This window comes from Dyella solisilvae (assembly GCF_003351225.1).
GTDB lineage: Bacteria > Pseudomonadota > Gammaproteobacteria > Xanthomonadales > Rhodanobacteraceae > Dyella > Dyella solisilvae.
Genome location: NZ_QQSY01000001.1, coordinates 1 through 115,343, shown reverse-complemented (window position 1 = coordinate 115,343; position 115,343 = coordinate 1). Strand labels below are relative to the sequence as shown.

At 61.6% G+C, this 115,343-nt stretch carries 89 protein-coding genes and 3 pseudogenes (1 of these 92 running past the window's edge); 63 read left to right on the top strand and 29 right to left on the bottom strand.

The window, feature by feature from the left end; genetic code table 11:
* From DVT68_RS00465 to DVT68_RS00455, 3 genes are all read left to right on the top strand, one after another.
* A protein-coding gene (locus DVT68_RS00465; protein ID WP_114823114.1) for an aldo/keto reductase crosses the window boundary here: on the top strand, nt 1-926 show its 3' portion. It extends 181 nt beyond the left edge of the window; the window shows 926 of its 1,107 coding nt (coding positions 182-1,107); its start codon lies off the left edge, out of view; its stop codon occupies nt 924-926.
* 117 nt (nt 927-1,043) lie between these two features.
* Entirely contained in the window at nt 1,044-2,432 is a 1,389-nt protein-coding gene (gene larC / locus DVT68_RS00460) for a nickel pincer cofactor biosynthesis protein LarC (RefSeq protein ID WP_199535935.1), read from the top strand.
* A 68-nt stretch (nt 2,433-2,500) separates the two neighbouring features.
* Complete coding sequence (locus DVT68_RS00455) at nt 2,501-4,207, top strand: FAD-binding oxidoreductase (protein ID WP_114823112.1); 1,707 nt, start codon at nt 2,501-2,503, stop codon at nt 4,205-4,207.
* Here DVT68_RS00455 and DVT68_RS00450 read toward each other — a convergent pair.
* Entirely contained in the window at nt 4,165-6,687 is a 2,523-nt protein-coding gene (locus DVT68_RS00450; protein WP_114823111.1) for an ATP-binding protein, read from the bottom strand. The genes DVT68_RS00455 and DVT68_RS00450 overlap by 43 nt on opposite strands.
* 155 nt (nt 6,688-6,842) lie before the next feature.
* On the opposite strand from DVT68_RS00450, the gene DVT68_RS00445 reads away from it, so the two are divergent.
* Complete coding sequence (locus tag DVT68_RS00445; RefSeq protein ID WP_114823110.1) at nt 6,843-7,460, top strand: hypothetical protein; 618 nt, start codon at nt 6,843-6,845, stop codon at nt 7,458-7,460.
* Nucleotides 7,461-7,757: 297 nt separating this feature from the next.
* Here DVT68_RS00445 and DVT68_RS00435 read toward each other — a convergent pair whose 3' ends face one another.
* The 7 genes from DVT68_RS00435 to DVT68_RS00405 all read right to left on the bottom strand — a co-directional run bounded on the left by DVT68_RS00435 (nt 7,758) and on the right by DVT68_RS00405 (nt 12,941).
* Nucleotides 7,758-8,009, bottom strand: a complete 252-nt coding sequence (locus DVT68_RS00435) for a hypothetical protein (RefSeq protein ID WP_114823108.1) — start codon at nt 8,007-8,009, stop codon at nt 7,758-7,760.
* A 370-nt stretch (nt 8,010-8,379) separates the two neighbouring features.
* Nucleotides 8,380-8,568 carry a hypothetical protein gene (locus tag DVT68_RS00430; RefSeq protein ID WP_114823107.1) on the bottom strand — a complete coding sequence of 63 codons (189 nt, stop codon included), beginning with the start codon at nt 8,566-8,568 and terminating at the stop codon, nt 8,380-8,382.
* 510 nt (nt 8,569-9,078) lie between these two features.
* The gene (locus DVT68_RS00425) at nt 9,079-9,873 is read right to left on the bottom strand and encodes a nuclear transport factor 2 family protein (protein ID WP_158543428.1); all 795 of its coding nucleotides are present in this window, start codon (nt 9,871-9,873) and stop codon (nt 9,079-9,081) included.
* A gap of 175 nt (nt 9,874-10,048) precedes the next feature.
* A complete protein-coding gene (locus DVT68_RS00420; RefSeq protein WP_199535934.1) occupies nt 10,049-10,567 on the bottom strand; it encodes a Cif family virulence factor in 519 nt (172 codons plus the stop codon).
* Nucleotides 10,568-10,671: 104 nt separating this feature from the next.
* A complete protein-coding gene (locus DVT68_RS00415; RefSeq protein ID WP_114823105.1) occupies nt 10,672-11,400 on the bottom strand; it encodes a LytR/AlgR family response regulator transcription factor in 729 nt (242 codons plus the stop codon).
* Nucleotides 11,400-12,476, bottom strand: coding sequence for a sensor histidine kinase (locus tag DVT68_RS00410; protein WP_158543427.1), 1,077 nt, complete (start codon nt 12,474-12,476; stop codon nt 11,400-11,402). Before DVT68_RS00410 ends, DVT68_RS00415 begins: the two co-directional genes overlap by 1 nt.
* Nucleotides 12,477-12,578: 102 nt before the next feature.
* Nucleotides 12,579-12,941: a winged helix-turn-helix transcriptional regulator gene (locus DVT68_RS00405; protein ID WP_114823103.1), complete on the bottom strand. Its 363-nt coding sequence runs from the start codon at nt 12,939-12,941 to the stop codon at nt 12,579-12,581.
* 84 nt (nt 12,942-13,025) lie between these two features.
* On the opposite strand from DVT68_RS00405, the gene DVT68_RS00400 reads away from it, so the two are divergent.
* The 3 genes from DVT68_RS00400 to DVT68_RS00385 all read left to right on the top strand — a co-directional run bounded on the left by DVT68_RS00400 (nt 13,026) and on the right by DVT68_RS00385 (nt 16,837).
* Nucleotides 13,026-13,760: an SDR family NAD(P)-dependent oxidoreductase gene (locus DVT68_RS00400; protein ID WP_114823102.1), complete on the top strand. Its 735-nt coding sequence runs from the start codon at nt 13,026-13,028 to the stop codon at nt 13,758-13,760.
* A gap of 412 nt (nt 13,761-14,172) precedes the next feature.
* On the top strand, nt 14,173-16,137 hold the full coding sequence (locus DVT68_RS00390; protein ID WP_114823100.1) for a M61 family metallopeptidase: 1,965 nt from the start codon (nt 14,173-14,175) through the stop codon (nt 16,135-16,137).
* A gap of 16 nt (nt 16,138-16,153) precedes the next feature.
* Nucleotides 16,154-16,837, top strand: a complete 684-nt coding sequence (locus tag DVT68_RS00385) for an HD domain-containing protein (RefSeq protein ID WP_114823099.1) — start codon at nt 16,154-16,156, stop codon at nt 16,835-16,837.
* 152 nt (nt 16,838-16,989) lie between these two features.
* On the opposite strand, the gene DVT68_RS00380 is transcribed toward DVT68_RS00385, so the two are convergent.
* The 7 genes from DVT68_RS00380 to DVT68_RS00345 form a co-directional block, all read right to left on the bottom strand.
* Nucleotides 16,990-17,829, bottom strand: coding sequence for a helix-turn-helix domain-containing protein (locus tag DVT68_RS00380; RefSeq protein ID WP_114823098.1), 840 nt, complete (start codon nt 17,827-17,829; stop codon nt 16,990-16,992).
* A 149-nt stretch (nt 17,830-17,978) separates the two neighbouring features.
* Nucleotides 17,979-18,701, bottom strand: coding sequence for a DJ-1/PfpI family protein (locus tag DVT68_RS00375; protein WP_114823097.1), 723 nt, complete (start codon nt 18,699-18,701; stop codon nt 17,979-17,981).
* Between the two features lie 358 nt (nt 18,702-19,059).
* Entirely contained in the window at nt 19,060-19,890 is an 831-nt protein-coding gene (locus DVT68_RS00365; RefSeq protein WP_158543426.1) for a CPBP family intramembrane glutamic endopeptidase, read from the bottom strand.
* 266 nt (nt 19,891-20,156) lie between these two features.
* Nucleotides 20,157-20,714, bottom strand: coding sequence for a carboxymuconolactone decarboxylase family protein (locus tag DVT68_RS00360; RefSeq protein WP_114823095.1), 558 nt, complete (start codon nt 20,712-20,714; stop codon nt 20,157-20,159).
* A 333-nt stretch (nt 20,715-21,047) separates the two neighbouring features.
* Nucleotides 21,048-22,148 (bottom strand): NADH:flavin oxidoreductase/NADH oxidase, encoded by a 1,101-nt coding sequence (locus tag DVT68_RS00355; RefSeq protein WP_114823094.1) that lies wholly within the window; start codon nt 22,146-22,148, stop codon nt 21,048-21,050.
* Between the two features lie 205 nt (nt 22,149-22,353).
* Nucleotides 22,354-22,857, bottom strand: a complete 504-nt coding sequence (locus tag DVT68_RS00350; protein WP_114823093.1) for an SRPBCC domain-containing protein — start codon at nt 22,855-22,857, stop codon at nt 22,354-22,356.
* 54 nt (nt 22,858-22,911) lie between these two features.
* Nucleotides 22,912-23,511 (bottom strand): NADPH-dependent F420 reductase, encoded by a 600-nt coding sequence (locus tag DVT68_RS00345; protein ID WP_114823092.1) that lies wholly within the window; start codon nt 23,509-23,511, stop codon nt 22,912-22,914.
* A 97-nt stretch (nt 23,512-23,608) separates the two neighbouring features.
* Here DVT68_RS00345 and DVT68_RS00340 point away from each other — a divergent pair, with 97 nt between their 5' ends.
* From DVT68_RS00340 to DVT68_RS00325, 4 genes are all read left to right on the top strand, one after another.
* Nucleotides 23,609-24,490: a LysR family transcriptional regulator gene (locus DVT68_RS00340; RefSeq protein ID WP_114823091.1), complete on the top strand. Its 882-nt coding sequence runs from the start codon at nt 23,609-23,611 to the stop codon at nt 24,488-24,490.
* 316 nt (nt 24,491-24,806) lie between these two features.
* Nucleotides 24,807-25,169, top strand: coding sequence for an ArsR/SmtB family transcription factor (locus DVT68_RS00335; protein WP_114823090.1), 363 nt, complete (start codon nt 24,807-24,809; stop codon nt 25,167-25,169).
* Nucleotides 25,147-25,647, top strand: a complete 501-nt coding sequence (locus tag DVT68_RS00330) for an SRPBCC family protein (protein WP_233523303.1) — start codon at nt 25,147-25,149, stop codon at nt 25,645-25,647. The genes DVT68_RS00335 and DVT68_RS00330 overlap by 23 nt, the downstream gene beginning before the upstream one ends.
* Nucleotides 25,648-25,683: 36 nt before the next feature.
* Nucleotides 25,684-26,622: an alpha/beta fold hydrolase gene (locus tag DVT68_RS00325; protein ID WP_233523302.1), complete on the top strand. Its 939-nt coding sequence runs from the start codon at nt 25,684-25,686 to the stop codon at nt 26,620-26,622.
* 398 nt (nt 26,623-27,020) lie between these two features.
* Here DVT68_RS00325 and DVT68_RS00320 read toward each other — a convergent pair whose 3' ends face one another.
* A complete protein-coding gene (locus DVT68_RS00320) occupies nt 27,021-28,064 on the bottom strand; it encodes an alpha/beta fold hydrolase (RefSeq protein ID WP_114823088.1) in 1,044 nt (347 codons plus the stop codon).
* Between the two features lie 297 nt (nt 28,065-28,361).
* Here DVT68_RS00320 and DVT68_RS20380 point away from each other — a divergent pair, with 297 nt between their 5' ends.
* The 8 genes and pseudogenes from DVT68_RS20380 (at nt 28,362) to DVT68_RS00285 (ending at nt 36,441) form a co-directional block, all read left to right on the top strand.
* The gene (locus DVT68_RS20380) at nt 28,362-28,532 is read left to right on the top strand and encodes a hypothetical protein (RefSeq protein ID WP_158543425.1); all 171 of its coding nucleotides are present in this window, start codon (nt 28,362-28,364) and stop codon (nt 28,530-28,532) included.
* Between the two features lie 126 nt (nt 28,533-28,658).
* Entirely contained in the window at nt 28,659-29,519 is an 861-nt protein-coding gene (locus tag DVT68_RS00315; RefSeq protein WP_114823087.1) for an SDR family NAD(P)-dependent oxidoreductase, read from the top strand.
* Between the two features lie 153 nt (nt 29,520-29,672).
* The gene (locus DVT68_RS00310) at nt 29,673-30,620 is read left to right on the top strand and encodes an MBL fold metallo-hydrolase (RefSeq protein ID WP_114823086.1); all 948 of its coding nucleotides are present in this window, start codon (nt 29,673-29,675) and stop codon (nt 30,618-30,620) included.
* A gap of 760 nt (nt 30,621-31,380) precedes the next feature.
* Nucleotides 31,381-32,847: pseudogene (gene nhaC, locus DVT68_RS00305) on the top strand (Na+/H+ antiporter NhaC); the annotation flags it as partial.
* 165 nt (nt 32,848-33,012) lie between these two features.
* Nucleotides 33,013-33,945, top strand: a complete 933-nt coding sequence (locus tag DVT68_RS00300; RefSeq protein WP_114824314.1) for a DNA-binding protein — start codon at nt 33,013-33,015, stop codon at nt 33,943-33,945.
* Nucleotides 33,946-34,221: 276 nt separating this feature from the next.
* The gene (locus tag DVT68_RS00295) at nt 34,222-35,067 is read left to right on the top strand and encodes a helix-turn-helix domain-containing protein (RefSeq protein WP_147281648.1); all 846 of its coding nucleotides are present in this window, start codon (nt 34,222-34,224) and stop codon (nt 35,065-35,067) included.
* Between the two features lie 190 nt (nt 35,068-35,257).
* Nucleotides 35,258-35,818, top strand: a complete 561-nt coding sequence (locus DVT68_RS00290; protein WP_147281647.1) for an HAD domain-containing protein — start codon at nt 35,258-35,260, stop codon at nt 35,816-35,818.
* A gap of 155 nt (nt 35,819-35,973) precedes the next feature.
* Nucleotides 35,974-36,441, top strand: a complete 468-nt coding sequence (locus tag DVT68_RS00285) for a hypothetical protein (RefSeq protein ID WP_147281646.1) — start codon at nt 35,974-35,976, stop codon at nt 36,439-36,441.
* Nucleotides 36,442-36,882: 441 nt separating this feature from the next.
* Here the strand turns inward: DVT68_RS00285 and DVT68_RS20230 are convergent, their stop codons facing one another.
* The 6 genes from DVT68_RS20230 to DVT68_RS00255 all read right to left on the bottom strand — a co-directional run bounded on the left by DVT68_RS20230 (nt 36,883) and on the right by DVT68_RS00255 (nt 43,898).
* On the bottom strand, nt 36,883-38,379 hold the full coding sequence (locus DVT68_RS20230) for a TniQ family protein (RefSeq protein ID WP_147281645.1): 1,497 nt from the start codon (nt 38,377-38,379) through the stop codon (nt 36,883-36,885).
* A complete protein-coding gene (locus DVT68_RS00275) occupies nt 38,376-39,362 on the bottom strand; it encodes a hypothetical protein (RefSeq protein WP_233523301.1) in 987 nt (328 codons plus the stop codon). Before DVT68_RS00275 ends, DVT68_RS20230 begins: the two co-directional genes overlap by 4 nt.
* Before the next feature lie 38 nt (nt 39,363-39,400).
* On the bottom strand, nt 39,401-41,242 hold the full coding sequence (locus tag DVT68_RS00270) for a hypothetical protein (RefSeq protein ID WP_114823079.1): 1,842 nt from the start codon (nt 41,240-41,242) through the stop codon (nt 39,401-39,403).
* Nucleotides 41,239-41,970: a hypothetical protein gene (locus tag DVT68_RS00265; RefSeq protein WP_114823078.1), complete on the bottom strand. Its 732-nt coding sequence runs from the start codon at nt 41,968-41,970 to the stop codon at nt 41,239-41,241. The genes DVT68_RS00270 and DVT68_RS00265 overlap by 4 nt, the downstream gene beginning before the upstream one ends.
* 679 nt (nt 41,971-42,649) lie before the next feature.
* Nucleotides 42,650-43,144, bottom strand: a complete 495-nt coding sequence (locus DVT68_RS00260; RefSeq protein ID WP_114823077.1) for a 3'-5' exoribonuclease — start codon at nt 43,142-43,144, stop codon at nt 42,650-42,652.
* Between the two features lie 133 nt (nt 43,145-43,277).
* Entirely contained in the window at nt 43,278-43,898 is a 621-nt protein-coding gene (locus DVT68_RS00255; protein WP_147281644.1) for a hypothetical protein, read from the bottom strand.
* A gap of 1,739 nt (nt 43,899-45,637) precedes the next feature.
* Between DVT68_RS00255 and DVT68_RS00250 the strand changes: the two genes are divergently transcribed.
* On the top strand, nt 45,638-47,530 hold the full coding sequence (locus tag DVT68_RS00250; protein WP_158543424.1) for an O-linked N-acetylglucosamine transferase, SPINDLY family protein: 1,893 nt from the start codon (nt 45,638-45,640) through the stop codon (nt 47,528-47,530).
* A 15-nt stretch (nt 47,531-47,545) separates the two neighbouring features.
* On the opposite strand, the gene DVT68_RS20225 is transcribed toward DVT68_RS00250, so the two are convergent.
* Nucleotides 47,546-47,923 carry a hypothetical protein gene (locus DVT68_RS20225; RefSeq protein ID WP_147281643.1) on the bottom strand — a complete coding sequence of 126 codons (378 nt, stop codon included), beginning with the start codon at nt 47,921-47,923 and terminating at the stop codon, nt 47,546-47,548.
* A gap of 409 nt (nt 47,924-48,332) precedes the next feature.
* On the opposite strand from DVT68_RS20225, the gene DVT68_RS00240 reads away from it, so the two are divergent.
* The 28 genes from DVT68_RS00240 (at nt 48,333) to DVT68_RS00105 (ending at nt 91,948) form a co-directional block, all read left to right on the top strand.
* Complete coding sequence (locus DVT68_RS00240) at nt 48,333-49,460, top strand: tetratricopeptide repeat protein (protein ID WP_114823073.1); 1,128 nt, start codon at nt 48,333-48,335, stop codon at nt 49,458-49,460.
* A gap of 5 nt (nt 49,461-49,465) precedes the next feature.
* Nucleotides 49,466-49,729 (top strand): flagellar biosynthetic protein FliQ, encoded by a 264-nt coding sequence (locus DVT68_RS00235; RefSeq protein WP_114823072.1) that lies wholly within the window; start codon nt 49,466-49,468, stop codon nt 49,727-49,729.
* 14 nt (nt 49,730-49,743) lie between these two features.
* Nucleotides 49,744-50,499, top strand: coding sequence for a flagellar biosynthetic protein FliR (locus DVT68_RS00230; RefSeq protein WP_114823071.1), 756 nt, complete (start codon nt 49,744-49,746; stop codon nt 50,497-50,499).
* 2 nt (nt 50,500-50,501) lie between these two features.
* Nucleotides 50,502-51,575, top strand: coding sequence for an EscU/YscU/HrcU family type III secretion system export apparatus switch protein (locus tag DVT68_RS00225; RefSeq protein ID WP_158543423.1), 1,074 nt, complete (start codon nt 50,502-50,504; stop codon nt 51,573-51,575).
* Nucleotides 51,572-53,638: a flagellar biosynthesis protein FlhA gene (locus DVT68_RS00220; protein WP_114823069.1), complete on the top strand. Its 2,067-nt coding sequence runs from the start codon at nt 51,572-51,574 to the stop codon at nt 53,636-53,638. Before DVT68_RS00225 ends, DVT68_RS00220 begins: the two co-directional genes overlap by 4 nt.
* A 7-nt stretch (nt 53,639-53,645) precedes the next feature.
* Entirely contained in the window at nt 53,646-54,323 is a 678-nt protein-coding gene (locus DVT68_RS00215; protein ID WP_114823068.1) for a flagellar hook-basal body protein, read from the top strand.
* 9 nt (nt 54,324-54,332) lie between these two features.
* Nucleotides 54,333-55,100: a flagellar hook-basal body protein gene (locus DVT68_RS00210; RefSeq protein ID WP_114823067.1), complete on the top strand. Its 768-nt coding sequence runs from the start codon at nt 54,333-54,335 to the stop codon at nt 55,098-55,100.
* A 3-nt stretch (nt 55,101-55,103) separates the two neighbouring features.
* Nucleotides 55,104-55,823, top strand: a complete 720-nt coding sequence (flgA, locus tag DVT68_RS00205) for a flagellar basal body P-ring formation chaperone FlgA (protein WP_114823066.1) — start codon at nt 55,104-55,106, stop codon at nt 55,821-55,823.
* Nucleotides 55,813-56,406, top strand: a complete 594-nt coding sequence (locus DVT68_RS00200; protein ID WP_158543422.1) for a flagellar basal body L-ring protein FlgH — start codon at nt 55,813-55,815, stop codon at nt 56,404-56,406. Before flgA ends, DVT68_RS00200 begins: the two co-directional genes overlap by 11 nt.
* Nucleotides 56,403-57,518 (top strand): flagellar basal body P-ring protein FlgI, encoded by a 1,116-nt coding sequence (locus DVT68_RS00195; protein WP_114823064.1) that lies wholly within the window; start codon nt 56,403-56,405, stop codon nt 57,516-57,518. The genes DVT68_RS00200 and DVT68_RS00195 overlap by 4 nt, the downstream gene beginning before the upstream one ends.
* Nucleotides 57,519-57,525: 7 nt before the next feature.
* Entirely contained in the window at nt 57,526-57,897 is a 372-nt protein-coding gene (locus tag DVT68_RS00190) for a flagellar basal body rod protein FlgB (RefSeq protein WP_114823063.1), read from the top strand.
* A 1-nt stretch (nt 57,898) separates the two neighbouring features.
* Complete coding sequence (locus DVT68_RS00185) at nt 57,899-58,321, top strand: flagellar basal body rod protein FlgC (RefSeq protein WP_114823062.1); 423 nt, start codon at nt 57,899-57,901, stop codon at nt 58,319-58,321.
* A complete protein-coding gene (fliE, locus tag DVT68_RS00180) occupies nt 58,318-58,620 on the top strand; it encodes a flagellar hook-basal body complex protein FliE (protein WP_114823061.1) in 303 nt (100 codons plus the stop codon). The genes DVT68_RS00185 and fliE overlap by 4 nt, the downstream gene beginning before the upstream one ends.
* 58 nt (nt 58,621-58,678) lie before the next feature.
* Nucleotides 58,679-60,085: a flagellar basal-body MS-ring/collar protein FliF gene (fliF, locus tag DVT68_RS00175; protein ID WP_114823060.1), complete on the top strand. Its 1,407-nt coding sequence runs from the start codon at nt 58,679-58,681 to the stop codon at nt 60,083-60,085.
* The gene (locus tag DVT68_RS00170; RefSeq protein WP_114823059.1) at nt 60,082-60,531 is read left to right on the top strand and encodes a hypothetical protein; all 450 of its coding nucleotides are present in this window, start codon (nt 60,082-60,084) and stop codon (nt 60,529-60,531) included. Before fliF ends, DVT68_RS00170 begins: the two co-directional genes overlap by 4 nt.
* Nucleotides 60,532-60,641: 110 nt before the next feature.
* Nucleotides 60,642-61,178 carry a FliH/SctL family protein gene (locus tag DVT68_RS00165; protein WP_147281642.1) on the top strand — a complete coding sequence of 179 codons (537 nt, stop codon included), beginning with the start codon at nt 60,642-60,644 and terminating at the stop codon, nt 61,176-61,178.
* A gap of 8 nt (nt 61,179-61,186) precedes the next feature.
* On the top strand, nt 61,187-62,509 hold the full coding sequence (locus DVT68_RS00160) for a FliI/YscN family ATPase (RefSeq protein ID WP_233523300.1): 1,323 nt from the start codon (nt 61,187-61,189) through the stop codon (nt 62,507-62,509).
* Nucleotides 62,506-62,955 (top strand): hypothetical protein, encoded by a 450-nt coding sequence (locus tag DVT68_RS00155; RefSeq protein WP_114823057.1) that lies wholly within the window; start codon nt 62,506-62,508, stop codon nt 62,953-62,955. Before DVT68_RS00160 ends, DVT68_RS00155 begins: the two co-directional genes overlap by 4 nt.
* A complete protein-coding gene (locus DVT68_RS00150) occupies nt 62,952-63,782 on the top strand; it encodes a hypothetical protein (protein ID WP_114823056.1) in 831 nt (276 codons plus the stop codon). Before DVT68_RS00155 ends, DVT68_RS00150 begins: the two co-directional genes overlap by 4 nt.
* Entirely contained in the window at nt 63,779-64,198 is a 420-nt protein-coding gene (locus DVT68_RS00145; RefSeq protein ID WP_114823055.1) for a flagellar hook assembly protein FlgD, read from the top strand. Before DVT68_RS00150 ends, DVT68_RS00145 begins: the two co-directional genes overlap by 4 nt.
* Before the next feature lie 12 nt (nt 64,199-64,210).
* Nucleotides 64,211-65,380: a flagellar hook-basal body complex protein gene (locus tag DVT68_RS00140; protein WP_233523299.1), complete on the top strand. Its 1,170-nt coding sequence runs from the start codon at nt 64,211-64,213 to the stop codon at nt 65,378-65,380.
* Nucleotides 65,381-65,383: 3 nt separating this feature from the next.
* On the top strand, nt 65,384-66,148 hold the full coding sequence (locus tag DVT68_RS00135) for a hypothetical protein (RefSeq protein ID WP_114823054.1): 765 nt from the start codon (nt 65,384-65,386) through the stop codon (nt 66,146-66,148).
* A gap of 5 nt (nt 66,149-66,153) precedes the next feature.
* Complete coding sequence (locus DVT68_RS00130) at nt 66,154-66,459, top strand: FliM/FliN family flagellar motor C-terminal domain-containing protein (RefSeq protein WP_114823053.1); 306 nt, start codon at nt 66,154-66,156, stop codon at nt 66,457-66,459.
* A gap of 16 nt (nt 66,460-66,475) precedes the next feature.
* Nucleotides 66,476-66,841 (top strand): hypothetical protein, encoded by a 366-nt coding sequence (locus DVT68_RS00125; protein ID WP_114823052.1) that lies wholly within the window; start codon nt 66,476-66,478, stop codon nt 66,839-66,841.
* Nucleotides 66,838-67,584 carry a flagellar type III secretion system pore protein FliP gene (gene fliP / locus DVT68_RS00120; RefSeq protein ID WP_233523298.1) on the top strand — a complete coding sequence of 249 codons (747 nt, stop codon included), beginning with the start codon at nt 66,838-66,840 and terminating at the stop codon, nt 67,582-67,584. The genes DVT68_RS00125 and fliP overlap by 4 nt, the downstream gene beginning before the upstream one ends.
* Before the next feature lie 16 nt (nt 67,585-67,600).
* On the top strand, nt 67,601-68,302 hold the full coding sequence (locus DVT68_RS00115; RefSeq protein ID WP_158543421.1) for a sigma-70 family RNA polymerase sigma factor: 702 nt from the start codon (nt 67,601-67,603) through the stop codon (nt 68,300-68,302).
* A 236-nt stretch (nt 68,303-68,538) separates the two neighbouring features.
* A complete protein-coding gene (locus tag DVT68_RS00110) occupies nt 68,539-91,557 on the top strand; it encodes a LysM peptidoglycan-binding domain-containing protein (RefSeq protein ID WP_114823049.1) in 23,019 nt (7,672 codons plus the stop codon).
* Between the two features lies 1 nt (nt 91,558).
* Nucleotides 91,559-91,948: a hypothetical protein gene (locus DVT68_RS00105; RefSeq protein ID WP_114823048.1), complete on the top strand. Its 390-nt coding sequence runs from the start codon at nt 91,559-91,561 to the stop codon at nt 91,946-91,948.
* A gap of 94 nt (nt 91,949-92,042) precedes the next feature.
* Here DVT68_RS00105 and DVT68_RS00100 read toward each other — a convergent pair whose 3' ends face one another.
* From DVT68_RS00100 to DVT68_RS00085, 4 genes are all read right to left on the bottom strand, one after another.
* On the bottom strand, nt 92,043-92,279 hold the full coding sequence (locus DVT68_RS00100; RefSeq protein ID WP_114823047.1) for a hypothetical protein: 237 nt from the start codon (nt 92,277-92,279) through the stop codon (nt 92,043-92,045).
* 98 nt (nt 92,280-92,377) lie between these two features.
* Nucleotides 92,378-93,160: a hypothetical protein gene (locus tag DVT68_RS00095; RefSeq protein WP_147281640.1), complete on the bottom strand. Its 783-nt coding sequence runs from the start codon at nt 93,158-93,160 to the stop codon at nt 92,378-92,380.
* 65 nt (nt 93,161-93,225) lie between these two features.
* Complete coding sequence (locus DVT68_RS20220) at nt 93,226-94,197, bottom strand: glycosyltransferase (RefSeq protein ID WP_147281639.1); 972 nt, start codon at nt 94,195-94,197, stop codon at nt 93,226-93,228.
* Between the two features lie 239 nt (nt 94,198-94,436).
* A complete protein-coding gene (locus tag DVT68_RS00085) occupies nt 94,437-96,164 on the bottom strand; it encodes an N-acyl-D-amino-acid deacylase family protein (RefSeq protein WP_114823044.1) in 1,728 nt (575 codons plus the stop codon).
* A 189-nt stretch (nt 96,165-96,353) separates the two neighbouring features.
* On the opposite strand from DVT68_RS00085, the gene DVT68_RS00080 reads away from it, so the two are divergent.
* Entirely contained in the window at nt 96,354-97,682 is a 1,329-nt protein-coding gene (locus DVT68_RS00080; RefSeq protein ID WP_114823043.1) for an MFS transporter, read from the top strand.
* A gap of 120 nt (nt 97,683-97,802) precedes the next feature.
* Nucleotides 97,803-99,395, top strand: coding sequence for a carboxylesterase/lipase family protein (locus tag DVT68_RS00075; protein WP_114823042.1), 1,593 nt, complete (start codon nt 97,803-97,805; stop codon nt 99,393-99,395).
* Between the two features lie 164 nt (nt 99,396-99,559).
* On the opposite strand, the gene DVT68_RS00070 is transcribed toward DVT68_RS00075, so the two are convergent.
* Nucleotides 99,560-100,309, bottom strand: a complete 750-nt coding sequence (locus DVT68_RS00070) for an SDR family oxidoreductase (protein ID WP_114823041.1) — start codon at nt 100,307-100,309, stop codon at nt 99,560-99,562.
* A 112-nt stretch (nt 100,310-100,421) separates the two neighbouring features.
* Here DVT68_RS00070 and DVT68_RS20845 point away from each other — a divergent pair.
* The 8 genes and pseudogenes from DVT68_RS20845 to DVT68_RS00035 all read left to right on the top strand — a co-directional run.
* Nucleotides 100,422-100,625: pseudogene (locus DVT68_RS20845) on the top strand (TetR/AcrR family transcriptional regulator); the annotation flags it as partial.
* A 33-nt stretch (nt 100,626-100,658) separates the two neighbouring features.
* Nucleotides 100,659-101,078: a hypothetical protein gene (locus DVT68_RS20610; RefSeq protein WP_233523296.1), complete on the top strand. Its 420-nt coding sequence runs from the start codon at nt 100,659-100,661 to the stop codon at nt 101,076-101,078.
* Nucleotides 101,079-101,458: 380 nt separating this feature from the next.
* Nucleotides 101,459-102,259 (top strand): PDZ domain-containing protein, encoded by an 801-nt coding sequence (locus DVT68_RS00060; protein ID WP_158543420.1) that lies wholly within the window; start codon nt 101,459-101,461, stop codon nt 102,257-102,259.
* Nucleotides 102,260-103,003: 744 nt separating this feature from the next.
* Entirely contained in the window at nt 103,004-104,128 is a 1,125-nt protein-coding gene (locus DVT68_RS00055) for a DUF805 domain-containing protein (protein ID WP_114823038.1), read from the top strand.
* 251 nt (nt 104,129-104,379) lie between these two features.
* Nucleotides 104,380-104,967, top strand: coding sequence for a hypothetical protein (locus DVT68_RS20215; protein WP_147281638.1), 588 nt, complete (start codon nt 104,380-104,382; stop codon nt 104,965-104,967).
* A gap of 23 nt (nt 104,968-104,990) precedes the next feature.
* Complete coding sequence (locus DVT68_RS00045; RefSeq protein ID WP_114824311.1) at nt 104,991-105,419, top strand: HD domain-containing protein; 429 nt, start codon at nt 104,991-104,993, stop codon at nt 105,417-105,419.
* A gap of 74 nt (nt 105,420-105,493) precedes the next feature.
* Entirely contained in the window at nt 105,494-105,970 is a 477-nt protein-coding gene (locus DVT68_RS00040) for a hypothetical protein (protein WP_114823036.1), read from the top strand.
* Between the two features lie 260 nt (nt 105,971-106,230).
* Nucleotides 106,231-107,346, top strand: a complete 1,116-nt coding sequence (locus tag DVT68_RS00035) for a hypothetical protein (RefSeq protein WP_114823035.1) — start codon at nt 106,231-106,233, stop codon at nt 107,344-107,346.
* A gap of 217 nt (nt 107,347-107,563) precedes the next feature.
* Here DVT68_RS00035 and DVT68_RS00030 read toward each other — a convergent pair whose 3' ends face one another.
* Nucleotides 107,564-107,812 (bottom strand): hypothetical protein, encoded by a 249-nt coding sequence (locus DVT68_RS00030; RefSeq protein WP_147281637.1) that lies wholly within the window; start codon nt 107,810-107,812, stop codon nt 107,564-107,566.
* Between the two features lie 286 nt (nt 107,813-108,098).
* Here DVT68_RS00030 and DVT68_RS00025 point away from each other — a divergent pair, with 286 nt between their 5' ends.
* The 5 genes and pseudogenes from DVT68_RS00025 to DVT68_RS00005 all read left to right on the top strand — a co-directional run bounded on the left by DVT68_RS00025 (nt 108,099) and on the right by DVT68_RS00005 (nt 115,265).
* Nucleotides 108,099-110,414 carry a winged helix-turn-helix domain-containing protein gene (locus DVT68_RS00025; RefSeq protein ID WP_114823033.1) on the top strand — a complete coding sequence of 772 codons (2,316 nt, stop codon included), beginning with the start codon at nt 108,099-108,101 and terminating at the stop codon, nt 110,412-110,414.
* A 165-nt stretch (nt 110,415-110,579) separates the two neighbouring features.
* Nucleotides 110,580-112,632, top strand: a pseudogene (locus DVT68_RS00020) (M13 family metallopeptidase).
* 347 nt (nt 112,633-112,979) lie between these two features.
* On the top strand, nt 112,980-114,245 hold the full coding sequence (locus DVT68_RS00015) for an IS110 family RNA-guided transposase (protein ID WP_114823032.1): 1,266 nt from the start codon (nt 112,980-112,982) through the stop codon (nt 114,243-114,245).
* Between the two features lie 57 nt (nt 114,246-114,302).
* On the top strand, nt 114,303-114,647 hold the full coding sequence (locus DVT68_RS00010; protein WP_114823031.1) for a hypothetical protein: 345 nt from the start codon (nt 114,303-114,305) through the stop codon (nt 114,645-114,647).
* 66 nt (nt 114,648-114,713) lie between these two features.
* Nucleotides 114,714-115,265 (top strand): hypothetical protein, encoded by a 552-nt coding sequence (locus DVT68_RS00005; RefSeq protein ID WP_114823030.1) that lies wholly within the window; start codon nt 114,714-114,716, stop codon nt 115,263-115,265.
* The last annotated feature ends 78 nt before the right edge of the window (nt 115,266-115,343 follow it).

Here is a 115,343-nt window from a genome sequence, read left to right as displayed (position 1 = left end):
GAAAGACAGGTTTCAAGGTCGGCATCTTCTCGCTCGGCGGCCAGAGCGCCATCGAACAACCGAACAACTTCGACATTGCCGTGCCGCTGATCGAGCGGGCGCTCGACCTAGGCGTCAACTTCATCGACACCGCACCTCGATATGGACCTCCCGAGCGGTGGAGTGAGCAATACATTGGTCGCGTCATGGAACATCGCCGCAACGAGGTGTTCCTGTGCACCAAGACCAGGGAGCGCAGCCGTGACGGCGCCATGCGTGATATCGAACAGTCCCTCAAGCTCATGAAGACGGACCATCTCGACCTCTGGCTGCTACACAACATTGGTGTGTCCGAGGAGGTCAACGTCGTCTTCTCCAAAGGCGGCGCGATGGAGGCCCTCACGCAGATGCACGACGAGAAGGTCGTTCGTCATCTTGGTTTTGCGGCCCACTACCAACCTGACCCGATCGTCGAACTGATCAATCGCTTTCCCTTTGACGCATGCATCCTTGCCCTTAACGCAGCCGACACGCTGAGCCCCCACAGTTTCATCAAGCGCCTTCTCACTGTCGCTGTCGAGAAACAGATGGGGATCATCGGCATGAAGATCGCCGCACGTGGCCGCATCCTGTCCAGCTGGATGCCGCCTCCTGTCGAAGTGCAGCGGCGATCCTGGGAAGGTGTCGCGACACGTTCAGGCACGCTGAACATGCGTGACGCGACGAACTACGTTCTCTCGCTACCCGTCAGCACCGTCATCGTCGGCTGCGACAACATCGCGCAACTCGAAGAAAACGTGCAGATTGCCCGCGAGTTCACGCCGTTGTCCGCGGCGCAGATGGCTGCGATCACACAACGCGCAGCACCCGTCGTTGCCCAGGCCACTTTCTTCCACTCGGAAACCCGGCCAAGGGACATCAAGCTGCCGGACGCCCCGGACGAGTAGCAGATAAAGCCAAGCTTGAGGTCAATGGGCGTAGCGCACGATCGTCGCGCAACGGGCGCCAGGCAGTGAAAGCGCCCCATCCAAGGCCGCCGTGTGACATCGCCAGAGGATCGCCGAGTGTCTGAAACGGATCATCGCGGTCGGCTTTGGATCCACCTGGATCCGCTCGGCGGAATGGCCGGCGACATGTTCGTCGCGGCGCTGCTTGACGCTTTTCCCGAATGGGAAGACCCCGTGCGCCATGCTATCGGTGGGCTCAACTTGGGCCCTGACGGCGAATGTCGCCTGGAGCTGCACAACGACGGCACGTTCGTCGGTCGACGTTTCATGGTGGGGCTGCCGGAGCCTTCGTCGCAACGATACGTCCCGGCTGAATCTTCTGATCGAGCAGGAGAGGCGAATGAAGCGGCCTCACTGACGTTCAGCGGACCGCTTCGCGCTCAGCGCGTCTCAGGCGTGGCTGTATCCGGCGACGGCCATGGACACCGCAGGTGGCTGGACATTCGCCAACTACTGCAAGACGCTCCCTTGTCCGATGCAATCAGAAAGCGTGCGGTGTCCATATTCCAGCATCTGGCGGAGGCCGAGGCTAGAGTCCATGGCGTGGCGGTGGAGGAAGTGACTTTTCACGAGGTCGGCGCCGTCGATACGATCTGCGACATTGTGGCGGCCTCTGTGCTCATTGCTTTGGCGGATGCCGACTGGAGCGTGGCTCCGCTTCCGCTGGGACAAGGACGTGTGCACTCGGCGCACGGGCCACTCCCTGTTCCTGCGCCGGCGACCGCGCTGTTGCTGGAAGGGTTCGCAACGATCCAGGACGGATTTCCGGGGGAACGGGTTACCCCAACCGGCGCCGCCATTGTCCGCCACCTTTGTCATCGACAGGTCGCGCCGTCTGTCCCATACGTTCTCGAAAGGTCCGGCATCGGATTTGGATCCCGCAGCATTGCAGGGCTGAGCAACTGTGTTCGCGTCTTGGTATCGCGAGAACAGCTGGCATCCACATCGTCCCTGACGCATCGGGAACTCGCGGTCATTGAGTTCGATATCGATGACCAGTCACCGGAAGATCTCTCTATCGGACTGGACCGGATTCGTACGCTGGAAGGAATCCACGACGTCGTCCAGTTTTTCGGGGTCGGCAAGAAAGGGCGAAGCTTCGCCCACATTCGCATCCTCGCTTCGCCCGTGATGTTGGAGCGCGCGATTGAAGCATCCTTTGCCGAGACAACCACCATCGGCTTGCGTTACCACATGGTGAGCGGCAAGGCGCTGACGCGCTCGATTGACTCGGTCGAAGTCGATGGCCACCGCATTCGTGTCAAGTGCGTCGAGCGCCCCGGCGGCCAATGGACTGCCAAGGCGGAGATGGAGGATGTCGCTCATGAAGGCGATCGCAGGAAGCGAGTCCGCTTGCGCAGCCATGCCGAAAGCACCGTGCTAAGCCGCCTCGAAGCAGGGGAGGCGTCTCGTGACCAGGGTGTGAAGGGTCAAGGAGACGATTGATTCGGGAGTCGCGACCACCTTGTCACCCACCTGCCTCTGAACAAGCGAATCACTGCGGTGCTCCGGTCATGCAATATCGGCCTCCGCCGCGGACATCGACCAAACGTGAAGTTCCGATCAACTCGAATGACGCCTCGCTGGCAGCCATTGTCAGCGGCACATGGCAGGGCGCTTTTGACCGGAAGCACTGCGGCGCATCCCCGGGACTCCGGCATCACGCGCAGACCCCGCGGGGGCATGACCCCCTCATCACGAAAGCCGCACACGCCCCTCATAACCGCTCTCGACGAAAGGTCTATCCTGTCTTTGCGGTCGGGGCCAGCTTCGTACCCGGGCCGGGATTGCGTTCCATGGGGATTTGCAACATCTCGCCGCCCGGGAGGATGTCCATGTCCGCAGGACCTGATCGCCACCACGCGCCCGCCTGGCAGGCTCTGGCCGAAACCCTGCGGGGGCGCCTCCTGTTGAAGGGCGATCCCGACTACGAGCAGCGCCGCCGGGTGTGGAACGGAGCCATCGACCGCCATCCGCTCGCCATAGCCCGGTGCGCCGACGCCGAGGACGTTCGCGCCGTGGTGCGGTTTGCAAGCCGGGAGCAGATACCGGTGACGGTGCGTGGCGGTGGCCACAACGTGGCCGGGCTGGCCGCGCAAGACGACGCACTGATGCTGGACCTGGGCCTCATGAATCGGGTCGAGGTGGACCCCGCGTCCCGCACGGTGCGGGTGGAAGGCGGGGCGTTGTGGCGGGATGTCGATGCGGCCACCCAGCCGCACGGCCTGGCGACCACCGGCGGGTTCGTCTCGACCACCGGCATCGGGGGCTACACGTTGGGCGGCGGGGTGGGCTGGCTCATGCGTCGTTGCGGACTGGCCATCGACAACCTGATCGAGGCTGACGTCGTGTTGACGGATGGACGCGACGTCGTGGCCAGCGAGCAGAAAAATGGCGATCTCTTCTGGGCCCTGCGTGGCGGGGCAGGCGGACTTGGCGTGGTCACCCATTTCACCTACCGCCTTCACGCCGTTGGCGAAGTGCTGGCGGGAGTGGTTTTCCATCCCATTGATGCCGCCGCCGGCCTGTTGAGAGTCTTTCGCGATGTTACATCGGGCGTTTCGAATGAGCTCACGGCGATGCTGGTCTTCACCACGGCGCCGCCGCTTCCGTTCCTTCCCCCTGAAGTGCATGGCCGGCGAGTGATCGTGCTTGCCTATTGCTGGAGTGGCGAGGCCACGGCAGGCAAGCGCGTTTGCGCGCCCCTGGCTGACTGGGGGCAGCCGCTGGGGCGTCACGAGGGTGTGATGCCTTACGCCGCGTGGCAGCAGACCTTTGATCCGACCGCCCCTACCGGCGATCACTACTACTGGACGACCTCGCAATTTGACGCGCTGGACGACGGCTTGATCGAGTCCTTGCTGCCGCACGCGATAGCTCCCGCGGACCCTTTCAGCGAGGTGCACGTCCATCACCTCGGCGGCGCCGTGGCTGCGATTCCTGCGCAGTCGACCGCGTTTTCCCAACGGGAGGCGACCTTCTTCATCAATGTGATTGGGCGGACTGCCAACGCAGAACGATTTGATGCTGTTCGCGCGTGGGTGCGCGCCTTGCGCGCGGGGCTGGCGCCATTTGCCCGCACCGGGATGCAGCCGAACTTCACGTTCGAAGCGACCGACCTGGCCACGCTCGGCCACAGCTCGGCGACGCGTGCTCGACTGGACGAGCTGCGGAAGCATTACGACCCCAATGGACTGCTCATATCAGCACCCAGGGCTTGATCGATAGCCAGTCCCCTCAGAACTGCGCGGGCTTCCGCCACGATGTACTCGAAGCCCGTGGTGGCGCCAACCTCGCGCATCGACTCAAACGATGACGCGAGGGTGGCGAGCACTTTTTTTTCGGTCGCCGCCTTTGCCTTTCGCCACTGCGGCATGAGCGGCCCGGCGGTAAGCACGCGCACGCGTGCCGCGGCGCCAAGAAAGCGCGCTGCTTTCGACATGTCGCCGCGCTCGCTCAGCAAATAGGCTGTCCCCTCGACACAACCGGCCATGCCGCGCCAGTTTTCAAGTTCAGCGAAGGTATCGATGGACATCAGCCAATCTTTCGCCGCGCCGACCGGCTGGTCCAGGTAGTGGCGCTGCAGCGCGCGGTTGATCAGGACATAGGCCTGTTGATACTTGCCATTGCCCGGCCCGCACACGGCATCAAAGGCATCGCCAAGGCAGGCCTCCGCCTCGCGGTGCTGATCGTCCAGGGCGAAGGCGATGCCGCGGCCCAGCAAGGTCATGGAGCGCAGCCACGCATCATTCTCTGCGTCGGCGATGGCCTGTGCAGAGTCGGCGCAATCTTGCGCTCCCGCCATGTCACCGAAGGTCGCCAGCTCGAACGCCAGCACCGCCAAGCCGGCGCCAGCCAGGCGAGGATCCTCCAGCTGGCCTGCCAGCGCGATACCCTCGCGCAGCAACGTCTGGGCGCGATCATGCATCTGGGATTGATGCCGCATGATGCCGCAAGCGACCAAGGCCTTTGCCCGCTCCCGCGTTGGCGCTACCGCTGCATTCAAAGCCTGGTCGAGCCAGCGCGCAGACTCGCCGTAGTTTGGGCACAAGCGGAAGTACCAGCACAAATTGCCGATCAGGGCGAGGGTTTGCTCGACCCGATCGGGGCGTGAGAGGGCATAGTCGAAGGCGGAGCGCAGATTGGCCCAGTCTCGGCGGACGCGGTCGCTCCATAGCTGCTCGCGAGCGCCCCTTATTTCTGCGTCAACGCGTTTGGCAAGGCGCACGAAATGAGCGAGGTGTGCATCCCGCACGGCGGGCTCGTCTCCGCTCTCGGCAAGCTTGCCCAAGGCGAACAGCCTGACGCTGTCCAGCAATCGATAGCTGGGCGGACGGGTGGCGGTGTCCACCACCAACAAGGATTTGTCGACCAGCCCGCCCAGCACGTCCATCACCTGCTCGTCGTCGAGGTCAAAGACCAACCCGACCGCGTTGGCGCCACCCAGCGTGCACGCGCCAACGAACACGCCGAGGCCGCCAAGCAGCGAACGCTCAGGTTCCGACAGCAGCGCGAAGCTCCATTCGATCAGCGCATGAAGCGTCTGGTGACGGGCAGGGCGGCTTGGGCTGGCCTCGGCCAGTCCAAGCAAATGAACGTCCATGCGCTCGAGAAGCTGCTCCGCACTGAGTAGCCGAAGTCGGGCCGCGGCGATTTCCAGCGCCAGGGGCAATCCGTCCAGGCGACGACATATCTCGGCGACAGCGGGCGCATTGGTGGGCGTCAGCGCAAACCTCGACGCAAACGCGCGGGAGCGCGCCAGCAGTAGCTGAACTGCAGCAATGCGGGACAGGTGCGTGACGTCCTCTTCCGTTGCCCATTCACCCGGTGGTGGCACGGCCAGTGGCGGCAGCCAGTAGAGCGTCTCACCCGTACAGTTAAGGCGGTGCTGGCTGGTGACCAGCACCCTTGGTTCCACGCTGGCCGCCAGCAGCGCTTCGACCGCCACCCCGACAGGGCCGGCGATCCGTTCGCAATTGTCAAAGACCAGCAACACACGGCGTGTGCGCAGCAGCTCACCCAGGCGCGCCATCAGGTCGTCCACGCCCCCGGACATCCGTATGTCGAACAGGCCGGCCAGCCATCGGGCGAAGCCCTCGCCATCGGCCTGGGGAGTGCAATCAAGCAGCCACACGCCATCGGTGAACTCCTGGCTGTGCCGCCTTGCCACTTCCATCGCAGCCTGTGTCTTGCCGATGCCGCCGGCGCCCACGATCGTCACGAGTCGGGATTCGCGCAAAAGCTGCCCGAGCTTGTCGAGGTCGTCGTCCCGGCCGATCAATGGGTCCGAGCGTTGCGGCAGGCGGGCCCGCGCCGGCGGTGCAAAACGCACTGTGGGCGCAGGCTCCACTGATTGGCCAACCAAGGGGGCTATGAAACGGTAGCCCAGTCCATGCACGGTCTGGATATAGCGGGGCTGGTCGCTGTCGTCCGCCATGGCGCGTCGCAACTGCGCGATGACGCGGCTGAGTGTGGACGGCGTGACGTAGCTGTGACCCCACACGGCATCCAGCAGGTCGTCGCGGCTGAGCAACTGGCCCGGGTGCGCCAGCAGCTCCAGGAGCACGGCGAACGCCTTCGGCTCCACGGGTGTTTCACGTCCGCTACAGGTGAGCCGATGCGCCCGCACGTCGACGACCACGTCCGCAAATGCGAACGCAGAAATGCCCTCCAGGTTTGCCGAGTGGTTAGCGCTCCCCATGCCCCAATTGACCCTTTCCGGACCTGGTCATGGCGCTCCGTGCCGACCCCCATCTCGATAATCCCTCATCGATCCATCAAGACTCTGCGCCCCTGGAAGTACAGCTTATACCTGCCGGGCAGCAGCCGCAGCCTGGACTCAACGAGGAGACTTCCATGAGCACTCGCCTGCATGCCGCGATCGCGCTGGCCGCGATCGGTCTGACCGCCGCCGTTACCCCCAAAGCCGAAGCCTGTGGCTACGGCGACGGCCAATCCTGGAGCAGTACGCACTGGTCACTTCCGCCGGCCGCCCTGAAATCCCTGGCGAGCCAGGCAGCAGCCGCCTCGCCGCAAGTTGTGGCCAACAGCACCAACCCGCTGCAGGCTCTTGAGCCCATCACGGGCCTGTACATGTTCACGTTCACAGCCAAAGGCAATAAGACCATTCCCGACGGCGTCCAACTCGACCAGGGTTTCGCCACCTGGCACGCCGATGGCACCGAGATCATGAACTCGGGCAAGCCCCCCATCACACAAAGCTTCTGCATGGGCGTGTGGGAGCAGAGCGGCGCCCGGGCGTACAAGCTCAACCACTGGGCGATCAACTGGGACAGCACCGGCACGGTCTTCCTTGGCCTGGTGAACATCCAGGAAAGCATCAAGCTCGACGCCACGGGCAACACCTACAGCGGCAATTTGACGATCACGCCGTATCCACCGAGCGGCAGTCCCGCAGGGCCCTCCGTGCTGGGCGTTGTCACGGCTACGCGGGTGCAGGTCAATTCGAACTGATCGATGCGGAATGCGCGACAAGCCGGGCGAGTTGCCTTGCAACGGCGCCCGGCTTGTCACTGCGCCGTGCTGGATGGCCTTATCAACGGTTGTGTCGGTCCCGCATGTTGCCGGGAGGAGATGTCGACGGCTCGCTTGCGGACGCAGTTGATCAGCGCTGTTCGCCGGCCCTACACCGGCGCCAAGACTGGGCATGAGGCCTGGAGTGGTCTGGCGATTGCGGCCCTTCGGTACTTCAAGATGCGTACCGTACGTGTCGCGCAAGAGGATAGGGCGGACCACCCGGCAAAGTGGAAGTCAGCCTTCGCTTGAAGATTTCTCGGGCGGCTCAAGGATCGCCTCCGGCTTCCACGACCCGTCCTGACATTTCGCCAGCGGCCCACGTTCCAGGATGGCGGCCAGGCCCTCCGGGCTGCAGGCAGAGTTTTCCTTGACCCTGGCGACTCGCCATTGGCCGATCGCAAGGGTCCGGATGCCGATTTCCTCGACGATGAAAGGTGCGCCACTCGCCGGCCAGCCTACCAACGCTCTCGGATCCACGCCTTTCATCGGGCTTGTTCGCGGCGCGCTGAATCCAATGAGACAGCCGACGACCAATCCAAGAGCGGATCCAATGAGATACGGGCCAATGTTCCTGGTCATGTGCGTGTGGTGGTGTAATGGATGAGGCAGAAGCATCTGAGCCAGGGGCTGTGCCTCAGTCGGGAAGCCAATCTTTCAATGTCCGCTGGCGACCCGAGGCAGGCATGGCAAATGGGGGCATGTCGCCGTCATGCCAGCCGCTCATGTGGCTCGTTCAGGCGAAGGAGCCCACGCCTGACAGTCGGCCCTCGCGTGTTGCCTGGAGGGCTTGAAGTCCGAGCTTCTTGGAAGTGCGCCTGGTCGATAGCCCCGGCAATTCATGCTGGATCGAACGACCTCAGCAATCACCCGTGTTGGCGACAGGCGACCGACGTTCGCTCCAAAGATCGCGAACAGCATCAGCGTGGCGCTTACGGTCGATCAGCAGATTCACTACGCGCTGCACTGTGGCGTAAACCACCAACGTCCAGAACGCGAGGACCACGATGAAGGAGACAAGCGAGCCGAGGTGAATCAGGAAGGACATGGTCAGGCACTCCACGAGTTAACGGTCGTGCGCAACCAGGGATCTGCACCTGGCGTTGACGGACCAATCGCGTATGGCGGATACCGTCAAGCGCAGGTGGCTGCGCAAGGAAAGCGTATTACGGCTGAGCGCAGCGATCTGTAACTTTCATGACAATGCGGCCAGCTGCGCGGGGTGATGGCATGCGCATACTTGGCGTCGTGCACAGGCGGGCGATTGGTGGTTAACGTGCGCATTACAAATACCCATCTCCGGCCGGACACGGACGCGGGACCTGGGGGCCTGGTGGCTTGGGGTCAGTTATCGCGGGCAGAGCGATTGCCTGCATTCGACTTATCGCAGCCACCTGAAGGCGATACGCCGCGAATTCTCGCCGCCCAAGCCATCATGGTGACGCTTGATCTCTTCATCGACCGCAACCGACAAGGTGGAGGTCCTGTTTGAGCGCGAGAGGCCACTTGAAGTGACGCCCGGAAGGCATGCAAAGGGCGTGGCCTGGCCTCTTCAACTTCAGTGCACAGGGCCTTGTGCTTCTGCAGCCACGCGTGTCCACGCACGCTCCGAACTTTCGCTTCTGTCAGCGAACCCCGTGACGCGGCCTTTCGTGTCGCGTTGGAAAATTTTCTTCACCCAGACATTTCCAGGTTCGAAGAGCACATCCCTCGTCTCGGCCATTAGCACCTCAAAATGGGTTCCGTCCGTACTGCCCAGTATTTGGCCGGCTTGACGTCGGACGACGTATGTCATCGTTCCGCTCCGATAGGCGCCCACCAGTTCATCCATTTGTTGTGGTGAGAGGGTTATGGCGGGTGGGTCCACGCGAATCCGATCCGTATGCACAATGCGCAGCAGCCAGCAGCCATCTATGTGCTGCCAGGTTTCCGTCATCAGGAGGTGTGAATTCCCGGTCGATGGGCCTCCAGGTCTTTGGGGTACGTCATCCCTGTGGAAGACCTGCGCGGTATCTCCGATGACTTGCACCTCGTATTCCCTGATGACGAGTGGAGCAAGGCCGTCTTCCTTTAGTTGGCGAAGGAATTCGGGCTTCCGATTCACGTCGCCTTCTTCGACATACATGAAATCCGATGTCGTCAGTCGGTCCCAGGTTTCACGATCACCTCGATGTATGGCGTTCAACAAGAGCTCGTCGTTTTGACGAAGGATCCGGGTTACACCGGCCTCGGCTGTTCGCGGTCGTGCAGACGAACCAGATGCGATCTCCGGTAGAGAAGTCGATGAGGCAAAGCCTGGCGTTGCTGCTGCCAGCCCTAAACAAAGGGCCAAATACACAAGACGTTTATCCATGAGAATCTTCGGCGATGATCTGGATGGTGCGAGCATCATCGCCTGGATGGGTTGTCAGTGGTTGCGCAGGATTGTGTCAATTGCGCGAAACCCGTCCGCCAGGCATTTGCAATGCGGCCGCCCGCTGGCTTGGGTTATGGCCTAAGCCAAGGCACCCCAAATCCGGCTTCGCCATTTAGGGTGATGCAGTGCGTTGCGAGCCTGGAATTCTTGACGAGTAGGTAATCGCCGCAATACGCCAACCTTGTTCTCCCTTGACCAGTTGCCACGTTTCATTGCCGACATTGCTTGGTTTGCCGTCGGCATTGAAGACGAAATCAAAGTAGACGGTAGCGATGATGCCGTCGCTGTGTACTTGAAGATGGCTATGTACGGGGTCCAGGGCTGACTTCGTCGTACTCACGTAATGGGCGAATTCCGCGGGGGAGCTGACGCGCACTTTCGGGGCGTCCGGTAATTTTGCTCGGGCCGCCGCCAATCGATCATCGCCAAGGACATTCAGGAAGAGATTGGCTTGGGGCAAAAAGAGCGCTGATAACCGCTCGCCGTCGTGATCGACCACCGACTGGTGGAAGGCGTGCATGACATGCTCGACGTCCTGGGTGTCTTCCACGGTGGTGGGCGCCGCCAAGGCATTGGCGGAGGCGACTGAGGCCAGGCTCAAGATGCTGATGATGCGAACCATGGGGTTCATTTGGATGCTCCAGGGGAAGAGGAGCCCCATTGGAGAACGAACGGATCGGGTATGCCTAGAGAGCTTGCGGCCAGCCGTGCTCCGCATGCGCCAGATGGCCTGACTCAGCTCGCGCCAAATTGGAACAACGCCTGTCGCAGGGCTTGCGTGTACGTTCGACTGACCCGTAGCGCGGTGCCATCGGTGAGCCGAATCATGGCATCCCGATTGGTCAGCGCTTGAATCTGTGCGACTCGTGAGACACGCACGATGGTGGAGCGATGGATGCGTACGAATTGGTCGGGATCGAGACGCGAAGCCAGCTTGTGCAAGGGTTCCCGCAGCAAAAGCGTCCGTGGGCCAAGGTGGAGCGTCGCGTAATCACCGTCAGCCTCGATCCAGTCCACATGGGCGATGTCGACCACCTCCTCACGGGCGCCAACCCGAACAGTGAACCTCGAAGGTTGCGAGGGTGTTGTGCTCCTATGGGGGCGGGCAAGCCATGCCTCTTTTGCCCGAGCGACGGATTCAGAAAATCGATCGTCGTCGATGGGCTTGAGTAAGTAGTCCAGTGCGCGCACCTGAAACGCCTGGATGGCAAACTGATCAAACGCGCTGACGAAGATCACGATGGGGCGATGCTCCCACGGAAGCATCGCCACCGCGGATAGGCCGTCAAGTGCGGGCATGGCGATGTCGATAAAGACCAGGTCGGGCTTGAGCTCGTTCATGGCCGACACGGCGCTGGCGCCGTCCGCCGCCTCGCCAACCACAGTCATGTCCTCCTCCCGAGCGAGGCGGGCGATGATGCCGCGACGCGCCAGAGGCTCGTCATCCACCACTAAAACACGCATCAAGACGCCTCGGAATAAGGGTGAGTGACGAAGGGGATTCGGACCGTCACGGTGACATCTTCCTGGCCCTGTTTGATGGACAGCGCGTCGGTGTCGCCATAGAGCTTGGAGAGCCTCGCCTGGATATTGCTCAAGCCAATCCCTTGGCCATCGAGTGACGGTGAAGCACTTTCGCGCCACGTGCCGTCGCTTCTCACCCGCACACAGAGATGGTCGCCATGGCGCGATGCATCGACATCGATACGACCACCTTCAGGTCGCATGGCTACCCCATGCCGAATGGCGTTTTCCAGCAGGGGCTGCATGAAAAGCCATGGGACGCGGCACAGCATGACTTCAGGTCCGACTTGCATGGTGATCGACAGGCGATCGCCCAGGCGCGCGCGCTCGATATCCAGATAGGACGCGGTGGCGTTCAATTCTTCCGCCAGTGAAACTTCGTGTCTCCCGTCGCCAATCAGGGTAAGCCGCAGGAAGTCGCCCAGACGGGCGATCATTCGGGCGGCCTGATCCGTGTGTCGTTCGACGACAAGCGTCGATATGGCATTAAGCGCGTTGAACAGGAAGTGCGGTTGCAATTGATAGCGGAGTGCAATGAGCTCGGCATCCCGGGCAAGCGCCACGGCTTGTTCTTCCCGCTCCCGCCGTTTCATGGCCAGGATGCTGTAGCCAGCCACCCAATACAGCGCCGCGAAGATGATCAGCAGGAACCAGCTGCCTTGCATGCGAATAAGCAGGGCAGGCCATAGCGGGGCAGGTCGTATCAGGCCAAGCCGGGTTGCCAATTCATATTGCGGAATCGAAACCAGCATCGCCAGCAGGAAGCTGGTCAACATCAGCAATGCTACGGCCACGCTGAAGCGCAAGTTCGCACGCCAGGTAGAGCGCAAGATCCAGGCAAAGGGGAATGCGGCCAGGCTGTATGCGAGCCATAGCAGCAAGTCGAAAAGTGCCTGCCGCGGAGCGTCGTGGATGACGGCCAGGGCGCCAATGCTGCTGGCAAGCGTGCAGGGCCCCCATCCGATCACCAAAGTGAGCAACCGGGAAGGTGACTCCGGAGCCTGGTGGGCATCCATTCGAACTTGCGTTAGGGGCATGGGCTCACGCAGTGCGATCAGCGCTTCGCTCGCAAGATGTCGCGGATGGCAGCGAGTCAGCGCCGGTAGATTAGACCTACTCTACGGCGACGCGTCGCGCTTGGCGAAGATGCTAGCCATTTCCGACGCGTTCTCCGTTCCCCACGTGCATAGCGGGACGATCGCTTCGGCCAGGCTGCGACCAAGCGGGGTTAGTGCGTAGTCCACGCGCGGTGGCACCTCCTTGTAGTCGGTCCGCGCCAGTACGTGATCGGCCTCAAGATCCTTCAACTGTTGGATCAGCACTTTGTCGCTGACGCCGTCGATCAAGCGCTTGATCTCGCCGTAGCGCTTCGGGCCGTTCCGAAGGAAAAACAGGATCAGCGGTTTCCACTTGCCAGAGATGATGCGCAGGGTGGCGTTGAGCCCGCAGCCGGTATCGCAGATTTCAGGAGGCGTTGTCATATTTGATACTTACCAAAAAGTGCATACTTGTCCAAAGGTAATCAGCACCACATGCTTGGGCAACCCCAACCAGGCATCCATGACATGACCCGACTTAATGGAAAGACCGCCGTGATCACCGGTGGCGCCACCGGTATCGGTTTCGCTGCGGCGAAGCGCTTCATTGACGAGGGCGCCTTCGTCTTCATCTTCGGCCGCCGGCAGGAAGCGCTCGACGCCGCCGTGGCCAAGCTCGGCCCCAATGCTCGCGCAGTGAAGGGCTCGGTTTCCGACCTGGTCGACCTCGACCGGCTCTACGCGGCAGTGAAGGCCGAGCGCGGAACTCTCGATATCGTCTTCGCCAATGCCGGGGCGGGAAGCCAGCTTCCGCTCGGGGCGATCACTGCCGAGCACATTGACGAAACCTTCGACACCAATGTGAAGGGCACGATCTTCACGGTCCAGAAGGCGCTGCCACTGATGGGCCAGGGCGGCTCGATCATCCTGACCGGATCTAGCGCCGGCACCACCGGCGCCCCGGCAATGAGCGCATACAGCGCGAGCAAGGCGGCAGTGCGCAACCTCGCGCGAACCTGGGCGGAGGACCTGAAGGGCACCGGCATCCGGGTAAACGTACTGTCGCCCGGGGCGACGGCGACCGAACTCGCGAAGGAAGCGCTGGGCGAGGAGGGGCAGAAGGTCTTCGCTTCGATGACTCCGCTCCAGCGCATGGCCGATCCGGCGGAGATCGGGGCCGCTGCTGCCTTTCTCGCGTCGCCGGACAGCAGCTTCATGACTGCCAGCGAGCTCGCTGTCGACGGCGGCCTTGCGCAGCTCTGAAACGCCACGGCCATCCAGTCACTCCATGGGATATTCGGAGCACCTTGGGCGACGCAGGCCCAGGAAGGGCGATACGATCGCGTCGCTCAGGTACAAGTACTGACCAACCTCGATCCCATGATTCGGCTCACCGATAGCGCCGCGCACGGGTCTGTCGAACCTCCGCGCAGGCCCTGCGCCAAGCGCCGTTCCAATTCGGCGCGAGCCAAGCCAGGCCATCCGCCGCATTCGGAGCACGGCTGGCCGCAATCTCTCTAGGCATACCCGACCCGTTCGCCCTCCAATGGCACTCTTCTTCCCTTGGAGCATTCGGATGAACCCCGTCATACGCTTCACCAGCATCATAGAAAGACAGATGAGTTCAATATCCGGTTCTAAGCTGGGCTGAATTTGAACGGCAAAGGGACTCGATATGATCAAAGCACTGGCGAGTACTTTTCTGATCGTGCTCGGGCTGCCAACGCTGGCAGTCGCGAGCACATCGCCCGATGTCTGGCCGCTGCCCAAGGCCGTCACACCGCCGCCAGCGATCGAAGCACCCCGCGACGTCGCGTATCCGGGCGTGATCCGCCTCGAGATCGACGCGACTGACGTTGCGCGGGGCATTCACCGGATCCACGAAACGGTGCCGGTGCAAGGCGGTCAGCGCTTGACGCTCTTGTTTCCGGAATGGATTCCGGGCGACCCGGTGCCGCCCAACGCGCTCGACCAACTCGCCGGCTTGGTGGTCAGGGCGGCCGGCGCCCCGCTGACGTGGCGCCGCGACCCGGCTGAAGCCGCCGCATTTCAGGTTGACGTGCCCGCGGGCGCCAAAGAAGTCGAACTCAACTTCCAGTTTCTCGTTCCCTCGGAGCAACGCGTCGGCCCGGTCCTCGCAACCCCGACGATGCTCGACCTGCAGTGGCAAAGCCACGTGCTATATCCGGCCGGCTACTACGCGCGCCGCATCATGGTCGCTCCGACGGTGACGCTACCCGCAAATTGGCAGTTCGCCTCGTCGCTTGAAGGCGCCCAACGTTCGGGTGATGTCCTGAAATTCGCGCCCACATCGCTCGACACACTTGTGGATTCGCCGGTGATGGCCGCGCGCTGGTTGAAGCAATACTCGCTCAGCGAGAACCCGGTCCCGGTGCGCCTGGATATCGCTGCCGACACGGAGGCCGGTCTCGTGGTGCCGGACGAGGCCATCGACCGATATCGGCGCGAGGTGGCGCAGGCCTATAAATTGTTCGGCGGCCGGCATTTCGGCCATTACGACCTGATGGTATGGCTGTCAAACGACTTCGGCCCGAGCTATTTCGAGCAGCGTCAATCCGGTGAGAACCAACTGCCGGCAGACTTCTTCAGCAACAAAGAGCGTTTCTCCAGCCGATGGGGCGTTCCCTTCCACGGGTATGTGCATTCCTGGAACGGCCTTTTTCGAGTGCCCGCACCCATGTGGCCGGCCAACTTCAACACGCCGCCGCAAGAGTCGCTGCTGTGGGTCTTCGAAGGCCTGACGGTCTATTGGAACGGCGTGCTCGATGCTCGATCGGGCATCACCACCCTTCCGGAGGCCGTGGCATCGTGGGAGGGAGTGGCGTCGGACTTTGCGGTGCGCCCGGGGATGCAGTGGCGCACGCTTCAAGACGCGTCAGACGAGGTTCTCATCCAGCACGGCAACGCCAACCTCTGGCCGGATGGACGGCGCCAATCCTGGCCGGATTGGCAGCTGGGCGTAATCGACGCTTACTCACAGGGGGAGTTGGTCTGGCTGGACATCGACACGCTGATCCGCGAGCGCAGTGGCGGCCGCAAATCGCTGGACGACTTTGCGCGCGGATTTTTCGGTGTCCGCGACGGCAGCCTGGTGGCGGCGCCCTATACGTTCGAAGATCTCGTCGCCGGCCTCAACGCCGTACTGCCCTACGATTGGGAGACGTTCCTTCGCGCCCGCGTGGACAGCGTCGCCGCCACCGCCGACCTCGATGGCATTACACGCGGTGGCTATAGGCTGAGCTGGACGGACCAACCGTCTCCTCAGCAGTTGGCGACCGAGCAGCGCAGCGGAGTGATCGACCTGCGCTATTCGCTGGGGATGACTCTCGACAAGGATGGAACGGTCACCGCAGTCACCTGGGATGGGCCGGCCTGGCATGCGGGCATCGTGGCAGGGGCGAAGGTGCAGTCGGTCAATGGCGCTCCTTACAGTGCTGAGGCATTGAAGACCGCCGTCATCGCCGCGCGCAACGGCGGCAAGATCGACCTGCAGGTCGTGCGAGGTGTAACGACGCAAGCGTTGTCGGTGGCGTGGACCGGTGGTCCGAGATATCCGCATCTTGAGCGAGTACCCGGGGTTGCCGCGATCCTTGACGACATTCTTGCGCCTCGTCAATGAAGGAGTGAGGACTGCCATGTCGTACCTTAAGTTGGTGCTGTGTTTCTCAGCTCTTGCTGTCATGACTCTGAGCGCACCGGTTGGCGCAGCGCCAGGCGCGACAGCGTCCGACTGGCGCCAGAGGGTGGACGAATTCGCGGCGGAGCATTTCAAGCATCCGGCCTGGGGATATTCCCACTCTGTTCGCGACTACCGTCTTGCGCATGAGTTGGCCGAGTCCGATCACGTGCAACTCGATGACGATGTCTTGTTCGCAGCAGCCTACCTTCACGACATGGGGATGTTTCCTCCATGGCGGGATCCCAAGCGTGACCATGCGGACGTGGCGGCCGACACCGTTGCATCAGTCCTCAAGGACACCGGCTTTCCGATGGAGAAGATCGCCAAAGTTCAAGGCGCCATCCGAACCCACATGTATGACAGGACGCCGCAAGGCGCCGAAGCGTTATATCTGCACGATGCCGACGCACTCGACTGGCTGGGCGCGATCGGAGCGGCGAGAATATTGGCCTTGATCGACGCGAATGGCGGAAAGCCGCAAGGACCCGAGGTGATCCCCATGCTCACCTCCAATCTGGCGGAGGTTCCCGGCCACGTCCTCTCTCCTGCTGGACGCGCGCGCGTGCCGGCGCGCAAGGCAGAATTGGAGCAGTTTCTCCACGTACTGCGCAACGAAACTGACAACCTCAGAGATTTCTAGGCGATCGGCGATGCGACCGTTTCCTCAGATTCGGCTCGGCTGGCAGCGCCTGAACGTCTGGCTCTGAGTGGTTTCTCTCCGATCTTGTCTGTGCATTGGCAGAGGAACTGCGCGGAGGGGCGGCCATGGTCCTGATGGATGGTGCGCCACCATCAATTGGCCAGCATTTGAAGGTGCCTCTTTTCCGTGGCCTCATCAGTAGGGAACAGACACTCAACGCGAAGCTCTTGTGCACCGATCGTTTGCGGGGTTCCCACGGTCGTGACCATCGAGAAGTAATTCATGGTCGTCCCATCCTTTATGAAGCTCAATGGTATAACCGGTGAGCGAGGGGCCTGGCCTAAATCAGTAGCCGCCATCCACTGAGGCTTGACGTCGGGATAGGCGCCAAGTGCCTGTAGAAGCTCTCGCGTCTTGTCGTCGATGACACGCCCAATCGATTCGCCTTTCACGCGCTGGATCAAGCTGCGGGCAGCCTGATCCCAGTTGGCAACGAATGGACGCATCCCCTTGGGATCAAAGATCAGGTGGAGCATGTTGCGCGGCTTTGGGTGCAATGACATGTCGATGAAGCAACCAAAGAAGCGAGGCGTCGATTCGTTGGCCAGCAAGATATTCCAGTACCGATCCATGACCAGGGCAGGAAAGGGTGCGTGCTGGCCAAGCATGCGATCCAGGGCTTTATAGATGCCCTGCATCTCCGCGGCGTCAAGTGGACCATCAGAATACATGGCTGCATACCCGGCCGCCTGCAACAGCGCATTTCGCTCCCGGAAAGGGACATCGAGCGCCTGGGCCATGTCAGTGAGCGTCTGGCGACTAGGCACGCTTCGTCCACTCTCGATGAAGCTTATGTGGCGCTGCGAAATACCCGTGTCGAGAGAGACCTCAAGCTGACTCTTGCCACGGGTACGACGCCAGTACCGCAGCAGGACGCCTAGCTCATTCTGAGCTAGCGCACTTTGGGTGCGTTCGGGGTGCGCTGCATTCATGATGCTGTTTACCTTTTGACTGCCTTGGTCGTTTTCACATCATCCTTCGATGGGCACGCGTGCGCGATGGCACGTGGCCAGGTAGGACGCATGGCCCAAGAGTGCTTTCTTCGATGGATGCTCGAGCAGTAGTCCATGCCGGGTCCACCCTAGTGGGCAGTGCGGACGACATGCATCGATGATGCTTGATAGCGCCTACCGGCATCCATGCGCCGCGCAGTGATGGCCTTGGCGTGCTCGGTCACTGTGTGCAGAACGTCCGGTGGAGCGGTCCCTGGGGATCCGGCGGTAAACGACGTTTGCGGATCGTAAGCCATGTAAAGCTGGATCTCTTGCGCCGATTGAACGCCACGAAGCATGGATACAACCACGAGCGAGCCATCGATGCCGGCAGTGACGCCGCCGGTGCTGATCAGGTCTCCATCAACAACTACACGGTCGTTCACTGGAATAGCGCCATAGAGTGGAAGGACCCCCATGGCGGTCCAGTGAGTCGTGGCACGCTTGCCCTCGAGAAGTCCCGCTGCTCCACAGAGCAATGCGCCCGTGCACACCGAAAAGATATAGCGGGCATGGCGGGCCTGTGACCGGATAAAACCGATGACTTCTTCATCATCCATGAGTGCTTCCTGTCCGTGTCCGCCCGGCACCAGCAGGACATCGAGCTGAGGGGCCTGGCTTAAGGAGAGGTCGGGGAGGAAGCGAAGGCCGTACAGGTCGCGCACGGGGCCGGTGTCTTTGGCGAAACTTTTGAACGTTGAGTTGGGGACCCTGGAAAGGGCCTCGAAGGGGCCGGTGAAATCACACTGATCCATGTCGTCGTAGATGAAGGCGCCGATGGTCAGATGAGTCTCGGGGTCAATGTTGTGCATGTCGGCAGGGTCCGCCAGGCTTCATTGGATAGTGATCTCACTGCCCATACTTTCCGGAGCGTGAGGAACGAATGAAATTTTCATTGGCTACGCACACTCGCTTCAGGGGGCTAACGATGTATCGATTTGGCCGAGGGAATTCGAGGGTGGATTAAGTGCCATGGCGCGGCGCCGTGAAGCGCACTTCACCATGGTTTTTTGCCTTGGATGAATTCAGTGGGCTGTCCAGGCGTGCGCCTGAAAATCTGGCTCCAGCGGCGGCGTAACACTTCCGATGTAATTGGTGATGGTCGATGCTGCCACGATCACCTACTCGTCCCTTGGCGTATGGAACAGGACATGTAATTGGCAATGGACGTCAGTCGCTGGCGTGCGTGGCTTGGGTCCTTGAATGTCGGGTGGCAATGAGAAGGAACGACAGCGCCAACATGACTGCGAGAAAGGCAAACAAGCTGCCTTCGGGACCAACCGCGCCTCCGGTTATCCAGGTCGAGCCATGAGGGTTGAAGTCGAACAGGTGCCCTTCGTCCAAATAGCCACTACCCGCAGCACCGAACAACGGAGCGCTGGCCCAATTCCAGCCGGTGTGATATCCGACTGACCACCACAACGAACGTGTGCGATAGACGGCGTAAGCAAGCAGGGCACCCTGGGCGCCAAGACGAACGAGCCATATGGCGCTCGCTCCCGGGTTACCTATGTGCACCATGGAGAACATGAGGCCGGAAATGACGATGGCAGCTTTCCAACCGAAAAAACGCTCCGCCACCAGGAGGATCGCCGCTCGTCCATACAACTCTTCCCCCAGCGCTCCGACAGCATCGGATGCGAGCCAGCCGCCGCCATAGAAGAGCGCAGAGACCACTGATTCGCCGGAGGCGGAGATGATTGCATCGCCCAGGCCCGCAATGCTCAGTATGGCGAATACCATGACAACCAAACCAGTGAGTAGGCCGATCGCAAAATGGCGTACTCCTGCTCGGTCCCTCAACGGAAAGCCATCGCAAGGCCTTCCGAGCAACACTAATACGGCCGCTACCAATAGGGCGTTCCAGATCAATCTGAAAACCATCAGACCCGCATAGTTGGCTAGCGACATCTGACCGTTCGTAGAAAAGGTTAGCTCGGCCAATCGCTGCAGTGGCGACCATGTGGCACGTTCGACTGGGTCCTGAAGAAAATAGGCCATGAGGATCACCCCCAGGGCCAGCCATGCCCTGGGTTGGCGCCAACTCCGAGTCGAGTGATCCATCAGTCGTGCTCCGGTCTGTTCATGTATGTCTTCCACCAGTGACGAGGATCCTCAGCACGCGTTGAGGTGAGACGCGTCTGACATAACCTCGGGCGCCTACAAGGCGATCGATCTGGAGTGTCAAAACGCATCGCAAGACGGGTGCACAAGGGGCGGTGCAGTGACGCGCACCGCCCCTTGGCGTTTCCTTGTCGGTAGACCAATCAATAGGCCGTCCAGGCATGCGGCTGGAAATTTTCTTCCAGCGGCGGGTGCGTGATGCTGGCGGTGTAGTTGGTGATGGTCGATGCGGCCACGATGGCCACGACTTCCAGCAACTGATTGGGGCTGAAACCCGCCTGCAGGAACACGTCCTTGTCATGCGTATTGAGTCGACCACGCTTTTCAATGAGCGTCTTGGCCAGTCGCGACAAGGCCGCAAACTGGGGATCTTTGGGCAGATCGCCATCACGGATCGCCTGAACGTCGGTCGCTGGCACGCCCTTGTTGATGGCCAAGTAGGAATGGAAGGCCGCGGCCCAAGTGCTGCCATTTGTAACGGCATCAGTGAGAAGCACCGTTTCGATTTGCGGCTCAGAGAAGCTCTTGCCATCGCCATGCACCTGATGGAAGAGCGCAACCAGGCTGTTGATGAGAACCGGCGAAGTTGCCATGGCGGCAGCGATGTTGGGAACGAATCCAAAGGCGGACTGCAGGCCTTCCAGCGCGGGCTTGGACGCTTCAGGAGCGGATTTCAACGTGTGAATGGGAAAGTTGGACATGGCTTTAATCTCGCAAGTAGGTGGGGGAGGGCTCGGGAAGGTTTCCCGAGTGGGACTCACTATGCGAGATGGGCTGTCTCTGCTCAATTACGTCGGAGGTAATTAAAACCTGGCTGTTGGTCATCCACGGAATAAGACGTCGTTGAACTGGCTCCTTAAGGGTCTGAAGATGCACGTAGGCGGCGAATTATTCGTCATGACCACCCTTGGCATTGACCTGACGCACGTCGGCGCGGCCGTGGCCCTTTGGTGGTTTGCGGCTGGCAGTACATCCATCGACAGTCGTCTTGTCGTCCATTCTGTGGAGGTTGCCATTCCCACAACACAGCGCATTCAAGCGAACAGCTTTTGCAGCCGGCTCGGTGGGGCGCGAAGATATTGGTTTGGCGCCCGGACTTGAGCGCCGAAGTGAGCGGCAGCATGCCACGGCCAACGAGGGTCAAAGAGCATGGCCCGAGCGAGTGCGACCAGGTCGGCGTCTCCCGCGCTGAGTATGGATTCGGCTTGCTCGAACTCAGTGATCAGGCCGACCGCGACCACTGGGAGTGTCGTTGCCTGCTTCACCGCCCTTGCAAGCGGGACCTGATAACCTGGGCCGATCGGAATCTGCTGGGCCGGGCTGGAGCCGCCGCTTGAGACATTGATCGCGGCGCAGCCTCTCGCCTCCAGTGCTCTGACGAAGGCGATCGTGTCCTCGACAGACCATCCACCATCTACCCAGTCAGTAGCAGACACCCGCATCGTAACTGGGCGGTCGTGCGCAAACGCGTCTCGCACGGCATCAAAAACTTCGAGCGGAAAGCGCATTCGGTTTTCCACTGAGCCGCCGTATTCGTCATCCCGCTGGTTTGAGAGGGGTGAGAGGAACTGATGCAGTAAATAGCCATGCGCGCCGAGAATCTGTATGAAGTCCAGCCCGAGCACTGAGGCGCGTCGTGCTGCGGCCGCAAAAGCGTTGCGAATGGCCACCAGGCCATCCCGGTCGAGGGCGATGGGGGGAGTCTCACCGGTCGCGACGGCGAGCGGCGAGGGGGCGTACGTGCTCCAGCCATTTGCCTGACCAGATGGAATCTGTGCGCCACCCTCCCATAGCTTCTGTCGAGATCCTTTTCGGCCAGCATGATTGAGCTGGATTCCAATCGGTATGTCTGACCACCGCCGAACGCCGCGCAGCACGCTCGCCATGGCGGCCTGGCTCTCATCCGAATAGAGCCCCACGTCGGCATAGGTGGTGCGTCCCTCCGGGGTAACAGCCGTCCCCTCAATGGTTAGCGCTGCCGCGCCCGATATCGCCAACTGGCCCAGGTGCATCAGGTGCCAATCGCCCATCTGTCCGTCCTTGGCCGAGTACTGGGCCATCGGGGCGATCACGATGCGATTGGCTAATGCCAGGTTGCCGACTCGTGTTGGCGTAAAAAGTACTGACTGACTCATGAGATTTTCATCCGAAGTGATTTTGCGTCGTTTACCTGTCTTTTGATGACGGGGACAGGAACCTTCAGCGCCTACTACGATTCATTCATGGCGCTCAGCGCAGGAACCCGTCAGGCCAATGCCCGCTGTCGAGCCTGTCACGAGCGCCTTGCGGCCCTTCAGGTTGATATGCATGGCAGGCGTCTCTTGAAATTGAGGAGCTGGATCAACCGGCGTGCCGAGCCGCCTCCGCTTCGGCGGCACGCGCAAGACACTCGACCCATTCCTGGTGGTAGCGATAAAGAGCCCCCGGATGTTGGCGGCCGATCACTTCGAGGAAAAAATCACCTTGCTGCGTCTCCTCTGTCAGCACATGACATCCGTCCTTCGTCGGCGTGATGACCCAGCCGTGGTACGCGCTTGAGCTGGTCTCGTCACCATCGACCGTTGACGACCACGCAAGGCGCTGTCCGGGTACACATTCGGTGACCGTCAACGACATCGGATAGCCGACTGTCACGCGTTGGTATCGTGTGCCCAACGTCAATTCAGGCTCGCCGGACAGGATCTTGACCTGGTCTTCGGCGGGGAAGTAACGCGCCCAATTCTCCGCTTCGACCAGCAGCTTCCAAACGACCTCGGGAGGCGCTTTCACATCGATGTCGTTGAGCGCATAGATGGCCGATATTCTCGGGTCGAATCGCGCGGGCCAAATGACTCTGTTGATCATGTCTGGAATCTCTGCGAGGGGAGTGGAGTACTGGCTTCGATGGCTCGGGTCGCCTTAGTCGGACTTGATCAGGTCCTGGAAAATCAGCGGAGCCCAGCTACGCCCTCGCGCCTGGACGAGCGAGCCGCCCTCGTTGAGCTTGCCCAGCCAGATGGACGCAAAGCCGAGTTGTTCGACCAGCGCTTTCACTGGCGGCGCAGCGCCTTCGTCGTCACCCGACAGGAATACGACTCGGCGGCCGCCATTGACGCTGGGGTCGGCGCCAAGAACGGCGGCAGGTAGATGGTTGAACCCCTTCACGAATGCGGCGCCTGGAAACGCCCTGGCGATCACGGAAGACGACGCAAGCCCACCCAGATCCTCAACGGGGATGCCGAAGGCATTTGTAACGTCGATGAGCGTCTTGCCGTGCCAAGTCGGCATGGCTTTGGCGACCGCCCGGTGTTCCCAGAACGGAACAGCCAGGAAGATGGTGTCGGCATGGACGGCATCGCGAAGTGACACGGGGGTTACCATGGGACCGATCGCTTGCGCCTTCGGCGCAAGGGCGTCCGGCGCTCGACGACTGGCGACAGCCACTTCGATGTTCTTCCGGGCGAAAGCGCGTGCGAGAGCCTGGCCGACTTCTCCGAACCCGATGATGGAATGGCGCATGGAATCGCTCCTACTCAGTTGGATTGAGCAGGATGGTAATTACGGTTTGATGGGATGATAATTCGCCATCACTTCATAAAACCTATTCCATAGAAGAATGGATAAGTTTCACGAATTGAATGCCTTCATTGCCGTGGTTGAGACCGGCGGTTTTTCCGCTGCAGCCCGCAAGACCGGGGAGTCGCAGTCCGCAGTCAGCAAGGCTGTAAACGCGCTGGAAAAGCGTCTCGGTGTCGCATTGCTCCATCGGACGACGCGCAAGGTCTCGCTGACCGATCAAGGGCAGAAGTACTACGAGCGCACCAAGCCGCTCATTGATGAGATACAGGTCGCAGACAGTGAACTGACCAGCAGCACTCTGGATGTCACTGGCCTGGTCAGGATCGCCGCCCCATCGACGTTCGGTCGGCTGCACGTGCTACCGCTTATTCCCGAATTGCTATTGCGCCACCCCGGCCTTCGGGTGGATCTGGTGCTGTCGGATGCCCTGCAGGACTTGGTTGAAGACCGGATTGATTTGGCGATACGAAGTAGCACCGTCAACGAGCCCGATTCCGTCGTGCGTCGCTTGGCCCGCACATCGCTCGTTTGCGCGGGTTCCCGCAGCTACTTCAAACAGTACGGCGTTCCGAGAAATCCGGCAGAGCTTGCCGGTCACAACTGCCTGATATACGGCGACATGACCGAGTGGCCCTTCATGGGACCGGAAGGGCGATTCACTGTGCCGGTTCGCGGAAATCTTTCTTCCAACAGCGCCGAAACCATCCTGGCTGGCGTAGTGGCCGGCGTAGGCATCGGCATGTTCCATCGCGCGTCACTAGTAGCCGAATTCCAACATGCGGATGTGGTGGCTGTGCTGGAAGACTTCGTGAGCGAGACAAGGGACATCAGTCTCGTATGGCCAAAGCGCCAATTCATCTCCACGCGCGTACGCCGGGTGACCGAGTTTTTTGCCGCGGCTCTGCCACGACGCATCTAGCAAAGCAACTTTATTCAACGCAGCCCCCTGGATGCTCCCAAACACCCATGGCAGCCATTGGCTAGAACCAACAAGCCCTTTGTGGACATGGAAGGTCCAGTGATCAGGACGCGGTATCGGGGGAGGGCAAGCGCCCGCTTTCAATCCTGAAGTGTCATCCGACGTTTTGAGCTGGCTGCCACAACGCTGCCGGTCGGAGCTTTGCCCGCGCTTAGCTCGCGCAATTTGGGTTCGGAGCGGGAGTGGAGCTACGGCAATTTGTGCCCGTGGGTCCCTCCGCTTGTAAATCACGGTCGCTCGTTTTACAGTGAACCATATGGTTCACTATCAAGCCCGCCTCGACACAACGTTCGCCGCGCTTTCCGACGTCACCCGACGCGGCGTGCTGGAGCAACTCGGGAGTTCAGACGCTTCAATCACCGACCTTGCCCAAAGGTTTCACATGACCCTCACGGGCATGAAGAAGCACGTCAGCATCCTGGAGCAGGCGGGGCTCGTTACTACGGAAAAGGTAGGGCGCGTTCGAACCTGCAAGCTCGGACGGCGCCGGCTGGAAGAGGAGGCCGCCTGGATCGAAAGGCACCGCCAACTGTGGAGCGCACGCTTTGATGCGCTAGATGAACTTGTCGAACACCTGAAACGCGAGGAGAAGGCAGATGCTCACCGAAAAAGTAAGTAGTCCCGCCGCCATGAACCGCACCGCCGTGGAACGCATGTCCGACCGCGAACTCATCGTGACGCGCAAGTTCAATGCTCCGGCGCACATCGTCTTCGAGGCATGGAGCAACCCCGAATTGTTCAAGCAATGGTGGGTTCCGAAGTCGGCGGGCATGTCGCTGATCTCGTGCGACATGGATATTCGCACCGGCGGCACGTATCGCCTCGCGTTCAGCCATCCAGCTTTCGATCAACCGATGACGTTCTTCGGTACGTACAGAGAAGTAACGCCGCACAAGCGCATCGTCTGGACGAACGAAGAAAGCGATCAGGGCGCCGTGACCACGGTGACGTTCGAAGAAAGTGATGGCAAGACACTCGTCACCTTCCACGAGCTGTACCCCACAGAAGCTGCCCTCGACGAAGCTCTCGCCGGCTCGGCGGAAGGCCTTCCCGAGCAATTCGCGCAGCTGGATGAGTTGCTCGCCGAGAGATCGTGACCACGGCTCGGCCACCCGTGTATGGAAGGGGCGGCGATGAAAAACACGATCATCGCCGCGCTGTCCAGTTCGACGCCGCGCGAGGACGATATGCTCAGACGCGATTTCCTGAAGACTGCCTTGGCGACCGCAGTGCTGACTGCGGTCTTTCCCGTTCAAGCCAAGAAGATTCTCGCTGTTTCGAATGAGCATTTCGCCGACGTCAATGGCCAGCATCTCTTTTACACCGTGCATGGCGCCGGCAAGCCGCTGATTCTTCTCCACGGTGGCATCGACCCGGACAGCTTCGGGAGCAATCTGGCCGAATTGGCCAAGGGCCGGCAGGTGATCGCCGTCCATCTCCAGGCACATGGGCGCACGCCAGACACCAACAGGCCACTGCGCAGTGAAACGATGGGCGACGACGTTGCGGCTCTGATTGGCCATCTGAACCTCGGCAAGGCCGACGTCATGGGCTACTCGCTGGGCTCCAGCGTTGCGCTGCAGACCGCTATCCGCCATCCGGACGTGGTCAACCGGCTCGTGCTCGCGTCCTCGGCAATGAGGCAGGACGGCTTTTATCCGGAGGTGGTGGCGGCCTTCAATCAGTTGGAGGCCAACGCCGCCACGCTGGGCCCTGACGTCAAAGCTTCGCCGCTAGGTGCGACCTATCCCGATGTCGATTGGACCAACCTCTTCAGGAAAATCGGTGACCTGACCAAACGACCCTTCGACTGGAGCGCCGGCGTCACCAGGCTTCAGGCGCGCACACTGCTGGTCTTTGCCGACGCTGACGCCATCCGGCCCGAGCACGTGATCGAGTTCTGGAAGGCGCTGGGTGGCGGCCAGCGCGATGCCGGGATCGACGGCTCCCTGCGGCCCGCAAACGTGCTCGCAATCCTACCGAACACCACCCACTACACGCTCCCTGTCGACCCGATGCTGCCGGAGATCGTCCATGGCTTTCTGGGATCTGCATTGAAGGCGGTGGCTTAGGGGCCTGCGCAACGCTCACGGAGCTATCAGGGCGCGAGAGGTTTGCGTGTGTCGCTTGATGTATTGAGCCATCGCGCATGTCACCGCGGATACGCGAAGGGCCATGGGTGAAGATAGTCGTGATGTGCAGTGCCTGGTTCGACGGCAGGCGCCATCCGTCCAGTCGCCGGTTTCGAGCAATTCTTCTCGGCGGATTTGGGTTGCAGTTAGGCAATGTCAGGCATCGGCCGAAAGCCGACGCCTGGGCAAGGCGATTAGGGGCAGCTATCGAGGGCAGGGAAGAGCGCCCTCGATCTATCGCGGGCAGGGCGAAACTGGCGAATTTGACTCCGGGCCATGTCTTGAGCTGCAACGCAGCCTGTGACTCCTTTTGGGATGCGTGGACTCACGCGACCAATCTAGAGGTGATCGGCATCAATCACCGCCTGAACGAAGGCCTGCGGCGCTTCTTCCGGCAAGTTGTGACCAATGCCGCCAGTGATCAAACGGAACTGGTACTTGCCTGTGAATTTCTTGGCGTAGGCTTCCGGCTGCGGATGCGGGGCCCCATTGGCATCGCCCTCCAGGGTGATCGTCGGCACCGTGATAGTCGGGAGTTGAGCCAACCGGTTCTCGAGTGGAGCGTATTTCGCTTCACCCTGGGCCAGATCCAGCCGCCAGCGGTAGTTGTGGATGGTGATGGCAACCTGGTCAGGATTGCTCAGCGCGGCTGCACTGCGTTCGAAGGTGGCATCGTCGAAATTCCATTTGGGTGAGGCCAGTTGCCAAATCTGCTTGGCGAAATCACTGCGGTTTTTGTCATAGCCGACGCGGCCACGTTCGGTGGCGAAGTAGTACTGGTACCACCATTGCAACTCAGCCTTGGGAGGGAGCGGCGTGTTGCCAGATTCCTGGCTCCCGATGAGGTAACCGCTCACAGCCACCAGCGCCTTCACTCGCTCTGGCCACAACGCCGCGACGATATCCGCTGAGCGCGCGCCCCAGTCAAAGCCGCCAAACACTGCACGCTTGATATGAAGCACATCCATGAAGTCGATAACATCTTCGGCCAGGGCGGCTGGTTCGGCATTTCGCATGGCGCTTGCCGAGAGGAATTGGGTCTCACCGTACCCACGCGCATAGGGCACAAGCACCCGATAGCCTCTCGCTGCTAGCGTTGGCGCGACTCTTTCATAGCTGTGAATGTCATAGGGCCATCCGTGCAGAAGAATCACGACCGGACCGTCGGCCGGCCCCATCTCTGCATAAGCAACGTCCAGCACGCCGGCATGTACATGCTTCAGCGCCCCCCAGGGGTCATGCGATACCGCAGGCGACAGGGGCGGCTGCACCGGCGTTTCTTCGGCTTGGGCACCCGAAACAAGACAGGCGAGGCTCAGGGCAAAGGTGGCGGCGATCGCCCTGTGCGTCTGCCTGTTACGGCCGCCAGTGAGGATGGACATGATGGGTCTCCTTGATGGGTCTGATGGCCGCCTCACGTGGATGTGAGGCCGCGGCCGGTGGTGCATAGGAAACCGCGGCTACGTATCCCGCTCGTGTCCCGGGGCGCGTCAAACTGCATCGCAATGTGTAGCGAGCGGGGCTGGATACGCTTGGATACAAAAGCCGCCGGGCGCAGGCGTGGTGCGATGCGGTCGCTTGATACAAACAGATACAGAAAGCCCCTAACGCGGACACGTCCGGGACAACAGCGTCACGCCTAATAGCCGTCGAGGCGATGCATTTGGGCGTCGTCATCCATGATCTTCAAGGCAAGAAAAGCCGTGAGTTTCCTTCTGATCGCCATCGGCATGGCTGCCCTGGGGTCGGCACTCCTGACCTACTGGCCCAGCGCCTTGATCACGGCCAGCGCCCAAATATCCGCACCTAAGACCCAGACGTCAAACTTCACCGGCGCGGGTCGCTGGTAAAACTTATCGCCTTAGACCTTGGCCGAACTTCTCGGGAAGGTCATACAGGCAGATTTCTGCATGCACGAATGCACCAACACGCATCCGTGTAGTGCCGCTTAGTGAGTCCTGCATGGGAGTACTGTTATGTCTAAAGTTTGGCTCGTAACTGGAAGCGCAAGCGGCCTTGGCCGCGACATCGTCGAGGCAGCCTGCGCGGCCGGCCACAAGGTGCTTGCCACCGCGCGCAACACTGGTCCGCTCACAGAGTTGTGCGCTGAATACGGTGAGCACTTCCTCACGACGCATCTCGACGTCACGAATGAAGCTCAAGCGCAAGACGCCGTTGCTATGGCCGTAGAGCACTTTGGGCGCCTTGATGTTCTGGTGAACAACGCCGGCTACGGCGATGTTCGCCCCTTTGAGGAAACGAGTTCGGCGGATTTCAAAACGCTGGTGGACACAGTCTTTTATGGCGTGGTCAACCTGACACGCGCCGCACTGCCAACCATGCGTACGCAGCGCAGTGGAACGATCATGCAGATATCCTCCGTGGGTGGGCGCCTGGCCACCGCCGGTTCGGCGTCGTATCACGCGGCCAAGTGGGCGGTCAGTGGATTCACCGAGAGCTTGGCGCAAGAGACCGCGCCTTTCGGAGTGAAGGTAGTGGCGCTGGAGCCCGCCGCCATTCGAACCAAATGGGGCACTCGCGCGACTCAACAGCGTCCGGCGGTAATGCAGGATTACGAGCCCTCTGTTGGAGCCGCCATCAAGTCGATGGAAGGCCTGTGGGGCAACGAGCCCATCGATCCAGCGCGCATCGCGCAGATAATGCTGCGGCTGGCAGAGGCCGAGCATATCCCCGCGCACCTTCTCATCGGCAGTAGCGCTCGCGACTACTACGCCATGGTGGAAGGCCATCGCGCCAATGAGGCCGAGCGTTGGCGGGAGGTCAGCATTTCCGCTGATTTCAACGCAGGGCCGATTCCGCCGGTTCCCGCCGCCTGACCTTAATCGTGGCAGCCCTGGCTTGTCGACGCTTTCCGAGCGGGGAGAGGCCGCCACAAATTTTGCAACTTGGCCCCCGGGGCTATCGACCGTGGGCTACTAGATCATCAGACTTAGGAGCACACTTCATCCATTGAAGAGGCAGGGCCACCAATGTTGAAGCTGCCGCTTTATGCCGTTTTTTGGCTGTTCACTGCTGCCGTCAGCAGCAACGCAGTGTTGGCCGGATCGCCCCTGGACCTGCTTGTGCTAGGGTCCGGCGGTCCCGGAGCGACCGGCCGCGCCGGCGCAGGATATGTCGTGCTGGTCGATGGCGAGCCCCGTATTTTGGTCGATGCGGGTCCAGGAACCTTTGTGCGGCTTGGCGAGGCAAAGACGTCCATCGCCAAGATCAACATCGTGCTTCTAACGCATCTGCATATCGATCACACCGGCGAATTGCCGGGATTGTTCAAGGCGCGCGCCGTTTCAGGCAATGGCCCTGCCGAGATACAGGTCTTCGGGCCCACGGGACACCGCGGCGGAGAAGGGGAGGCCACCTTTCCATCGACCAGCCGTTTCATCGACCTGCTGTTTGGTTCTGAGGGTGCGTACAGTTATTTGAAGGACTTCGCGGCGCCGATGACACTCCGCACTACGGATATCGACGCATCCGCGAACGCATCCAAGGTACCGAAAGTGATTTATACGGATCACGGCCTGGCCATCAGCGCGATAGCCGGCCATCACGGCGATGCGCCCGCCGTCATCTATCGCATCGACTATGGCCACCAAAGCATCACGTTCAGCGGCGACATCGACGCCAACGGTATCGACAATCTTCGCCGAATTGCGCGACACACCAGTTTGCTGGTCTTCAACTGCGTCGTGCTGGATCCGCCGGGCTCAAGACCTGTGCTGTATACGTTGCACACGCCGCCCAAGACGATTGGCGAGGCGGCCGCCGACAGCGAAACGAAAAAGCTGCTGCTCACTCACTTGTCGCCGTCGATCGATCAACAACGGGCAAGCGTCGAGGCGTCGATTCGCGCGCACTACAAGGGCGCGCTGGTGTTTGCCGAAGACGGTATGCACTTGCGACCCGATGGCGATCCTCCTTGAATTCGGAAACGCTCAGAAAAAGGGCGCATTTGATGCAAATTCCCTAAGCCCCATAATCCAGTAAATTCAATTACTAGCGGAGTTTCCGAGGATTCCTGACAGGGACGTTGAGGACTCTCTGCCTAGAACAGTAGCAACCGCCAGTTTAGGTTGCTTATCGATGTCGTAGCCAGTTGAGTGCCCCCTTGCCCAAAGACTCAGCGACGTAAATGACTGGGTGCGCCTGACCGAAGGCAATCCGAGCCGAACTGGTCTCTACAAAAGGATGGCCACTGAAACCATCTTTCCAATGGCCGCCTCTAGCCAATTTCGAAAGTGAAGGCAGGGCGATTAGGGGCGGTTATCGCGGGTGCCGGTCGCTGAAGCATTGTCCGGAATAGGGCGTGATTACCTGGGTCCGAGGTAAGTTCTGGCCTGAGGCATGGGAAACCATCGACCAGGTGAAAGCCCCTCCCCAAATCCTGAAGGTCATCAAGGCCAAGGATTTGCTACCGGTAAATCAGGGGGAGGGAGCGCCCCATTGACGAACCATGCAGTGATCCCTTGCATGGACAGGAAGTTGGTGTGCAAAGCGTCGATGACGAGGGTTTTCATCTCGACGGTTTGGCACGTGCCGCGGGGACCACTCACGCGTTCACTCGCTGGATGGAGCCATACTATGAGCGGGACGACTCATCGATGATTTCCTGCCGGCCCAGGCGATTGTAAGAACCACAAACAGCAACAGCGCCATCAGCCACCCACGCGGTCCGCCGAGGCATTCATGAACGACGCGCACCCAGCCCCCCGCAAGGCGAAGCCGCCTTCTTACCTGGATGCCATCATCCCGCTATTGGTGCTCATCGGCCTGGTTGGCGCATCCGTGGCGCTGTTTGGCCTCAACGCGGTCGATGGCCCGCTGCAAGTTGGGATCATCCTCAGCACGATGGTCGCCGTTGTCATCATCCTGAAGAATGGGCATGTCTGGGAGGAAATCGCGGAGTCTGGCCGCAAGGGCATTGCGACCGTAGTTGGTGCGATCTTTATCCTGCTGGCCGTGGGCGCGCTGATCGGCACCTGGAACATGTCCGGCACGATTCCCACCCTCGTCTATTACGGCATCAAGTTGATTACTCCGGGATGGTTCTATCCGATCACCTTTCTGGTGTGCGCCTGTACCTCCCTGAGTATCGGCAGTTCCTGGACCACCGCCGGCACCGTGGGAGTCGGCCTGATCGGTCTGGCCCACATGACGGGCCTGTCGCCAGCGATCACCGCAGGCGCGATCATTTCCGGCGCCTACGTCGGCGACAAAGTCTCGCCCCTGTCCGAAAGCACAGTGCTCGCCGCACAGTTGGCCGGCGTTGATCTGTACGTGCATATCCGCTCGCAAATGTGGACCACGATTCCAGCCGGCCTTGTTGCCTTGGTTGCCTTTGCGGTGTTCGGTCTTCGTCGTGGCGGAAGCTTTGACAGCGCCATGACGAATGCCGAGCTCGCCAGGCTCGACTCACTGTTTCACATCAGCATCTGGAACCTGGTTCCACTGGTGTTCCTGCTCGGCCTTTCGATTCGCCGAGTACCCGCGGCATTGGCAATCATGAGTTCAGCGCTGCTCGCTGGCGCGATGGCTGCTTTCATGCAACCGCAAGCGATCGCCCGTTTCATTGGCGAACCCGACACGGCTGCCCCCATTGTCGCCATCAAGGGGATCTGGCTGGCCATGGCCAACGGTTTCAAGGCGAACTCGGGCATCCCTCAGGTGGACGAGCTGCTCTCCCGCGGCGGCATGGATAGCATGCTGCTGACCATCTGGCTGATCATCGGAGCTGTGACCTTCGGCATTCTGGTCGACGACTTCGGCATGCTCGGCAAATTGGTCACGCCGGTACTGCTGCGCGCCAAGACCATGGGGCGGCTATTCTTCACCGTCGTAGCAACCGCGATAGGGCTCAACATCGTCGCTGGCGACCAATACATCGCACTCTTGCTGCCGAGCCGCTTGTTCAAGTCAGAATTCGCCAGACGCGGATTGGCGCCCGAAAACCTGTCACGGTCGGTGGGTGATGCCGGCATCGTGACATCCCCCCTGGTGCCGTGGAATTCGTGCGGCGCGTACATGGCGGCTGTGCTTGGCGTATCGACACTGGCGTACATGCCTTTCGCGCTGTTCAACATTGCCGCGCCCATCTGTACCTTGCTGCTCGGCCTGACCGGCTTCAAGATTCGCCGAATTCCGATTGAGTAACCTCCCATGGCGACCGGCCTGCCGGCTCGATCACGCAAAGATTGGTAGGCGACACGAAGGGCCAGGCTCGCACTCCGCCCCGCGATGCTGAAGGGCAGGGCGATTATCATCACTTATCGCGAGTACGAAACCAAGCGGGCAGGGCGCGGATCGAGGAGACTTGTTATGGCGCGCGGCATCACCCAAGACGAGGTCAATAAAGCGTCAGACGCCATCCTGGCGATCGGCGAGAACCCGACGGTGGAGAAAGTGCGCGCCGCGCTGGGCACTGGCTCGCCCAACACGATCACGCGCATGCTCGACACGTGGCGCAGCCAGCTTGGCGAGCGCTTGCGGCAACTGAGCGCCCTGCCGGAAGTGCCTGAAGCGGTAGGGCAGGCGATGCTCGAGCTGTGGCGCCTCGCCGCCGGCCACGCCGAGCGTGTACTGGAGGGCCGCCTCGCCAGCGAACGCGCCGCCCTGTCGACGGCTCAGGCCCAACTGGCGCGGGAGCGCGAACACTGGGAAGCCCGCCTCCAGGCGGCCGAAATCGGCATCGCCCAGGCGCAGACCGCCCGGGACCTGGCCGAGCATGCCTGTCGCACACTGGATGGCCAATTGCAGGACAGTCATGCACTGCGGGCCGACCTGGTCTTGCAGCGTGATCGCCTGCAAGACCAGCGTGACCAACTAGCGGGACAGATCCAGACCCTTCGGGCTCAGTTGGACGACAACCAGAGTGCGCTACGGACCGAACGTGAGCGCCAGGAGGCACACATTCGCGCCGTCGAAGACCGTGCTCATCAAGAAGTCGATCGCGCGCGGCAGGACGCCACCCAATGGCGGCAACGAACCGATGCTGCCGAGCGAGCGCAGCGAGATGCGGCCTCCGCGATGCAGCGGCATCGTGACTCCGCTAACGAACAGGTTCGTCACCTAGAACAGGACGTCGCCCGCCAGACGGGCCAAATCGCCGCCCTGGAAAAAGCGCTTTCCGCAGCCCGCACAACCACAACCGCGAAGCAAACGGCAAGCAAGTCCCTTGCACGGAAAGTTGCATCTAAACGTGAGAGTTCAAAGAAACCCGCCAGCAAGCGCAAGACCTCAAATAGCAAGTAAGCGCCATTATTCGCCACCTATGAAAAGGTGAAATAGGGCTGTTTTTGAGGGGTTTTGACCTCCACGAGAACCCGGCCGACTCACGATTAAGACGGGTCCATCGCTCGCCCGGGCATCGCCACCGTGTCGCACGGCGACGCGCCTCATGTGGCATGGCGGTCGGTGGCGCGGCGGATGTGCGTCGTTGACTACAGACAGGCGCGCGGCGCGTGCCTAGACTTCAGGGCGCCGCCGGACACTTGGCACGCGATGGCCGCTACGTTTGAGGAGGCCTTCATGAGGTCCATGACCAAAGCGCTTGCGACTTCCCACATTCGTCGCGCGGCCGAACAGCTGGGCCTTCTCGTCCGCGACGCGCGTGCCGCTCGGGGCGCCACGCCGTTTCAACTCGCCAAGCGTGCGCGCATCGGCTATCGGACGCTGGTGCAGATTGAGACCGGCCACCTCACCATGCCGACAGGTGCACTGCTGTCCGTCCTCGCGCAGCTGGGCTTGCTTGCGCCGCCGGCGGTCGCCGCAGCCCTCGCTCGGTACCCCCGGCCACCGCGATCCAAGAGCACCTGGGACAGTTTTTTTCAGGGGGCCACGGACGGGCCGGACATCACGACAAGTCCCTCCACCGCGCGCGCTGGCCGAACGCCGCCCCGCACGACACCCGACGCCCCTCGTGCGCGAGTCCGACGCATGTTCGCCGACGACGGCGGACGCCTGACGCAGGGGATCGCAAGCGCCCAAGGGGGCGCCCGTCGGCGCGCACAGTTGCTCGGCAACCACGTATGGCTCACCGAACAGCAGGCGAATGCCTTGCTCGAGGCGGCGAACAATCGACAGACCGCGGCGCAGATGCGGGCATCGCGCGAGCTCGTTGCCGTGACGATCGACGGGGTGTGCCTGTACCCCTCGATCCAATTCAACCCGAGGATCGGATCGCCCAGGCCGGTCATGGCGCAGCTGCTGGCGATCATTCCGCCGGATACCAGTGCATGGGACGTGATTGCGTGGCTTTTTGAACGACGCCGGGACCTCGCGGGTGGCGCGCCCGCCGACTACCTCGATAGCCAGCCCCAGGCGGCTGTTCGCGTGGCGCGCGAAGACTTCGATCCGCCGCCATCGTCCTGGTGAGAACCATCGTCGACGATGGCGCGGTATCGGCATGAGCTGTTACGTCTGGCATCGTCCGTGGCCAACGCTTGGCGGGACCAATCCCCATGGCGCCGTGAGTGGCGACTCCACGACGGCGACCCGGGATGAGCAGGTCGGGCGTGCGTCGATGACTACATGACCGGCGAGGGAAGGGACGTTATGCTGCCTCATGCCCATCGCACAAGCAGGCAATCCGATGTTGGCACAGAAAGTCGTGCTTTTCCTTGAATACGACGGCGTGCTTGGTCCCGCCCAGGTGCGATTCGGGCGTGGCTCAGTGTCGACTGAGCGCATGACCACCCCATGGATGCTCCCGTTGGGACCGCTGTTGCAGGCACTGCTGGCACCGCACATGGACAACGTAGAGATCGTGGTCTCCAACCAGAATGCGCGCTTTGCACCACTGGACGGCCTGCGCGCGCAATTGCCCGACGCGGTGGCTCGACGTGTCATCGACGGCATGTACCTGCCCGAATTATCGACCTCCGTCTGGAGCGACTATGACTCCGACCTCGCCACCCGCCATGCCTGCATCCGCCTTTGGCTGGAGCGCAAACGGCCACACGTAGCCGATGGGTGGCTGGCGTTGGAACGGGGCGCTCAGGCCGACGCCTGGCCCCGTCCGGATCGCGATCACGTCGTGTGGGGCTCGCTGGATCAGCCGGAGACACAAGACGATCTCAGACGCAAACTGCTGAGGCTGTGCAGCGGCAGGCCGCTCGTCCTGTAACAGTTTCGGATGGGGCGCAGACGAGCGACGTTGACACGATGTGCATGGCTCGGGTCGTCGAGCCGTTGGACAATCCGACATATGTCTACTCATACAGCTTCGGGATTTGGTGAGGCTCTATGGAGGAGGATGAGTTAGCAAGAGCCGAGCAGTGGGTGAGCGAGTGGCATACGCGCGCCAAGGCCGAGGGGTGGCCCGATTCGGCCACGATTGCCCAGGCACTCGGACCGGATTCCGTCGACCTGGCGGCGCAACGTGCGGCTGGGCAATTGCTCGGAGTGTGGTTTAAGCACGAGCGGTGTTTCCGCTACCCGCCGTGGCAATTCCTCGACGGCCAGATTCATCCGCACCTGAGCGAGCTGCTCGAGTCCTTGGCCGGGAACCCAGCCATGACGCCAGCGGCCGATCCAGGCGGCTGGATCCGCCTCGTATGGCTCGACTCGCCGCGGCTATCGCTGAGTGATCTCGCATTGGCCGAAGGGGCCGCGAGCGATGGAGTAGCGGCAGACGAGGGAACCCTCAGCGATGAGGGACGTACGCCCGCCGAGGTGTTCGTGTTCGACGCCTTGGCCGTGGTGGCCCTGGCCCGAGCAGATGCGATCTGGGTCAGCACGGGGGCGTGAATCGACGTGGCTCAGGCTTCAAGAGCGGCATACGTTGCGGTGGAGATCCCGCAAATCGGCATAGTTCTTCGAGCAGCTTGCCAAACCGGTATCTGTTTACAAGAAGCTTGCGAGCAAAACTCGCCGCCGAATCCAGTAGAAGTATTTCTGCCGAGAACAGTTGCCACAGACTCCAGAATTACGGGACAAACAGCAATGTTGTGAGGTTACTGTTGAGCGCACTCAATTGCGGCATCGGCTAAGCCATTGATTTTACTATCGCACAAATGCTTCGAGGGCACATTTCTTTGGTCACTGCCTCGCACTCTGGGGTGTCGCTTTTTGCGAGCCACTCACTCTGGGGTGTCGCTTTTTACGAGCTACGCACTCATGGGGTGACACGCTTGGTGCCTCGCACTCGTGGGTGTCCCTTTTTATTGGGCGTGGTGCGGCAAATCCCCTTCAGAGGTGCCTGCGATTGTTCAGCCGTACTGATGTGATTTGTCGGCGACGGTTGGCCGCGTCGGCTTGGTCAAGAACGTCCGCTTCTCCCAGCTTGCCGCAATCGATTGGGCACCAGACGACGTGGGTTGCGGAAAGGTTGCCATTCTCGATGGTCGCAATCATCCACGGCTGGCCTAGGTGTGGTCGATCGCGTGGCATGCTGTAGAGCTGCGGGATGTCACGTGAAAGGATCGCCCTTAGGCCCTCGGCATATCCACGGCAGAGGATCTGTTGACAAGCCAGCAATACAACGTGCGCCTCATGCGGAGAAACCTGCCCATGAAACCCCATCGCCAAGCTATTGTTCAAAGCTACATCGACCAGGCGGCTGGCAGCCCTGTAAGCTGAGGGATGCACACAAGTGAGATTGAGGTACTGCTGGCCCGCGACATTCGTTGGCGGAAGCATGGCTACGGATTGCGATTGCCGTCGATCGGCAGGTTGGAATCCCTTTGGTTCTTCGATTCCCATGCCCACCAAGAACAGCCGCATTTCGCGGCCAGTAAGGGTGCGAGGAGGCAGTTTCAAGGCAAGGTTGGACGCAACGGCGGCGAGTGCGTTGCACATCATTCGAGGCACTTGCAAGAACCCCGGGCGATCCTGGTGAAGGACATCTAGCCGGCGAAAGCTCTCCAGAGCATCCAGGGCTAAAGGTTTGTGTGCGTATTGAGGTTCCCGTTTGGCGCTGTCAAAGCGTCTGCGACTCCTCATCTCAATCATTTGGGTTTTGACAAGCTTGCTCAGTGCGGCGTGTGATCCTGACGGTTTATCGGGGACCAAAAGAATCGTCTTCGCGCGTCGCTCTTTCGCCCAGGCCAAATATTCCTCTAGGAAGGTCTGCGCTCCGTTCGGAGCTTCGACCGAGCCGACCATGGCCCTTTCTGTCACCAGCAGATCGTGGTCGCAGCTTTTGCAGCGAAGGTTTGCGTCAACCAGCCATTCAACTCGAACGGTCGTCGGTGCAGCGCACAGGGGGCATTGCGTGCGCAATACGCAGTGGTGCCAAGGGCAGTGATCAAGCCAGGGAAGTTGGTGCAGTAGCGTGTGATAGCCCGTGGCGAGACACATTTGGCAGTAGCGAAACTTCCAGGGATCGCGCAGCAATTCTGAACCCGTGCGGAAAGGGAGCCAGGTCGATAGGGCCCATTCCGGGGGCGCGTCCGGCAGACGAAGTGCCTTGGCGAGTGCCGCCTGCCGTGCATGAGAAAAGGTCATGACTTCAGAAAGGTCGTCGGCACGACGCAACCGAAGACCGAAACTGGCGAATAGATCCTTTGGCTTAAGTGCATTTAGTCGAACCAGGCGTGCAAGCACACCGAAAGCAGACGCCGCCGGCATGACGGAAAGATCACCACCCACCCAAGGCGATTCCGTCATTGCAGCAAAGGGAGTCAGATTTTCACGTGCCTCGGCAGCCAAGAGTGGCAACGACACGGTATTCGGTGTGTCGTTCATTCCCGGTCTCCCTGGAAATCGGGCTCAATGTGGAGGTAACAGGCGCGCATCAGCGCATTGCGGATCTCGCTTTCGGTAAGGCAAGTGAAATCGGGGTTGTCGCCAGCGATTCTAACAAGCACGAAGTAGACGAAATGCTCGAACGTTTGCATGGGCCATTCATGGACAGGCCCCAAGCCGTGTTCGGCCCGAACGTCTTCAATGACCTTACGTATCGAATCGATCTGGGTGCCAAGGCGCCAACCAGAAGCGTAAGCCTTGCGCGCGAAGTACTGGGTGTAGCTAATCCCGGAGCCCTGTGGCCACGTCAGCAATTCGTCGTACTCACGAAAGGCCAGAGCAACATCCGACAATGTTTGATGCGTCTTGTCGTCCTCCGGGACGTCCCAAAGAAGGCCCGTGTAGTTGTGCGTCGTGGTGAAGTAACGCCCAAACAAGTGCCGAGGCGGACGTTTATCGATGCCAGCGGGACCATAACGACTCGCATCGCATTGATTAATTAGGATGTGGAAAGTACGCAGGTACTTTTCCAGTTCGTTGTCGATGGTCAGAAGATTTTCATATTCATCCACGGTAAAACGGTTGGCTTCGTTGAAGACCAATCCGACCGCCACAGCACCGTGACGCAGTGCTTGTTCGCGTAGCATGCGGGTGTAGCGCATGACAGTATTCACGCTTAGGGCGGTCTTCGCCGTTACCTGACCGTGTTGTTCCAACAGCCCAGAGGAGAAATACCCTTCGTTTGGTTTGGTCGGACGCGTATAGCTGTACTCGGCGATATACATGGGAAAGGGACGCCAGCGAGTGGATTGCACTAATTGCCGGGCTCCAAAGGTTTTCCCAAAACGAGCAAAGCCTTGAAGCCAGATCGCATTGGCGCCTATCTCGAGGCTGTTCTTGCAGTCCGTGGCGAGGCGTTCGGCGGGCCGCGTAAATATCATTGGGCGCCGCTCCCGGAGCATAGGGTGTAGTTCGTCGGTCACAAATTGTCCTTTGCCGCGCGGAGCGCGACGAGACGAGATCAGCGAAGGCGGACGGGACCGCCGCGTGGCGGCAGGCCGCCAAGCGAGTCGGCAGCGAGGGACGGCGCGGACTTGCCAGTGCGGGAGGCCGCAGGCACGGCTCCGCTGGCCACCGCATCAGCGGCCCACTTCATTGACCGGGCACGTTCACGCACGTCGGCGTGATACGCCTCGATGGCGTCGTCGATGCCTTGGAGGCCCGTCCGACGGCCGCGGCGCCACTGTTCAGCTCTGCGTCGCATTTCCAGCGTGTGGGGCGTGCGCGCATACGGGGGAAGGGCGTGGAGGGTGACGTAGGGCAAGCCTGCTTCATCGAGTAGCTGAAGGATGCGTGCATCGCCGTCGTCGACGTAGCCATGGAAGCTTCGACCAATGAGATCCCACCTCGCATTGAGCTTTTCGCTACGGTACGTCGCATATCCGTAATTGACGTGTGGAAGCACCCCAGTTTTCTTGCTGCCTCGAACGGTGACTTCGACGCGAAAACGGGTGAGATCGCGTGCGTCCATTGCGCTGCGGGTCGAACGAAGTACCAGACCGCCACCGCTAATGAAGCGTTCGATGATTTCACGCGGGCTTCGGTTGTTCATCTGCCCGTTTGGCGACACGTTATACGTCGTGATTGCCACATCTACGAAGTTTTCGAGAAGATCCAAAAAGACTGGGTAGTCGCTTGCACGACGGCTCGATACACGCTGTTCCGTGCGGTCCTTGGTGGCTGGCTCGAAGCCGCCCGCAAGAAAGCGCAGGACTTCCTCTTCCATACGCTTGAAGAACGCTTCGATGACAGCGCGCGTCTCAGGAATGCCAGACACGCCAAAATGATAGATGCCGAGTTGGTAGTTGAGCATCGTGCGGCGTGCATGCTTGGCGATATGCGCGGAGAAGTTGTCCATCGACGACTGTAGCGGTCGGGGTGGAAGCCCTTCTGCAGATGGCATCCACGCGTTGGGGAGGTACGCAAGACGCAGTCCGCGAAGATTGCGCGGCTGCCAAGGCAGTAGGGAACTGGCCAAAGTGCGTAGCAGGTCGAGCTCGTCATAGGAGGGGCCGACAACTAACGACCATGCCATGCAACACCTGGATCCGGCATCCACCTTCGCGAGTAACCAGAGGCCAGAGATGGGTGAGCGCGTATAGGTGCCATCAGCCAGCGGCACAGCGACTACCAACCCCTTGGCATCAATCCAGTGCGCGTCGAACTGCACCTCGTCAAATGGTTCAATGGTTAGCAGATCACTCAGCCGAGTGAGCTTGGGCGGCGCTGCATGCGTCATAGCAATTTCGGCTCGCCTGGTGCGTTCGCGGTTGATGAAGGTGGAAAGAGCGCGCCGCCCTTGATCGCGGGTTGTGAGCGGATAGTGCTGCTCCAGTCCAGCCGCCTTGAGTGCTCGTTTCATGTCCTTGTAGAGGCGATCGAACGCCGGACTCGTTTGTGTACGCGCCGGCAGAGCCCCGGTAAACCGCATGATCAATTGGTGCAACTCGGGAATGGCCTCAACCAGCCGCGTCATCGCGTGCGCATGACCGCTCTCCGGGATACCAGTGATGCGCGGACGAAGATCGACAAGTCTCAATCCAGGAATGCATACCGAAAAACCCATCAAGCTTCCGTCCAACCCCGGCTGCGAAACAAGGCGGAGCATCCGACGCAGTGTTTTGCGATGCAGGCGATATCGGGTAGCGACAGCTTTGACCGGGGCGCCATGGATGAGCTCAACCAGTGCCGCTACGCGGTTGTCCACCGCACGCCTTTCGGCATCGTCCGCCATCGCCTTGGTGTCGGGACGTGGCAAGGCTAATAGAGTTTTCACCTCTTGTTCGGTGAATCGCGCGATCATGTGCGCACGCTCCGCTCGATGATGGTGTGGCGCGTGAGCCCATATGCCCGGTCAAAGGTCAACGCACCCAAACAAACCAGCTCGCAAATCACAGCGTGCAAGTCCGATGGGGGCAATGGGGCAAGCGCTTCTTCGGCTTGGTCGATCCGGGCACGGCCGACGCTCGAGAAGTAGTTGAGCAAACGAATGCGAATAGCCAACCCATTCGAGAGCGTCTGAGCGACCTGAGTGAACGCGAGGAGACGGTTGTGGACCATAAGCCGGCTTCCCTCAACGCGTACGTCGTACTCGGTGATGCTATGAAGATTGATCGAGGCAAGCGATGCTGCTTCGGCCAGACGCCGAGACTCCCGTGGCGACCGCGTGCCGCCGGGGTTGGAAACACAGTCGGCCTCGGAGACCACTAAGAGGAACTCCTCACGGCCGGACTTGTAGCGCACCCAAAAGTCCAGCTCCAGGCTTCTAGCGCCGACCAGCAATTTGCGAGGCCGCTCGACATAGGCATTGATGCGAGGGTCGCATTCAAGCGAGAGCGCCACGCACAACGCGGGGAGGCCATCAACTTCGATGGCCCTGTCCTCCTTGATAGATAGGAAGCCGTAGACGTCGCGGCGCTCGAATTCCCGCCGACCGAACGCTCTCGGCGTCACAGGGCGCGGGGACCCATCGTAAATGCGAGTAGCCACATCGAAGGGAGTCCCTTCGGAGATTTTGCTCGCGGTCGTCATCAGTGATCTCCTTTCGTTAGACAAAAGCCTCCCGTCGCGTACCTACGACGGGTGCGCGAAACGACTTGACCTGGAAAGAAGAAGATGGGACGCTGATGGCGCTTAATTCACCGAATCCCAAGTCCCCGCCTGCCAGCGGGGATTTCTTTTTTCAAGATCAAAGATTGTGTTGGTTGAGCATCCGGTTCGATGTGAACCGGATACGACGCCGAACATCAATGCCCGGAGCGCCTTATCCAGTTCGTATGCGCCTCGGACGATGCCACTGCAACCACATGCGCGCGGATGCGCACTTGTTGGAAGCTACTGCCGCTCGTTGCAAGCGGTCAATGGAAAGTTTCGCCGATAAATCAGAGGCATTGGCGGCGCGATTTCAGGTGTTGCGACGCTACGGTAGAGAAATCGACCCCCTATGATGTGACACCATGTTGCCCTCTGGTTGTCGACAAGTCTTCTCAATCGTTTGAAGGTTCTACCCATTTGCCGAGCCATTTGCCCAGCGTTGGCCGGCTCCACTTGTCTGATTAGAAAAGCGGTTTTCTCGCGTCTTGTCGTCCCCCGGCATGCCGAGAAGTGATCTTAATTATTTGATAGTTGTGCTTGGGTTCGATATCGCCGCGGGCTAGGGCGGGGTACTCAAAAGAGTGTTCTTTCTGATGCGCTAGGTACGTCCGTACGATTATCGATCAACTTGCCCGCAATCAAGCGAATTGATGTATGCGGAGCGAAGCGCCCTCGCGTCCATTAGCGCATGGTGCCTTCCTGCAATGACGTCAGGATGCGAAGACCACCAAGCCTCGACCGCCTGTTCGAGGTTCTGGCATAGGTGCCAGTTGATACTTGGCGGCATCGGGCCGGGCGGTTCCGGTATGTCGAAGCCATCGATGACGAATTGGCAGAGGCTACGATCGGCTCCAAAGTCATAGTGGATTCGAGGATTGTCCAGAAAGACCAAGAATTGGCGGATTGATAGCGTCATGGTCGCGTCATTCATCGCGACGTCGCCACGGTCTAGCAGAGGGTAGACGACCGAGCGCACCCATTGCGTTGGGTTAGCCGGCAGGGGGTCGCGCTCTGCGTAGAACGCGTATTGACCGTCCCTAGAAATCAGGGCGATGGAGACGAGCTCAGAGGCCAAGACATCTGCCCATTCACAATCGAGGAACAAGTCCATGCTGGCTTACCCCCTCCGGTTACCTCTGTCTCGCCCCTATCCCTGGTCCCTTAGGATTCTCGTGGCAAACGGCGCATCCAATCGCTGGTGGGCGCGCTATACGAAAGATAGCGCCTTGGCCAGCGGCCACTGGCTAACCCCGATACACCACACCACCGTCCGGCATGTCGAAGTCCGGGTCAGCAGCCAAGGTCCGTGCGCGCTTGAGATCTGAGAGGAAGTCGTCCCAGTCACTGGCATAAATGAGACCGTCCCCGCTCCTGGTTCGGACTCCGTACCAGCAGGCAAAGGCTTCGGCCAAGCCAGGTGCGTCATGTCGGCTGTATTCCGCGATGTCGTGGGTGGACACTCTCCCGAGCAGGGACGTCGGAATCGCTGCGCGGAGTTCATCTGGGTCGAGCCGCAGCCAATCGGCATGGATATTCCCCTTTAAGGCATTGGGATTTCCATCTGGCAACGGCAACACCATCGACATGGCCAACTCCCAGGCCGGGCTGCGGTGCATGCGGTCAGCCACCGACTCTCGATAGAGTTGATTCACGATGGCGATGTCTGCGTGGATCTCCGCCGCCGCCCGAAGAATCAGCTCGGGTCGGTTCTCGATGAATATCGAGGCGATCAACGACTGCGCGACCGCATCTATACCGGGCACATTGACCGTTCCTGCACATAAGGCGGAGGCGAGGGCCTCCTCGGTGAGGAGGGGCCCGTGCGGCACGTTTTGGTGCGTCACGATCATTGCGAGCCCGGACACGGCGACACCTCATTAACGATGCACTATGTCAGCATCAGTCGATGGCGGGTGCAAGTCAAACCGAAGCTCAACGCAATGCCACTACGCGACCAGGTCAAGCGGCTTGTGCCAAAGAGGAGGGGGCATCATCGATCACGCGATCGCCATCCCCGTGTGTGCTCAACAAGTCTGCCGCGCGGCACATCCGTGTCTATCCAAAGTCGCGAGACCCGGAACCACCCCGGTGTGGAAAAAGGTGTGAGGGCAAGTGCGGGAGGGGCGACAGGCAGTGCCCCCATCGCACTACAGTCCCTCGGTCTGTTTCCACGGCGGCCAGCGGCCGGCAACACTCGGTTTATCGCCCACACAGTGCCCCAAACGCCGTGCGCCCTCGTAACACGGTTTATCACCCACGCGGGGAGCGTCAGCGCCACATGCTTGTGTGACACGGTTTATCACCCACGCCGTGAACCTAGCGCCACGTGCTCGCGCGACACGGTCTATCACCCACGCAGCGTCGGCTTCCAGCGCCGAGCGCCCAGCGATTCAGATGACCATGAGCTCGCAGTTCCGGCTTCCTCCGTTTGGCAGGGCCGCCTCATTCAAGGCCTCAGGTTTAGCCGTAGCGTGAAGCCCATTGAATAGACTTGAAAAGTCCTCAAGGCGACGTCGGCACGTGGATGGGCCACACCATCGAAGTCGCCTTGGAAGACATGTTGCGCGACGCTGGTGGGCCATCGCTTGAGGGGCACTTCCTTTGTATCGCCGAAGGCCTGAAATGGCGAAGCCCCGCATGGCGGGGCTTCGTAGTCTGGATTCTCTTACCTCCGCACCGGGCGGAACCACGTGCATGGCAGATAACGCTGTCCCAGAGGACACCAGCTGTAGCGTTGACGCTAACGATCCTCGTCCGAGGCCCGGTTGTCAAACGAAATCAATTCACGATTAGCGATCGTTTCCTCGCCTGGCGATCTGAATGGGAGGAGCCATGAGGTTACGCAATGCGTCGAGCGGCTGTCATCGCCTCGCGTGCAGACACTGCAGTCGCGGCAACTGACCGGTGTCAGTGGTATGGAGGAGTGATTAGGGCGCGTTATCGAGGGTGAGCGGGTGCCGCTTTTGTATGTCCGGCGGGCGTTTGCGCTGGTGCGGGCACATGGCTCGCGAGGCCTGTTCAGGCCAGCCCGGTGTCACGAGCATCGGTTTTGCATCGGAATGGCCCGGCCCGACGAGCTGCCATGACCTGAGTCTATTCCAGCTCTTGGGGCCCAGGCGCATCGTTCACTTAGCCACTCTGGCGCACCTGCGGGCGCTCGGCCTCGTCCTCTGCGCGCGTCTGCACGGGACGTCGTCTCACTGTTGAGGCTATGCAAGGGGAATTCAGGTTAGTGGCCAAGGGCGAGGACGCTCTGGGCTAAGCCCTTCTGACGCCAGATCGCCGCTAGGGCGCGCGGCCATTTGAATTACAGGAGGGGGAGGGCCGGGGTGCCGAATCCGTTATCGGAGGGGATCACCTTCGCCGAGCCCTCTTCTGTGGCGGTTGGCGCGTTCGCCCGTTGGAGTCGTTTCTGAATGTCCATATTGCTATAGCCCGGTTCGTCGCGATACGGATCGAGGTCGCCGTTCACTAAGCCATTTGGGGACGGCCGACTAAACTATTTCCGTCTCACGGGGATATGGTAGGCGGAGCGGGTGAAATTCGGCGCCGTATCTGCGGCGCCGGCATTCGATAGACAGACATCGAGTTGACGGCAATGGCAATGAGCGAGAACAGTTTGGACTTAGACGACGGAAATGATGATTTGCGGGCCGTGGGCGATGCCGTGTCAGGTATTGAGCGTCGCGCTTCCGTTTCGAGATTGTCTCAAGGCGACGAAGCGTCGGTCGAGGAGCTCAACAGGGCGGGGGCCCGACACTTCGCGAAGGGAGACTTCGCTGCCGCCATTCATTTTTTTAAGCTCGCCGCCATCGATCTCTCTGCAGTCGGGGCGCAGGCCAATCTTGGGCGATGCGAAATTCGTATGGGGCAGTTCGATGAGGCAGCGGCCCGCGCACGAAGCTTGGTATTTGCAGATGCTCATCAATGGACTGGCTGGCAGTTACTTGGAGAGGCACTGGCCGCCAAAGGGCTGCACGCTGAGGCCATCGAAGCTTATCGCCGGGCTACTACACTGGCGCCTGAGCAGGCAGTCACTCACCGTCAACTCGGTGTTAGCCTTGGGCATTGCCTCCTGCTGGATGAGGCGTGCGAGGCGTTCGCGCGAGCACTAGATCTAAATCCAGAGGACGAAGGCAGCCGCTATCAACTGGTCATCAACAAACGTCACGTCTGCGACTGGGATGGGCTTGATGGCCTTAGTGAGCAGCTCAAGAGCCGCGTAGCGGCTGGCATCGCACTAGTATCTCCCATTGATCTGCTAAGCGAGGATGCCAGTGCTTCGCTCCAGCTGGCCTGCGCCACTCGCCAGGCGGAGCGATTGCACGAGGATGCCCGAAAAAAAACCGTTCATTGGGAGCGCAGCTCTCACCGCCCCTCCTCGGGCCGACTTCGAATCGGTTTCGTTTCGGCTGGGTTCGGGCAGCACCCTACAGCCATCCTCACCTCGGCGTTGTTCGAGCAGTTGCGAAACTCCCCGGTTGAAGCGCACCTTTTCTCCACGGGCGCGGAACCGGTCAGCAAGGCGCGTGAGCGACTGATGGCCGCCGCATATCGTTTCCATCAAGTGTCGAAATTGACGCCCCAAACGCTTGCACAGCGCATTCGCGCCGAGCAGATTGAGCTGCTGGTGGACCTCGATGGCTACAGCCGTGCATGCTGGCCGATGGTTTACGCGTATCGTCCGGCGCCCGTTCAGATCGCCTGGCTGGGATATCCCGGCACCACTGGCGCCCGCTACATCGACTATGTGATCGCCGATCGCTTCGTGTTGCCGCCATCGCTGGCCGCGTATTTCTCGGAGCAGCCGGCGTACCTGTCTCGCTGCTATCAAAGCAACGACCCGACGCGTATCGTGCCTGTGCCGCAGTCTCGACAAGACTACGGCTTGCCGGTGGACGCCGTTGTGTTTGCGTGCTTCAACGGTACGTTCAAATTGGGGCGACGCAGCCTGGATCGCATGTTCAAGGCACTCAAGGGCGTGCCCGGCAGTGTGCTTTGGATGCTGGAAGGGCCGGGCAAGTCATCACTGAGGCTGCGGGAGATGGCACGGGGCGCGGATATCGATCCGGCGCGGCTGGTGTTCACCCCCAAATTGCCGCACTCCCAGTACTTGGGACTCTACCGGCATGCGGACCTGTTCCTTGATACCGAGGGCTACAACGCCCACACGACGGCTTCCGATGCACTGTGGGGAGGCTGCCCGGTCCTCACGCGGCCGGGGAACACGTTCGCGAGCCGCGTCGCCGGCAGTCTGAATCATCACTTGGGAATGCCGGAGTTGAACGTGGGCAGCGACGATGAATTCGTCGCGTTTGCTATCCGGTACGGCAACGTTCGCGAATGGCGTGACGCCTTGAAGCAGAAGCTCGCCTTGCAGTGCGACGTCTCGGGTCTTTTCGATGTGAAGGGCTTTGCTGCGGATTTCGCCGATCTGTTGGCGCGAATTGCCAAGCATCATCGGAGCGGGGGCAGGGCTTCGAATTTCCTGCAATAGGTATGAAGGTCGCGACTATTTCTGCGTCAGCTTTCTCACCAATAGACTGAAGTGCTCGCGAAAACCCTCGTTGGCGTCGAGCATTTTATCGAGAGCGTCGACCATTGGGGCGAACTGGGCGTCCTGTCGAAAGTCGTCACCGAACTCCCACAGCAGGATTTCCTGGAGCACGGGAGTGCGTCTTTCCTCGATGGCTTGCGCGTCACCGGAATCAACGCCCTTGAAAAGGGCGCGAAGGCGCGTGCGAAGCACCTCCATGGGGGCACGTGCGCGTTCAATCGATGTCGCTGGCGGAGATTTTCCAGTCGAATCGGCGGATTCCGAACGCGAGCGAGCTGCTGCACGCGCGGCCTTGAGCAGTGGCGAGGAGCGAGTTATTCGATCGGTCGACATGGGCTTCCGTGCGTGCTCGGAGAGGGGTGAAGTCTATAGCAGGTCCGCGCAGTCATCATGAAATGGCCATGTCTTGCAGCTGCACAACGCAGGTCGCGCAACCGAGTTGTTCATCACAAAAACGCACTTGGCGCAAGAAGTTACGTGTTAGATTCTTGTTGACAGTCTTCGCAAGCGGCTCGTAGGCTTTTTGTGAAGAGAGCCGGAGCCCGCTTGAAATATGGGGCTCTCTGTTCGTCGTAGGGGCGACGGACTCGAAAGGCTCTAGGAGTAGTACAGGGGGCACGGACTGGATGTTCGTGCGCAAGGAGCAGTGCGTAGTGGATATCGTCATTGCACGCACGGGTGCCGGGTGTGGCAAGGGTGCTGTTCGCACCTTCCCGTTGCAGCGGATTGCAGGGGGCTCGCCATGAGCCACGTCGCGAAGCTGCGAACTTTCTACCGCAGAGATCCACACAACCTTCCGTTGTGTTGCGACTTCATCGACTCGCTTTTAGCCGAAGGCCAGCTGGCCGAAGCGGCAGGCGTCCTTGACGCGCTGCCTGAGCCGCTTCGCCAAAGCGCCCCCGTCCAGTGGAGAGCGGCGCGCTACGCGCTGATGACTGGCGACTTCGAGCACTGCATTGCGACCCTGCTTCCGTTAGTGGGGCAGCTACCCGAGGCCGAGGTCGCCATTCGCCACGACGTGGCGTTTGCCTGGGCCGCACAGGGCGAAATCGAAGAGGCGTTGCGTACGCTCGAGCCAGTCGTGCAAAGCGGAGGAGCAGCCGTTGCCTTGCTGTATGCACGAGTGCTCCATCAGCAGGGACGATACGAAGAGGCGCTGCGCGCGCTGGAGGGGGCCGACGAGCCTTCGCGACTGGCCGAAGTACGCGGGCTTCGTTCGCTCCTTTTGCTGGACATGAACGACACCGCGCAGTCTCGTGCCGAGGCGGATCTCGCCTTGGCGGCGGATTCGTCGCAGCATGAGGCGCTACTGACACTTGGAACGCTGACGCTCTGGGAGAAGAATGCTGAATTCTCCTGCCAGTTGTTTCGCCGCATACTGGCCGACCACCCTCATTCGGGGCGCGCCCTGCTGGGGCTGGGCGAAAGCCTCATGTTGCTGGGCGACGTGCCGGCCGCCCGCGCTCAACTCGACCGCGCCGGAAAGGACATGCCGCGGCACATCGGCACCTGGCACGCGCTAGCGTGGTGCCAGTTGCTGGAGGGCGACCTCGCCGGCGCGCATTACAGCTTTGACCGTGCTTTCGAACTGGACCGGACCTTCGGCGAAACGCACGGAGGCTTCGCACTGGTGCACGCCTTGCGCGGCGAGCGGCCGGAGGCGCAGGAGGCGATCAAGCGCGCCCGGCGTCTTGCACCACATGGGTTCTCGGCGCGTTACGCCGAAAGCGTTCTCCTGCTCGACGACGGGCACGTCGAGCAGGCCAGCGAGGCAGTGCGGGGCATCCTGCGCGACGCCCGCGAAGGGGGTGTCGCGTTGCCGGAGGACTTCATCTTCCGGGTGCGTGATCTGGTCCGACCGCGGGGCTGAGGTTCATGGATAGCGATACCGCCATGCACTTGCTCGCGGAGACCTTGCTGACCGCGGCAAAGGTGTCCGCACCCGTGCTGCTGGCGACGCTGGTCATTGGCGTAGCTATCTCGGTGTTGCAGGTCGTGACACAGATTCAGGAAATGACCCTGACGTTCATCCCCAAGCTCATCGCGGTGGTGGTGGTATTCCTGATGATGGGTGCCTGGATGATGGCGATCGTCGTTGAGTTCTCCAAACGCTTGTTCGGACTCGTCGCAGGGATGTAAACGAAGTGAACGCGATGGAATGGCACATCGGGGCATTTCTATTGGCAATGGCGCGCTTTGCGCCCCTGCTGATGGTGTCCGTGCTCGCTCCGTTCGCGTGGGTGCCGCCCTCGGTGCGGGTGGTCGTGCTATTGGCAATCAGCCTGCTCGCCGTTGGGACGGTTGCATCGCCAACGCCGCTTCCAGGCTTGGACGCGCCAGCGTCCTTGCTGTTGTCCATGGCCGGCGAGAGCGTGTTTGGGCTCGCTTTTGGATTGGCCGTGGTACTGCCGGCGGCGGCGCTGGGCTTTTCCGCCCGCGTGGTGGACATGCAGTCAGGCGTGGCTGCGGCCAGCTTGTTCAACCCTGCCACCCACCTGACCGAAGCGCTGGCCGGCACCGTGGTGCAATGGGCCGGCAGCATGGTGTTCTTCATGTCGGGCATGCACCTGGTGCTGTTGCGGGGCCTGGTTGCCTCCATCAATCTGGTGCCACTGGGCGATGGACGAATGCTTATGGAGCCGTCGACCTTCGTCACCCTGCTTTCCTCGCAGTTCCTTCTCGGCCTGATGGTTTCCGCCCCTGTGATACTCGGGCTCTTTGCCATCGATCTCGCGGTGGCCTATGCCAGCCGCTCGATGCCCCAGGCCAACGTTTATTTCGTGGCGCTGCCACTGAAGGTGGCGGCGACCTTCGTCCTGCTGGCGGGGTCGCTGCGATTCGCGCCTCCGTTGATCGAGCGCCTGTATGCGAACGCGTTCGAAGCGTTGCCCGTATGGGGAGGGCGCTGATCGTGGCAGACGACCAGCAGGACAAGACCGAACAACCGACCGCGCACCGTCTCCAGGAGGCGCGTGACCGCGGGCAGGTGCCGCGAAGCCCCGATCTGACCGGTGTGCTGGTGTTGATCGCGTTCAGCGTCACCATGGGCGCCACGGGTTACGGCGTGGCTGCTGCCCTGGCAAATGGCGTCAGGCGCACCTTGCTGATGGCGGGCAACGCTCCCGCCCCATCCGCGGGACTGTTCGCTTGGTTGCAGCGGACGTTCGACCCTACCTGGCAGGCCCTGGTTCCTGCGCTGATCGCCGTCGTGGTAGCTGCCGTGGCGGGGAATCTCGCGCAGACGGGCCCGACCTTCAGCACCGATCCGCTGAAGATGGACTTCAGTCGCCTGAACCCTGCACAGGGCGTCAAGCGCATCTTCTCGCTGCGCGTGTTGTGGGATTTGTTCAAGCTGACCCTCAAGATCGCCTTGCTGGCGACGCTTGCCTGGATGATGGCGCGGAGCATCACGCAACGTACGCAGGCAGTGGCGTTTGCCGCGCCATCGAGCGTGGGGCAGGTGTTGCATGGCATCTATGCGCAGGTCACCACGTGGGTGCTGGCGCTCTTGCTGCTGGTGGCGCTGCTCGACATGTGGTTCAGCCGACGCGAGTACATCCGCAAGCTGCGCATGAGTCGACGCGACCTGAAGGACGAGGGCAAGCGCCGCGAAGGCGACCCCGAGATCCGGCACAAGCGCAAGCGCCTGATGACTGAACTGCTGAAGCACTCACGCTCGATCCGGCGCGTGCCCGAGGCGGACATCGTACTCACCAACCCGACGCATCTAGCGATAGCGCTGCGTTATCGACCCCGAACCATGCTGTCCCCGGTGGTGCTGTCCAAGGGTGCCGATGCCGCGGCCGCCCGCATGCGCGAAGTGGCGGGCCGGGCCGGCGTGCCATGCCTGCGCTCTCCCGAGCTGGCGCGCGCACTCTTCCGGGAGTGCCGTATCGACCAGGCAGTGCCCGCACACCTGTACCAGCAACTGGCCCCCGTCTACCGCTGGCTGATGAAGCGGCCCGGCAACAGGATTTTCTCATGAACGGCCTGTTCGGACAGTTGTGGAGCGGCAAGCGGGACGTGATCCTGGTGCTCGGGATGATCATGATCCTGGTCATTCTTTTCACGCCGATCCCGGGGGGGCTGCTCGATTTCCTGCTCGTGCTCAACTTCACCAGTGCATTGCTCGTGCTGCTGATCACCTTCTTCACCGACACACCACTGAGCTTCTCCACGTTTCCGTCATTACTGCTCATCACGACGCTGTTCCGCCTTGCGCTCAACATATCCGCGACACGCCTCATACTGGACAAGGGCAATGCGGGTCGGGTGATCAATGCCATCGGCTCGTACGTCGTAGGTGGCAACTACGTCATCGGCCTGGTGGTGTTCTTGATCCTGGTGATCGTCCAGTACGTAGTGGTTACCAGTGGTGCCCAACGCGTGGCCGAAGTCGCTGCCCGCTTCACCCTCGACAGCATGCCCGGCAAGCAGATGAGCATCGACGCCGACATGAACATGGGCCTGATCGATGAGCACGAGGCCAAGCGTCGTCGCGCCCAGGTGGAAAGGGAAGCCAGCTTCTACGGTGCGATGGATGGCGCGACCAAGTTCGTGAAGGGTGATGCCATCGCTGGCATCATGATCATCCTTATCGACATCATCGGCGGCCTGACGGTCGGCATGGTGCAGCGTGGCCTGCCGTGGAACGAAGCGGCTCACCGTTACACGCTGCTGACCGTTGGCGACGGCATTGTTACCCAGATTCCGTCGCTGGTGATCGCGGTTGCGACCGGCATCATCATCACGCGCGCGGCATCCGACGATAAGTTGGGCACCGAGATCGCGCGCCAGGTGCTCTCCAATTCACGAACCCTGCTCATCGTGTCGCTCGCGTTGGCGGGCCTGCTGTTCCTGCCCGGCCTGCCAGCCTGGCCCGTGCTGCTGGTCCTGGTGGGGGTCGGCGCACTGACTTACTTCGCCAGCCGGTCGCGCCCGAACGTTGCGGAACCCGAGCAGGCCGAGCCGGAGACGGACAAGCCGGCCGCCGAGACGGACATTTACAAGCTGCTGTCCGTGGAGGCCATGGAGATCCATGTTGGCAGCGCCATCGCCGCGTCCTACAAGGCCAAGGGCCTCGAGCTCGGCGACCGCATAGCGGCATTTCGCAAACAGTTCGCGTTGGATGGCGGTTTCGTACTGCCTAAGGTCAAGACCACCCAGGAGGCGACGCTTCCCGAGAACAGCTACGAGCTGTATGTACAGGGCACAAAGGTCGGGCGCGGCGACCTGTATTTCGATTCGCTACTGGCCATCAATCCCGGTGGCAAGCGACCCGCGCTGGAGGGCAGGGAGACACGCGACCCTGCGTACGGCCTTCAGGCGCAATGGATCAGTAACGACCAGCGCCAGTTCGCACGCGGTGCCGGCTACACGCTGGTCGACCCAGAAACGGTGCTGATCACGCACCTTGGTGAGATGGTCAAGCGCCACGCGCCGGATCTGCTCACACGGGCGGAAACCGAGCGCCTGGTGGCGCGGGTGCGCGACCAGCAGCCCTCGTTGGTGGACGAGCTCGTCCCCGGTGTCATGTCCTACACCGACATCCAGCGGGTGCTGCAGCAACTGCTCAAGGAGCAGGTCAGCATCCGGCATGTCGAGGCCATTCTCGAGGTGCTGGTGGATGCGGGGCGCACCCAGAAGCAAACGGACGATTTGGTCGAGCGCGTGCGCGAGCGCCTCGGGCCGGTGATTTGCCAGCGGGTGAGCAATCCCCAGGGCGAACTGCATGTACTGACGCTTGCACCCGAGCTGGAGCGCGCGATGGTGAGCGCCATCCGTCAGCGCGATGGCGGTGGCTTGCTGGTGGGTGAGCTCGGGCAGCTGGATGCGCTGCTCGGCGGCATCGCCAAGCAGGCCGAGGCAATGATGGCGCGCAGCCTCCTTCCGGTGGTGCTGTGCCCGAGCGTCATACGCCGACACCTGCGCGCGCTGATCCAGCGAAGCCTGCCGCACGTCACAGTCCTTGGTATCAACGAAGTGCCTTCCACCATGGCGGTGAAAGCCTTCGGCACCGTTGCACCAGCCACGGCAGTCGCCGCATGAGGAATTTATGAGCCAGATCGTTTCGGGCATCGCACGCTACTTGAGCGACGACGTCGCAGCGCTGGATGTAGTCAGCCAGAACGTCGCCAACATGCGTACCGCCGGTTATCGCGCGGAACGCCTGAAAGCCGACTTCCGCAAGGGTGTACTGACAGACACGCCCTCGCTGGATCTGGCCGATGGCCAGCTCGACCGAACGGGTGGCCCGCTGGACCTTGCCGTCCAGGGGGCGGGCTTCTTCGTTGTCGAAGTCAACGGCAAGGAGATGCTGACGCGCAACGGCATGTTCCACCTCGACGCCGACCAGCAGCTGGTCGATGCGGCAGGACACCCTGTGCTTGGCCAGTCCGGCCGGATCACCCTGAGCCAGGAAAAGGTCCACATTGACGCGGGAGGACGCATCACCGACGGCAATGACGCCGTCGACAGCCTGCGCGTGGTCGCCATCGGCTCGGCGGACGGGCTGCGCGAAATGGGCAATGGCCTCTACACGTATGCCGGCACGCCGGTCGAGTGGCAAGGCAGCATTCATCAAGGCGCGATCGAGCAATCCAACGTCGATCCGAGCAACGAAATGGTGCGACTGATGGAGCTAACGCGCCACGCGCAGTCGGTGCAGCGCGCCATTCTGGCGTACGACCAGGCCATGCAGGCCGGGATCAATCACCTTGGCGACAGCAACTGAGGACGGACCATGATCGACGCACTCTTTACAGCCACCGCCGGCCTCAAGAGCCAGCAAACCCAGATCGACACCCTGTCCAACAACGTGTCGAACATGCAGACGCCCGGCTTCAAGAGCCAGCGCGTCGCGTTCGGTGATGTTGCGGTGATCTCGCCGGGGCAGGTGCAGGCCGGGCTAGCGCCCGAGCGCAGCGGAGCCGGCTCGGAAATTATCGCCACGCGCGCGCTATTTTCGCAGGGGCAGATGATCCAGACCAACAACACTTGGGACATCGGCATCCAAGGCGATGGCTTCCTCGAGGTGGTGGACGGCAACGGCAACCATCTGTACACGCGCGACGGACAGCTTCATGTGGACAGCGAGGGTTACCTCGTCACGGCCGCCGGCAACCGCCTTGCGCAAGAGGTCCAGATTCCGCCGGATGCCACCAATATCCAGATCAGCCAAGGCGGACAGATCTCCGCAACGGTCGGCACGGATACCCAGACGACCGTACTCGGCTCGCTGGAGCTGGCGACGTTTCCTTCCGCGGTCGGCCTGCAGTCCGTGGGTGGCAACAACTACTCCGCCACGCAGGCCTCGGGCGACCCGAGCATCGTCAAGCCGAACGAAAACGGCGCCGGCATGATCCTTCAGGGGTCACTCGAAGGTTCCAACGTCGACATGGTCTCGGAGATGGCCACGCTGGTTGTGGCGCAGCGCGCGTACCAGCTCAATGCGCGCGTGCTGCAGGCGTCGGACCAGATTCTCGACACGATCAACAACCTGCGACAGTAATTCATGCGCCGTCTGCTCATCGCCGCCATGCTGTGCCTTGCCTGCCACGTCTCGCCCGCAACGCCGGCAGCGCCGGCAGCGCGCCGGCACGTCGCTGCGGCTGACGTGGTGGCAGCGGCGCGGCATGAGCTCGATGCACACCTTGGTGCCGACGGCGCACACGCGAGCGTGTCGGTGATCGGATCGCCCGAAGATATCGACGTCCCGGGCCAAGCAGTAACCCTGAAGGCACACCGGCTGACTGGGCGGTGGCCGAGGTCGAGGGTAGGCGTGGCGGTGGACATCCGTGTCGACGAACAGGTCGTTCGCACGGCAACCGTGTGGTTCGCACTGGAGGTTCGCCAACCCGTTCTGACGTATGCGCAGGATGCGTCGCCGGGTGTACCTGCTGGCCAGCTCCACTGGGTGAGCCGAGAACTGGATGTCGCAGGCATGCAGGGAGCGCCGGTAACCGATCCGGCCCAGCTGCAGGGCGTGCGCCTGCGCCGCTCGGTGCTTGCCGACGCGCCGGCAATGGTGGCGGATTTCGAGCGCGTTCCCGACGTGGATCGTCAGCAGCGAGTGGAAGTCATCGCGACCGTGGGCGCCGTCCGGCTGAGGACCCATGGCGTGGCCAGCAAGCAGGGGGCACCGGGGGATGTCATCCCCGTCATGGTGGACGGCGCGGAAACGCCCGTGGCGGCTCGCGTCATCGACAAGGGAGCGGTTGAAGTTGTCCAGTAAACACTACCTCACTACGGCACTGGCCATCGGCAGTCTCTGCGCCGCACTGGCTCATGCGCAATCGGTGCCCGGCTCGATGATCGATCCGGACACCTACCGCGGACTGGCGGCAGATCACCGCGCCCACCAGGTCGGCGACACGCTCACGGTCGTGGTCACCGAGACCGCACGTGCGACGGCAAGCGCCAATACGGATGCACAAAGTGGCGTCCAGTTGAGTGCGAACACGCAGAATCACGGAAACATCCGCAACTACGGGATCGGAATGGCCGGCGAAGATGCCGGGCAGGGCAAGACATCCCGGGCCGGCAGCCTCCAGGCGCAGCTTGCGGTGAGGGTGGTGGCCATCGAGGGCGATGGCATGCTCCGAATCCAGGGCGGCCAGACCGTCGTCATCAATGGCGAGAAGCAGCAGTTTTCACTCACCGGGTTGGTGCGCTCTGAGGACATCTCCACGGGCAACACCATCCTGTCGAACCGGATCAGCGAGGCGAACATCCAGTACACCGGCGACGGCGACGTATCGGAGTCCCAGCGCCGAAGCATCCTTTATCGCATTGCGCGGTGGCTGCATCTGATATGAAAGTACGTAGCTTCGTTTTTCTCTTGCTCTCGCTGGCCTGCGCACACGCCTGGGCCGCGGGGGATAGCGTCCGCCTGAAGGAAATCGCACGCGTGCAGGGTGTGCGAGACAACGCACTGGCGGGTTACGGACTGGTGATCGGCCTGGCGGGTACCGGCGACACCACCAAGAACCGCCTGACTGTGCAGTCGGTCGCCAACACCTTGAGCCACTTCGGCGTGAACATCAGCGCCGACGATCTGAACAGCCGCAACGTGGCAGCCGTGATGGTCACCGCCAACCTGCCGCCGTTCGCGGAACCCGGCCAGAAGCTCGACGTGTCCGTGTCGTCGCTGGGTGATGCCCGCAGCCTGACCGGTGGCACCTTGCTGCTGACGCCGCTGAACGGTCCGGATGGCAAACTCTACGCATTGGCGCAAGGACCGTTGTCGGTGGGTGGATACGACGTGCGCGCCTTCGGCAGTTCCGAGACGAAGAACCACCCGACGGTCGGCCGTGTGCCCGACGGTGCATCCGTGGAGCGCGCCGCCCCGGTCGGCCTCGGCGAAGACGGCCGCACCCTGGACGTGCTGCTGTACCAACCAGACTTCACTACCGCCGAGCGGGTAGCCGAATCGTTGCGCCGCAATGCCGGGGTCAACGCCATTGCGGAACACGCTGGCAAGGTACGTGTGACATTCAGTGCACCACCCGGCGATGTTGTGCGCGCGATCTCCACCATCGAGAACGTGCCGGTGGTACCGGACCAGATCGCGCGCGTGGTAGTCAACGAGCGGACCGGAACCGTGGTGTCCGGCGGCGATGTGCGCCTGGGCAGCGTCACGGTATCGCAGGGTGATCTGCGTATCGTGGTCCAGACCGATTACCTGGTGTCCCAACCCGAAGGCGTGTACGTCGATCCGTCGCGCAACATCGCCACGGCGGTGGTGCCGCAGGCCAACGTCAAGGTGCAGGACCCGGAGGCGAAGCTGGTGTCCATTCCCAATGGAGCCACCGTGGCGGATCTCATCGCAGCATTGCGGGCAATTCACCTTTCCACGCGAGACGTCATCACCGTCCTGCAATCCATCAAGACCGCCGGCGCCTTGCGCGGCGAACTGATCATCCAGTGAGGTAGCCATGGACCTGACCACAGAAGCCATTCGCCTGGGCATCCACATGGCGCGCATGCGTGCCGAGGTGGCCAGTACCAACGTCGCCAACGCGGACGTCGACGGATACCGCGCGCGACGCCTGGATTTTGGCCAGGCCGTGGGCCTGCTCCATCAGGCGGCGATGGATCCGACCACATCCGCCGAGCGTCTTGCGGCCGCGCATGGGGCATCGGTGCACGTTGACGAATCCGAGGTGGGCTCGGCTTCCGGTACCACGGTGAGCCTGGACAGCGAAGTGGCGGAGTTGGAAACAGCGGGCCTGGACTTCCAGTCGCTCACGACAGTGATGTCACGACGATTCGCCCTGATGCAGCTGGCCCTGGCCGGGAGGAACTGACATGGTAGTGGATGCGATCTTCAACGCAACGCGCTTTGGCCTGCAATATGAACGCCTTCGCCTGGAGGCGGCAAGCCACAACATCGCCGTTGCCAACACGGCCAGCACGACCGGCCACGGGGCTCAACTGCTGCACGCCGTTTCCGGACGGGCCATGAGTTTCGATGCCATGGCCGGCCTGAGCCACCGGGGAGCGGGCGATGCCCCGACCCTGGTGGCGGAAGATGCGGCCGAGCGCAAGGTGCACGATCCCTCCGATCCGCTCGCCGACGCAAGCGGCATGGTGAGTTACCCCAAGGTCGATCTGGTGCAGGAAATGAGTACCCTTGTCGACGCGGGGCGCGCCTATGAGGCCAACGTACGAGCCTTCAACACGTTGCGAGCCATGGAGCTGCACGCGCTGGACGTGGGCGGTGGCTCATGAGCATCGCGGCCATCGAACCCATTTCCATCGGCCGCATCGATGCCCCCGAACACGCCAGTCCCATCCATGCCACCGAATCGCCGGCATTCATGAAGGTGCTTGGTAGCGAAGTGCAGGAGCTCAACGAGAGCCTGAACGGTGCCGATGCGGCGGCACGCTCGCTGGCAGCAGGCGACGGGATTCCCGTGCACGACGTGATGATTGCCATGGAGCACGCCCACCTGAAACTGCAGTTCGCGGTCGAAGTGCGCAATCGCCTGCTCGATGCGTATCAGAACCTGACCAACATGCAGCTGTAAGCAAGGATTAGCGGGTGCGCCGCGGCGCATCCATCGACCGCCTGTTTCTGGAGTAGCAATGAGGCAGTTCTTCGCTTCCATGTCGCAACGCACCCGCCTGATGTTCATTGTCGGGCTGTGCGCGATCGCCTGCATCACGGCGGCCGTCGGGTGGTGGGTCGCGCATCCGCCATATGGTTTGCTGTTTCGCGACCTGCGCGAGGCAGATGCCGCGGAAATAACGGCCACGCTCGCCCAGATGCAAGTGCCTTATCGCCTTGCGGACGATGGCAAGGCCATCATGGTGCCCGCCGAACAGGTCTACGACACCCGCATGAAGCTGGTCTCGCAGGGCGTGCCAAAGGGTGGCAGCGTCGGGTTCGAACTGTTCAAGGATTCCGACTATGGCGTCACCGAGTTCGCCCAGAAGGTGAATTTCCAGCGCGCCTTGCAGGGCGAGCTGGAGCGCACGATCGATTCGCTGGATGAAGTCGCGGCCGCACGCGTTCATCTGACCATTCATCGCACGGACCTGTTCGAACGCGACAAGGACGCCTCGAAGGCATCGGTGACGATCAGCTTGCGCCCACAGAAACGCCTCGATGCGCGGCAGGTGGCCGGAATACAGCGCCTCGTCGCTTCGGCCGTGGACGGATTGACGCCAGAGGCAGTGGTGGTGCTCGACGACAAGGGCGCGACCTTGTCCGGATATTCGGCCGATGGCCCGGGTGCAGAAGGAGCCGGCGGACGGCTGGACCAGCAAGCCAGGCTTGAGGCAGACCTTCGCAGCCGCATCGGCGCGTTGTTGCATCGTGTCCTGTTGACCGACGATTTTACCGTGTCCGTAGACGTTCGCATGAACTACGACCACGTCAAGCAGGTGAGTGAGCGCCTCGTGGGACAGGGCAAGGACGGCAACGGCCTGCTTGTGCACGAGCGCACGAATTCATCGAGTCGCGGCAGCGACGAGACGGATCCGGACCATGTGAAGACCTCGCCGGCCAGCAGCGACCGGGACGTTGAATACGCGCATGGCCGCGAACAGGAAGAAGTGGAGCGCCAGGTCGGTCGCATCGAACGTATTTCGGTGGGCATCGTGATCCCGGCATCGTTGCCGGCTGAGCAGATCAATCGTCTATCGGACGTCGTGGCAGCCGGGCTTGGCCTGGATCCGGCACGGGGTGACAAGGTGGATATCGCCGCCATCGCGCCGCCGCAGCCGTCCGTGCCTCACAGCCCGACGCCGGATACGGCAACGAGCCGCGCGGGAGCAGTGGCCACGGTCACCCCGACGCCGGCCGCACGCTTGCAGCCATTCGCAGTCGAATGGGCCGTCGGTGTTGGCGCGGTCCTGATGATCCTGATTCTGGCCGGCGGCTTGCTGGTCGTCCAGCAGCGGCAGCCGCGTCGCCTTAGCGCTCCGGAGCGCGAAGAAGCGTTGGCGCGGCTCAAGCAGTGGATCGAGACAGCGGAGGTCCGCCGATGAATCCGGCCGGTGCACGCAAGGCTGCGCTGAGCCTGGCGGCCATGCATTCGCGCGATCGCCGCTGGATGCTGTCGCACCTGCCGCATCGTCAGCGCCGGGTACTGGCGATGCTGGTCCGCGAGGTTCGCCGACTTTCAGCGCTGGATCCGAACGTATTGCAAACGGCACTGTCCAGTGTGCGTGCCGATACGCCTCTGGTCGAAGTGCCGCCACCAGATCAACTGGTGCGGGCGCTGAACGAGGTTCCGGCCGCCTGGGCGGCGCGCACCCTTGCCGCCGCGGCCATAGATCATGTCGACGTCTATCTTGCGTCCTGCGATCCGTTGCGCGCCATGCACGTGAAGCGCGAACTGGAACGACTACCGTCGCTGATGCCGGTGGCGCTGGCGCGTGCGTTGTCGCGGCGACTCGCAGAGACGGGCGGTGAACCAGGTGAAGTGCCGTGATACGCCGCCTCGCCAAAGACCATCCCACCCATCCGGCGCCGCGCCGCGTGGGGCCTGCCGTTGTCGCCACACAAGCCGCCAAGGGTGAGAACGAATCCGCTCAGTCGGACGTGGCCGATGCCTATCCCAGCGGGTACGAGGAAGGCTTCAAGGCGGGCGAGTCTGACTCCGCTCGGATGGCTGCGCAGCGCATGCGCGAATGGGAGGATGCCGCGCAGTCCCGTCTCTCCGAAGCCGAAGAGCAGCTGCAACGGGAGCGCGCCCGCCTCGCGTCCATGGCCGACGCGTTGGAACTGGGCCTCAAGCACCACCTGGAAATGATTGAGCCGCTGTCCTTTGAGCTGGCATGGGCGGGCTGGCAATGCGCATTCGGCGAGTTGGGCGGCGACCGGGAGCTGCTCGCGCGGATCATCAGCGGACTCGTAGCGGAATATCGCGGCAAGGCATTGGTCATCGAAGTATCATCAGCTGATCGCGAAAGCCTGCCGGATCATCTCGATGGCGTGGAAGTAATTGTGGCTTCTGCGCTTGGCGCCGGCGAATGTCGCGTGCGCACTGCGCGCGGAGAGGTGGAAAGTTCGGTTGCGATGCGCATGGATGGCATCTACCGGGCCATGCGCGCCGCCATGGAAGGTTCCACCGCATGAGCGCTGCAATGGCCATGGACCGCCTTGCACAGGAGCTGTCGCGCCAGCCCATGTCGGTCAATCTTGGCCGCCTGCTCGGCTTCAACGGGCTGGTGGTGGAGGCCGATGGGCCGGACGCGAAGATCGGCGAACTCTGCGACATTCAGTGCGATAGCGAGGGTCAAGCCGTGCGCGCCGAAGTGGTGGGCTTCCGGGATGGCCACGCTCTGTTGATGCCATTCGGGCACCTCCGCGGTATAGCGGCGGGCGCGCGCATCACGGCACTGAGCCGCTCGCTGGAAGTTCCGGTGGGACGTGGGTTGGTGGGACGAGTCATCGATGCCTTCGGACGTCCGATTGACGGTGGCGCACCCATTGTCAGCGAAGAAACGCGCGATGTGGTCCGCGCACCCATCAACCCGTTGCTCCGCGCGCCACTGGACCAGGCGATGGAGACCGGCGTGAGGGCTATTGACGCGGTGCTTCCGCTGGCCCGCGGGCAGCGAGTCGGGGTGTTCGCCGGCAGCGGTGTGGGCAAGAGTACCTTGCTCGGCATGATGACGCGCCACGTGGACGCCGACGTGGTCGTGGTGGCCCTGATCGGAGAACGCGGACGCGAAGTGGGTGATTTTCTGCACGAGTCGCTTGGTGATGAAGGTCGGGCGCGCGCCGTGATGGTGGTGGCCACGGCAGACGAGCCGGCGCTGGTCCGGACGCACGCCGTGCATGCGTCGCATGCCATCGCGGAGTATTTCCGCGACCTCGGCCTGAACGTCCTTCTGATTGTCGATTCGATCACGCGCTTCGCCATGGCACAGCGCGAGGTTGGCCTGGCTGCGGGCGAGCCGCCGACATCGCGCGGTTACCCGCCGTCCGTGTTCAATCTGCTTCCCCAGATCCTGGAACGTGGCGGACGAGTGCGCGCGGGCGGATCCATCTCCGCGATCTACAGCGTCCTGGTCGAGGGCGACGACATGAACGAGCCGGTGGCCGACCACATGCGTGCCATCCTGGATGGCCACATCGTCCTGTCACGCGAGCTCGCCGCACGCGGTCAATTGCCGGCCATTGACCTGATGTCCAGCGTGAGTCGCCTCGTCTCGAAAGTCACCACCCGCGACGAGTTCGAATTGATCCAACGCATCCGGTCCATCGTGTCGACGTATGAATCGTCCCGCGACCTGGTGGATATGGGCGCATATCAGGCGGGCGCAAACGCGGCGCTGGATGAGGCCTTGCGCATGCATCCCCGGATTGCTGGCGTCCTCGGGCAGTCACCCGGTCAGCGCTCCAGCCGACGCGAGAGCATTGAGCTGCTGCGTCGCCTGCTGGCGGCAGGAGACAGCCCATGACCGATCGCAAGCTTCGGTTTCGCCAAGCACTGGCGCGCATTACCCGGGTCAGGGAGCAGCAGGCCGCTGCCTCGCTGGCGCACGCCGCGGCCGTGGTGAAGCAGTGTGAGGAGGCGCGGGGGCAGGCGATGGACGTGCGCAACGCGGTGGAGCGTGAGCGCGGCCGCTGCCTCGATGCGGATGCCGGCTTGGACATGGCGCGCTATGCCTTGCTCGGAACCATGCACGAAGCATGCGAGAAACGTGTGGACCTCGCCACGGATGCTTGGGAGACCGCCGACGCCGTGCGACTGGCGTGCGGTGAGACCCACCTGCACGCCAGGCATCGCTGGGAGCGCGCGAATGAAGAGGCGGCACAGTATCGATCGGACCTTGCCGCGCAACTCCATCAAAAGCGGATGGAAGACGGTATCGAACTCTGGCTGCAAGGCAGGGAACGCGCATGAACGATCTCTATCCGATGGATGGCGCGCGATCCGCATCGGTGTCTGTGCAACAGCGACCACAGCAGCAACGCAGCGATTTTGCGGACGTCGTTTCTCGTGACTCGGACGCCTCCCCGCAGGTCAAGTCTGGACAGGCCTCAGGACACGAGGGAGCGTCTGGTGACGTGATGGCGACGGGGCCAAACATGCAGGCCGATGTCTCGGCGCGGACACCCGTGGTATCGACGCAGACACTCGAGGCATCGGTGACCGCGCAGCTCCTGCAGCGCGAGACAGTGGTGCAGCCCGTCGGTGACATCGAAGCCACGCGCGACGCGCGTATCTTTGGGGTGCACCTACTGGCGGGGCGTTATCTCTCCGAGCTGGCCCTGGTGGATCCGGCGGGGGCGGCGAGCCAGGCATCCGATTCCCTCGGGATGGCGCGGGAAGTCCCCTCTACTCATGACGGAGCCGGGCGGGGCATGGTGATGCCGATGTCTGCGGAGGAGAGCTCGCCCGCCGAGTCACTGTCCGATGCCCTTGTGGCGCCGATGGAGATTGTGTGGGCGTCATCCACCGCAGAGTCCGAGCAGGCGAGCCCCCACGCCGCCGCGTTGATCGGCTCCGCCGCCGAATGGCTCAAGCGCCTGCTGCGCTATGGGCGCGAGCCCGACGGAAGCACGGTTGCCTGGGTTAGGGATTTCCGGCTCCCCGACGCGCAGTCAGGTGCCGTCGTTGCCGCGGTGCTGCGTGACGCAGCCCGGCAGGGCGTGACTTTGCAACGAATCGTGTTGAACGGCCGCACGGCCTGGTCGTCCAGCCAAAACCAAACAGGGGAGAGCACATGAGCGTCGATGCCATCGGTAGTCAGCTCAACACCACCGATCCCTCCACGATGCCCAACTCGGGCGTCAACGAACAGGACTTCATCAAGCTGTTCGTCAGTGAGCTTCAGTTCCAGGACCCGATGCAGCCACTGGACAACAGTCAGTTCCTCACGCAGCTTGCGCAATTCGTCGGAATCGAGCAGCAGAGCGAGGAGGTGACGGGCATCAACAACCTTCTTTCGCTGAATTCGTCCTACCAGTCGCTGGGCCTGCTAAGTCATAGCGTGCAGGTGACCAATCAGGATGGCTCGACCACCACCGGAAAGGTGACTGGTATCCAGTACGGCTCCAGCGGAGCGTCGCTTACGGTGACGACATCGAGCAGCAATGTGCTCACCAATATCAGCCTGTCCCAGATCCAGCTTGTCACGCCATAAGGAGACCTGGTCATGCCATCGATCATGCAATCGCTATACAACAGCGTGTCGGGGATGTTTAGTTTCTCCCAGACCCTGGACACGATCAGCAACAACATCAGCAACATGAATACGCCAGGTTTTCGCGGCAGCGAGTCGTTCCTCGAAAACGTGATGGGCGGCGATGGCACCAAGGTCGCCGGAACGGGTCAGAACCTCAGCGAAGGCCAGATCGAGCAGACCAATACGAGCACCGATGTCGCCATCAACGGCGAAGGCCTGTTCATACTAAAGGATTCCGAGGGTCATACCTATTACACGCGCTCGGGCCAGTTCCAGTTCGACAGTAGCGGCACGCTGATCGACTCGGTCAATAAGTACGCCGTGCAGGGCTACGATACCAGCGGCGGCTTTGGTGACATCAGCATCGCCGACCTGAAGACTTTGCCGGCCCAGGCCAGCTCGACCATCAACATTACGGGAAATATCGTCCCTACCGATCCTACCGGCAGCGTGAGCAACATCACCGTCTACGATGCTCAGGGCAGCGCGCACGTGTTGACGCTAGCTCTCACCAACAACTCGACGGCCACCGCCGGTAGTTGGAACGTGACCGTCACGGACAGTACGGGCGCCACCATCGGGACTGGTGAAGTCCGCTTCAGCAGCACGGCATATACGCCTGTCAGCGGATACAACACTGTGACCATCACGCCGACCTTGGGTGGGCAGCAGCAGAAGCTGACCTTCAACTTCGGCACGGCGGGCGGGCTGAGCGGTGCGACGCAGATGCCAGGCGTCGCCGACAGCCTCGCGGCTCAGGTCACGGATGGTCATGGAGTCATCGGCGTCAGTTCCTACGCATTCGACCAGAACGGCGTGCTTCAGCTGACCTATGCCGATGCGGAAGTAAAGGCCGGCCCGCAACTGGCACTTGCCTCGTTCGCGGACGAGAGTTCGCTGCAGGAAATTCAGGGCAATCTGTATACACCGCCGATGAACCAGGTCGCCCAGGTCGGGCGCGCGTCCACCGGAATTCTGGGCGGCATCGAAGGGGGTAGCCTGGAAATGTCCAATGTCGACCTGACACAGGAGCTGGCAGAGATGATCGTGATCCAGCGTGGCTACCAGGCCAGCTCACGCGTGATGACGGTTTCCGGCGACATGTTGCAGCAGCTGTACGACTCGACACGGGGCGGCTGATCCATGGCGGAGCTTCGATATGGCTGGTTGAGCGAGTCGCGCCGCGCGGCGTTGCGCGCACTGGTGGCTGGCGAGGTTGTGCATTGGTCGCAGGACTGGTGTATCCGCCATGTGGCCGCGCAGATCGACGTTCAGCCTGCCGACATGGATGCCATCTTCGGCGTGGACCACGTTCTGCGTGGATGCCAGGGACTCGTCGGGAAGCTCGCCCTGGTGATGGAGGAGCAGAGCGAACAGCGCTGGGGAAAGCAGCTGGCCGATATCACTGAGGGCGCCGACAGTGCAATGACTGCGCGAATCGGGCACGAATCGTTCGTGGACCTGGTGGATCGACTGCTCCTGCGGGCCGGTGCGCGCGAGCCGGTCGCGCTTGCAGAATTGGCAGCCGACGCGACGCTGACCAGTGAGCGTTTTGGCGCTTATGCGCTGACCATCGAGGTCGGCGGCGAAACCTGGGGCATGCTGATGGACCGCGGTTTGGCCGACCGCCTGGCGCCAGCGGCAACGATCGCACCCGCAAAACTCGTCTCCAGGCAGGCGGCCATTGGCTCGGCCTACGCCACGGTCGATGCGGTGATGGCCTTCGGCTCCATCAGCATTGCCGGACTGGCCGGGCTGCGCGTGGGCGAAGTGCTCGTCGGCGATCGCGGACTTGATGAGTCCGTGCAAGTTCGCGTCGGCCCCCATGGCACCGTTGCTACTGGCTTCCTGCAGCGGCGGGAAGAACAACTTGCCGTCACCTTCGACGGCACATCAAGGGAAGAGTAAACCTTATGAACGACATTGCTGTCGCCCCCATTGAACTGGATGAAGCGGCCCCGGATGCTGGCGTGGGCGAACCGCTCATTCGCCGCGAGCTTTCCATGTTGGGCCATGTGAACGTGCAGCTTGACGTCCATCTAGGCCATGCCCAGGTGAGCGTCGAGCGGCTGTTTTCGCTGAAGAAGGGCGAGTCGATCACGCTTGATACACCGCTCGACGCACCAGTGACGGTGCAGCTCGACGGCAAGCCGGTCGCCCGGGGCCACCTGCTTGCCGTGGGCGAGCACTTCGGCCTGAAAATCACCGAGATCCTCTGACGTCATTGGTCCACGCATGATGCTGTTGTCATTGCCGGCCGGCGCCTCGTCCGCCGCCATTCCTTATCGGACCGCTCCCGTCGTGTCGGCGGGCAGCATTGCCTTGTCGATGTCGGTCGTGGTGCTCGTCATGGTCGCGCTGGTGGCTCTTGTCCTGATCGCCCGCCGCCGCGGCTGGCTGGGCAAGCTCGGCGTCAACGGTATCGAGGCGGGCAGGGCGCCGTTGGAGTTGCGTGCCTCGCGTCGCCTGAGCGTCCATTCAACGGCCCACGTGCTTAGCTATCAGGGCAGGGAGTTCCTGATCGTGGAAAGCGTGCGCCATACGGCTACGAGCATTTCGCCAATCGGTGATGCTGATCCGGACCAGGAGGGTGCGCCGTGAGGACGACGACACGCCGGTACCTGATCGCACTGTTTGGCCTTGTCTCTGTGGCGGTGCCGGCTATGGTCTGGGCCGATCCGCTGCAGGACGCCCTCAGTCACGCGGCAGGCGAGGATCTTTCCCCGATCCTGCGCTCCTTCCTCCTGCTAACTGCGCTGTCGCTCATCCCGTTCATGGTGATTGCGCTCACCTCGTTCACCCGGATCGTGGTGGTGCTGTCGCTGCTACGCAGTGCACTGGGGCTCCAGCAGACGCCTCCCAACAGCGTGTTGTTGACGCTGGGTATGTTTCTGACCCTGTTTACCATGAGCCCCGTGTTCCAGGCCGCCAAGCAGGCGGGGCTCGATCCGTACGTCAAGCATGAAATCGCGGCGGACGTGGCCGTGGGCAAAGCGTTCGAGCCGTTCAAACTGTTCATGGTCAGGCAGACCCGCGAAGAAGACCTGGTTGCCGTGGCCCGCATGGCAAAGCTTCCTGCGCCCAGGTCGATCGACGAGATCAACGCCCTTCAGTTGATTCCGGCCTTCATGTTGAGCGAATTGCGCACGGCGTTCCAGATCGGCTTTGTCATTTTCCTGCCGTTCCTGCTTATCGACCTCGTCGTGGCCGCGATACTCATGGCCTTGGGCATGATCATGCTGCCGCCATCCACCATCAGCCTTCCACTGAAGATCCTCCTGTTCCTGTTGATCAACGGATGGTCGCTGTTGGCGCAGGCGTTGCTTAGCAGTTATCACGGCTGAGCCCGTGGTTGCCGCATTGGACGCGACCGAAGACAGTCTCTGGGGGCGCTGGCAAAGTGACCGCGATGCCTCAACCCGCGATGCCCTGGTGGCAAGGTATTCGCCCTGGGCCCGTCAGGTGGCGCGCGGCGTGTACATGCGGGTGTACCGCCTGCGGGAAGCGTGGGAGGACTGCACGCAGAATGCCCTGATCGGCTTGATGGAAGCGATCGACCGTTACCAGCCTGGGCGCGGCGTGAGTTTCGAAGCCTACGCACGTCATCGCGTACGGGGTGCGGTGTTCAACGGACTGCGCGTGATGCGGGACGACCTGGTTGCCGGTCGTCGGCCGTCCGAGCACGCGGCCACGCTGCGCGAACGCGTTCAATCGCTGGGCGAGGACGAGCCGGAAGATCCGCTCGACGCCTTCGCGAGCATGACGGTCGGGCTGGGCCTGGGTTTTCTGCTCGAAGCCAGCTCATTCCCCGGCGCCACGCCCACGGCGGACGCATACGCTTCTGCCGAGCGCGCTCAATTGACCGACGCCGTCACGCTATGCGTGGAGCGTTTGACCGCGCGGGAACAGAGCGTCATCGTGATGCACTACTTCCACCATGTGCCCTTCGTGCAGATCGCGGAGGACCTCAAGCTGACCAAGGGGCGCGTGTCGCAACTGCACAAGCAGGCGCTGGGACGCCTGCGTGCCCTCTTGGGTGACGACGCCATCGGTGACTTCTGATCTGGCCGCCCCTGCTGGCGGGGGCGGGCGCTGATGAACAGGCTTCCCGCACAGTCACTTGGGTGCGCATCCTGAGGTAACGGCATAGGTTTCCGGGCGACCTTCGCCACGTTTTCTTGCGGAAGAAAGTTGCGCAGCACCCCTAAACTTTTCCGCGCTCTGCTGGATTTACCTGAAGGACGCCCACGGTTCCGGCCGATGGGGCAAGGGAATACACGCACCGCAGGGGAAAAACGATGGTCGCAGTCGTCGCAGGGAATGGTCTGGGTCTGGGCAATACCTCGCTGACCCAGCTCGGTCAGGCGCAAGGGGGGCAAGCGACCATCGGCCAGGGCCAAGTGGGGCAGTACGTCAACATTGCCACCGGCAACCTGGTACTGCAGAACCAGGACGAAGGCCTGATCTTCGATGGCCTGTCCCTCAATGTATTGCGCACCTATAACAGCCAGGGCCAGCTCGCAGGCAACCAGGGTTGGCTGTTCGGCTTCACGCGCCAGGTGACGGGACTGAGCGGCCAAATCGACACCGCCGGCAGCACGGTGACGCGCGTCGACGATGACGGTTCCTCGGTCACCTATACCTACAACGCATCACTTGGCGCTTATGTCAGCAGCGGACAGTCCGGCACCCAGGACACGCTGGCCTGGAACGCGACGACCAACCAGTGGACGTGGACGGATGGGTCTTCCCGCGACCAGGAAACCTACGACGGCAATGGTGTGCTGATCGGCCTTGCCAATCCGGACACCGGTGCGCACTTCACGTTCAACTACCAGAACGGCGTGCTTTCCAGCATCGTCGCCGATGACGGCGACACGCTCTCCTTCAGCTATACCAATGGCAGCCTAACCGGTCTTTCGATCAGCGAGGTGCCGCCGGGGCAGAGCGTAGCGGTCGTCCGCCAGCAGTTGAGCTACGCCTACGATACGCAGGGACGGCTGGCGTCGGTCACCACCACGCTCGCATCGGACACCGATCCCAACGGTACCAGCTACACCACCAGCTACACCTACGACGGTACCAGCAACCGCGTGGCGTCGGTCAGTCAGAGCGATGGCACGGTGGTGAGCTACACCTACGCCACGGACGCCATTGGCAATGACCGGGTGGCCACGGTGACTACCGGTACGGGTGCCGCCGCGCAGATCCTCACGCTGAACTACACGCCGGGCAGCGACACCACGACAGTGACGGATGGGCTCGGCCGCAGCTGGACCTATACGTACGATGCCTCGGGCCGTTTGACCCAGGTCGCGGCGCCGGTGGTGAACGGGGCCAGCCCCGCCACGCGGTACGCCTACGATGCCAGCGGCAACCTGCTGCAGATGACCGATGCCAACGGGGGCATCACGTATTACAGCTACGACGCCAACGGCAACCGTCTGAGCGTCCAGGATCCGGCCGGCAACGTCGTCGCCTACACCTACAACGCCGACAGCCAGCTCACCAGCAGTACGACCTTCACGGTACCGGCACAGGGCGTGCCTGGCCAGACGGGCTACGTTCCCGCGAGCGGCGCGCGCACGACGTACTACGTCTATGACGCCAGCGATCGCCTGAGCTACGTAGTCGACGCGCTGGGCAACGTGCTTGAGAACGACTACACCACGACAGCCGGCATCAGTGTGCTGGCGACTACGCGGCAATACCTCGGCGCCCAGTTCGCCACGTCTGGCCTGAGTCCGCTCACGCCGCCGGCTCTGGCGGATTTGCAGGCATGGGCTGCGAGTGGCGCGGTACAGGCAACGCTGGGCAATACGACGCGCACCGACTACAGCTACGACGTGCGCGGCCAGCTGGCGACGAAGACGCAATGGGCTGCCGTGGATGCGAACGGCAATGGCGTCGCCGACACGGCGACCTCGGTCACCACGACCAGCTATGACGCCCAAGGGCGCCTGCTGCAGACGTCGACCCAGAAGGGTGGCGTGCTGGAGACGACCAGTTATGCCTACGACGGCATGGGGCGCCTGCTGAGCTCGACCGATCCGCTGGGCAACGTGACGAGCTATCTCTACGGCGATGCCGGCAACAGCATCACGGTGACCCAGGCGAATGGTCTGGTGACTACGCAGGTTCGCAACAGCGCGGGGCAAGTGGTCAGCACGGTCCAGAGCGGCAGCGGGATGGCCACGCGCACCGGCACCCAGCTGTATGACACTGCCGGCCAGGCGGTGGCGGCCATCGACCCGCTCGGCAACGTCACCTACACCTTCTACGATGCCGATGGTCGTGTCGCGGGCAAGGTGGACCCCACGGGTGCTGTGACCTCGTATACGTACGATGCCGACGGCCACGTGATCGCCGGCACGCAGTACGCGACGCTGGTCAATACGTCGCGCTGGATAGCCAATGGCGTGCTGACGTCGAACAAGCCGGCCAACCTGCCGCTGCCGGTGGCGAGCTCACGTGACAGTCATACCACCACGCTGTATGACCTTGCCGGCCGCAAAGTGGCGACGATCGACGCCAGCGGCGACGTGGTGTGGACTGAATACGACGGTGCGGGCAATGCCATCAAGACGACGGCGCTGGCTAACGCCCTGAGCACGACGGCGCGCGCGACGCTCGGTGATACGGTCACCCTGAGCACGCTGCTCGGCAACATTGCTGCGAGCAGCAGCGACCGCGTCACGCGGATGATCTACGACGCCGACGATCGCCTGGTCGCCACCATTGACCCAACCGGCGCGGTCAAGACGCTGACCTACGATGATGCTGGCAATGTGATTGCCAGCCGTCTCTTCACCATCACCCTGTCGTCGGCCCAGATTGCCTCGCTCGGCGATGCGCCCACATTGCGGAATGTGCTGTCCCTGCTGTTCAGTAGTGGCGAGACCATCAACGATGCCAACGGCCGACCGGCTGCCACGGTCGATCCGCAGGGGCACGTAACCATCACCACTTACGACGCGGCGGGCCATGCCGTGGCGGTGACGGCGTACGCCAATCTGCTTTCGTCGGACCAGCTCAGCCAGCTCATCCAGACGCCGTCGCTGGCCGCGCTGGAATCCTTCCTGGCCCCCAGTACGGGCGACCGCACGTCCTTGCAGGTATACGACGCCAATGGCCACGTGGTGGCCAGCGTCGACGCATCCGGCGTAGTCACCACGACCACATACGATGCCGCCGGCAACGCCACCTCGACCACCACCTACACCCAGGCGCTGACGCCAGATGTGGTGGCCGGGCTGGGCACGACGCCCACGGCGGATCAGATTGCGTCGGTCGTCAACGCGTCGGCGGGTTACCAGCGCACGCTGTCGGTCTATAACGCCAGCAACCAGGTGGTGGTTACCGTCGACCCGACAGGCCATGTGGTGGTGACCGGCTACGATGCCGCCGGCAATCCGGTGTCCGCGACGGCCTACCAGAACACGCTGAACGCGACGCAGCTGTCGGCGCTAGGCACGGCGCCGGCGCTTGCCGACGTGCTGGCGGACGTGGTGTCCTCGGCCGGCGACACCACCACGTTCACCTTGTTCGATGACCAGCATCGCGCGCTCGCCAGTGTGAGTGCCAATGGCATCGTCACCACGTACACCTATGATGCGACCGGTCATGTACTGACGTCGATCGCTTCGGCGGCGCCGCTGACGGCCACGCAGCGCGCGGCCTTGCTCGCCACGCCGACCATGGACGAGTTGCAGGCGCTGCTGAATATCGATGCCGGCGCGCAGACCACGCTCACCGTCTACGACGACAGCAATCGCCCGGTGGTGACGGTGTCGCCGGCGGGCTACGTGACCTTGTCGACGTACGACGCCGAAGGTCGCGTCATCGCCACAACGAGCTACGGTACGCCACTGAGCGACGTCCAGCAAGCGGCTCTCGGCGGCGCACCCACGCTTGCGCAGGTGCTTGCGGACGTGGTGCCAGGCACGAGCGATCTCACCAGCCTCACCGTCTTTGATGCCCAGGGCCGTGTGGTCGGCTCGGTGAGCAATACCGGGCAGGTGACGCTTTCGATCTACAGCGCCAACGGCAGTGTCATCACGACGACCTATGCGTCGCTGTTGTCCCAGGCTCAGGTAAACGCGCTCGGCACGGCGCCGACCCTGTCCCAGTTGCAGCAGCTTGAACCGGGTGGATCCAGCGACACCATCAGCATGTCACTGCTCGACAACCAGGGGCATGTGATCGCCACGGTGTCGACCGGTGGGCTGGTTGCATTGTCGCAATACAATGATGCCGGCCAGCTCATCACCAGCACGCAGTACGGCACGCCGCTGACCTCGGCGCAACTGGCCGCGCTGGGAAGTTCGCCGACGTTTGCAGCGCTTCAGGCGGCTGTGACGACGTCGGTGATGGACACGAACTACGTTTATATCTACGACCCGCAGGGCAGGCTGGTCGGCACGCTTACGCCCATCTACGCAGGCCAGAACGGTACCTATGGACAGCTGACAACGACGACGTACAGCGACGATGGACAGCCATCCGTCGTGAAGACCTACTCGAGGTACCTTACGCCGGATCAGCAGGCTGCCTTGGTCCATCAGCCGACCGTCGCCGAACTGCAGCTGCTCATCGCACTGTCCACGGGCGGGCAGCAGGTCACCAACATCTATGATGCCAATGGTCGCGTTGTTGGCACGCTGCAGGGTGTAACGACCTACGATAACCTGTATGGGGGGGGCTACTACGGCAGCGCCACCCTCACCACCAACACCTACGATGCCGCGGGTCATCTTGTCTCGCAACGGAACTATGCGCAGGCTCTTAGCGTCGCGCAGGTCCTCGCACTGGGCTCGAGTCCGTCGCTTTCCGCCGCGATGGCGGTGGTCAGCCCCAATGCCAATGACTTTGCGAAATCCACTATCTACGACGCGCAGGGGCGTGTCGTTGGATCCGTAGACAACTATGGCGATGTCGTCACGACGGTCTATGCGCAGGATGGGAGCTACGCCATCCAGACCAATTACGCGTACAGGTTGACGTCGGCGCAAACCATTGCTCTGGCGAACGTGCCGACGCTGGCGACTTTGCTATCGCTAGTGCCGCATAGTAGCTACGACAGCGTGGACCAGAAGTTTTACGACACCAACGGCCGCGTCGTGGCCGAGGTCAATCCATCGGGCCAGGTGACTACAACGACCTATACCGCCGATGGCCTGGTCCAGAAGACGGTGGCATACGTCAGCTTACTCGGATCGTCCCAGCTCGCCACGCTCGCTGCCTCGCCCTCGCTGGCGACACTGATGTCAGTGGTTACGCCCAGCGTCGCCGACAACGTAAACATGACGATCTACGACAGCAACGATCGTCCGGTTGCCCAGGTGACGTATGCCAGTGCAATCAGCTATCCCAGCTACACCTGGACGTATGGAGGAACGGTATCCATTCTCTCCTATGACGGTTCGGGCCACCTGATCGCCAATAGGCACTATGCCCAGATCGTTCCATCGGCGCAGTTGCAGGGGCTTGGGAGCTCGCCGACGCTCGCGGGGATCGAGGCGCTGCTCACGCCCAATCTCAGCGATAGCCTTACCGTTTACGACACTAGCGGCAACGTCGTTGCGTCGGTCGTCAATGAGACCGTCACGCTCAACACCTACGGTGCGAACGGTACCCAGACATCCAGCACGATGTACGGCAGCATGCTGACCGCCGATCAATTGACGGCGTTGGGCAATGCGCCGACGTTTTCAGCCATTCAGGCGCTGGTGACGCCGGGCGCGAACGATCGGGCCACCCGCACCATTCTGGACGACCAGGGGCGCGTGGTGGCGACCTTCAGTGCGCCGACTTCGTACTACGACTGGGACACCAGCAGCTGGGTGTACGGTAGCCAGGTCATCGTCACCAGCTACGACGATGCCGGCGACGCCACCCAGGAAACGCAGTATCTGCAAGTGTTCTCCATGGCTCAGGTGGAATCGCTGAGCGCCACGGCAACGTTGTCCGATGTGGAGGCCATGATCGATCCGGGCCAGGGCTACGCAAGCAGCCTGGCGGTGTACGACACCAGTCATCGTGTCATTGCCTCGGTGGATACCAGTGGCCGCGTGACCACCACGACCTACGACGCCGCAGGAAATGTCACCGCCACGTACAGCTACAGCACCGCGCTCACCACCAGCCAGGTGGATGCGCTAGGCAATGCGCCGACCCTTGCAGCGCTGGATGCGGACCTGACGCAGACTAGTCAGGATTCGGCGGAACTTTTCATCTACGACGCCAACGGACGAAAGACCGCCGACATTTCAAGCAACGGCATAGCTGTATACGGCTACGATGCCGCAGGAAACCAGACGTCGTTGATGCAGTACAGTCCACCTGGCATCGGCTTCATTCAGTCGCTTGGAAACCAGCCGAGCATGGCCGCCCTCGCGGCGTACACGGACTACAACACGCCGACCAACATCTCGGCGACGCTATATGACGCCAACGAGAGGCCGGTCGCGTGGCTCGCGACGACGAGGGTGTACAACTACTGGTGGTACCAGACGGCGGTGCAGCTCACGACAGCCACGTACGACGCCTCGGGCAATCTGGTGAATACCCGTGTGAGCAACAACACACTCGGTCTTTCGCAGGCGGCCTTCCTGGGTTCGAACCCGACCCTGCAGCAGGTGCTTGCCGCCTTTGAAGTCAATGATTACGTCGCCAGCGACACGACCATTTTCGATGCGAGTGGCAACATGCTGGCCACGGTCGGCACCTATGGACAGGTAACCATTTACACCTATGCCAATGGGCGCATGGTCTCCTCCACGCAGTACTCGAACCGGCTTAGCCAGAGTGCTCAGATCGCAGTGAGCGACACGCCGACTATGGCGGAGCTCACGTCACTTCTGACGCCTTCCCAGAACGACCAAACCTACATCACGATCACCGATGCCAATGGAAACACGGTAGGTCAGGTCAATCCGGAGCTCTATTACAACACCCAGACGGGCGATTATGACAGCGGTGGCCTGGCGACCATCTATGGCGTGGATGCAGATGGTCGCACCACGTCTACGACGAGCTACACGACACCGCTGAGTTCGAGCCAGCTGGCCGAACTCATTGCCGCGCCGACCCTCGCCATGTTGCAGTCCCTGGTGACGCCGAGTTCGTCGGATGCGGCGAGCGTTACCGTCTTCGATAGCTCTGGCGAGGTACTCGGGGAAGTCGACCAGAACGGTCAGGTGACGATCTACACGTTCGATGCCAATGGCAATGTGTCTGCCACGACGCAGTACGCCAATGCGCTGACGATCGCGCAGGTCGAGGCGCTGGGCGACGCGCCCACTATTGACCAGCTCGCTGCCGCTGTCACACCGAGCAGCAGCGACGTCACGACGCTGGGCATCTACGACGCGAACGGGAACCAGGTGGGCTCGGTCGGGCCCGATGGCCAGGTCGAGATTGACCAGTGGAACGCCAATGGCCAATGGATGTCGGCCATCGATTACGCCACCCCGCTGACGAGCGCCCAGGTCGCCTCGCTCGGTACGACGCCCAGGCTGGCCGAACTGCAGGCCATGGTCACGCCGAGTAGCGCCGACCAGATATCGTTCGCGATCTACGACGCCAACGGCAACCAGGTGGCGGACGTTGAGAATGGCCAGGTCACCACGACCAAGTACGATAACGCAGGCGATGTACTGGCGACGATCAGCTACGCCATTCCGCTGACCACGGCACAGATGGTGTCGCTGGGCACCAGTCCGACTCTCGCCGCTTTGCAGGCGTTGCTGACGCCGAGCGCTCAGGACACCGCCAGCGTCACCATCTACGATGCCAATGGCAACGTAGTTGGCAAGGTAGCCGCGGACGGCACGGTCGCAACGACGACGTTTGACAAGAACGGCAATATTATTGCCACGCATGCCTACGCCACGCCGCTGAGCTGGCAGCAGATCGAGGCGCTCGCCGCCACGCCGACCTCGGGCAAGCTCAAGGGATATCTGCATGCGTCGGTAGCCGACCAGGTCAGCCTGTCGATCTACGACACCAATGGCAACCTGCTGGCGACCGTCGGCCCGGATGGTCAGGTTGACGCTGCCGCCTACGATGCGCTCGGCGAGATCACCGCGGTGACTCACTACGCGACCAAGCTCACGCCGGCGCAGCTCCTGTCCCTTGGCGACACGCCGACCATGGCCGCGCTGCAGGCGCTGCTCAAGCCGGGTGCCAGTGACCAGAACAGCCTGACCGTCTATGACGGGCAGGGACGCGTGATCGCCACGGTGGGCCCGGACGGCACCGTCACGATGATGCGGTACGACGCTGAAGGCAGACAGACAGCAACGACACAGTGGGGCTTCAAGCTGTCCGCCCTGCAGGTGTCCGAACTGGGTACGGTGCCGACCATGGCCGCGCTGCAGGCGGATCTGGCGATCGACTCGGGTTCCGCGCTCAGTCAGTCGTTCTACGATGCCAACGGCCACTTGCTTGCCGTGATCGGCACGGACGGCCGCGTTACCACCAGCAGTTACGACATCAATGGCAACCTGACGTCGACCACGCAATACGCCGTGCCGATCAGTGCCAGCCACGGCTACATGGCTTCAATCAGCGACCTGTGGCCACTGCTGCAACCCAATGCCGGCGACACGACGACCCACACGGTGTACGACGCGCAGAACCGCGTGGTCGCGACCATCGACGCCACGGGGCATGTCACTCTCACCACTTACGATGCCAGCGGGCAGGTGGCCACGACGTCGGTCACCGCCACGGTACTCACGCACCAGCAGATCAACCAGCTGGGCGGCTCGCCGACGCTGGCACAGGTGGAGGCGGCGCTCGACCCCACCACGCAGGCCTTCTACGACGCGGCAGGCAACCAGGTGGCCGTGGTCGATGCCCAGGGCAACGTGACGTACCGTTTCTACGACGCGGACGGACAGGTCACCGCGGTCGTGGACCCCATGGGCTACGTGACCGCGTACACCTACGACGGGGACGGCCACGTCGTGCAGACCACGGCGTACGCTCTGCCGGTCAGCACGGTGGGCTGGTTCGCCGACGGTGCACTGACCTCAAGCTTCCCGTCCACACTGACCTTGCCGGTGGCTACGACGCAGGATCGCACCCCCCAGACCGTCTACGATGTGGTGGGTGAGCCGGTGGCCACCATCGATGGCGTGGGCGACGTGACAGTCATGACGTACGACGCCGCGGGCCGCATGGTCGCCAGCACGGCGTATGCGGTACGCCTTACCGCCGCGCAGCGCACCGCGCTTGGCAGCGCGCCCAGCCTGGCCGACCTGCAGGCGGTGATCACCACCAATGCCGCCGACCGCACCTCGCGCACAATCTACGATGCCGACGACCGCGCTGTCGCGACCATCGATGCAGGCGGTTACGTCACCACCATGACCTATGACGGCGATGGCGATGTCGTACTGCGCACGGCTTATGCAACCGCGCTGACGGCCACTCAACTAACTGCCCTCGGTACCACTCCGACGCTGGCCTCGGTGCAGGCGGATCTGGTGACCAGTGCGCAAGATCAGACCACTCGCAGCTACTACGACAGCCTGGGGCGCCTGGTGGCTCAGGTCGACGCGGACGGCTATCTCACGCTCACGACGTACAACCAGGCCGCACGTGCGGCCACGCAGACCCGCTACGCCGTAGCGCTGACCCCGCTGCAGATGAGCGCCCTGACCGGGCGCGAGAGCAGTGGTGCATTGCTTGCGTTGCTTGGCACGCAGCCGGGCAGCCAGCAGACCACCTCCTACTACAACGCGGAAGGACAGGTCACGCTTCTGGTAGCAGCCGATGGCACCCGCACCAGCTACGCCTACGACAACGACGGACGCCTGCTGAGTACCACGGTGCGACCGGTGACCGGGCAGGGGACTGCCACGGTCACCAGCGTCACCTACGACGCCAACGGCGAGGTGGTGACCAGCAAGGATGCCAACGGCTATACCACGCACAACACCTACGATTCGCTCGGTCAGCTCACTCAGGAGACTGACGCGCTCGGTAACAGCAAGTGGTATTTCTACGACGCGGACGGTCGCCTAGCCTATGTGCTGCAAGGCATGAGCGCAGGTGGCGTCGCCAATGCCGTCGGCAACGTCACCGCCTACCAGTACGATGCCTTCGGCGAGGCCACCTCCAAGCATGTCTATGCCGAACAGCTGGGACTGATCGGCTACCCCTCAGGCCCGGCGGCGATCATCGACCCATCCGTCGCCACCCTGGCCGACATCGCAACCGCCGTGGCGGCGTTGCCGCAGCCGAGCAACCCGACCGATGTCGACGACGTCACCCGGACCACGTACAACAAGGATGGACAGGTCGCGACAACCGTTGATGGCGATGGTTACAAGACGGTCTATTACTACGACGCTTTTGGTGACCTGGTGGAAACCGCGCGCCAGTTGAGTGCGCCGGGTAGCGCAATCAGCGAGGCCAATGACACCGTCACCCGCTATGGTTACGACACGCGGGGCGATCGCACGATCGAGATCGATGGCTATGGCAGCGCCAGTGCCAGCACCAGTCGGGTCACCTATGACGCCTTCGGTCGGGTGGCTCGCACCATCGATGGCAATGGCGCGTTCATCGATTACAGCTACGACAACCTGGGTCGTCAGGTCACCACCAGTCAGGTGGTGCAGGGCGTTGCACGGAGCACGCAGACGGCCTACGACGCATTCGACCGCGTCGTCACCCAGACCGATGCCCTGGGCAACGTCACCCAGTACCAGTACGTGCTTGCAACACATACGACCACGACCACCTCGCCGGAAGGCGTGGTCCTCACCGTCACCAAGGACGCTTATGGCAACACCGTGAGCGTCGCCGATGGCGCCGGCAACACGGTGAGCTATACCTACGACCGCGACGGCAACCTGTTGACCACCACCGATGCCATGGGGCAGGTCAGCAGCAACAAGTACAACGCGCTCGACGAACTGATCAGCACCACCAGTGCCTCCGGCTTGCTGGTCACCTACAGTTACGACGCCGCTGGCCGCGTGCTGCTGCGCCGTGTCGATCCGAATGGCCTGAACCAGGTCACGCGCTACAGTTATGACGGCGAAGGGCGCCAACTCACGGTGACCGACCCGACGGGGGTCACCACCAGCTACGCCTACGACGCGGATGGCAACGTCCTCACCCAGACGCAGACGGCGAGCGCGCTCAGCCAGGTCACCAGCTTCACCTACGATGGCGAAGGCAACATCCTGACAGCGACCACAGGCGTCGGCACGGATGAGGCGGTCACCACTGCGTACACCTACGATGCCCAGGGCAGACTGGTGCAGAAGGTGCTCGACCCGAATGGGCTGGCACAAGTCACAGGCTACGCCTACGACGCTGACGGCCACCTGGTCGAAACGACCGACCCGGCCGGCAACAGCAGTTACACCATCTACAACCAGGCCGGCGAAGTCGTGTACTCGGCGACCCCTGGTGGCGCTGAAGGCGCCGGTCAGGTGGCGCTGACGCAGAACTGGTACGACGCCGATGGGCGCCTGGTCTCGACGCGCAACTACGGCAACGTTGTCGATGCCAGCACCCTGGCGGGATTGTCGGGTAATACGGCCAATGCCAACCTGGCGCTCTGCGCAACGCTGGCAAAGACTGCGGTATCCAGCGCCGACCAGATCAGCTATCGCGTCTACGACGCGGATGGTCACGTGCGCTATACCATCGACCCGGCTGGCAACGTCACCGAGTATCGCTACAACAGTCTTGGCCAGATGGCCGAGACCTTGGCGTATGCCACGCCCGTCAGTGTCGGCGCGCTCGCAACCTCGCTGCGGGCAGGCACGGCGGGCAGCAGCGACGTAGCACAGCTGCTGACAACGGCAGGAGACACCGACAGCACAGCCCGAGTCACGTACAGCTACTACGACGCCGACGGCCGCGTCGCGTTCTCTGTCACGCAGAACCTGGTGAACGGCGTGCTCGCCGCCGTGGCAAGCGCGAACACCTACGATGCCGCCGGTCGCGTCACTGCCAGCATTGTCTACGGTGTCCCCCTGTTGCTCAGCCAGGTGGGTGGCGCCGCGACGACAGCTTCGATTGCTGCGGCCGTGGCGGCAGTGAACTCGCCGGACACCACGCGAACCACGCAATACGTCTATAACGCGGTTGGCCAGCAGGTGGCCGAGGTCGACCCCAACGGCAACGTCACCTATACCTTCTACGACGCCGACAACCGCGTGGTTGCAACTGTCGACCCGTCGGGCGCGGTGGTCCAGTACAAGCGCGATGGGTTCGGGCGGGTGGTCAGGGAGACGGCATACAACGAACCCGCCACCACCGCTGGCTGGCTGGTGAACAACGCGGTAACGGTCAGGCTTTCCGACATCCTTCCCGCGTCCGACATGCTCAATGATCGCGTGACGATCACAAACTACGACGCACTGGGACGCGTGGCCACGGTCACCCGATACTCGGCTGCGCAGGACAACGGCAGCTGGGAAGACATCAACGGCGATTGGGAGTATGTGCCGAAGTTGGCCTACACCGATGGCGACCGCCTTACCTACACCTACGATGCCGCGTCGAACGTAGTCGAAACGGTCGATGTCGACCTCAGCCACACCACGGCAACGCGAACGACCCGCTATTTCTACGATGCGGACGGCAATCGCGTTGCCACGCTGGACGCCGATGGTTACCTCTCCACGACGACCTACGATGCCGCCGGTCACATCAGCCAGACGACAGGCTATGCGACGGCGACGGTAGCGACCTTGCGCACCGATGGCAGCCTGCAGGATCTGTTGCCAGCAGCCAGCGCGAACGACAAGACCACGCACTATTATTACGATGGCCTGGACAACCTGGTCGGTGAACTGGACGCCGATGGCTACTTCACCCAATACAGCTATGACAGGGATGGACGCCAGGCGGGAACCACCCGTTATGCAGACGTTGTGCCCCCTGCGGCGACGGGAAGCCTTGCCAGCATCCAGGAGGCCGTGGTCGGCATGGCATCGCAGCGTACGACCTGCCAGTACGACGCGTACGGTGATCGCATCAGCGAGCGCAACGCGGAAGGCACGGTCACCAGCTACGCGTACGACGCGGACGGCCGACTGATACAGACCGTGGTGGCCCTGGGCACCACGGACGCACGGTCCTCGACGGAGACCTACGATGCCTTCGGCAACCTGGCCTCGTCCACCGACGGGCTCGGTAATACCACCACCTATGCCTACGATCTCGATGGCAACCGAACGTCTGTAACCGACGCCCTCGGCAACACCACCTGGTACGTGTACGACGCAAACGGCCGCCAGATATTCTCGATCCAGGGGCGGACAGACGAAAATGGAGACAAGAACGCTCTCGGTGCTGTCACGAACACGCAGTACGACACGTACGGCGATGTCATCCAGACCATCGAGTACGACGACCTAATGGACGTACCCGCTGGGTTTGCCCCAGATCCCGGCAACATGTCCGCGACCGTCGAGACCCTGTCCGCGGGCTTTCGGGTCTACTACGGGTATGACCTTGAGGGCAACCTGATCTTCAAGGAGGACGGCAACGGCAACCAGTTCGACAGCTCCTTCGATGGATTCAACGAACTTGTTGTCACCGGCGGCATCAACTACAACGACTCCCGCACGGTGTACAAGTACGACGGACTGGGCCACATCATCAGCCAGCTCGACGGTTCCACGCCCGAGGGTTCCGCTGCCTTCGCCATGGTTGCCTCCAGTGGCGGCTGGGGCAACAGCGGCGGCCAGTTCTCCCTGCTTCGCGAGCAGGACTGGACGTACGACGCCTTCGGTCGCATGGCAACTTATACGGATGGCGACGGCGCCACGACCAGCTTCAGCTATGACGGCCTGGATCGGCAGCTGACACAGAGCCTGACCGTCCAGGGGCAGCTGCGGGAAACGTCGACCAGCTATGACGCCTATGGCCGCATTGTAAGCAAGACTGACGCCATGGGCCTGGTGACCACCTACGCCTACATTGACGCGCAACGCAGCGTGACCGTCACCAGCCCCGGCGGCGTGACGACCACCACGACTCACAACAGGGAAGGCCAGACCGTATCCATCAAGGATTCATCTGGCCAGTTCACCCGTTACAGCTACGATGCCGATGGTCGCCTGCTGCAGACCGCCAACCCGGACGGGAGCGTGGCAAGCAGTCAGTACGATGCTGACGGAAATCGAACTCTGACGACGGACGCCGATGGCCATGCGGTTGCCTATACGTACGACGCCGACGGCCGCGTGCTAACCCAGACCGTCGATCCCAATGGCCTCAAGCTGGTCACGACCTACCTCTACAACGGACGGGGCCTGGCGGTGACCGAGGTGGATCCGAATGGCGTGGAGACCGACTACAGCTACGATGGCAACGGCAACCTGTCTCAGAAGATCGTCGATGCAGGCCAGCCTGATGCCATCCAGACCTGGTACTACTACAACGATCGGAACGAGGTGACGGCAACGGAGCTGTACCGGAGCCTGGACAACCAGAACACTGACATCTACGACAACTACGACGCGCTTGGCCGACTGGTCAGCGAAGGTGGCGATACAGGCGTCGCGACAATCAACTATACGTATGACGCTGACGGAAACGTCATCGAGAAGGTGGTCGACGACTACTATTACAATCCCAACGAAACCAAGAACACCTACTACTTCTACGACGAGGCGGGTGAACTCGTCTATTCCGTGGACCACCAGGGAAGCTCGTCAATGGGCTGGACCGGAGGCGCGGTCACGCGCAACTGGTACAATGCCAATGGCCAGATCGTCGCGTCGCGCAACTATGCGACGGCGATCAACGAAAACCAGTACCAGTCCCTTGAGTCGCTGGACGTCACCAAGCGCGGCGGCCTGGATACCGCGCTGAATCGCTTGCAGTCGATGGTGCACACGTCGGGCAACGACCAGACGTCCTATAGCGTCTACAACGCCAGCGGACAGCTGCAATTCAGCATCGACCCGACGGGCGTCGTCACGGAAACGCGCTACAACGCTGCCGGGCAGGCGAGCGAAACGCTGGTGTATGCGCACGCCATTGCGGTCTCCTCCACGCTGTCCGCCAGCCTGCTGGCGGGTACCGCGACCGTGGCGGGCATGCAGTCGGCGCTGACTGCGGCGAACGACACCGATGCGACGGCGCGCACCACCCGCATGTTCTATGACGACCGGGGTCGGGTGGAATTCACCATCAGCTCGGCGTCGGCCAATGGCACGAACGGTGGTGCCGTTACGCAGATGCTGTACGACGCCGACGGCAATCTGGTCGAGCAGGTTCAGTACGGCAGCCTGATTCCGCTGGGGCGCCTTGGAAGCACCGCCACCACGGCTTCGATCGCCAGCTATATGGCGACGATCACCGATCAGCGCGTCACGCATTACGCCTACGATGCGGCAGGCAGGCAGGTCTACACCGTCGACGCGTTGGGCGACGTCACCGAAACACGCTATGACGGCGATGGCCGCGTCACCTGGACGCTGCAGTACGCCAATGCCATCGCGACGCCGTCCGACTGGAGCGTGAGCTCCATCGCGGTGGCCGTGCAGGCAGCAAATCCGAGTTCGTCCCAGACGCGCGGCGTTGGCAAGGTTTACGACGCGTTCGGCAACGTGACCCAGACTCTGGATACCCTGAGCAGCACGCCCGTCGCGACATACACGTACAACGTGGATGGCCGCAAGGCGACCTATACCAATCGCGATGGTGAGACCTGGTCGTATCAGTACGACTACGATGGCCGGCTCTCGTACGAGACCAGTCCGCCGGTGGCCGTGGCAAGCTACAGCAGCGCAGGTGTCTACCTCGGCACGACACAGCAAAGCATTACCACCTACTACGACTATGACTCCAGCGGAAACCTGGACCAGGTCACCGTCAACGGCGTTGCCACGCAATACGTCTACGATTCCGACGACCACTTGCTGAGGACGACCGGTCCGCAGCAGGGCAATGTCGCGCCGTCCACCGGGCTTGTGGTGACGGGCTTTGCGCAATCGGTGGTCATCACGACCTATAACGCGTTGGGCCAGGCCGTTGTCGCCAAGGACGCCAGCGGCAACTACAGCTACCAGGCCTATGACCTGGACGGTCGATTGGCCTACAGCGTCGACGCCGACGGCTATGTCACCGGCTATCGTTACAACGCCTACGGCGAACAGATCGGTGTGACCCGCTATTCGTCGCCCATCGACACGTCGGTGCTGACCAACTGGTCGCCAGGCCAGGCCATGAGCCTGCAGCAGGTGCGTGCCGCCGTGGTGACGTCGCCGGACGACCGCGCCATCACCACCACGTATGACGCCCAGGGCAACAAGCTCTCCGTCACGCAGCCGGCAACCACGTACACCAACAGTGACGGCACGACGGCCACCGGTTCGCCGGTGACGCGCTACACCTACGACGCCTATGGCGATGTCACCAGCCAGTCGGTGCTCGTGCAAGGCACCCCGGGCCAGGCGGGTGCCGTGTGGGCCACCACATACACCTATTACGACGCATTGGGTCGCAAGACCATGACCGTCGACCCCATGGGATACGCCACCACCTGGAGCTATGACGCCTTTGGCGATGTGGTGAGCACCACGGAGTGGGCGACGGCCATCGACACCACCGGGCTCATGGCGGGTGGCGCGCAGCCGGCCAATCCGCCGGCGGGCAATCTGGCCACGACCGGCGCCGACCGCACCACGACGTACACCTACGACAACGACGGCAACAAGACGTCCGAATCGGTGTTCCGTTCGTACATCGATGGCAGTGGCAACGCGGTGCAGGGTTACGTGACTACCACCTACGCCTATGACGGCGAGGCGCGCGTGATCTCCGTGACCGAGAATGGTGCAACCGAAAGCACCACCTACGATGCACTGGGACGCGTGACCAGCATCGTCGGCCCGCAGATGGCGGTACTGGTGAGCAACTGGCAGCAACTGATGGCGGCCAATCCGGCGCTCACGCTGGCCAGTGCATCCCTGTACACGATGGCCTCGCAGGTCATTAGCTACACGTATGACGCACAGGGCAACCGCCTGACCCAGACCCAGGGTTCGACGGGATCCACCCAGTCGGTTACGACGTATTACCAGTACGACCAGGCCGGGCGCATGCTTGCCAGCGTCACGCCACTCAACGGCGTCCTGGACTGGACATCCAGTCAGGCCAGGTACCTGACGTACGACGCCAACGGCAATCTACTCTCCACCGCCTCTACGCTGGACGGTGACGACGGCTCCACCGTCGGCGTGACGGTCGCAAACGTCTACGACGCCGACAACCAGCTGATCTACACCGCAACGACGCGGTCCAATTCAGCCACGCCGGACAAGGTCATCGCCACGCAATACAACGCCTTCGGCGAGGTCATCGCCACGGGCAACGGCGTCACCACGTCTTCGAATGTCATCTATGACAACGATGGCAATCGCGTCACGGCCAACGATCCGAAAACCGGGCAGGTCCACAGCTACGGCTACAACCTGGCGGGCCAGATGGTGACGGACACGGTGCCGCTGGCCGCCTCGGTGGGTGGCACGGTGACCACCACCAATACACTGGACCTCGACGGACGAGTCATCGCGGAGCAGGGGCCGTCCACCAATGCTGCGTCGGGCCAGAACGCCGGCGTGCTGCACGCCAGCTATGACCGCTGGGGCAACGTGCTCAGCTCCACCGACGCTGCGGGCAACACCACCAGCTACACCTATAACGAACGCAACCAGGTCACCAGCACCACCGAGGCCGCGGTCACCGTGGTGGGCCTCGACGGCACCGCCACCGTCACCACGCCGGTAAAGAAGGCGGGCTACGACCTGAACGGCAATCTGGTCGAATCCATCGACGAGGATGGCAACGTCACGGTGACGACGCTCAACGTCCTTGGCCAGAAGGTCAAGGCCGTGGACGGCACTGGCGCCACCACTTACGTGGCGTATGACGCGCTGGGCAACGAAGTGGCCGACCAGGACGGCAACGGCAACGTCACGTTCCAGAATGTGGACGCGCTGGGCCGTGTGGTGCAGGAGGGCGACTTCGTGGCCACCGGCTCCGGTACACGCACGGCCACCTGGCGCCAGGCCTACGTGCTCGACCAGAACGGCGACCACCTGATCACCTACGACGGTATCGGTGCCGCCTACCTGCAGAATGGTGATACCACTGATGCCGCACTGCATGCCAACTACTACGGTTACGACACGCAAGGGCGCGTGATCTGGAGTCAGGACGCCGCCCAGCGGGCTGCCAGCACCAGCGACACGCACGTGCAGGGCACCCCGGGCCAATGGACGCAGGCCCCGACCAACGCGAACTTCTCGCAGGGCGCCACCGGGTGGAACGTCCAGCAGGGCTGGAGCACCGGCAACTTCGGCACGGGTCCCTATGGCCCGTGGACGGCGGTCTTCACCGGCTATGCGCCCAACGGCAACGGCTCAATGGTGAACCAGGACGTCGTGCCCGTGGTGCCGGGCCAGACCATCACGGCGTCCGCAGGCTTCATCGTCCAAGGTGAGCACGGCGGCGGCGCGGTGTTCATCACCTGGTACGACGCCAACGGCAACGTCATCGCCAGCGCACCCAATCGCGACATTGTGTCGGCCCATCACGGTGCCGGCATTTCCAAGGTCACCGCCACCGCGCCTCCAGGTGCGGCCTACGCCACCATCGGCATCAACGCCACCGACTACAACCTGTCGGGTTCGGCCATCTATTGTTCGGGTGTCTCCTGGAACTACGTGCCGCCCGCGGGCGTCACCAGCACCGACTCCAATGGGTCCATCGTCGTATGGTTGCCAAGCGGCTCGTTCACGCAACAGCCGAGCAATCCGGACTTCGAGGACGGTGATACCGGCTGGGACAAGGATGCCGGCTGGACCATCCACACCCAGTCCAACACGTCCAACGGCTCCTGGGTGGCAAGTTTCAACGATATTGGCACGGGCTCGCCCTTCGACGGTATCGCCTCGGGCACGCTCACCAACCAGGACCGGGTACCGGTAACACCAGGCCAGGTAATCAGCGCCTCAGCGCAGGTCAGCCTGGACCTCGCATTCCTCGGTGCCCAAGCCTCGGCGGGTATCGTCATCGTGTGGTACGACGCCCAGGGCGACATCATCGGTCGCAGTCCGGGCAACGTTGTCTCCACCGATCGGGGCGGCGCCTACCACGCGACCAACGTCACCGCGACGGCGCCGGAAGGTGCGGCTTTTGCGGCAGTGGCGATCGATGGGACGTCTAGAGCCCTTGGCACGGCGGTAGTCGATGCGGTGTCTTGGAATTATCAGTACATTCCGTCAACGCCGGTTGGTGTCGTACAAGACACTTATGTTTATGACATGGACGGAAACCTGGTCAGCAAGACCACGGCGGACGGCAATACGGAAACCTGGCAGTACGATGCCTACGGTCGGGTCATCACACATACGGACCTGAGCGGCGCAGTCTACAACTACACCTACGACCCCAACACCGGGGAGCTGATCAGCGAAAGCGACAACTGGTCGGCACAGGCGCAGGGCCAGCAGACACCGTTGTACGTGACGGCCCCCATCGGTACGCCGAACAGTTCCACCGATACGTACTACGCGGATGGTCTGCTCGCCACGCAAACGTTCTCGGATGGCTCCAGTTACAGCTACAGCTACGACGCCAACGGCAATCAGACGCGTCAGGAAGCGATTACGGTCGACGGCAACGGCCAGGCTGTGCACACCATCACAACCACCACCTACGACAGCCACAACCGCATCGGCCAGGTGGTGGAAGTCAACGCACTTGCCGGCTCCACTGTGTTAGACGAGACGTATGCATACGACGCCGCAGGCAACCGCCGCGAAGTGAAGGCAACCTCTAATGGGGCCACGCAGGATGCGTGGTACACCTATGATGGCGACAACCGCGTAGTAGTTTCTGCCGGTTCGCTGGTCAACGGTCAGATCCAGGTCACTGACGCCAAGGATTCGTACGAAAACATTTACGACGCCAATGGCAATGTTATCGACCTGATCACCGCTGATGCCGCGGGCCATACGCTGGCACAGCAGAGCCACTACGATAGTCGCAATGAGCTCACCAGCGCGAACTATGCGGTGGATGTGACCGCGGGTGGCGTGTTTGAGGGTGTCGAAGAAACCCGCACCTACGATGCCGATGGCCACGTGCTCATCACCGAGACCTTCTATGCGCTCGGCACCACAGTGGGCGGGCGGCCGGCGCACCAGGTCGATCCCGACAGTCCGTACACGGACGAAGAGGATGGCAATGGCGGCACCGATGTGGGCGGCATGCTGGACACGGCCGTCATCGACTACTACGACACAGTCGGCCGTCTTGCCGAGGAGCAAAACTTCGGTCGGGCCAGCAGCTGGGCGGGTACCGAGGGCGCCAGCGCGCCGACGACGGCTCCGGGCCCGGACGCCACTACTTTCGGTGCGCTCTCGCTCCAGAACGAAGTGGTTTACCAAGGTGCAAACGGTTCGGCTGGTTACGATGCTGACGGTGACGTAGTGGCGTACCAGTACCGCGATGCGAGCGGCCGTATTGATCAGTATGCCGTAACCTATCTGCGCAAGGACGATTACCTGCAGTCGACCACCAGCGGCATCAACATCTCCGGCACCGCCAACGTTCGCCCGTCCACCGACGAGAGTGTGTACGACACGCGCGGTAACCTGGTGGCCGAGGCGCAGCACACGCAATACGCCGGCGGCACTGTGGCCGACACCGTGCATGTGTTTGCCTATGACGGCAACGGTCAGATCATCGAGCGTCGTGATGGCACGGCTACTGGTGCGATCATCGACCAGGGCAGCACCCCCGGCCTGGAAGACCAGCACTACGCCTACGTCAATGGCCAGCAGGTCGCGCACTTTGACGACAACGGCACGCTGGACATTCTCTCCGAGGTCACTGCCTTCAGTAGTGGCAACGGCGGTCCTGGTGGCTATGTCGTACAGGCGGGTGACACGCTCGAGAGCATCGCCCAGTCCGAATACGGTAACGCAAGCCTGTGGTACGTCATCGCCCAGGCCAATGCGCTGGGCGGCGACAGCCAGCTTTCGCTCGGTCAGCGACTGACGATTCCAACGGTCACCACCAACAGCAACAGCGCGACGACGTTCAAGCCGTATGATCCAGGCAGCATTGTCGGAAGCACCACGCCTAGCCTGCCGGTGATCGCACCGCCGGCGCCCCCCAAGCATCACTGCAACGCGGTGGCGGAAATCCTCGTTATCGCGGTGACCGTGGTGGCCACGGTGGTGACTTATGGCGCCACCACCGATTTGTTAGGAGCCGAGCTGGGGGGGGTGATGGCGACGGGTGCTGCCGCAGGTGCTGCCGCAGGTGCGGTCGGCAGCATCGCGGGGCAGCTAACAGGTATGGCGCTCGGCACCCAGAACGGTTTTGACTGGGGCCAGGTTGCGGAGGGCGCCATTGGGGGCGCAATTGCTGGCGGTGTCACGTCCGAACTTGGGGCACCGGGAAGCATCTTTGCGAACAGCAACGCAGCAGATGGCCTCACCAGCTGGGGTGACGTGGCCCAGGGGGCCGCCAACTACGTGGGCAACGACATTGCGGCCAAGGTGACCGGGGAATCCGCTAATTTCAGTTGGGCTGGCCTTGTCGCAGAGAGCCTTGCCAGCGCGGCCAGTGGCTGGCTTGGCGCGACGCCTACCGACAACCAGATCGGTCTAACCAGTGGTGCCTATTGGGAAAACCTTGGCGCCCGCGCGCTGAGCGACGTCGTGGATCGTGAGGCAAGTGTCGCTCTTGGCGACAACCATGTGAAAGGCTGGGCACAAATAGGGGAGGATGTTGCTGGAAATGCGATTGGTATGCCGATCGGTACTGCGCTGAAGAGTGACGCTGTGCAGGCAATAGAGGACTATAAAACGGCGCAAGCACAAGCAGCACAGGCCGCGCTCAAGGCTAACCCGCTGACCCAATACAACATGACGGGATATGCCGAATTTGGGAATGCGTTGGGCAATGCCGCCATCGCGGGGATGAACAGCCCGTCGTTCTCGCAGGACTTCAGCCAGGTCGACCCACAGAAGCAGCAGGAAATGTGGGCGGAAATGGATGCTGAGCAGCGCAGTAGCTCAGACCAAGGCATGCCCGTTTTGGCACAGACGACGAGCGGTTCGGCGGCGTTGGAGCTTCCGAGTGGCAGCCATGTGTCCGAACTTCCGGATGTCGCGCTGTCGGCAGGCGAACAAGGGCGCCTGGCGACGACCACGGCCTGGCCCTACTCGTATGTCGATTCGTATGCGATAAATCGCAACGACGGTATCGCCACCGGCGTGGACTACACGCAGACCTTCAGTTTGCCGGATCAGTCGCCCGTGACGGCCACAGCCTTGGTGGCCGCACCGGAGCAAAGCTATCGTGCTCTCTCAGATACGGACGCGATCTTCGCGTTTACCCGAGTGGGACAGGCGCTGCAGGGGTTTGGTGATCGAGTCAATGGGCTGTTGAATGGCCTCATGACTCCGGGCGTCGGTAAGGCGGCTACGATTGCGGCGATTGCGCATTATCAGTCTGCCTACCAAAACGGCACGCTGGGTAATACGGTCCTGATGGACGCAGGCAATGCCTTGCACCAAGCGATCATGGCGACACCAGTCGGACTCATCAAGGCACTCAATGAGAGTCAGACGCAGGGCGGTATGTACCAGCTGGGTGGCTCGCTGTTCGATACGGCGACTTTCGCAGCCCCCATTGCTGGCGAGCGCCTCCTTGCCGAGGGAGGCGATTTGCTCCAGGCGGGCAGTCGGACGTTGGTTGATCCCGGGGTTCCAACCTCAGCGACCAATGGGATTGCCGCGAATATCGGGGAGCCCTTCAAGCCGAATGGACTAAACCTCAACCCGCTAAGCAGTCCGAGTGGCACCCAAATGGTTAGGGCGCTTGAGGCGCAAGGATTGAGTACCGATGAAGCTGTTGCCAAAGCCATGGATTTGATCAGTACCGGCAGCACCCCGCCGATCGCCACGCCATTGGATTCGACTGACACACTGATCAAGTTTGTGCCGCAGGGTGCCGGCTTTAACCCGGATTCCGCGTTCTGGGCTACACGAGAGCAGGCATCGTTCTATCTGCAGAATCCATCTCGTATCCCGAATGACTTCGGGTTGCCGCTTCAGTCGAACGCTTCTGCATATGACGTTTATGCGCGAAATCCGATCGACGGGGCTGTTGTTTTTCAGAGTGACGTCGCGCCAACCCAGCAGGGAGGGTGGATCCAATCTGGTGGTGCAGGCCAGTCCCTAATGCTTGATGGCAAGTACTTCACGCCTCCATATAAAATCGGAACTGTCTATCTGCAGGGCCATTAAGATGAGAAAGCTAGTGGAGCTGGACCAAGTTACTATGGTTACGAAAGAGTTTGATGAAGCCAAGATAGAGCGTAGTGCGCTAGCATTGAAGGAATATCTTCTTGGTCTCACGCCAAAAGAAGACGCGCTTAAGATGAAGGAGCTTGTGCTGCCTATCGTGGAGCAAGCTCTTTCGCGGACGTTGGAGCTGCCATTTGACAATCGGAAGAAGCCCTTCCGATATGAGTCTGGCGAGGGGTTGCTACCGGCGGAATACAGCAAGCTCGCATCACCATTCTTCGTTGCGATTAGCGGCATGAGCGGACTTGGATCAAATTTGATTGATCCAATACATAAGGACGGAAAGATATACGTCTGGATGGAATTTGAAGATGCTGCATCCAGGATCTAGTCCCCTGTATCAAAACAGGGGTGCCTCCTCAATATTGGCGCCTAGTAGTTGAGAAACGCCCGCCTTGCGCGGGCGTTCTTCTTTGGATGGTCGGTTAGATCGGCCTGGCCAGCACGGTTCGGATCCCCGACTCATCGCGCGATGCAAGCGCTTCCGCCTCATCTTGCGCATCGATATAGGCCTGCCGCAGCCGCTCGATCTCTTCTTCGTTGCCATTGCCGCGCTTTGCTTCGCGGTATTGCCGGAAGATCTTTCCAGCAGCGTGGTGGAGGCGTTCCAGCGCTCGCTCAAAATCGGGGGGACGTCGGTCCGAAAATCGGAACGGCCCCAATCACAGTGCGACCGTATGGGGCGCATAGCAATCTAGAGCGGCGCCGCGACGAGCGCTTTGAAACGATGCTTCATCCGCTTTCATGAAACCATATCTTGCTATGAGTGCGTGCCGAAATTCTTCATGGTCGTGAACTTGAGTCTTAGCAGCTGTTCTTCCGACATCACGTCCCTGACCTGCGGCGCTTCCTTTGCAGCATCCTCAACCAATTTGAACCGACTCAGATTCACCGCATGAAACGGATCCCCGAATTGGTCCCCGTATTCACGCAGCAAGTAAGTCTGCTCTCCACTCAATAGCGCCCTGGTAATGATCGGGCTGAAGCACGCCACCTGCGTCAGCAGCCGCATCGGATAGATTCTTCCAAGCAAGGTATAGAAGTCTGTTCCAATGCGGCTGGAGTGGATCTGCTCCGGCCGCAGGTGCGCAAACAACTCCAGCGCCGCGTGGTGCAGGAAGTCGAGCAACGGGTGGCCACGATCGAATGCGGCGACCGCATTGTTGATGCCGGGCCGATGCCTGATCTGTTTGTTCTCGTCCTCGTAGGTCCACACTTCGCGGCACAACATGCCGCCGCAGAGGTCGGGAATGCGGAAGTATTCCGGGCGAAAGACCAGCACATCCGCGTCCACCCAGATGGCGCGGTCGTAGCCGGAGTTCAGCAGGTCTTTCAGCAAGCCCAGTCGTGCCAGGTCAGTCAGCGGCAACACGGTGGAGGGCGGCGTCTGCATGATCTGCGCGGGCACATAATCGAACAGACGGTCGTCGACGAACTGGTATTCGTGGCCTTGTTGTAGGGCCCAGTCCTTTACCGAACGCATGCATGCCTGAAGCCAGGAAGGGGATTGGGTTCGGTACGACTGGACGACGACGCTGCGCATGGGTTTGCCACTAAAAGTCTGGCGGGCGGGCTCGAAAGGATTATCCGCTCCGCCCCGACCTTTGTTTAGTGGGCGGGCATTGATTGCGGTGCGTTGCCTGCTGCGCGGTACCGTTGGTACGTCGGGCCATGAAAACGAAGGTCCAGCCCCGGACCGTCATGCGGGTAGGGAAGGGCGATGCGCGCACCCTTGCTGTCCGCGGACAGGTGCACGATGCCGATGGGTTGCCCGGGTCGCATGGGCTCGCACAACAGTTGGCTCGACGGATCGAACACCGGATCGGCGAGATGGCAAAGCCAGTTGCACGTGGCCGGCAGCGGGTTCACCGGCAGGCGGTCATTCCAGATCGCGTAGTTTAGTGCAGTCTGGTCGCAGCAACGCTTGCCCGACGTCGCGGCGAGACCCTCGTGAAAGCGCCGGGACCAAACCTGCCAGTGCGGTGCGTTGACAGATAGCGCAAACACGCCGGCGTTGAAATATGGCTTCCAGAGGGCCTGTTGAGCTTGCTTTTCGCCGAAATAGCTACTTAAGCGACCCATGCGCCACTCAATCCCTTCTCGCGCTTGACGGTAGTTTGGATGTGCCTGCGGAACCAGGGCCATCGAACCCTGGCTTGCCGCGGCAAAGAGCCACTCAAGAGCGTAGCGCTGCTGCACCCACGCATCAGCATCGATCCATAGATAGATGTCGTAACCGGGAAAGTACCGAGGCAGAAAGGGACGCACAGTCAATGCGCGTAAATGCGACTGGTCCACCCGCAGTGCAGAATCAACCGGAAGGTCCCATTCCGGACAAACCACGTGTCGGACGTGCCTCCTGACCCAAGCGACGCTGTCGTTACCAAGCCCGAGATCAAAACAAGCAACATCGGTCCAGGGTGAACGGGTCCACTGATGCAGCGAGCCAATCAATCCTCGCAACAGAGGCGCGAAAGATTCCGTTGCGGCAGTGACAACAAGAGTTCTTTTCGACATGCGCATCCCTGCTGACTGGATCGTACCAAATGAATCCTGCTGAAAGCTAAGCACGCCCGACATGTCACACGTAGCCATGTTGACCCATGGCAGGCCATCCCGGGCTTCGACATTTGATGATCTGTAGCCTCACTCGACTTGGGCGTAGTTGTCCAGTCGAACGGGCCGGGGTAGCGGAGGCCATCCTCAGCAGAGCTCGCGAGCCTAGCCAGTCGGCGATTAGGGACAGTTATCGAGGGTAGGGGAGGGTCCCTGAGGTTTGGCCGCATGGACGAAACTCGTCCGCCCGTCAGAGGCCAGAGTCATTTAGCCCAGGACCATTCGGACGGCGAGGCACGGCAGCCGCCGCCCTGAGTGCCTGTCCAGGCACGGCCGCGTACGACGCGACCGGTGGGGATGCCAGTGGCCTTGCCGTCCTTCAGCGCGAAGCCGCCGTTGATCAGCACATCCTTTACGCCAACCGCGAGCTGATGCGGCTTGGCAAAGGTGGCCCGGTCGGCGATGGTGTTCGGGTCGAACACCACCACGTCGGCGTAGTAGCCCGCCTTCAACCGGCCTCGATCAGATAACGACAGGGTCTCGGCCGGGAAGCTCGTCAGGCGGCGGACCGCCTCCTGCAGTGTCAAATCGCGGTTCTCGCGGACGTACTTGCCAAGCAATCTGGCGAAACTTCCGTAGGCGCGCGGGTGCACGGCTGACTTGAGGAATACGCCCTCCGGGGCAGGGGCTCCCTCGTCGGAGTCGAAGCTCATCCAGGGAAGGGCGACCTCGCGCCGAAGATTGGCTTCGCTCATCTCGAAATAGGCGACATCGACGCGCGTGCCATCCTCCATTACGAGGTCCATGGCCGTCTCCTCCGGGCTCTTGCCGCGCTCGCGGGCCACATCAGCGAGCGTCCTTCCAATCAGGGGCTTCAGCCGGTCGGTCTTGAAGTTGAGAAACAGCACCCCTTGCGCGCCGGCGTTATGCAAGGCGTTGTCCCAAGTCGGATGCGGGTCGCGCATCTCGGCGGCCACTCGGGCTCGGATCTGTGGATCCTTCAGCCGCTCGACCCATTTTTCGAGGCCGCCGTCCTGCACCCAAGAAGGCATGGCGGCGTCAAGGCCTGTGGACGCGGCCGGATAGGTGTACATGTCGGCCGTGATGCGCACGCCGCGCGCACGGGCTGACTCGATGAGCCCGAGGGCGCCGTCGAGCTTGCCCCAGTTGTCCTTGCCGGCCTGCTTGAAGTGGTAGATCTCGGCCGGTGCGCCCGAGGCGCTGGCAATGTCGATGGACTCCTGGATGGCTCCCAGAAGCCCTGCGCTCTCGTCGCGGATGTGGGAAATGTACATGCCACCGCACTGAGCCGAAACCTTCGCGAGAGCGATCAGTTCGGGAGTCTTGGCGTAGGTGTTGGGCGCATAGATCAGGGCATCGGTCAGCCCCAGTGCGCCCTCCTCCATCGCCTGCTTGACCAATGCCTGCATCCTGCCGAGCTGTTCGGCCGTCGGCTGCACGTTGGCTTCGCCCAGAAGATTGGTACGTACGGTGCCTGCGCCTACGAAGGAGGCGACGTTGGGGGAAATTCCTTTCCTCTGGAGGGTGTCGAGGTACTCGCCAAGCGTCGTCCAGGTGATCGGGTACTTGATGTCGACTTGGCGCTGCTCGCCGTGCTTCTTCATCTCCGGAGTCAGGGGCCCCATCGAATCTTCGCCCATCACTTCAAGCGTCACGCCCTGGACGAGGTCGGAAAGGCCTCGGCCATCGACGAGCAGGCTCTCTTCGGGGTGGGCCAGCATGTTGATGAAGCCGGGCGAGACTGCTTTGCCGCGAGCGTCGACTTCGGTCTGTCCGTGGCCGCTGATATGCGGGGCAATCTCGGCGATGCGGTCGCCTTTGACCGCCACGTCGGCAACGAATGGGCGGCCACCCGAGCCGTCGTAGACGGTCCCGCCGCGGATCACCACATCATAGTCTGGGTGGGCCGCGACGGCCGAGCCAGCCCCCATTGAGAAGATCAACACGAGAACAGCAGCCAGACGGATCATCGAGCCCCCACCCAGAATCGTCGGAATCGCCACTATATAGCGCGCACGCCAGGCGGATAGGGTGGTTTAGCGGAACAGCGAGTTGCGGTCGACTAGATATGTAAGCAATCTTTGGGTGTCCGCTTCCGACCCCATGCAGACGTTCGGTAAAGCACTTAGGCTCCTACCAGGTCATCCGCTGGGGGCGGCATGAAACGACGCGCTGGGCTGGATTTCTCTGGCAGGCAGGCTGGAGAGCTGGGAAGCAGCGTTCCCCTCTGGGCAGGCAGGCGCGGGCTCGTGCTTGGCCTGATCTGCGTCGGGGTCGTGCTCAACTACGCTGATCGCCAGATCATCGCCGTGCTAAAGCCGATGTTGCAGGACGACCTCGGGTGGAGCGACCTTGACTACGGCCAGTTGACCTCTGCGTTCCAATTCGCCTCGGCCTTCGCGTTCCTGGGAACCGGCTGGTTGGTCGATCGCATCGGCTGGCGGCGCGCCAATCCCTTGGCGGTCGGACTCTGGAGCCTCGCTGCGGCCAGTCACGCCGTCGCGCGCACCGTTGGGCAGTTCACCCTGGCCCGGGCGGCGCTTGGTGCCACAGAGGCCATGGCTTCGCCGACTGCGGTCAAGACAGTGGCCGCGCTGTTCCCCAATGCGGTCAGGGCGATGGCCTACGGCGTCATCAATGCATCAAGCAATGTCGGCGCAATCATCACCCCGCTGGTGATTCCGCTGATCGCCCTGGAGATCGGATGGGCCAAGGCTTTTCTGCTCACGGGCGGGCTTGGGTTCGTGTGGGTTATCGCCTGGTTTGCGCTGCGAGCGGATGTTGCCGAGACCGCGCAACCGGCCGAAACGGCTCAGCCGGCGGCGCGGCCGCGGCTCAAAGAAGTACTCGCTGACCGTGGCACCTGGGCGGTTGCTGGCGCGAGGGTTCTGTCAGACAACGTCTGGTGGCTGCTCCTCTATTGGACGCCGGATCTCTTCCACCGCGTATTCCATTTGCCCATGCGAGCCTACGGCCCGCCGCTTGCGTTGATCTATGCAGCCTCCGGCATCGGCGCCGTGCTCGCCGGGCTTGCCTCGAACCGGCTGCTGGCGGCCGGTGTCAGCCTCAACGTGACGCGGAAATCGCTCCTGCTCGCTGGGGCTGTCCTGGTGACTCCCGTTTGGTTCGCACCCTGGGCAAGCGGCTACTGGGTTGCGGCGGCGATCCTGGGGCTGACCCTTGTGGGTCACCAATTCTTCTCAGTGAATGTCTTCGCGCTGGCATCCGACGTCACCGCACCCAGCCGCGTTGCAACCGTCGTGGCGATTGCCGCATTCAGCGGAAACATCGCGGGTATGGTGATGATGCAGATTGCCGGTTGGGCCTTCGATCACGGCTATGGCTACGCGCCGCTCCTTGGCTGGGCGTCGGTGTCGTACCTGCTCGGGGTCGGTTGGGTACAACTACTCTTGCCTGGTGTTCGGGCCGCGGCTGCCGAGACCGGAGCCATGCCGGCCACGGCGAAGAGAAGCCCGGACTCTATGTAGATTTGTCGGGAGCTGGCAGAGAGAACTGTCCGCTTCCGACCTATTATGGGACCTTGCCGACGTTGCGGCCGGAAAAGTGCGCTGTGCCCCCCCTGAATTCCCTGGCCGAGGCAGCACTTCATGCGTACGACTTTTCCGCATTCGTACCGGTATCTCCTAGCCCTGGCTCTAGTGCTGCCTGCTTCGTCGGCCGCTGCTGACGAGGCTGGGCCGATAGTGAGGGCCGACACCGGAAGCGTGTCGGGTGTCCGTGATGCACGGGCTGGCCTGGATGAGTTCAAGGGCATTCCCTACGCCGCGCCACCCGTCGGCGCGCAGCGCTGGAAGCCTCCGCAGCCAACTGCCGCATGGAAAGGCGTGCGCACGGCGGAGCATTTCGGCCCACGCTGCATGCAGCGTCCGGTATACAGCGACCAGGTGTTCCACTCTGATGGCATGAGTGAAGACTGCCTCTACCTTAACGTGTGGAAGCCAGCACACGCTGGCAACGGCAAGCTGCCAGTGCTGGTGTATTTCTACGGCGGCGCCTTTATCACTGGCGACAGTTCCGAGGCGCGCTACGACGGTGCCAGCCTGGCGCGACACGGCATCGTGACGGTTACCGTGAACTATCGGCTGGACGTTTTTGGCTTTCTCGCCTTGCCTGCATTGGCGGCGGAGTCGCCGGCACACGCCACTGGCAACTATGGCCTACTCGATCAGGTGGCCGCGCTGCGCTGGGTACAGCGCAACATCGCGGCGTTTGGCGGTGATCCACAGCAGGTCACGATCGGCGGCGAGTCGGCTGGCTCGATGTCAGTCTCGGCCTTGATGGCTTCGCCGCTGTCGAAGGGGCTCATGCAACGCGCTATTGGCGAGAGCGGCGGGGTGTTCGGCCAACGCCAGCCTGCGCTGCGGACATCGGCCGAGCGGCAAGGCGAAGCCTACATGCAGCATGTAGGCGCGCATTCGTTGGCGGATCTGCGCGCGATGAAGGCGGATGTGCTGCTCAAGGCCTGTGGTGACGAAGGTGTGACCAAGTTTGGGCTCACGATCGATGGCGAGCTCCTACCGCGCTCGCCCACAGCCATCTACGAGGCTGGCACGCAGGCGCACATCCCGTTGCTGGTGGGGTCCAATTCGCAGGAGGGCGACTGGAAGGGGCTGTTCGACGACAAGGCGCCCACGCCAGGGAATTACCGCGCCGCCGTGCAGCAGGAGTTCGGCACGAACGCTGACGAGGTCTTGCGAGTTTATCCGGGCCGCAACGAGGCCGAGGTGCAGACCTCCGCGACCGCATTGGCTGGAGACCGCTTCATGGGCTTCCCCTCTTGGCGCTGGATGCACCTGCAATACGAGAAGGGCGATGGGCCGGTGTACTACTACCATTTCGAGCAGCCACGCCCGGCCAGGCGTGACGGCAGTGCAGGTCCGGACGCCGGTGCCGTGCACAGCGGCGAGATCGAGTACGCGTTGGGCAATCTCGACGGCAACCCGGGTTACGCATGGACTGCCACCGACCTGCGTGTGTCGGCTGTGATGGAAGGCTACTTCGCCAACTTCATCAAGACCGGTAATCCCAACGGCCCGGGCCTGCCGCATTGGCCGGCTGTGGCGAACCGGGACGGCGGCCTGCTGCGCCAGGCCATCGGCGCGGATACGCACTCCTACGTCGACCGTGACGCCGCGCGTAATGAGCTCCTGCAGCGAGTCGATCCCGACGCTTCCCTTTGATCGGTGTTAAATAGGGGGCAGGGTGCTTTCAAGCGAAAAAGGGGGCGTTGGAAAAGCACTCTGACCCCTTTCTTAAGCGATTTTACGGTCATGGTTAGGTCCGCTACCGACCCGAAGCGGACAGTTCGACGCCGACGCTCGGGAGGGAGCGCCGGCGCACATGGTTATACCTGAGCCCAGCCGCCGTCGATGCTCAATTCGGTCCCCGTCACATACGACGAATCGGACGAAGCAAGAAACAACGCGGCACGTGCAATCTCGTCGACGGTACCGCTGCGGCGCATCGGAATTTGCGGATGGATCTGCGCCTTGGTCTGTTCGATCATCTCCTCGCTCATACCCGCTTTTCGGGCTTGATCCGTATCGATGTAACCAGGGGCCAGGGCGTTTACACGGATGCCCCGGTCAGAAAGCTCCACGGTGAGTGAGCGTGCAAGCGAGCGTAGGGCCGCCTTGGCTGCCGAATAGACGGCTACGTAGGGGCGTCCCTGCGTTCCTAGCGTGGAGGTCGTGAAGATCACTGAGCTGCCAGTGGCCATAAGCGGCAGGAGTTTCTGCACGGTGAAGAAGGCCCCCTTAAAGTTCGTGCTGATCATGAAGTCGAAGTCCTCCTCCGACGTGTGTTCGAACAAGGCTGGCCGCCCGCCACCGGCATTAGCAAAGATGATGTCCACGCGGCCGTATTTCGCATCGACATGGACCCTAAGCGCTTCGACATCCGAAAGCTTCGCGTTGTCACAGCGTACGGCATCCACGCCGTGGCCGATTCTTAGCCTGGCTGCATCGAGCGCCGCCTCGTCGCGACCGGTGATGACCACCGTTGCACCTTCCTGCACAAATAGCTTGGCGGTCGCCAGGCCCATCCCTGCGCTTCCCCCGGTAATGACGGCGATCTTTCCATCCAGCTTGCCCATATCTGTCTCCTGAGTCGTAAATTTTGGGTACCGCGCAAACGAACCAGCCGGAGGCGGGAGAGGCAGCGGTAGACTTAAGATGTGGGGTGTTTTCGAGATGTAGTATTCGCTTATGGGAACTGGCTCTTCACCACCGCTAAACCCTCGAAAATTGCCGCGGCAGGGCAGGTCCATCGCGACCGTAAACGCCATTTTCGAGGCGACCGCTCAGGTTTTGCTGAGTGATGGGCCAGATCACCTAAACACCACTCGGGTGGCCCGTAGGGCGGGCGTCTCGATAGGTACGCTGTACCAGTACTTCCCAAACAAGCAGGCCTTGCTCTTCGCAACACTAGAGCGGCACCTGGGGATGCTGGTCGACGCCATAGAGAATGCGTGTCGCGACAATCAGAACGTCACGGCAGACATGATGGCAGCGGCCGTCGTGAAGGCCTATCTAAAGGCGAAGATGGCTCAATCGGAGATCTCTCCTGCACTCTACCTTGTTGCGATGGAGCTTGGTTCCCGGCCTTTGGCCGAGATGGCGGCGCACCGTAGTGAGATGGCGATCGAGGCAATGCTATGTGCCGCAGGCGACGATCGTCCAAGTGATCCGCATGTCGTTGCTCAGACCATGACTGCAGCTATCTACGGTACCGTGCCGGCTTTCTGTCCACGGGTCTTGTCGACCGCCAATGGCAGAGAAGCTGAGAAGCAGCTCACGATCATGTTTCAGTCGTACCTCAGCGCACAGCGCAACGACCTGGCGACGACACCCATTAGCCGGTAGGGAGCAGCGTCGCGGGCGGTGCGGCTGGCCAGGAATGCACGCTTTTGGCCGTCCTTCGCTGAGGAAAGCAGATGTGGTCCCTGAGGGATCCGGTCATCAGTATGATTGGCTTGGGGGCGTGAGGCCGGTCGTAGGGTCCGCTTCCGACCCAAGGCAGACCTTAGACCGCGCCCGTCGCACTTGGCGCCCGGATAGAACTGGAAGTCCGGGCGCCCCCTTCTTCCCTTGCCGGGGGCACCAGGCCGGGCGACCCCTACAGGTTGCCATGCTTTGTTGTTTTGAGGGACGGCAGGGGTTAGGGCCGGCCATTCGGTTGATGCCGCGCGCGAGCCGGCGGCCTTACCATGGGTCGGGGGACTCACTTAATCAGGGGGATAAGGATGAAGCGTCTACTGACGATGGCTGCCGCTCTGTGCTTGGCCGGCTGCACCACGGGCTACAACAAGTTTTACTACCCCAACACAAACGTCACGCCTGAATATCTTGCAGCGCATCGCGTTGGACCTGCGCCCGCCCAGCCGATCCTTGACCATACCGGGCTGGCCGGCGAAGCGTTGGTTCAAGCGTATCAAGCGCAGAGTTACACCGTGATTGGCTACTCTTCGTTCAACGCCGGGGGCGGCCAGTCAGACCAAGGCGCCTTGGAACAGGGCCGCAAAGTAGGCGCCGACCTGGTGGTCGTGTCCAACCCCGCCTACACCGGCACACGCTCCGCCGTGATTCCGGTGGTGACTCCCACGTCATCAACGTCCTTCAGCAGCGGCACGGCCACGGCCTATGGGTCGGGCGGCTCGGCGACGGCGTTTGGAACGAGCCAGACCACAACCTACGGCACGCAAACAAACTACATCCCCATGCATGTAGACCGCTTTGATTACCTAGCGGTTTACTTCGTGAAGACCAAAACCCGCCTTGGCGCGGTAGTGCTTAACCTGGCCCCATCGCTGCAGCAAGAACTCCAATCCAATCACGGCGTGACTGTTGTTGCGGTAATGAACGGAAGCCCAGCCTTTGACGCAGATATTTTGGCGGGGGACATCATCTTGACCATGGACGGCAAGCCAGTCGCCGGCGTCGCTGGCTACTCCGCCATGCTTGACGCTAATGCCGGGCGACGCGTTGATCTGACGCTCTATCGGCACGGCGCAGTCGTGGCTAAGTCCGTTCAGCTCAATCCGTAATGGTGCATAGTTAGGTCCGCTTCCGACCCGGAGCGGACATCCTTAGGGGACAGTGGATGGCTTTGGATCGCGACAGATTCTTGAAGATTACGGACTTCACGTCGCAAGCACTTGGACTTGCTGGGATCTTTGCTGGCCTGCTCTCGATTGCCGTATTCGGTGGTTTCGCCAAAGGGCCGACGTCACCTGACCCAGCGACCGGACATGCAGTTCCGATGCAAGATCACGATCGCGTGTTCTATGTGACTTGGAAGCAGTCTGATCTTTTGGACTGGTTGCGGAACGGCGCAGTACTTTGCGTGGTCGCGTCTGTCGCTGGCAGGGGCGTGGCCAGTAGACTTTCAAAGAGAACGCGCGACTAGGCGTTCGCTTCCGACCCACAGCGGACATCACTGATGACCTACGACAGGTCAAGGTAAGCTTCGCCATCCCCCTCCTTCGGGAGAGTGCCGGCTGCTGCCCGTCGGTTTTAAGATGTCCCCGCCAATTAAGGGGGCAGCAGCCTATTCAGCCATCCGATCAAGCCGTTGTCGCGGTCGCCGCGCCCGCTGGCTTGGCTCAAATTTCCGGTATCACCTGCGGTGTTATTTCAAGTGTCTGGACCGCCGGCTAGTAGGCAGCGGCTACCAGCGTCAGGCTGACGTCGCACTTCATTTTTCCTTGGCAGGTTGACGCACAAATTCCGCTTTGCAATTTACTCCAAGTCACATATTTCCTTCGCAACGTTGCATCGGGGGATCGTGCATGAAGGTCAACATAAAGGGAGTAGTCGCCGTTGCGTTTGTATGCCTAGTCATCCTCGGCTTATGGTGGCTTAACACACCACATACCTACGCAGATTGCATACTCAAATACACCAAGCCAAACGTAAGTGCGCAAAACATCGTCTACGCGTGCGAGCTGAAGTTTGGGTCAAAGGCAATTTCACAAGATGAAGCCGATAACGAGTCCACGCTTCCCCGCTGGCTCATCGTTTCATCACGGCCGCTCACCCCGATACCTTCACTTTTGGTGAGTTACGCCGGTGTCTTGGCGTACTTTTGGCTGGTCAGGAGAAGGTCAGTCACTCCGGTCGCGGCGATAAGTTGTGCTCTAGTCGCCTACTTCCTGGCAGAGATTCTTTCCTACATTGCCAATGTCCACGAGATGCACTTATTGGCTGGAATAGGAGCCGCAGCAGGTCTGGTCGCAGGCTTTTTTGCAGGGACATCATTTCTTAGAAGGATTGACAACAGATTTCTGATTTCTGCCGGTTCACGTGATTATGGCGACGACAAGGATCGCGACCTCGTCTCGGCGGTAGTGTCAGCCACCGCCGCCGAACACCGCGATCCAGTCACTCGCCCCGAGGCAATCGATGAAAGCTCGCCTACCCAAAAGAAACCGATCGTGGAGACCATTTTTCTATTTGGTGCGGGCGGAATCCTCTCGGTCAAAGGCCGCATGGGGCGAAAGGTCTTTTTGGTTTGGGTTGTGCTTCTAAGCATGGCCGGAATCTTTAGCGGATTCCCAGCAGCTATTCTTGTGCCATCCCTCCATTTGCCCGCCGGTGCAGGAGAACAGCTCCTCGCGATTTCGCCTCTCCCATTCTTGTGGGCGATCACTGCGACCTATGTGAAGCGACTGCACGACATGAATGGATCTGGCCTATTAGTCTTGGCCGCGGCGATTCCAATTGTGGGGATCCTTGCACTTACTTTTGTTTGTGCCCTTTCAGCGGGGGACAAGGACGCAAATCGCTTTGGCCCCTCTCCAAGCTCCAAGATTCAAGGGTTAAATGCTTACGCAGCGATGACCATCGCCATAATTGGCTTTATGACAGCATGCAGCTTTGCCGTGTCAGCATTTGCCAACCGCCTGATGCCATGACTTAGCTGTGGAACGAGGAGGAGCATTCCGCGAATGCCAAACAGCGGCATAGCAGAAACAAAGTGTTCCCAAGATCTGCAACCGCCCCATACGGACACTTTCCCAGCCTCCATGCAAGCTTTTAGGGGCAGTGTCTGGTCCCATGTGCCTTCCATCGGTCCCGGATGCGCACCGGGATGGTTAGAGCCTTTTCCACGCCTATAAATACAGGCATGCCAAAGTAAGAGCGCCTTAGGCACGAGGGATGGAGTATGACCAAGCTCGACGAATTCGAAGCAGAACTTAGGTTTCAGATCGGTCAGCCATCTGGCGTTCGTCCATTCGTCTGCGATGGCTCTCCGCTGGAGTGCAAAGCAATCATCGTCGGATTCAACCCTGCAACTTCCTTAGATGCCGACTTCTGGGACTTTTGGCGACCGGGACATGGGTTCGACAGAGATACCTGGTTTGCCAACTACAAGACGGAGCGGCAACGTCGACCGTTACGTCCTGGCAAGCAGAGCCGTCCGGCCGTGAGCAACAGCCGACGAGTGATGAACTGGATCATTCAGGAGGCGGCGCCCGTCCCCATCCTCGAGACCAACATCTATGCGTTTCCGACCGAACAGGCGAAGGACCTGACGTCAGAGGCCAAGAGCACCGCGCCGTTTCACCTGTTAATGAAATGGATCGACCCAGAAGTGATCCTCGTGCACGGTAACGAGGCACAGAAGTACCTCAAGGAAAGAGGAATTGGCCGATTCCGCATCGAAGTGAAGCATTTTTCTCGCGGATGGTCGAAGGATGAAGCTGTGGCCATCGGCCGAAGAATCAAACTGACGTGCCTCCGGGAAGCTTGAACTAAATGTTGGCAGAGGGACATATGGCGACTCTTGAGCGTGCGATTGCAATTGCGGCTGAGGCCCATGCGGGGCAAGTCGATAAGGCCGGGCAACCCTATATCCTGCATCCACTTCGTGTGATGTTTCGAATGAACTCGCTTGCGGAGAGGATTGTTGCAGTCCTCCACGATGTTGTAGAGGACTCAGGCGTGACGTTGGAGCTTCTCAAGGCAGAGGGATTTCCTGAGGAGGTGATATCTGCAGTCGATGCGCTGACGAAGCGCCAGGGAGAACCCAGGGCCGATGCAGCACGACGTGCTAAACAAGATCCGATTGCGCGCTTGGTAAAGCTTGCCGACAACGCTGAGAACATGGATTTATCGCGAATCGCAGAACCAACAGAGCGAGACTATGCGCGGCTAGAAGAGTACAAAGTGGTCCGATCAATTTTGCTCGATGAGTCGGATTAGCTCGGTCTCATAAGGCCCGCCACCGACCCAAGGCGAGCAATGAAAAAAACATTGGAGACATTGAGGGAGTCCGCGTGAAACAAGAACATCGACTCGTTGCGGAGATCTACCGCTACTTGGCACCCTTCATAGACACGTCACATGACCTCTATCTCAGCCTAGACGGGCAGGCGGCCACATCGGCGGTGAAGGCAGGCCACTTCGTGGACGCAGACATTCCTGACATGTGGTTCACGCTCGTGGGGGCGACGCTTCCGATCCGCATTGAAGCGAAGGTTCTCGACGGAAACCGCGCCATGCTGATGCAGAGCCAGCTGGCCGCGTGGCGTTCGAGCGGCGGCGGTGCCTACAAGCCCGAGTTTTGGGTCGCCGCCAACCGCGAATTCAAGACGTTCTACTTCTGGCACCACGCGGACTTCCTTCCGTCACTCGACCAATCGGCAGCTACGGGGGCCACACTCACGTTAGCGGCCCCCAAGGCGAAGCTATCGTTCGCAACGGTGCCAGAGTTGGCGCTGCACCTCCTGAGGGTTGCGCATCACGAAGTGTAGCCTCAGGAGTTCGGCGGCTTCGGGGGCAAGGACTCAGACGTGGCCAGCCGCATTGCTGCTGTCGCCGCGAGAGCAACCCTAGGTTGGTGGCAGCTTTCAAGCGTCCGCTTCCGACCGGAAGCGGACCTACGTACTAGCGAATTTGGGCCCTGGATGCGGTCGCTCAACCGAAAGTCCTCGTCCTTTGTGGTGTTAACCCCAATCTGCCTCGGACCGGCAAGACGGACGCCAAGCGAACCAAAGCAGCAAGGAAAACAACGATGGACGAAGCCTTTGAGGTGATCACAGACGTCGCCGAAATCTCGCGACTGAACAAGCAACTTGCGAAGCAATTGCGCGGGATCCTCCGACACAAGGAGAGCCGCGAGATAACCTCACCAGCTGGTCACCGCACCGGCACGGTGTACTTCGAGGCACCGGCTGGCAGCGGCGTCCGAGCCTGGTCTCCGCGCATCGAGTCGGACAAACTGCTGAATTTAGTGCTTTCCGCAGACCCTGGAAGTACGAAGTGGATTGAGATTACCGTCCAGTTGAATTTCCCGGCTGGCACCTATAACCGGCGCATGGCCGGCGCCTTTGTCAAGGATGGCAGTGGCGACGTCTTCGTGGCGCATCGCGGCAAGCTGACAAAGGGCAATGCAGGGCTTCCGAAGAACAAGGTCTTCCGCGAGTTCGCAGCTTCTACCGTCGAGGCTGCTGATAACGGCAAGACCTCGAGGGTTATCCTTATCGCCGGGTTGAAAGACCCTGAACTTGCCGACCGACTATGGGAGTTCGCTGAGGAGGCCCGAGAGGTCGCAACCCGACTGGGTGAAGAACTCCATGGAGATGGGCAGAGCCAGCCCACGCGAGGGGCACAATCAGGCGGAGCCGTCATTGCCCGTCCTGGTGGCTCGGGCGGGGCAAGCGGGAAAGATGCACGCGACCAGAAGCCTGGACCACCCGCTGAGCGCCTACTGAAGCTGCGGGGATACTTCGATGAGTATTCTGGCGAAGGGCGCACAAAAGGGCATGGAGGCGGCAAGCGCACCGTCGAGCACGGTGCGGTGGTCCGGGACCTAGAGCACTCACTGCGAAGCGAGGGCAGTAGCCAGAAGGCGCAGGCCATCGATCTAGCCATTGTCGCAAAGTCCAAGGTCAACCTGTTCGAGGTGAAGACGTCCACTCGGCCGACGGATGTGTACACAGGGGTCGGTCAGTTGGTCATTCACGGGGAGTGCATCAAGGAGCTGCTCGGGCTAGCGGTGAAGCGCTACCTAGTACTGCCCGGAGAGCCGAAAGCCAGCCACTGCAGGGCAATCTCTGGCAAGGCGGACATCAAGGTCGTCACTTACCAGAAGAAGGGTTCGAAGTACCGATTCACCGGTTTAAAGTGAAGTGGACGCAGCTATGCGAGTACTGATGGGGCCCGCTGAGCCGCGGAGCAGACCACTGCCAATTCACCCGCCATGCCCGACATGGCCCTCTCCCGAAGGGTCACGGCTACGCTTCAGCGGTGGCGCTGCAAGCGCGCATGAAACTCCCGGCCCGCATTGGTCAGTCCGTCGTGCATCAGCACAGAGCGGAAGTGACTAGCTGCGAGCTCGGGGCTGCCTACTGCGCGCAGTAGCCGCTTTCGTTAGTCCGCGCGAGCGGGCCACAGACGCCCCTACCGGTTTGGCCCGCCCAAGCCTTGAGCTTCTCTTCCAGGCGCTGCACAAAGGACTCGTGGTTCTCGCCCGGCACGCTGGCGTAGTCGAGCTTCGCACTTGGCTGCCAGTCGAAAATGGTCGGCGGGGTACCGATGGTTAGGCCGCTGGTGGCGATAACCACCCAGGGGATGGCAACGACCATAGAACTCATTAAGCGCCTCATGGTGTGCCCCCCTATGGTGATGCCCGTACATGAAGCGTGACCCTAGGCTTTTGCCGCGCCGGAGGCTTGAGATCTTTGTGCGAAAACCTTGAGAGGTTTGCACAGAGCGTCTTTCAGACTTCGCCCTGTCAGGTGGGCGTAGGGAATGAGCGGTTGGCAATGGTTAGTGGGTGCTCGATAACAGGATCTTCACGGACGCCATGCCGAGTGCCGCCACAGGTAGGGAGTAGTCTCAACGCACAGGGGGACAACGGCGGCGCGAGAGGGCGAACCAATGGCTGCCGAGTCAGCCTCTGCTTCGTGGCTGGCGTTCGATAGGGTCGAGATTGACACCCTAGGTCATCGATTGTTCGTCGATGGCGAGGAGAAAGCGCTCGAGCGCAAGGCTTTTGCCGTGCTCGTCCTTCTCGCGAGCGAGCCCGGACGTGCCTGGAGCCGTGACGAGATTCTCGACTCGGTGTGGGGACATTCCCATGTGACACCTGGTGTCCTCAGTCGGATCATTGCGGTGCTGCGTCATGCGCTCGGTGAGACCGGCGAAGTCAGCCACTATTTGCATACCGTGCATGGCATCGGCTTTCGGCTCGATGCCAAGGTTCGCTCCGCCGCGTCCCGCGAGGAATTGATGGTCGATGGGCTGTTGACGTCCATGGACGGTGCCGGTTCACCAGCTGTCACCATCGATGTCTCGGCGCCGCTTGCCCCAACGGCAGCGACTACGGCCATGCCGTTGCAGCCAGGCACGAATCGTCGAGTGGACAGGCGGGTCGTAGGCGTAATCGTGGGTCTGCTGGCCGTAGCGGCCGGACTGCTCGGTTGGCAGCAATACGCCCGTCGCTTTACGGACGGAGCTTCGGTGGTTGAGGCTAGGTCCATCGCGGTATTGCCGTTCGAGAATCTGAGTGCCGATCAGAACAACGCCTATTTCGCCAGCGGCATACAGGACATGATCCTGACCAAGCTGGTAGGAATTGGGGGCGTCAAGGTCATTTCCCGTACGTCGACGGAGAAGTACCCAAGTCATCCGCAAGACACAAAAGCCATAGCGGGCCAATTGGGCGTGGCGACGTTGCTCGAGGGCACAGTACAAAAGGCTGGCAACCGGGTGCTGGTCAACGTGCAGTTGGTTGACCCCTACGGCGGCGGTCACCTTTGGGCGCAGGACTACACGCGCACGCTGGACGACGTGTTGAATGTGGAAGGTGAGGTCGCCGAAAACGTGGCCGAGGCGCTGAAGGTGCAGCTGACGTCGGCCGAGGCCGCGCGTATCGCACGGGTTCCGACTCGCAACGCCACCGCCTACGATCTGTACCTGCAGGCCGCCCCCCATGCGAACCGTGCCTACGACCTTCGAAATGCGTCGGTAGACAACGACCTGGATGTAGCGATTTCGCTGTATCAGCGGGCGGTGGCCTTGGACCCCGACTTCGCGCTGGCTTGGGCCGCGCTCGCCCGCGCCAACATGTCCGAGTACCACCTTGGTGAAGATCGCTCGAATGCACGACTCGTTGAGGCGAAGGCTGAAGCCGACCGTGCCTTGGCGCTGCAGCCCAATCTAGGCGAAGGCCACTACGCTCTGGCGCTATATCACTATTGGGGTCATCGGGACTACGCCGCAGCCATGACCGAGTTGGAGCTGGCCAGGTTGGCAATGCCCAACAGCGGCACGATCGTAATCACAATTGCCTGGATCGCGCGGCGACAGGGACGCTGGGATGAGGCACTGGCGCTATTTCACGCGGCCGCGGTACTTGATCCGCGCAATGGTCTTGCGTTGACCGAACTCGGGGACACCTACCAGGACCTACGTCGTTACGCTGAAGCCGATCGGGCCTATGCGGCCGCCATTGCGCTTGGCAACAGCAATGCGCCCTACTGGCGCTTTGGACCAGCCCTCAATGCGATGTTGTGGAAGGGCGATCTCGCGCCGCTACGCGTCGCGCTCGCCGCGGGCACACCTGGCACCGATTACAACAACCGGCATCTCGGTTTCGTAAATTACGAGCGGTGGTTGGCGCGTGATTATGCCGGCGCGGCAAGGGCAGCCGAGGAGGATAAGGATGAGGACTGGTACGACCAGGATGGCGTGATTGAGCCGCGACGCCTGGTTGTGGCGTGGGCGCTGGAGGCGGCGGGAGACAAAGCCACGGCAACTACGATGTATGGGGAGGTGGCGACGCGCGCATGCGCTGCCCTTGCAGACCGTCCGGACGATGCGAACCTGCATCTCGCCCTGGCGTATGCCTATGCCGGCCTTGGTCGGAGGCCCGAGGCAGTCGCCGAAGGTGAGCGTGCTGCCGCCCTGGTCCCAGTCACGAGGGATGCCCTAACTGGACCGGATATGCTGGTGCACCTGGCGGAGGTCTACGTCCGGAGCGGCCAGTCTGAAAAAGCCATCGCCCTGATCGGCCGCTTGTTGACCATGCCGGTCGGCAGCGAATTGACGCCCGCCCTGCTTCGGATCGACCCGGTCTGGGATCCCTTGCGGGGCGATCCACAATTCCAGGCGCTCTTGGCCGATACCACCGCAGCAGCTAGCGTACCGCCCGCATCGGCAGGTCAACGACGGAGCAAGAGCGACCGAAAGTAGGTAAGGCGGCAGCTAGAGGTCCTCAAGAATAACGTTGCGCCCAGGAAGTACGTACAAGCCAACCTCCGCTTTGGCCACTGTGACGATTTGCCCCCTGACCAGACGTGTGGCGGAGACTGGTCTTCCCTATGTACGGCGCGTACCAGTAACTTTTGGAGGTCGTCCATGGTGTCGATGATCCTTGTTCTCGCGCTCGCTGCTGGCGCTACCGGTGCCACGACCACCGCCACGACCAGCTCCACGTCCTCGCTCGTGTTCGACATCAGTGAACTCGATAGCAAAACGCTGCCGTGCAGTGACCTTAATGGCTTCGTGAATGCTAATTGGCTTGCGGCCAACCCCATTCCGAAAGACCAGACTCGCTGGGGTACGTGGGACAAACTCTCAGAAGATAGCCTGAACACACAGCGCGACATTGTCGAAGCTGCCGCGAAAAACAGTTCCACGGCAGAAAGCGGGTCGATCGAACAGCAGATTGGCTACCTTTATGCCGCAGGCATGGACACCGCTGCAATTGAGCGGGCAGGCTTTACGCCCATCAAACCCAAACTGGACGCAATAGCATCCATCAAGCGCACTCAGGATGTCGTTGCGTATTTAACGAAGAGCTTCGCCGATGGCGACATGGAAGTCTTTGACTTCGGTCCGTTCGCTGATTTCAAAAACGCGAAGATGCAAATCGCATACACGGAGGAAGCGGGCCTGGGTTTGCCGACCAAGGACTACTACTTCGACCCTAAGTACAAGGACATCCGCGACGCCTACCTTGAGCACATTGCGAAGGCGCTGCAGCTGACCGGCGTGTCCGGGGCCGATGCGAACAAGCAGGCTCACCAGGTACTCGCGTTCGAAACAGAGCTTGCCCGTGTCTCGCTAACGCCCGTAGAACGGCGAAATCCGGAAAACATCTACCACTTCGTGAGTGTGCGAGAGGCTGACAAGATCACCCCCCATCTCCGCTGGGAAGACTTCATGAAGGCCCAGGGAGTCACAGTCGACAAGGGTTTCTCCCTGTCGCAACCGAAGTTCATGGCCGAGGTCGACAGGCTGCTAGCCAGCGCGCCGATCGACCAGTGGCAGTCGTACCTGCGCTTCCACGTGATCCACAACGCGTCGCCATTTCTCAGCAAAGCGTTTCAGGACAACTGGTTCGAGTTCTACGGCAAAACGCTCACTGGTCAGCCGGAGAAGGAGCCGCGCTGGAAGCGCGTGCTCGGCGGAGTGAACGATTCCATGGGCGAAGCGCTAGGCCAGTTGTACGTCGCCAAGGTATTCCAGCCCGGAGTCGAAGCGGCGTGCCCAGGAGCTGGTCGCCCACGTCCTCGACGCGCTGAAGGTCCGCATCCAGAACGTTGATTGGATGAGCGACGAAACCAAGGCCAAAGCCATCGCGAAGTGGAAGAACTTCCTGCCGAGGATCGGCTACCCGGACAAGTGGCGTGACTGGTCTGGCCTGGACATCAAGCAGGGTGACTACTACGGCGACGTGATGGCCGCGGCCAAGTTCAACTACCAATATGACCTGCACAAGATCGGTAAGGCGACCGATCGTCAGGAATGGAGCATGACGCCGCAGACTGTCAACGCCGTTTACTTCTCGTCGAGCAACACCATCACCTTTGCTGCCGCGATCTTGCAGCCACCGTTTTTCTATCCCAACGGCGACGATGCCATCAACTACGGCGCCATCGGTGCGCTGATCGGCCATGAAGCTAGCCACGGCTTCGACGACAAAGGCAGTCAGTTCGACGGCGACGGCAACCTCGCCAATTGGTGGACGAAGGATGATCGCCAGAAGTTCGAAATCCGCGCTGACAGACTGGTGCAGCAGTTTAACGACTACGCGCCGATCAAGAACGTACCTGATGCACACGTCAATGGCAGGCTGACTCTCGGCGAGAACACAGCCGACCTTGGTGGCCTGAGCGTAGCCTACGACGCACTACAACAAGCGCTTAAACAAAACCCTCGCCCGGCTGGGGAGAAGATCGGCGGCTACACCCAGGACCAGCGCTTCTTCCTGAGTTGGGCCCGCCTGTGGCGTGGTAGCGTACGTGACAAGGAGGAGCTAGTGAGGCTCAACACGGATCCTCATCCGCCCGACTCGCTGCGTGCCATCGGCGCACCATCCAACATGGACGCCTTTGCTCGCGCTTTCCAGTGCAAGCCGGGCGACGCGATGGTTCGATCTGGCGACAAGCAGGCGAAAATCTGGTAACCCCGCTTGACATCGCTGAAGTCATAACAGGCACCGCCCGCTTGCAATGAGCCTTGTTCCTACCTCAGGCGGAGGTCCGCTTTCGACCCAATAAAGGTATTCCGCCCCGTTCTCCGTGACCATGTCGCTACTGCCAGATCGCTGGTAGTGAGAGCGGGACTTGCACCGGTCGGCTACGAATATTTCGACCCAAACATCCGATGTTCGCCGCTTTGGTTTCGAGCCGGCCGGTGCGCTTGAGCTCCTCAACGAATACTCAGGGCTCGCCGAGCAATCGGCTCGCTATATTGGCTTCGCCGAGCTTGAGCACGCAGGTCGCGTTTTGTGATCACGCTGCGAGGTGAGGTATGCGCACCCATCGGGATGACGATTTCACGGTGTTCGTGGGGCTGGATTGGGCCGATGCGAAGCACGACGTCTGCCTGCAGTCGGCCGATAGCGATGCGTATGAGTTCGGCACGTTCGCCCATCAGCCCGACGCCATCGATGCGTGGGCGCTGGCGCTGCATCAGCGCTTCGGCGGGCGCATCGCCATCGCCCTGGAGCTGACCAAGGGACCGGTGGTGTACGCCTTGCAGAAGTACGATTTCATCGTGCTGTTTCCGATCGATGCCAGCTTGCTGGCTACGTATCGCAAGGCGTTCAAACCCAGCCGGGCCAAGGACGATCCGACCGATGCGCAGCTCGCCCTGGAACTCATGCGGCGTTATCCGCGCCGCTTCACACCGTTGAAGCCGCAGAGTGTGGCCATGCGTACGTTGAGCTTCCTCGTGGAGCAACGACGGTTGCTGGTCGACGACAAGAAACGCCTGATCAATCGCCTGAGCCACACGCTCAAGAAGTATTACCCGCAACTCCTGGACTGGTTTGAGCAGCACGATACCGTGGTGTTCTTGGATTTCTTGCTGCGTTGGCCCACGCTCAAGCAGGCCCAGCGGGCGCGCAAGGCCACGCTCGAGGCGTTCTTCCGTGGGCACAACGTCCGTTTTGCCACGGTCATTGCCGACCGCGTGCAGGCGATACACGCGGCCATGCCGTTGACCGGAGATCCAGCCGTGATTACCACGCATCAGCTACTTGCTGAGGCGCTGGTCGAACAGTTGCAGGTGACACTGCGCGCCATCGATCGCTTCGATCAGGCGATCGCGGTGCTCGCTCCCACGCTTCCGGATTACGCGCTCTTCGAAGCCTTGCCCGGCAGTGGACCGATCTTGACACCGCGCCTGCTGACCGCCTTCGGTGACCAACGCGAATGCTTCGCCACCGCCGAGCAACTGCAACAGTATTCCGGCGTGGCACCGGTGACTGAGCGCAGCGGCAAGAAGAGCTGGGTGCACTGGCGGTGGCAGTGCCCGACCTTCGTCCGGCAGACCTTCGTGGAATGGGCGGCACAAACCATCAACAAGTCCTTCTGGGCCGGCGCCTTCTATCGCCAGCAGCGCGCCAAGGGCAGCCCGCACCAGGTGGCCGTCCGTGCGCTCGCCTTCAAGTGGATCCGCATCCTGCATCGCTGCTGGCTGTCCCACACGCCCTACGACGAGTCGCGCTACCTTAGGGCCTTGCAGCGCCGCGGCTCGCCCTTGCTCGCCGGCCTGGCTTCGTCTGATAGTTGACGGAACGGCTCAGGGCATGAAGCGGACCCTACTGCAGCGATATTGAGGCCATATTCCATGCAATCAGCGCTCATGGTGTCGTTCGCTGTCGTCGCGGGTCTCTCCGCATTTGGGCTTGCGGTAGCCACTAAGATCGTTTCCGACCGGTTTTTCGAGCGACTGATCGCTCGGCACCCAGAGCTAGGTGAAGCGTTTCCGCCGCCGATGATCGGCACAAGGTACGGGCCCATCCTCCCATCGAAGATGAAGTACCTGGAGGCGAAGCGCTACAGGGATCTCCCCGAGCCTGATTTGCGGGAGCTAGGGAGCCTGTCGCGCAAGTTGCTTATGGCCAGCGCCTCCGCCTTCGTCGCGTTCGTAGTTCTTTTAGTCGGTTGGAAGACCCTTCAGCAGATCGGTTAAGGTCTGCTTCCGACCCAGAGCGGACGCTTCAACGACACGCCAGTAGACCAGCTCAAGAGAGGAGCTATGACAGAGGCTGACTTCCACCGTAACTTTCCAGTTGGCGCTGCTATTCCTGATCTTTTGCAGGCGCTACTGGAATTCCAGAGCCAGAAACGCGAGTGGTATAGCGGCTACTTTGAGCTTGATACTTGGGCGTTCGGGAACCCCGCATGGTTCGGCGGTGATCGGAATGCATCTGAGCAGTTTGCTGTTTTCGGGCATGGGCCTGACGGATCGCTATACGCGCTATGGCTCTATGAAGGGCGCTCCTTGGCCACGGCACCCGTTGTGTTCCTTGGGTCAGAGGGGACCGACTGCGGAGTCATTGCTAATGACTTGCGAGACTTTATGGCGCTATTGGGTATCGGCGCCCACGAATTGGGGTTTGAGATTAGCTGGGGAGAAGTGTCGGAAGCTGGCACTCCTGCCGGCAGGCTGAGTGAATTTCGGTCCTGGCTTGCTGACTGCTTTGGGATATCGGCACCGAGCGATCCGTTGGCGTTGGTGCGCTTGGCTCGGGAAAATCATCCGGACTTCGCATCGTGGCTTGGCGCGTGGCAAGAATCACGCAGCTGACGCTATTCCATAAGGTCCGTATATGGACTCCTCCCCTATGCAAAGCCCCCCGTGCTCTGACGTCCGCGTCGACTGCAC

What these genes read in the sequence shown, in the direction of transcription:
- DVT68_RS00455 (WP_114823112.1), top strand. Translation starts at nt 2,501, where the DNA reads ATGCAATATCGGCCTCCGCCGCGGACATCGACCAAACGTGAAGTTCCG.
- DVT68_RS00450 (WP_114823111.1), bottom strand. Translation starts at nt 6,687, where the DNA reads ATGGGGAGCGCTAACCACTCGGCAAACCTGGAGGGCATTTCTGCGTTC.
- DVT68_RS00445 (WP_114823110.1), top strand. Translation starts at nt 6,843, where the DNA reads ATGAGCACTCGCCTGCATGCCGCGATCGCGCTGGCCGCGATCGGTCTG.
- DVT68_RS00435 (WP_114823108.1), bottom strand. Translation starts at nt 8,009, where the DNA reads ATGAAAGGCGTGGATCCGAGAGCGTTGGTAGGCTGGCCGGCGAGTGGC.
- DVT68_RS00430 (WP_114823107.1), bottom strand. Translation starts at nt 8,568, where the DNA reads ATGTCCTTCCTGATTCACCTCGGCTCGCTTGTCTCCTTCATCGTGGTC.
- DVT68_RS00425 (WP_158543428.1), bottom strand. Translation starts at nt 9,873, where the DNA reads ATGGATAAACGTCTTGTGTATTTGGCCCTTTGTTTAGGGCTGGCAGCA.
- DVT68_RS00420 (WP_199535934.1), bottom strand. Translation starts at nt 10,567, where the DNA reads ATGAACCCCATGGTTCGCATCATCAGCATCTTGAGCCTGGCCTCAGTC.
- DVT68_RS00415 (WP_114823105.1), bottom strand. Translation starts at nt 11,400, where the DNA reads ATGCGTGTTTTAGTGGTGGATGACGAGCCTCTGGCGCGTCGCGGCATC.
- DVT68_RS00410 (WP_158543427.1), bottom strand. Translation starts at nt 12,476, where the DNA reads ATGGATGCCCACCAGGCTCCGGAGTCACCTTCCCGGTTGCTCACTTTG.
- DVT68_RS00405 (WP_114823103.1), bottom strand. Translation starts at nt 12,941, where the DNA reads ATGACAACGCCTCCTGAAATCTGCGATACCGGCTGCGGGCTCAACGCC.
- DVT68_RS00400 (WP_114823102.1), top strand. Translation starts at nt 13,026, where the DNA reads ATGACCCGACTTAATGGAAAGACCGCCGTGATCACCGGTGGCGCCACC.
- DVT68_RS00390 (WP_114823100.1), top strand. Translation starts at nt 14,173, where the DNA reads ATGATCAAAGCACTGGCGAGTACTTTTCTGATCGTGCTCGGGCTGCCA.
- DVT68_RS00385 (WP_114823099.1), top strand. Translation starts at nt 16,154, where the DNA reads ATGTCGTACCTTAAGTTGGTGCTGTGTTTCTCAGCTCTTGCTGTCATG.
- DVT68_RS00380 (WP_114823098.1), bottom strand. Translation starts at nt 17,829, where the DNA reads ATGAATGCAGCGCACCCCGAACGCACCCAAAGTGCGCTAGCTCAGAAT.
- DVT68_RS00375 (WP_114823097.1), bottom strand. Translation starts at nt 18,701, where the DNA reads ATGCACAACATTGACCCCGAGACTCATCTGACCATCGGCGCCTTCATC.
- DVT68_RS00365 (WP_158543426.1), bottom strand. Translation starts at nt 19,890, where the DNA reads ATGGCCTATTTTCTTCAGGACCCAGTCGAACGTGCCACATGGTCGCCA.
- DVT68_RS00360 (WP_114823095.1), bottom strand. Translation starts at nt 20,714, where the DNA reads ATGTCCAACTTTCCCATTCACACGTTGAAATCCGCTCCTGAAGCGTCC.
- DVT68_RS00355 (WP_114823094.1), bottom strand. Translation starts at nt 22,148, where the DNA reads ATGAGTCAGTCAGTACTTTTTACGCCAACACGAGTCGGCAACCTGGCA.
- DVT68_RS00350 (WP_114823093.1), bottom strand. Translation starts at nt 22,857, where the DNA reads ATGATCAACAGAGTCATTTGGCCCGCGCGATTCGACCCGAGAATATCG.
- DVT68_RS00345 (WP_114823092.1), bottom strand. Translation starts at nt 23,511, where the DNA reads ATGCGCCATTCCATCATCGGGTTCGGAGAAGTCGGCCAGGCTCTCGCA.
- DVT68_RS00340 (WP_114823091.1), top strand. Translation starts at nt 23,609, where the DNA reads ATGGATAAGTTTCACGAATTGAATGCCTTCATTGCCGTGGTTGAGACC.
- DVT68_RS00335 (WP_114823090.1), top strand. Translation starts at nt 24,807, where the DNA reads ATGGTTCACTATCAAGCCCGCCTCGACACAACGTTCGCCGCGCTTTCC.
- DVT68_RS00330 (WP_233523303.1), top strand. Translation starts at nt 25,147, where the DNA reads ATGCTCACCGAAAAAGTAAGTAGTCCCGCCGCCATGAACCGCACCGCC.
- DVT68_RS00325 (WP_233523302.1), top strand. Translation starts at nt 25,684, where the DNA reads ATGAAAAACACGATCATCGCCGCGCTGTCCAGTTCGACGCCGCGCGAG.
- DVT68_RS00320 (WP_114823088.1), bottom strand. Translation starts at nt 28,064, where the DNA reads ATGTCCATCCTCACTGGCGGCCGTAACAGGCAGACGCACAGGGCGATC.
- DVT68_RS20380 (WP_158543425.1), top strand. Translation starts at nt 28,362, where the DNA reads ATGATCTTCAAGGCAAGAAAAGCCGTGAGTTTCCTTCTGATCGCCATC.
- DVT68_RS00315 (WP_114823087.1), top strand. Translation starts at nt 28,659, where the DNA reads ATGTCTAAAGTTTGGCTCGTAACTGGAAGCGCAAGCGGCCTTGGCCGC.
- DVT68_RS00310 (WP_114823086.1), top strand. Translation starts at nt 29,673, where the DNA reads ATGTTGAAGCTGCCGCTTTATGCCGTTTTTTGGCTGTTCACTGCTGCC.
- DVT68_RS00300 (WP_114824314.1), top strand. Translation starts at nt 33,013, where the DNA reads ATGGCGCGCGGCATCACCCAAGACGAGGTCAATAAAGCGTCAGACGCC.
- DVT68_RS00295 (WP_147281648.1), top strand. Translation starts at nt 34,222, where the DNA reads ATGAGGTCCATGACCAAAGCGCTTGCGACTTCCCACATTCGTCGCGCG.
- DVT68_RS00290 (WP_147281647.1), top strand. Translation starts at nt 35,258, where the DNA reads ATGCCCATCGCACAAGCAGGCAATCCGATGTTGGCACAGAAAGTCGTG.
- DVT68_RS20230 (WP_147281645.1), bottom strand. Translation starts at nt 38,379, where the DNA reads ATGAACGACACACCGAATACCGTGTCGTTGCCACTCTTGGCTGCCGAG.
- DVT68_RS00270 (WP_114823079.1), bottom strand. Translation starts at nt 41,242, where the DNA reads ATGATCGCGCGATTCACCGAACAAGAGGTGAAAACTCTATTAGCCTTG.
- DVT68_RS00265 (WP_114823078.1), bottom strand. Translation starts at nt 41,970, where the DNA reads ATGACGACCGCGAGCAAAATCTCCGAAGGGACTCCCTTCGATGTGGCT.
- DVT68_RS00260 (WP_114823077.1), bottom strand. Translation starts at nt 43,144, where the DNA reads ATGGACTTGTTCCTCGATTGTGAATGGGCAGATGTCTTGGCCTCTGAG.
- DVT68_RS00250 (WP_158543424.1), top strand. Translation starts at nt 45,638, where the DNA reads ATGAGCGAGAACAGTTTGGACTTAGACGACGGAAATGATGATTTGCGG.
- DVT68_RS20225 (WP_147281643.1), bottom strand. Translation starts at nt 47,923, where the DNA reads ATGTCGACCGATCGAATAACTCGCTCCTCGCCACTGCTCAAGGCCGCG.
- DVT68_RS00240 (WP_114823073.1), top strand. Translation starts at nt 48,333, where the DNA reads ATGAGCCACGTCGCGAAGCTGCGAACTTTCTACCGCAGAGATCCACAC.
- DVT68_RS00235 (WP_114823072.1), top strand. Translation starts at nt 49,466, where the DNA reads ATGGATAGCGATACCGCCATGCACTTGCTCGCGGAGACCTTGCTGACC.
- DVT68_RS00230 (WP_114823071.1), top strand. Translation starts at nt 49,744, where the DNA reads ATGGAATGGCACATCGGGGCATTTCTATTGGCAATGGCGCGCTTTGCG.
- DVT68_RS00220 (WP_114823069.1), top strand. Translation starts at nt 51,572, where the DNA reads ATGAACGGCCTGTTCGGACAGTTGTGGAGCGGCAAGCGGGACGTGATC.
- DVT68_RS00215 (WP_114823068.1), top strand. Translation starts at nt 53,646, where the DNA reads ATGAGCCAGATCGTTTCGGGCATCGCACGCTACTTGAGCGACGACGTC.
- DVT68_RS00210 (WP_114823067.1), top strand. Translation starts at nt 54,333, where the DNA reads ATGATCGACGCACTCTTTACAGCCACCGCCGGCCTCAAGAGCCAGCAA.
- flgA (WP_114823066.1), top strand. Translation starts at nt 55,104, where the DNA reads ATGCGCCGTCTGCTCATCGCCGCCATGCTGTGCCTTGCCTGCCACGTC.
- DVT68_RS00195 (WP_114823064.1), top strand. Translation starts at nt 56,403, where the DNA reads ATGAAAGTACGTAGCTTCGTTTTTCTCTTGCTCTCGCTGGCCTGCGCA.
- DVT68_RS00190 (WP_114823063.1), top strand. Translation starts at nt 57,526, where the DNA reads ATGGACCTGACCACAGAAGCCATTCGCCTGGGCATCCACATGGCGCGC.
- DVT68_RS00185 (WP_114823062.1), top strand. Translation starts at nt 57,899, where the DNA reads ATGGTAGTGGATGCGATCTTCAACGCAACGCGCTTTGGCCTGCAATAT.
- fliE (WP_114823061.1), top strand. Translation starts at nt 58,318, where the DNA reads ATGAGCATCGCGGCCATCGAACCCATTTCCATCGGCCGCATCGATGCC.
- fliF (WP_114823060.1), top strand. Translation starts at nt 58,679, where the DNA reads ATGAGGCAGTTCTTCGCTTCCATGTCGCAACGCACCCGCCTGATGTTC.
- DVT68_RS00170 (WP_114823059.1), top strand. Translation starts at nt 60,082, where the DNA reads ATGAATCCGGCCGGTGCACGCAAGGCTGCGCTGAGCCTGGCGGCCATG.
- DVT68_RS00160 (WP_233523300.1), top strand. Translation starts at nt 61,187, where the DNA reads ATGGCCATGGACCGCCTTGCACAGGAGCTGTCGCGCCAGCCCATGTCG.
- DVT68_RS00155 (WP_114823057.1), top strand. Translation starts at nt 62,506, where the DNA reads ATGACCGATCGCAAGCTTCGGTTTCGCCAAGCACTGGCGCGCATTACC.
- DVT68_RS00150 (WP_114823056.1), top strand. Translation starts at nt 62,952, where the DNA reads ATGAACGATCTCTATCCGATGGATGGCGCGCGATCCGCATCGGTGTCT.
- DVT68_RS00145 (WP_114823055.1), top strand. Translation starts at nt 63,779, where the DNA reads ATGAGCGTCGATGCCATCGGTAGTCAGCTCAACACCACCGATCCCTCC.
- DVT68_RS00140 (WP_233523299.1), top strand. Translation starts at nt 64,211, where the DNA reads ATGCCATCGATCATGCAATCGCTATACAACAGCGTGTCGGGGATGTTT.
- DVT68_RS00135 (WP_114823054.1), top strand. Translation starts at nt 65,384, where the DNA reads ATGGCGGAGCTTCGATATGGCTGGTTGAGCGAGTCGCGCCGCGCGGCG.
- DVT68_RS00130 (WP_114823053.1), top strand. Translation starts at nt 66,154, where the DNA reads ATGAACGACATTGCTGTCGCCCCCATTGAACTGGATGAAGCGGCCCCG.
- DVT68_RS00125 (WP_114823052.1), top strand. Translation starts at nt 66,476, where the DNA reads ATGATGCTGTTGTCATTGCCGGCCGGCGCCTCGTCCGCCGCCATTCCT.
- DVT68_RS00110 (WP_114823049.1), top strand. Translation starts at nt 68,539, where the DNA reads ATGGTCGCAGTCGTCGCAGGGAATGGTCTGGGTCTGGGCAATACCTCG.
- DVT68_RS00105 (WP_114823048.1), top strand. Translation starts at nt 91,559, where the DNA reads ATGAGAAAGCTAGTGGAGCTGGACCAAGTTACTATGGTTACGAAAGAG.
- DVT68_RS00095 (WP_147281640.1), bottom strand. Translation starts at nt 93,160, where the DNA reads ATGCGCAGCGTCGTCGTCCAGTCGTACCGAACCCAATCCCCTTCCTGG.
- DVT68_RS20220 (WP_147281639.1), bottom strand. Translation starts at nt 94,197, where the DNA reads ATGTCGGGCGTGCTTAGCTTTCAGCAGGATTCATTTGGTACGATCCAG.
- DVT68_RS00085 (WP_114823044.1), bottom strand. Translation starts at nt 96,164, where the DNA reads ATGATCCGTCTGGCTGCTGTTCTCGTGTTGATCTTCTCAATGGGGGCT.
- DVT68_RS00080 (WP_114823043.1), top strand. Translation starts at nt 96,354, where the DNA reads ATGAAACGACGCGCTGGGCTGGATTTCTCTGGCAGGCAGGCTGGAGAG.
- DVT68_RS00075 (WP_114823042.1), top strand. Translation starts at nt 97,803, where the DNA reads ATGCGTACGACTTTTCCGCATTCGTACCGGTATCTCCTAGCCCTGGCT.
- DVT68_RS00070 (WP_114823041.1), bottom strand. Translation starts at nt 100,309, where the DNA reads ATGGGCAAGCTGGATGGAAAGATCGCCGTCATTACCGGGGGAAGCGCA.
- DVT68_RS20610 (WP_233523296.1), top strand. Translation starts at nt 100,659, where the DNA reads ATGCTGGTCGACGCCATAGAGAATGCGTGTCGCGACAATCAGAACGTC.
- DVT68_RS00060 (WP_158543420.1), top strand. Translation starts at nt 101,459, where the DNA reads ATGAAGCGTCTACTGACGATGGCTGCCGCTCTGTGCTTGGCCGGCTGC.
- DVT68_RS00055 (WP_114823038.1), top strand. Translation starts at nt 103,004, where the DNA reads ATGAAGGTCAACATAAAGGGAGTAGTCGCCGTTGCGTTTGTATGCCTA.
- DVT68_RS20215 (WP_147281638.1), top strand. Translation starts at nt 104,380, where the DNA reads ATGACCAAGCTCGACGAATTCGAAGCAGAACTTAGGTTTCAGATCGGT.
- DVT68_RS00045 (WP_114824311.1), top strand. Translation starts at nt 104,991, where the DNA reads ATGGCGACTCTTGAGCGTGCGATTGCAATTGCGGCTGAGGCCCATGCG.
- DVT68_RS00035 (WP_114823035.1), top strand. Translation starts at nt 106,231, where the DNA reads ATGGACGAAGCCTTTGAGGTGATCACAGACGTCGCCGAAATCTCGCGA.
- DVT68_RS00030 (WP_147281637.1), bottom strand. Translation starts at nt 107,812, where the DNA reads ATGAGTTCTATGGTCGTTGCCATCCCCTGGGTGGTTATCGCCACCAGC.
- DVT68_RS00025 (WP_114823033.1), top strand. Translation starts at nt 108,099, where the DNA reads ATGGCTGCCGAGTCAGCCTCTGCTTCGTGGCTGGCGTTCGATAGGGTC.
- DVT68_RS00015 (WP_114823032.1), top strand. Translation starts at nt 112,980, where the DNA reads ATGCGCACCCATCGGGATGACGATTTCACGGTGTTCGTGGGGCTGGAT.
- DVT68_RS00010 (WP_114823031.1), top strand. Translation starts at nt 114,303, where the DNA reads ATGCAATCAGCGCTCATGGTGTCGTTCGCTGTCGTCGCGGGTCTCTCC.
- DVT68_RS00005 (WP_114823030.1), top strand. Translation starts at nt 114,714, where the DNA reads ATGACAGAGGCTGACTTCCACCGTAACTTTCCAGTTGGCGCTGCTATT.